Origin of the sequence: Hymenobacter sediminicola, assembly GCF_014250515.1 — a bacterium.
GTDB lineage: Bacteria > Bacteroidota > Bacteroidia > Cytophagales > Hymenobacteraceae > Hymenobacter > Hymenobacter sediminicola.
Window position 1 is genome coordinate 3,582,047 of the sequence record NZ_CP060202.1, and the last position, 114,493, is coordinate 3,696,539.

At 58.6% G+C, this 114,493-nt stretch carries 105 protein-coding genes and 1 tRNA gene (1 of these 106 only partly in view); 52 read left to right on the forward strand and 54 right to left on the reverse strand.

What is annotated here, in order from left to right; genetic code table 11:
- Window positions 1–120: 120 nt before the first annotated feature.
- The 4 genes from H4317_RS15325 to H4317_RS15340 all read right to left on the reverse strand — a co-directional run bounded on the left by H4317_RS15325 (window position 121) and on the right by H4317_RS15340 (window position 7,058).
- Entirely contained in the window at window positions 121–2,250 is a 2,130-nt protein-coding gene (locus H4317_RS15325) for a ComEA family DNA-binding protein (RefSeq protein ID WP_185887446.1), read from the reverse strand.
- Between the two features lie 50 nt (window positions 2,251–2,300).
- Window positions 2,301–3,155 (reverse strand): PorV/PorQ family protein, encoded by an 855-nt coding sequence (locus H4317_RS15330; protein WP_185887447.1) that lies wholly within the window; start codon window positions 3,153–3,155, stop codon window positions 2,301–2,303.
- 154 nt (window positions 3,156–3,309) lie between these two features.
- Complete coding sequence (locus H4317_RS15335; protein WP_185887448.1) at window positions 3,310–4,611, reverse strand: hypothetical protein; 1,302 nt, start codon at window positions 4,609–4,611, stop codon at window positions 3,310–3,312.
- A 140-nt stretch (window positions 4,612–4,751) separates the two neighbouring features.
- A complete protein-coding gene (locus H4317_RS15340) occupies window positions 4,752–7,058 on the reverse strand; it encodes a S46 family peptidase (protein ID WP_185887449.1) in 2,307 nt (768 codons plus the stop codon).
- A 181-nt stretch (window positions 7,059–7,239) separates the two neighbouring features.
- On the opposite strand from H4317_RS15340, the gene yidD reads away from it, so the two are divergent.
- Together yidD and H4317_RS15350 are read left to right on the forward strand one after the other, a co-directional pair.
- Entirely contained in the window at window positions 7,240–7,461 is a 222-nt protein-coding gene (yidD, locus tag H4317_RS15345) for a membrane protein insertion efficiency factor YidD (protein WP_185887450.1), read from the forward strand.
- Between the two features lie 147 nt (window positions 7,462–7,608).
- Window positions 7,609–8,511: an esterase-like activity of phytase family protein gene (locus tag H4317_RS15350; RefSeq protein WP_185887451.1), complete on the forward strand. Its 903-nt coding sequence runs from the start codon at window positions 7,609–7,611 to the stop codon at window positions 8,509–8,511.
- 73 nt (window positions 8,512–8,584) lie between these two features.
- Here H4317_RS15350 and lgt read toward each other — a convergent pair whose 3' ends face one another.
- The 7 genes from lgt to H4317_RS15385 all read right to left on the reverse strand — a co-directional run bounded on the left by lgt (window position 8,585) and on the right by H4317_RS15385 (window position 15,226).
- Complete coding sequence (gene lgt / locus H4317_RS15355; RefSeq protein WP_185887452.1) at window positions 8,585–9,589, reverse strand: prolipoprotein diacylglyceryl transferase; 1,005 nt, start codon at window positions 9,587–9,589, stop codon at window positions 8,585–8,587.
- Window positions 9,590–9,695: 106 nt separating this feature from the next.
- The gene (locus tag H4317_RS15360) at window positions 9,696–9,977 is read right to left on the reverse strand and encodes a hypothetical protein (protein ID WP_185887453.1); all 282 of its coding nucleotides are present in this window, start codon (window positions 9,975–9,977) and stop codon (window positions 9,696–9,698) included.
- Entirely contained in the window at window positions 9,970–10,596 is a 627-nt protein-coding gene (locus H4317_RS15365; protein WP_185887454.1) for an RNA polymerase sigma factor, read from the reverse strand. The genes H4317_RS15360 and H4317_RS15365 overlap by 8 nt, the downstream gene beginning before the upstream one ends.
- A 210-nt stretch (window positions 10,597–10,806) precedes the next feature.
- On the reverse strand, window positions 10,807–12,741 hold the full coding sequence (gene nadE, locus H4317_RS15370; protein ID WP_185887455.1) for an NAD(+) synthase: 1,935 nt from the start codon (window positions 12,739–12,741) through the stop codon (window positions 10,807–10,809).
- Window positions 12,742–12,899: 158 nt separating this feature from the next.
- Window positions 12,900–13,640, reverse strand: coding sequence for a ribonuclease III (gene rnc, locus H4317_RS15375; RefSeq protein ID WP_185887456.1), 741 nt, complete (start codon window positions 13,638–13,640; stop codon window positions 12,900–12,902).
- Between the two features lie 5 nt (window positions 13,641–13,645).
- Window positions 13,646–14,896 carry a beta-ketoacyl-ACP synthase II gene (gene fabF / locus H4317_RS15380; protein WP_185887457.1) on the reverse strand — a complete coding sequence of 417 codons (1,251 nt, stop codon included), beginning with the start codon at window positions 14,894–14,896 and terminating at the stop codon, window positions 13,646–13,648.
- A gap of 93 nt (window positions 14,897–14,989) precedes the next feature.
- Complete coding sequence (locus H4317_RS15385; protein WP_019948606.1) at window positions 14,990–15,226, reverse strand: acyl carrier protein; 237 nt, start codon at window positions 15,224–15,226, stop codon at window positions 14,990–14,992.
- A gap of 162 nt (window positions 15,227–15,388) precedes the next feature.
- On the opposite strand from H4317_RS15385, the gene H4317_RS15390 reads away from it, so the two are divergent.
- On the forward strand, window positions 15,389–15,817 hold the full coding sequence (locus H4317_RS15390; protein ID WP_185887458.1) for an IPExxxVDY family protein: 429 nt from the start codon (window positions 15,389–15,391) through the stop codon (window positions 15,815–15,817).
- A 150-nt stretch (window positions 15,818–15,967) separates the two neighbouring features.
- Window positions 15,968–17,407: a pyruvate kinase gene (pyk, locus tag H4317_RS15395; protein ID WP_185887459.1), complete on the forward strand. Its 1,440-nt coding sequence runs from the start codon at window positions 15,968–15,970 to the stop codon at window positions 17,405–17,407.
- A 71-nt stretch (window positions 17,408–17,478) separates the two neighbouring features.
- Here pyk and H4317_RS15400 read toward each other — a convergent pair whose 3' ends face one another.
- Together H4317_RS15400 and rpsT are read right to left on the reverse strand one after the other, a co-directional pair.
- Window positions 17,479–18,993: a T9SS type A sorting domain-containing protein gene (locus tag H4317_RS15400; protein ID WP_185887460.1), complete on the reverse strand. Its 1,515-nt coding sequence runs from the start codon at window positions 18,991–18,993 to the stop codon at window positions 17,479–17,481.
- Window positions 18,994–19,132: 139 nt separating this feature from the next.
- On the reverse strand, window positions 19,133–19,390 hold the full coding sequence (rpsT, locus tag H4317_RS15405; protein ID WP_044013973.1) for a 30S ribosomal protein S20: 258 nt from the start codon (window positions 19,388–19,390) through the stop codon (window positions 19,133–19,135).
- A gap of 267 nt (window positions 19,391–19,657) precedes the next feature.
- Between rpsT and H4317_RS15410 the strand changes: the two genes are divergently transcribed.
- Together H4317_RS15410 and H4317_RS15415 are read left to right on the forward strand one after the other, a co-directional pair.
- Window positions 19,658–20,641, forward strand: coding sequence for a YheT family hydrolase (locus H4317_RS15410; protein ID WP_185887461.1), 984 nt, complete (start codon window positions 19,658–19,660; stop codon window positions 20,639–20,641).
- Between the two features lie 178 nt (window positions 20,642–20,819).
- Complete coding sequence (locus H4317_RS15415; protein ID WP_185887462.1) at window positions 20,820–21,599, forward strand: hypothetical protein; 780 nt, start codon at window positions 20,820–20,822, stop codon at window positions 21,597–21,599.
- 338 nt (window positions 21,600–21,937) lie between these two features.
- On the opposite strand, the gene rsmG is transcribed toward H4317_RS15415, so the two are convergent.
- The 3 genes from rsmG to H4317_RS15430 form a co-directional block, all read right to left on the reverse strand.
- A complete protein-coding gene (gene rsmG, locus H4317_RS15420) occupies window positions 21,938–22,570 on the reverse strand; it encodes a 16S rRNA (guanine(527)-N(7))-methyltransferase RsmG (protein WP_185887463.1) in 633 nt (210 codons plus the stop codon).
- A gap of 172 nt (window positions 22,571–22,742) precedes the next feature.
- Entirely contained in the window at window positions 22,743–23,360 is a 618-nt protein-coding gene (locus tag H4317_RS15425; protein ID WP_073287353.1) for an RNA polymerase sigma factor, read from the reverse strand.
- Window positions 23,351–24,475, reverse strand: a complete 1,125-nt coding sequence (locus H4317_RS15430) for a glycosyltransferase (protein WP_185887464.1) — start codon at window positions 24,473–24,475, stop codon at window positions 23,351–23,353. The genes H4317_RS15425 and H4317_RS15430 overlap by 10 nt, the downstream gene beginning before the upstream one ends.
- Window positions 24,476–24,639: 164 nt before the next feature.
- Here H4317_RS15430 and tgt point away from each other — a divergent pair, with 164 nt between their 5' ends.
- The 3 genes from tgt to H4317_RS15445 all read left to right on the forward strand — a co-directional run bounded on the left by tgt (window position 24,640) and on the right by H4317_RS15445 (window position 27,996).
- Window positions 24,640–25,770: a tRNA guanosine(34) transglycosylase Tgt gene (gene tgt / locus H4317_RS15435; RefSeq protein WP_185887465.1), complete on the forward strand. Its 1,131-nt coding sequence runs from the start codon at window positions 24,640–24,642 to the stop codon at window positions 25,768–25,770.
- Between the two features lie 84 nt (window positions 25,771–25,854).
- On the forward strand, window positions 25,855–26,931 hold the full coding sequence (locus H4317_RS15440) for an LptF/LptG family permease (protein ID WP_185887466.1): 1,077 nt from the start codon (window positions 25,855–25,857) through the stop codon (window positions 26,929–26,931).
- 90 nt (window positions 26,932–27,021) lie between these two features.
- Window positions 27,022–27,996 (forward strand): DMT family transporter, encoded by a 975-nt coding sequence (locus tag H4317_RS15445; protein WP_185887467.1) that lies wholly within the window; start codon window positions 27,022–27,024, stop codon window positions 27,994–27,996.
- A gap of 7 nt (window positions 27,997–28,003) precedes the next feature.
- On the opposite strand, the gene ispE is transcribed toward H4317_RS15445, so the two are convergent.
- Window positions 28,004–28,822 carry a 4-(cytidine 5'-diphospho)-2-C-methyl-D-erythritol kinase gene (ispE, locus tag H4317_RS15450; RefSeq protein ID WP_185887468.1) on the reverse strand — a complete coding sequence of 273 codons (819 nt, stop codon included), beginning with the start codon at window positions 28,820–28,822 and terminating at the stop codon, window positions 28,004–28,006.
- Window positions 28,823–28,980: 158 nt separating this feature from the next.
- On the opposite strand from ispE, the gene H4317_RS15455 reads away from it, so the two are divergent.
- The 3 genes from H4317_RS15455 (at window position 28,981) to H4317_RS15465 (ending at window position 31,598) form a co-directional block, all read left to right on the forward strand.
- Window positions 28,981–29,631, forward strand: coding sequence for a sugar transferase (locus H4317_RS15455; protein WP_185887469.1), 651 nt, complete (start codon window positions 28,981–28,983; stop codon window positions 29,629–29,631).
- Window positions 29,628–30,326, forward strand: coding sequence for an acetyltransferase (locus H4317_RS15460; protein WP_185887470.1), 699 nt, complete (start codon window positions 29,628–29,630; stop codon window positions 30,324–30,326). Before H4317_RS15455 ends, H4317_RS15460 begins: the two co-directional genes overlap by 4 nt.
- Window positions 30,327–30,443: 117 nt before the next feature.
- Window positions 30,444–31,598 carry a DegT/DnrJ/EryC1/StrS family aminotransferase gene (locus tag H4317_RS15465; RefSeq protein ID WP_185887471.1) on the forward strand — a complete coding sequence of 385 codons (1,155 nt, stop codon included), beginning with the start codon at window positions 30,444–30,446 and terminating at the stop codon, window positions 31,596–31,598.
- Between the two features lie 104 nt (window positions 31,599–31,702).
- On the opposite strand, the gene H4317_RS15470 is transcribed toward H4317_RS15465, so the two are convergent.
- The 3 genes from H4317_RS15470 to atpD form a co-directional block, all read right to left on the reverse strand.
- The gene (locus H4317_RS15470; protein ID WP_185887472.1) at window positions 31,703–32,830 is read right to left on the reverse strand and encodes a trans-sulfuration enzyme family protein; all 1,128 of its coding nucleotides are present in this window, start codon (window positions 32,828–32,830) and stop codon (window positions 31,703–31,705) included.
- 142 nt (window positions 32,831–32,972) lie between these two features.
- A complete protein-coding gene (atpC, locus tag H4317_RS15475; RefSeq protein ID WP_185887473.1) occupies window positions 32,973–33,212 on the reverse strand; it encodes an ATP synthase F1 subunit epsilon in 240 nt (79 codons plus the stop codon).
- 78 nt (window positions 33,213–33,290) lie between these two features.
- Window positions 33,291–34,796 carry a F0F1 ATP synthase subunit beta gene (gene atpD / locus H4317_RS15480; protein WP_185887474.1) on the reverse strand — a complete coding sequence of 502 codons (1,506 nt, stop codon included), beginning with the start codon at window positions 34,794–34,796 and terminating at the stop codon, window positions 33,291–33,293.
- Between the two features lie 277 nt (window positions 34,797–35,073).
- Here atpD and H4317_RS15485 point away from each other — a divergent pair.
- The 4 genes from H4317_RS15485 (at window position 35,074) to pth (ending at window position 37,699) form a co-directional block, all read left to right on the forward strand.
- A tRNA-Gln gene (locus H4317_RS15485) sits at window positions 35,074–35,146 on the forward strand.
- Window positions 35,147–35,236: 90 nt separating this feature from the next.
- Window positions 35,237–36,166, forward strand: coding sequence for a ribose-phosphate pyrophosphokinase (locus tag H4317_RS15490; RefSeq protein WP_185887475.1), 930 nt, complete (start codon window positions 35,237–35,239; stop codon window positions 36,164–36,166).
- 199 nt (window positions 36,167–36,365) lie between these two features.
- Window positions 36,366–36,938 carry a 50S ribosomal protein L25/general stress protein Ctc gene (locus H4317_RS15495; RefSeq protein WP_185887476.1) on the forward strand — a complete coding sequence of 191 codons (573 nt, stop codon included), beginning with the start codon at window positions 36,366–36,368 and terminating at the stop codon, window positions 36,936–36,938.
- Between the two features lie 194 nt (window positions 36,939–37,132).
- On the forward strand, window positions 37,133–37,699 hold the full coding sequence (gene pth, locus H4317_RS15500; protein WP_185887477.1) for an aminoacyl-tRNA hydrolase: 567 nt from the start codon (window positions 37,133–37,135) through the stop codon (window positions 37,697–37,699).
- A 298-nt stretch (window positions 37,700–37,997) separates the two neighbouring features.
- On the opposite strand, the gene metG is transcribed toward pth, so the two are convergent.
- Window positions 37,998–40,046, reverse strand: a complete 2,049-nt coding sequence (gene metG / locus H4317_RS15505; protein ID WP_185887478.1) for a methionine--tRNA ligase — start codon at window positions 40,044–40,046, stop codon at window positions 37,998–38,000.
- A 169-nt stretch (window positions 40,047–40,215) separates the two neighbouring features.
- Between metG and H4317_RS15510 the strand changes: the two genes are divergently transcribed.
- On the forward strand, window positions 40,216–40,908 hold the full coding sequence (locus H4317_RS15510; protein WP_185887479.1) for a hypothetical protein: 693 nt from the start codon (window positions 40,216–40,218) through the stop codon (window positions 40,906–40,908).
- A gap of 90 nt (window positions 40,909–40,998) precedes the next feature.
- On the opposite strand, the gene H4317_RS15515 is transcribed toward H4317_RS15510, so the two are convergent.
- Both H4317_RS15515 and msrB read right to left on the reverse strand, forming a co-directional pair.
- Complete coding sequence (locus H4317_RS15515) at window positions 40,999–41,355, reverse strand: hypothetical protein (protein WP_185887480.1); 357 nt, start codon at window positions 41,353–41,355, stop codon at window positions 40,999–41,001.
- A 149-nt stretch (window positions 41,356–41,504) separates the two neighbouring features.
- Complete coding sequence (gene msrB / locus H4317_RS15520) at window positions 41,505–42,080, reverse strand: peptide-methionine (R)-S-oxide reductase MsrB (RefSeq protein ID WP_185887481.1); 576 nt, start codon at window positions 42,078–42,080, stop codon at window positions 41,505–41,507.
- A gap of 255 nt (window positions 42,081–42,335) precedes the next feature.
- Between msrB and typA the strand changes: the two genes are divergently transcribed.
- Both typA and H4317_RS15530 read left to right on the forward strand, forming a co-directional pair.
- Window positions 42,336–44,144, forward strand: coding sequence for a translational GTPase TypA (gene typA / locus H4317_RS15525; RefSeq protein ID WP_185887482.1), 1,809 nt, complete (start codon window positions 42,336–42,338; stop codon window positions 44,142–44,144).
- A gap of 130 nt (window positions 44,145–44,274) precedes the next feature.
- Complete coding sequence (locus tag H4317_RS15530; protein WP_185887483.1) at window positions 44,275–45,024, forward strand: YqjF family protein; 750 nt, start codon at window positions 44,275–44,277, stop codon at window positions 45,022–45,024.
- 13 nt (window positions 45,025–45,037) lie between these two features.
- Here H4317_RS15530 and H4317_RS15535 read toward each other — a convergent pair whose 3' ends face one another.
- Window positions 45,038–45,313 (reverse strand): acylphosphatase, encoded by a 276-nt coding sequence (locus H4317_RS15535; protein ID WP_185887484.1) that lies wholly within the window; start codon window positions 45,311–45,313, stop codon window positions 45,038–45,040.
- A gap of 155 nt (window positions 45,314–45,468) precedes the next feature.
- Here H4317_RS15535 and nagA point away from each other — a divergent pair, with 155 nt between their 5' ends.
- A complete protein-coding gene (gene nagA, locus H4317_RS15540; protein WP_185887485.1) occupies window positions 45,469–46,590 on the forward strand; it encodes an N-acetylglucosamine-6-phosphate deacetylase in 1,122 nt (373 codons plus the stop codon).
- 118 nt (window positions 46,591–46,708) lie between these two features.
- Here the strand turns inward: nagA and H4317_RS15545 are convergent, their stop codons facing one another.
- Window positions 46,709–47,518, reverse strand: a complete 810-nt coding sequence (locus H4317_RS15545; protein ID WP_185887486.1) for a TrmH family RNA methyltransferase — start codon at window positions 47,516–47,518, stop codon at window positions 46,709–46,711.
- A 147-nt stretch (window positions 47,519–47,665) separates the two neighbouring features.
- Between H4317_RS15545 and H4317_RS15550 the strand changes: the two genes are divergently transcribed.
- The 8 genes from H4317_RS15550 (at window position 47,666) to H4317_RS15585 (ending at window position 53,882) form a co-directional block, all read left to right on the forward strand.
- Window positions 47,666–49,186 (forward strand): sensor histidine kinase, encoded by a 1,521-nt coding sequence (locus H4317_RS15550; RefSeq protein ID WP_185887487.1) that lies wholly within the window; start codon window positions 47,666–47,668, stop codon window positions 49,184–49,186.
- Window positions 49,187–49,250: 64 nt separating this feature from the next.
- Entirely contained in the window at window positions 49,251–49,661 is a 411-nt protein-coding gene (locus H4317_RS15555; protein WP_221899169.1) for a response regulator, read from the forward strand.
- A 121-nt stretch (window positions 49,662–49,782) separates the two neighbouring features.
- The gene (locus tag H4317_RS15560; protein ID WP_185887489.1) at window positions 49,783–50,700 is read left to right on the forward strand and encodes a hypothetical protein; all 918 of its coding nucleotides are present in this window, start codon (window positions 49,783–49,785) and stop codon (window positions 50,698–50,700) included.
- Window positions 50,701–50,935: 235 nt separating this feature from the next.
- On the forward strand, window positions 50,936–51,538 hold the full coding sequence (locus H4317_RS15565; protein ID WP_185887490.1) for a hypothetical protein: 603 nt from the start codon (window positions 50,936–50,938) through the stop codon (window positions 51,536–51,538).
- Between the two features lie 176 nt (window positions 51,539–51,714).
- Complete coding sequence (locus H4317_RS15570) at window positions 51,715–52,446, forward strand: endonuclease III domain-containing protein (RefSeq protein ID WP_260625697.1); 732 nt, start codon at window positions 51,715–51,717, stop codon at window positions 52,444–52,446.
- A gap of 142 nt (window positions 52,447–52,588) precedes the next feature.
- A complete protein-coding gene (locus H4317_RS15575; RefSeq protein ID WP_185887491.1) occupies window positions 52,589–52,789 on the forward strand; it encodes a hypothetical protein in 201 nt (66 codons plus the stop codon).
- Window positions 52,790–52,791: 2 nt separating this feature from the next.
- Window positions 52,792–53,064, forward strand: coding sequence for a DUF167 domain-containing protein (locus H4317_RS15580; RefSeq protein ID WP_185887492.1), 273 nt, complete (start codon window positions 52,792–52,794; stop codon window positions 53,062–53,064).
- 23 nt (window positions 53,065–53,087) lie between these two features.
- Window positions 53,088–53,882 (forward strand): ZIP family metal transporter, encoded by a 795-nt coding sequence (locus H4317_RS15585; RefSeq protein ID WP_185887493.1) that lies wholly within the window; start codon window positions 53,088–53,090, stop codon window positions 53,880–53,882.
- Between the two features lie 127 nt (window positions 53,883–54,009).
- Here the strand turns inward: H4317_RS15585 and H4317_RS15590 are convergent, their stop codons facing one another.
- Window positions 54,010–55,389, reverse strand: coding sequence for an ammonium transporter (locus H4317_RS15590; RefSeq protein WP_260625698.1), 1,380 nt, complete (start codon window positions 55,387–55,389; stop codon window positions 54,010–54,012).
- A 238-nt stretch (window positions 55,390–55,627) separates the two neighbouring features.
- Window positions 55,628–57,463, reverse strand: a complete 1,836-nt coding sequence (locus tag H4317_RS15595) for a polysaccharide deacetylase family protein (RefSeq protein WP_185887494.1) — start codon at window positions 57,461–57,463, stop codon at window positions 55,628–55,630.
- A 181-nt stretch (window positions 57,464–57,644) separates the two neighbouring features.
- Between H4317_RS15595 and H4317_RS15600 the strand changes: the two genes are divergently transcribed.
- From H4317_RS15600 to H4317_RS15610, 3 genes are read left to right on the forward strand one after another with little or no spacing between them, the layout of a single operon-like run.
- Window positions 57,645–59,021, forward strand: a complete 1,377-nt coding sequence (locus H4317_RS15600) for an ATP-binding protein (RefSeq protein ID WP_185887495.1) — start codon at window positions 57,645–57,647, stop codon at window positions 59,019–59,021.
- 7 nt (window positions 59,022–59,028) lie between these two features.
- Window positions 59,029–60,297, forward strand: a complete 1,269-nt coding sequence (locus H4317_RS15605; protein WP_185887496.1) for a tetratricopeptide repeat protein — start codon at window positions 59,029–59,031, stop codon at window positions 60,295–60,297.
- A 44-nt stretch (window positions 60,298–60,341) separates the two neighbouring features.
- Entirely contained in the window at window positions 60,342–61,544 is a 1,203-nt protein-coding gene (locus tag H4317_RS15610) for a tetratricopeptide repeat protein (protein ID WP_185887497.1), read from the forward strand.
- Between the two features lie 170 nt (window positions 61,545–61,714).
- Here the strand turns inward: H4317_RS15610 and H4317_RS15615 are convergent, their stop codons facing one another.
- Together H4317_RS15615 and H4317_RS15620 are read right to left on the reverse strand one after the other, a co-directional pair.
- The gene (locus H4317_RS15615; RefSeq protein WP_185887498.1) at window positions 61,715–62,920 is read right to left on the reverse strand and encodes a threonine synthase; all 1,206 of its coding nucleotides are present in this window, start codon (window positions 62,918–62,920) and stop codon (window positions 61,715–61,717) included.
- Window positions 62,921–63,186: 266 nt separating this feature from the next.
- Window positions 63,187–64,125: a LysR substrate-binding domain-containing protein gene (locus tag H4317_RS15620; RefSeq protein ID WP_260625699.1), complete on the reverse strand. Its 939-nt coding sequence runs from the start codon at window positions 64,123–64,125 to the stop codon at window positions 63,187–63,189.
- A gap of 77 nt (window positions 64,126–64,202) precedes the next feature.
- Here H4317_RS15620 and H4317_RS15625 point away from each other — a divergent pair, with 77 nt between their 5' ends.
- Both H4317_RS15625 and H4317_RS15630 read left to right on the forward strand, forming a co-directional pair.
- Window positions 64,203–64,475, forward strand: coding sequence for a SemiSWEET family sugar transporter (locus H4317_RS15625; RefSeq protein ID WP_185887499.1), 273 nt, complete (start codon window positions 64,203–64,205; stop codon window positions 64,473–64,475).
- A gap of 55 nt (window positions 64,476–64,530) precedes the next feature.
- Window positions 64,531–64,689: a hypothetical protein gene (locus tag H4317_RS15630; RefSeq protein ID WP_185887500.1), complete on the forward strand. Its 159-nt coding sequence runs from the start codon at window positions 64,531–64,533 to the stop codon at window positions 64,687–64,689.
- 71 nt (window positions 64,690–64,760) lie between these two features.
- Here H4317_RS15630 and H4317_RS15635 read toward each other — a convergent pair whose 3' ends face one another.
- Window positions 64,761–65,162 (reverse strand): hypothetical protein, encoded by a 402-nt coding sequence (locus H4317_RS15635; RefSeq protein ID WP_185887501.1) that lies wholly within the window; start codon window positions 65,160–65,162, stop codon window positions 64,761–64,763.
- A 136-nt stretch (window positions 65,163–65,298) separates the two neighbouring features.
- Between H4317_RS15635 and H4317_RS15640 the strand changes: the two genes are divergently transcribed.
- The 6 genes from H4317_RS15640 (at window position 65,299) to H4317_RS15665 (ending at window position 80,789) form a co-directional block, all read left to right on the forward strand.
- Window positions 65,299–70,905, forward strand: a complete 5,607-nt coding sequence (locus H4317_RS15640; RefSeq protein ID WP_185887502.1) for an alpha-2-macroglobulin family protein — start codon at window positions 65,299–65,301, stop codon at window positions 70,903–70,905.
- A gap of 132 nt (window positions 70,906–71,037) precedes the next feature.
- Complete coding sequence (gene pbpC / locus H4317_RS15645) at window positions 71,038–73,344, forward strand: penicillin-binding protein 1C (RefSeq protein ID WP_185887503.1); 2,307 nt, start codon at window positions 71,038–71,040, stop codon at window positions 73,342–73,344.
- A gap of 326 nt (window positions 73,345–73,670) precedes the next feature.
- Window positions 73,671–75,029 (forward strand): TolC family protein, encoded by a 1,359-nt coding sequence (locus H4317_RS15650; RefSeq protein WP_185887504.1) that lies wholly within the window; start codon window positions 73,671–73,673, stop codon window positions 75,027–75,029.
- Window positions 75,030–75,165: 136 nt separating this feature from the next.
- Entirely contained in the window at window positions 75,166–76,320 is a 1,155-nt protein-coding gene (locus H4317_RS15655; protein ID WP_185887505.1) for an efflux RND transporter periplasmic adaptor subunit, read from the forward strand.
- Between the two features lie 135 nt (window positions 76,321–76,455).
- Window positions 76,456–79,680 (forward strand): efflux RND transporter permease subunit, encoded by a 3,225-nt coding sequence (locus tag H4317_RS15660; protein ID WP_185887506.1) that lies wholly within the window; start codon window positions 76,456–76,458, stop codon window positions 79,678–79,680.
- Window positions 79,681–79,871: 191 nt separating this feature from the next.
- On the forward strand, window positions 79,872–80,789 hold the full coding sequence (locus H4317_RS15665) for an alpha/beta hydrolase (RefSeq protein ID WP_185887507.1): 918 nt from the start codon (window positions 79,872–79,874) through the stop codon (window positions 80,787–80,789).
- Here the strand turns inward: H4317_RS15665 and H4317_RS15670 are convergent.
- On the reverse strand, window positions 80,786–81,091 hold the full coding sequence (locus tag H4317_RS15670; protein WP_185887508.1) for a hypothetical protein: 306 nt from the start codon (window positions 81,089–81,091) through the stop codon (window positions 80,786–80,788). The genes H4317_RS15665 and H4317_RS15670 overlap by 4 nt on opposite strands.
- 196 nt (window positions 81,092–81,287) lie before the next feature.
- Here H4317_RS15670 and H4317_RS15675 point away from each other — a divergent pair, with 196 nt between their 5' ends.
- Together H4317_RS15675 and H4317_RS15680 are read left to right on the forward strand one after the other, a co-directional pair.
- The gene (locus H4317_RS15675; protein ID WP_185887509.1) at window positions 81,288–81,815 is read left to right on the forward strand and encodes a YMGG-like glycine zipper-containing protein; all 528 of its coding nucleotides are present in this window, start codon (window positions 81,288–81,290) and stop codon (window positions 81,813–81,815) included.
- Window positions 81,816–81,933: 118 nt separating this feature from the next.
- Window positions 81,934–82,398 (forward strand): nuclear transport factor 2 family protein, encoded by a 465-nt coding sequence (locus H4317_RS15680; RefSeq protein ID WP_185887510.1) that lies wholly within the window; start codon window positions 81,934–81,936, stop codon window positions 82,396–82,398.
- A 132-nt stretch (window positions 82,399–82,530) separates the two neighbouring features.
- Here H4317_RS15680 and H4317_RS15685 read toward each other — a convergent pair whose 3' ends face one another.
- A complete protein-coding gene (locus H4317_RS15685) occupies window positions 82,531–82,935 on the reverse strand; it encodes a DUF779 domain-containing protein (RefSeq protein WP_185887511.1) in 405 nt (134 codons plus the stop codon).
- A 148-nt stretch (window positions 82,936–83,083) separates the two neighbouring features.
- Window positions 83,084–84,613, reverse strand: a complete 1,530-nt coding sequence (locus H4317_RS15690) for an aldehyde dehydrogenase family protein (protein ID WP_185887512.1) — start codon at window positions 84,611–84,613, stop codon at window positions 83,084–83,086.
- A gap of 250 nt (window positions 84,614–84,863) precedes the next feature.
- Between H4317_RS15690 and H4317_RS15695 the strand changes: the two genes are divergently transcribed.
- The 3 genes from H4317_RS15695 (at window position 84,864) to H4317_RS15705 (ending at window position 87,700) form a co-directional block, all read left to right on the forward strand.
- Window positions 84,864–85,787: an AraC family transcriptional regulator gene (locus H4317_RS15695; RefSeq protein WP_185887513.1), complete on the forward strand. Its 924-nt coding sequence runs from the start codon at window positions 84,864–84,866 to the stop codon at window positions 85,785–85,787.
- Window positions 85,788–85,804: 17 nt separating this feature from the next.
- A complete protein-coding gene (locus H4317_RS15700) occupies window positions 85,805–86,395 on the forward strand; it encodes a DUF416 family protein (RefSeq protein WP_185887514.1) in 591 nt (196 codons plus the stop codon).
- Between the two features lie 168 nt (window positions 86,396–86,563).
- Window positions 86,564–87,700 (forward strand): MFS transporter, encoded by a 1,137-nt coding sequence (locus tag H4317_RS15705; protein WP_260625701.1) that lies wholly within the window; start codon window positions 86,564–86,566, stop codon window positions 87,698–87,700.
- A gap of 24 nt (window positions 87,701–87,724) precedes the next feature.
- Here H4317_RS15705 and rfbD read toward each other — a convergent pair whose 3' ends face one another.
- The 4 genes from rfbD to H4317_RS15725 all read right to left on the reverse strand — a co-directional run bounded on the left by rfbD (window position 87,725) and on the right by H4317_RS15725 (window position 91,191).
- Complete coding sequence (gene rfbD / locus H4317_RS15710) at window positions 87,725–88,576, reverse strand: dTDP-4-dehydrorhamnose reductase (protein WP_185887516.1); 852 nt, start codon at window positions 88,574–88,576, stop codon at window positions 87,725–87,727.
- Between the two features lie 75 nt (window positions 88,577–88,651).
- A complete protein-coding gene (locus H4317_RS15715) occupies window positions 88,652–89,620 on the reverse strand; it encodes a TIGR03915 family putative DNA repair protein (protein ID WP_185887517.1) in 969 nt (322 codons plus the stop codon).
- 42 nt (window positions 89,621–89,662) lie between these two features.
- Window positions 89,663–89,842 (reverse strand): hypothetical protein, encoded by a 180-nt coding sequence (locus tag H4317_RS15720; protein ID WP_185887518.1) that lies wholly within the window; start codon window positions 89,840–89,842, stop codon window positions 89,663–89,665.
- An 80-nt stretch (window positions 89,843–89,922) separates the two neighbouring features.
- Complete coding sequence (locus H4317_RS15725; RefSeq protein WP_185887519.1) at window positions 89,923–91,191, reverse strand: putative DNA modification/repair radical SAM protein; 1,269 nt, start codon at window positions 91,189–91,191, stop codon at window positions 89,923–89,925.
- Between the two features lie 341 nt (window positions 91,192–91,532).
- On the opposite strand from H4317_RS15725, the gene H4317_RS15730 reads away from it, so the two are divergent.
- The 7 genes from H4317_RS15730 to H4317_RS15760 all read left to right on the forward strand — a co-directional run bounded on the left by H4317_RS15730 (window position 91,533) and on the right by H4317_RS15760 (window position 97,799).
- Entirely contained in the window at window positions 91,533–93,452 is a 1,920-nt protein-coding gene (locus tag H4317_RS15730) for a BamA/TamA family outer membrane protein (RefSeq protein ID WP_185887520.1), read from the forward strand.
- A gap of 339 nt (window positions 93,453–93,791) precedes the next feature.
- Window positions 93,792–94,340, forward strand: coding sequence for a Riean_0653 family protein (locus H4317_RS15735; RefSeq protein ID WP_185887521.1), 549 nt, complete (start codon window positions 93,792–93,794; stop codon window positions 94,338–94,340).
- Window positions 94,341–94,388: 48 nt separating this feature from the next.
- Complete coding sequence (locus H4317_RS15740) at window positions 94,389–94,634, forward strand: hypothetical protein (RefSeq protein ID WP_185887522.1); 246 nt, start codon at window positions 94,389–94,391, stop codon at window positions 94,632–94,634.
- A gap of 15 nt (window positions 94,635–94,649) precedes the next feature.
- Window positions 94,650–94,898 (forward strand): DUF6252 domain-containing protein, encoded by a 249-nt coding sequence (locus H4317_RS15745; RefSeq protein ID WP_185887523.1) that lies wholly within the window; start codon window positions 94,650–94,652, stop codon window positions 94,896–94,898.
- Between the two features lie 134 nt (window positions 94,899–95,032).
- Window positions 95,033–95,872: a CvfB family protein gene (locus tag H4317_RS15750; RefSeq protein WP_185887524.1), complete on the forward strand. Its 840-nt coding sequence runs from the start codon at window positions 95,033–95,035 to the stop codon at window positions 95,870–95,872.
- A 608-nt stretch (window positions 95,873–96,480) separates the two neighbouring features.
- Entirely contained in the window at window positions 96,481–97,149 is a 669-nt protein-coding gene (locus tag H4317_RS15755; RefSeq protein ID WP_185887525.1) for an NAD-dependent epimerase/dehydratase family protein, read from the forward strand.
- 77 nt (window positions 97,150–97,226) lie between these two features.
- Window positions 97,227–97,799, forward strand: a complete 573-nt coding sequence (locus H4317_RS15760; RefSeq protein ID WP_185887526.1) for a hypothetical protein — start codon at window positions 97,227–97,229, stop codon at window positions 97,797–97,799.
- Between the two features lie 360 nt (window positions 97,800–98,159).
- Here H4317_RS15760 and H4317_RS15765 read toward each other — a convergent pair whose 3' ends face one another.
- The 14 genes from H4317_RS15765 to H4317_RS15830 form a co-directional block, all read right to left on the reverse strand.
- Window positions 98,160–98,444, reverse strand: coding sequence for a hypothetical protein (locus H4317_RS15765; protein WP_185887527.1), 285 nt, complete (start codon window positions 98,442–98,444; stop codon window positions 98,160–98,162).
- 173 nt (window positions 98,445–98,617) lie between these two features.
- Entirely contained in the window at window positions 98,618–99,604 is a 987-nt protein-coding gene (locus H4317_RS15770) for a DUF4249 family protein (protein WP_185887528.1), read from the reverse strand.
- 20 nt (window positions 99,605–99,624) lie between these two features.
- On the reverse strand, window positions 99,625–102,027 hold the full coding sequence (locus tag H4317_RS15775; RefSeq protein WP_185887529.1) for a TonB-dependent receptor: 2,403 nt from the start codon (window positions 102,025–102,027) through the stop codon (window positions 99,625–99,627).
- A 154-nt stretch (window positions 102,028–102,181) separates the two neighbouring features.
- The gene (locus H4317_RS15780; RefSeq protein ID WP_185887530.1) at window positions 102,182–102,904 is read right to left on the reverse strand and encodes a hypothetical protein; all 723 of its coding nucleotides are present in this window, start codon (window positions 102,902–102,904) and stop codon (window positions 102,182–102,184) included.
- 38 nt (window positions 102,905–102,942) lie between these two features.
- Window positions 102,943–103,716, reverse strand: a complete 774-nt coding sequence (locus tag H4317_RS15785) for a hypothetical protein (RefSeq protein ID WP_185887531.1) — start codon at window positions 103,714–103,716, stop codon at window positions 102,943–102,945.
- A gap of 20 nt (window positions 103,717–103,736) precedes the next feature.
- Entirely contained in the window at window positions 103,737–104,669 is a 933-nt protein-coding gene (locus tag H4317_RS15790) for a hypothetical protein (RefSeq protein ID WP_185887532.1), read from the reverse strand.
- Entirely contained in the window at window positions 104,666–105,394 is a 729-nt protein-coding gene (locus H4317_RS15795; protein WP_185887533.1) for a hypothetical protein, read from the reverse strand. Before H4317_RS15795 ends, H4317_RS15790 begins: the two co-directional genes overlap by 4 nt.
- Window positions 105,391–106,011 (reverse strand): RNA polymerase sigma factor, encoded by a 621-nt coding sequence (locus tag H4317_RS15800; protein WP_260625702.1) that lies wholly within the window; start codon window positions 106,009–106,011, stop codon window positions 105,391–105,393. The genes H4317_RS15795 and H4317_RS15800 overlap by 4 nt, the downstream gene beginning before the upstream one ends.
- A 96-nt stretch (window positions 106,012–106,107) precedes the next feature.
- A complete protein-coding gene (locus H4317_RS15805; protein ID WP_185887534.1) occupies window positions 106,108–106,779 on the reverse strand; it encodes an OmpH/Skp family outer membrane protein in 672 nt (223 codons plus the stop codon).
- Between the two features lie 93 nt (window positions 106,780–106,872).
- Entirely contained in the window at window positions 106,873–107,949 is a 1,077-nt protein-coding gene (locus H4317_RS15810) for a succinylglutamate desuccinylase/aspartoacylase family protein (protein ID WP_185887535.1), read from the reverse strand.
- Window positions 107,950–108,199: 250 nt separating this feature from the next.
- On the reverse strand, window positions 108,200–109,150 hold the full coding sequence (gene rimK / locus H4317_RS15815) for a 30S ribosomal protein S6--L-glutamate ligase (protein ID WP_185887536.1): 951 nt from the start codon (window positions 109,148–109,150) through the stop codon (window positions 108,200–108,202).
- A 61-nt stretch (window positions 109,151–109,211) separates the two neighbouring features.
- Complete coding sequence (locus tag H4317_RS15820; protein ID WP_185887537.1) at window positions 109,212–109,688, reverse strand: ATP-dependent zinc protease family protein; 477 nt, start codon at window positions 109,686–109,688, stop codon at window positions 109,212–109,214.
- 106 nt (window positions 109,689–109,794) lie between these two features.
- Entirely contained in the window at window positions 109,795–110,922 is a 1,128-nt protein-coding gene (locus tag H4317_RS15825) for a PQQ-dependent sugar dehydrogenase (RefSeq protein ID WP_185887538.1), read from the reverse strand.
- Between the two features lie 126 nt (window positions 110,923–111,048).
- Window positions 111,049–111,336, reverse strand: coding sequence for a 2TM domain-containing protein (locus tag H4317_RS15830; RefSeq protein WP_185887539.1), 288 nt, complete (start codon window positions 111,334–111,336; stop codon window positions 111,049–111,051).
- A gap of 292 nt (window positions 111,337–111,628) precedes the next feature.
- Between H4317_RS15830 and H4317_RS15835 the strand changes: the two genes are divergently transcribed.
- Window positions 111,629–112,078 carry a DoxX family protein gene (locus H4317_RS15835; RefSeq protein ID WP_185887540.1) on the forward strand — a complete coding sequence of 150 codons (450 nt, stop codon included), beginning with the start codon at window positions 111,629–111,631 and terminating at the stop codon, window positions 112,076–112,078.
- A 19-nt stretch (window positions 112,079–112,097) separates the two neighbouring features.
- On the opposite strand, the gene H4317_RS15840 is transcribed toward H4317_RS15835, so the two are convergent.
- From H4317_RS15840 to H4317_RS15850, 3 genes are all read right to left on the reverse strand, one after another.
- Window positions 112,098–112,889, reverse strand: a complete 792-nt coding sequence (locus tag H4317_RS15840; protein WP_185887541.1) for an alpha/beta fold hydrolase — start codon at window positions 112,887–112,889, stop codon at window positions 112,098–112,100.
- 67 nt (window positions 112,890–112,956) lie between these two features.
- Window positions 112,957–113,505, reverse strand: a complete 549-nt coding sequence (locus H4317_RS15845) for a DUF502 domain-containing protein (protein WP_185887542.1) — start codon at window positions 113,503–113,505, stop codon at window positions 112,957–112,959.
- Between the two features lie 182 nt (window positions 113,506–113,687).
- Window positions 113,688–114,493 carry the 3' portion of a 4-hydroxy-3-methylbut-2-enyl diphosphate reductase gene (locus H4317_RS15850; protein WP_185887543.1) on the reverse strand. The gene runs 79 nt beyond the window's last position, so the window shows 806 of its 885 coding nt (coding positions 80–885); its start codon lies off the right edge, out of view — the gene reads right to left on this strand; it ends in the stop codon at window positions 113,688–113,690.

Sequence of the window (114,493 nt, forward strand, 5' to 3'; positions counted from 1 at the left end):
TGGGAAGCCGCCCTTTTTATGTCTCGTCGGTTCACATGCTTTTTGAGACAGAAACACTACAGTTCACTGTTTTATGCGGCTGGATTTTGCTCAGCGCAATACGTCCTACTTGAGACCCTACTAGAACCGGTAGCGGGCCTGAGCTTTGAACTCCGTACGACGAGGGCCCTGAATTTCTTCGAGGCCTGAGCCGACAGTGTTCTGGTAGCGGTAGTGGGTTTCGGCCAGCCGCAGCCAGAACGTGAGGTGACGGCTGCAATTGATTTCGGCAATGCCGTAGATGCGCGTGCCCTGCCCCGAAAGTGCCGGCACCGAAAACGCATACAGCACGTCCTGCTCGAACACGTATTGTCGGGTGTCGTAGCTGTCGGTATCGAAGATGGCATAGCGGGCCGTGAGACGCAGCCGACGGCCTACCGCAACGGAAGCGTCCTGCGCCAGCACATAGCCCCGCTGCCATGGGCCATTATCTTCGCGGTAGCGGCTGGCCTGCACCCGTGTGCGCAGCCCCAGAATGAGCGTCGGGTTAGCATCGTAGTACAGCAGCAGACTCTGGCGCGTAGTCGGTACGGGCAGGGGAGCCGGCTGGTCGGTGCTGGCATCATAGTCTTTCTGGCGGCTCCGAATCTGAGCGTAGAGCAGGCTGGTTTTCGTGGGCGAATACGCCACCCGCACCAGCCAGTCGTGCCCCGCCGAAGGCGCTCCTACCCCATATTTCAGCCACGGAAACCGAAATTGGTCGTAGTAAGCCGACACCTCCCAGCGCGCTACCGGCCGCAGCTTCAGTCCCAGATACAGTCCGCTTTCGTTGATGTTGCGGGTGTTTTCGCTTAGGGCGTTACCATAGAGCGTATGAAAGTCGCGGGAGTAGTGCCGCACCAGCGCCGATACATCAATAGCAGGCGCGAGACTGGCCAGCACGCCATTTACCGTGCCCCAGCCGCCGCTGCTGCTGCGCGCCGTTTCGCCAAACAGCAGCACATTGCCCCGTACGTAGCTGTAGTGCGCCCCTAAGGCCAGATTGTGAGTTCCTCGAAACTCGTATTGGTTGTACAGTTCGGGCCGACGCTGAATCGCCTTATCAAAATGCGTATCGACGGCCGTGAGGCCGGCGGACAGGTGGCCGCTGCGGCTGGTGTAGCCCAGGTTGCCGCCCGCTACGGTTTCGCGCAGCGTTTGGCGGTTCGCCAGCTCACTGGCCGTCCGGTGAAAACCAGTCAGCAGAAAACCCGACGAAAACTCATCAAACTCCGCTAGGGAGTCGGCGGCCTGCTGCACATTGGCATCTACCCGCTTGCGCGATACAAAACCGGTAGCGCGTACCGTAGGCGACAAGCTTACGGTAGCAGCCGCACCCCGGAAGAAGGTACTTTCCAGGATGGAGGAATAGGGCCGCACGCCCACCGAACTGCGGCGGAGCGTGGTAATGGTTTCGGCCCCCTTGCCTACCTGCAGCCCCGACGACAATAGCAGCCCCTGTCCAAACTGTAGCTGATAGTCGCCGACGGCCAGCGTGCGGAGCTTACCCCGCTCCTGCAGCACAAAGTGCGCCGACAGGAAATCTGGGCCGTAGGTGCGGGCTGTGGGGTTCCAGAGCAGCTGTTCGCCCGCGTCTTTTTCGGCAGTTATGCCCAGGCTAAAGTCCTTGGCGTGGCTGACGCGGTAGCGCAGCATCAGCTTATCGGGCGAACCTAAGTAGCGAGTAGGCCCCTGGCCTAGGCTGTCGGTGGGGGCAGTAGTGTAGCCTTTGCGGGTTTGCAGCACCCGCTCGTAGCGCATAAACAGCGCATTGTTGTCTTCCTTAAACACCCGCTGCCACAACGGGCCGCGCAACGCATTGGCGCCCCCGGCAGCCTGCGCTGTCACGAAAGGAGCTATGCGGTAGATACTGCGCAAATCGAAGCTCGGAACGGCCTGCAGTTCGTAGAGGCTGAGCAGCGGCCCGCGCTGCTGGCGGTATTCCAGCAGCTTACTGATCTGGTTTTCGGACAGCAGCAGCAGGCCCCGCAGTTCTTCCCGAGAAGCTGAATTCAGGCTGAGCGGCGTCTGGTAGTACTGAAGCAGCGTTTCGTAAAGGTCCTCGTAGGGCACTTGGTCACTCTGGATTTCAGCAAACAACTCCTGCGTCAGCCGGTCTAGGTCGGCGGCGGGGCGCACGTACTCCTGGGCCTGGGCTGCCAGGGGCAACAGCAGTGCCAGTACTGCCGCAACCCGCCGCTTTGCGCCGCCGGTTTTAGTATGAGGCAACATGGTGCGAGGCGCGAAACCAAACGCGCTGCACTGCGATACGCGGGCTGACCTCATGGCTGCTTCCCGCTGAAAGCCAGACTAACGCCTAAGTGCTGACTTAGCCCCAGCGCCATATGCCAGGCCGCCGCGTAGTCGATTTGGAGTGCACCGGCCCGAAAGCCTACGCCTCCGGTCGTCTCCTGCGTGAGGGTACGCAGTCCGGCCCGCAAGGCCAGTGCGTCAATCACGCGGTATTCTAGGCCGGCCTTAAAATCGGCTGACTGCTCTACTTCCTTCTCGGTTTCGATGTTGAGCAGCACTTTGGCAGTAGGCCGATACGAAAGGCCCGCCTTGAGCACTGTGGGCACCCGCTCCTGCTGATACTCGGCGAGTTTGGCCTGGTTCAGGTTATAGAGGTAGGCCCCGAATACCAGCCGCTTAGGCACCAACTCGGCCTGCCCGCCCAATGATACGGCCACTGCCCGCTTGCTACCCAAGCCTTCGATGCTTACCTGGAGCATATCTACGCGGCCACCGATGCTCACGAGGCCGCCTCGGTAGCCGTAGCCGGCTCCTATGCGCTGCTCACTGTAGAGCTTGCCGCCAAACCGTTCTGCTTCAAACCCCACTACTCCGTGGGTGGCCTGGCCGTTCCCCACCTTGCCCAAGGGCACCGCTGCTGCCAGTGCTACTGTATTCAGAGCCGACAATAAGTAGCGGTTTTCGGCGTACACGCCCACAGTTGGGGCGCTTATCTGGCCTAGTCCGGCCGCGTTGTTGCCGATGGCCCATACGTCGCTGAGCGTGACGGAGGTATTGCCCAGCGCCGCCGCTCGGGCCCCTCTTGTGCCAGGGCCATTGCCCTGAGCGTAACCCGATACTGCCAGCAAAAGCAAGCAAGCAGAGCACACGTAATTCTTCAGCATAGATATATAAGATAAGACGAATGAAATGTAGTATAAAAACCCTGAGCATCAAAGCCTGAGGCACTTTCGCGCAATTTTATTCACGGCAACCGCCACGCCTTAAATGGCGCCACTGCACAGGCGAAATCGGCGCACGATAGTGCGGGAGCTCAGGCTAAGCAGTCAGCAGCTTCCACCAGGAAGTCCAGTCCCAGTCGTTGTCAGTCGGGAAGCAGGTTTCGTAAGCAAAGCTGAGCTTCAGGTTGTAGGCAATTAGCAGCACCAATCCCAGGGCCAGCACCCCACACCAGCGCGAGTTGGCTCCTCGCTGCAGCGCCATTCCTAGTGGAAGCGCCAGCACCGGCAAAAAATCAACGAAGCCACGGTGTCCATAGCTGCAGCCCAGCGTGTAGGCCCACCACGCCGCGTAGGTGTAAGAAACGCCCAACGCAACCACCGCCACCAGCGCCGCCGTAGCCGGGCGGCTGCGCCATAGCAGCACCAAGCCTACGGGCACCAGCAGCAACACCGGATTGTAGAGAAACAGCCCGTCTTCGGGCGCCAGCCACACTTCCAGCAGCTTGGGGCGGGCCCAATATGGGAAGCCTTCCTGCCCATAACTGTACGTGAGCATGGATCCTTTGAGGTACTGATAGTAGGCCAACTGAGGCAGCAGCAGCAGACCTACGCAGCCGACCAGTACTGCCAGCACCCGCAGGCTCAGCAACTCTCGTAGCCGCTGCCGCAACCCGGCACTATCGGCCACTCCCCATAGTAGCAACGGCGCCGCCCACACAGCATCAATTGGGCGCAGGGCCACAATGAGGGCCAGCCCTAGTCCAATCTGCAGCCATATACCCAGCGCGGAGTTGCGCCCTGTGCTGGCTGGCTGAAGGCGGTGCAAGCCGTGCAGCAGCAGCGCAAAGGCGAAAAAGGCATACACGTGTGACATGCCCGTTTCGATGATGGCGTAAAACCCCAGGTTGGTACCCAGCAACAGCAATGCCAGCGTAAGCACCGCCTGCTTGCCCGGCAGCCATTGCTGCAGCACCCGCCATAGCAGCCCCAGTCCCAGCAGCACATACCAAACTGCCGCAATGTCAATGGATTTGTGCTCCAGTTTGGAGAAACCCGTCTTTTCGGTGCTCAGAGCGTGGGCCGTCAGCCAGAATGGGCTTTGCAGCAGCGCTACTCCATACGGGTACTTGGTTATCACCTTGCCGGTAGTTCGGTCCAGCTGAAAGCCTTTGCCGGTTTTAAACTCCACGCTATCCGGAAAAGCGCGGGCATCGAAGCCGTAGAGAAAGGTAGCTGGCAGGTACACATAGTAGCCGGCTTTGTCGGCCCACACCTCGCTTTTGTAGGTGAAGCGGCCCGCTTTGGACGTGGCGTGGCGGTTGAGGGTGAGCACCAGCAGGGCAGCGGCCAGCACCAGCCAGCAGCCTGCGGTGCGGAGGAAGGCAGCCGTTATTTGCATAGAAAGCAGGAGGTCATACGAGCCGCAAACAACGGGAAATACCAGCGTATTCCGACGCATCACTGGCTGTTTCCAACGCAAAACGCCCCAACATCTTCCGATGCTGGGGCGTCTGTTAGCTTCAGCGCGAAGCGGGCTGCTTACATGCCAGCCGCTGCGCCTTCTTTGGCTTTCTTCTTCTTGACTTTGGTTTTCTGACCGTCTTCGGTCTTCACCTTCATCTTTTCCACGTCGCTTAGGCCAGCGGCCGAGGCCGTAGCAGCGCCTACGCCGGGGTTGGGGCCGTTATTTACTACGGTCATTTCATCCACGATGTGCTTGGCACCGCCCAGCTTCTCGATGCACCACAGCACGTAGCGGATATCCACGTTGATGCAGCGCTTCAGCTCGGGGTCGTAGGCCAGGTCGCCGGTCATGGCTTCCCAGTTGCCATCGAATGCCAGGCCAATCAGCTCACCCCGGCCGTTGATAACGGGGGAGCCAGAGTTGCCGCCCGTGATGTCGTTGTCGGTGATGAAGGCGACGGGCAGGTTGCCTTCCTTGTCAGCAAACCGGCCGTAATCTTTCATTTTCAGAAGTTCCAGCTCTTTCTGAGGCACTACAAACTCCGGGTTGGTGGCGTCTTCCTTTTCCAGAATGCCCTGGGCCGTGGTTTTGTAGTCGTAGCTCACAGCGTCGCGGCCTTTATAGGGGCGTACGGTACCATAGCTCAGGCGGATGGTGGAGTTAGCATCGGGTGAATAGACCTTCTGCGTGTTTTTCTCGCGCAGCGCGGCTACATACAGGCGGTTAGCGCGCGTCAGGCCGCTCTGCAGGGCCTGCATTTTGGGCAAAATATTCTGGGTGTAGTTCGTGTACACCGAGTTGAACGTCTTAAAGCCAGGGTCTGCCTCCAGCTTCGCCAGCGAAGGCGCGGCCAAGAAGGTATTCACCTTGGCTTCCGAGGTCAGGAAGGAATTGGCATACACGTAGTCGGCGTATTTTTGCATGGAGCCGCCGTACTGCTTCTTTACGGTCTGGAACACGTCGGGCTGCTGCTCGGCGGGCACGTCTTTCATGTACAGGCCCATCAGCGCGGCAAATACCTTCTTGTCAGTAGAGGCGCTGTAGTCTTTGAAATACTCAGCTACTGGCTCCTTCAGGTCGGCGGTGGCTTTGCTGATGGCAGCTTTGTCGGCGGGAGTGGCTTTGAGGGCCATGTACAGCGGCATCATGCGCGAAGAAAGCGTGATGATTTCGGTACCGAAAGCAGCCTCGTTCACGTAGTTGGCGCTCAGGTTGTATTGGCGCAGACCGGCATAGGCTTGGTTGATGCTGTTCAGAGCTTCGCCGTACTGTTGGCCACGGGCCGGATCCTGGGCAATCCACTGCATCAGAGACGCTTCCTCGGCTTTCTTGGCATCCACCGTTTTCAGACGGTTCATGCCTTCATTCTGGCCGATGAAATACTTCCAGTAGTTGGCTATGTTGGCGTATTTCGAGGCATACTTCAGGCGCAAAGCGGCGTCCTGGTCCATGTCTTCTTTCCACAGCTTCAGGCGCGTGTCACGCAGCTTGATGCGGGCGGGGTTGCTCTGGTCGAGCGTCATCTGCAGACCGGCAGCAGGCAGGAAGCGCTGCGTGCGGCCCGGGAAGCCAAACACCATGGCAAAGTCGCCTTCATTCACGCCCTGCAGGCTTACGGGCAGGTGCTTCTTGGGCACGTACGGAATGTTGTCGGCCGCGAAGCCGGCAGTAGGCTTGTTGTCTTTGGAGGCGTACACCCGGAACATCGAGAAGTCGCCGGTGTGGCGGGGCCACATCCAGTTGTCGGTGTCGCCACCGAACTTGCCCACGGCTTCGGCCGGCGCACCTACCAGGCGCACATCACCGAAGCGCTGGTACACGAACAGGTAGTACTCGTTGCCGCCGAACATGTCGCGCACGTAGGCGACGTACTGGCCGTTTTCTTTGGCCGCGTCGGCCATTTCCTTCTGGCGCTTCTGCACCGTGGCTACCCGCTCGGGCTCAGGCGTGGCGGCCGTGACGCCCTCCAGCACCTTGCCGGTCACGTCTTCCATGCGCACCAGAATATCCACGAACAGACCTGGATTAGTTTTTTCCTCGGCACGAGTGGCCGCGAAGAAGCCTTTTTCCAGGATGTTGTTCTGCGGGGTGCTGTGGCTCTGGATGGCGTCGTAGCCGCAGTGGTGGTTGGTGAGCAGCAAGCCCTGGCTGCTGACGAACTCGCCGGTGCAGAAACCGCCAAGTTGCACTACCGCATCTTTCAGCGAGGCATTGTTGACGTCGTAGATTTCCTCGGCCGTGAGCTTGAGGCCTTTCTTCTGCATGTCGGCCTGGTTGAGCCGTTTCACGAACAGGGGCAGCCACATGCCTTCATCGGCACGGGCCGTGAGGGGCAGTAGCAGCGTTAGCAGCAGGGCCTTGGCCCAGTTGTTCTTGCGCATAACAATGAGTGGGAATTAGGGAAAGGAAACCGGGCGGCCTCAATCGGGCAACCCGCCTCCAAAGCTACGAAAAGGCGGTGCAACCCATAGGCAGCTAGCTGCGCAAAAATTTACCCCGAAGCGTGCCTGTGCTGGCGGCCTCTCCCGGATTTATTCCGCACCGTTTCCGGTTCTTTGTGGCATGTCGTTCTTGTTCCGCCAGTTTTTCCTGGGCTTGCTCTGGGTGTACCGTCACCTGATTTCGCCGCTCACGCCGGCCAGCTGCCGCTATACGCCCACCTGCTCGGCCTACGCGGTGCAGGCCATCGAAAAGTACGGCCCGTGGCGTGGCGGGCGGCTGGCACTGCGCCGCATAGCCAGTTGCCATCCTTGGGGCGGCCACGGGCACGACCCAGTACCGTAAGCAGATACTCCACTAGCGTTGCTTACGCCGCTACACAGGCCAAATAGCAAACGCGCCACCTCATGGGCGCATGTTCCGTACAAGGCATAGTCAGCTGCTCCGGCTCTTTGGGTCGGGCAGCTTTTTTTTCACTTATGCTTACTTCCGATGCCCAGAATATTTCTGCTTAGCCTTGGCCTGATTACGATGCTGAGTACTGCCTGCTCGCAGGCACAAAGCGACACGGCCAAGGAAATGAACGACTCTCCTAAAACCGAAAAGAAAAAAGACAAGAAAGGCAAAAAGGACAAGGCAAGCAGCGGTCCGGTGGCTTCTCTGCAACCAGTAGGTGAGTTGCAGGGCGGCATTCCGGAAAGCTCCGGGCTGGCACATGGCGGCCGCCCCGGCACCTTCTATACCCACGGCGACGCTGGTACCAGCTCTACTCTGTACCTCATCAATGAGCAGGGCGAGAAGTTGGGTGAGCGGGAATTGCCCGTCCGCAACATCGACTGGGAAAGCCTCGCTGATGATGGCAAAGGCACTGTTTTCGTGACGGATGCTGGCAACAACAATAACTCCCGCCGCGACTTGGCCATTTACCGCGTCAATCCGCAACAGCCCAACAGCGTTGGCAAAATCAGCTTCCGCTACCCCGACCAATCGGCCTTCCCGCCCGCAAAAGAGGAACGCAACTTTGATTGTGAAGCCTCGCTCTGGCACGACGGCAAAGTATATCTGTTCACGAAAGACCGGGCTACACAGAGCACCAGCAAAGTGTACAGCGTATCAGATCAGCCCGGCTCCTACGTTGCCGAGCTGTTGGCTAAGCTGCGTATTTCCGGCGAAGTAACCGGTGCCGACCTCAGCCCCGACGGCCGCCACTTAGCGCTGCTGGGCCGCCAGGAGCTGTATCTCTTTGAAGGGAATGACCTGAATGGCGCACTGAAAGCCACACCCAAAAGCGTTTCTTTGAAAGGGGCCGGCCAAACAGAAGGGGTTCTGTTTCTCGACAACGGCACGCTGCTCATCAGTACCGAAGAAGGTGCCCTGTACCGGTACAATCTCTGATACTCCAGTTATATTTAAAGTTCACAAAAAAGCCGCCTGCTCTAAAGCAGGCGGCTTTTTTGTGAACTTTGCATTAGGCCTTAATAGCCTTTTTATCCTTGGCTTCCTGTTCCTCCAGGTCGCGGGGGGCGTAGCCATAGGGGTTCTTGGGGTCTTTGCCGGCCCGCCACAGCACCCACAGCCCCACCAGAATCAGCGGCAGGCTTAGGAGTTGGCCCATGTTCAGGGGCAGCTTATCTTCAAAGGCTTCCTGGTTTTCCTTCAGGAACTCACCCAGGAACCGCTGAGTGAACAATAGCACCACAAACAACCCGAATAGCAAGCCGCGGGGCGTGCGGTCCTTGGTGCGGTTCCACATGCCGTATAGTACCAGCAGCAGCAGAATACAGAAGGCAGCTTCGTAAATCTGGGTAGGGTGGCGCGGCACCGCCATCGGCGAATCGGCCGCGACGGGCGTGCCAGCAGGCAGCAAGCGGTACCCGCGGCTACCATCGGCGTGCACAATAGGCTCAGCAGCTACTTGTACAGCACCGGCCGGCAACGGCTGCACAGCTGGCTTGAGGTGTTCCGCGTCACGCACAAACACAAACCCCCAGGGCTTGTCGGTAGGCTCACCCACGATTTCTGAGTTCATGAGGTTGCCCAGGCGAATCATGGCCCCACCCAACGCTACTACAATCACAATCCGGTCGAGCACCCAGAGGTAATCGAACTTGTTGTTGCGGGCAAACAGGTAGGTAGCCAGCAAGATGCCCAGTGTGGCGCCGTGGCTGGCCAGGCCGCCTTCCCAAATCTTGAAAATCTCCCAGAAATGCTCACTGGTGAGATAATATGCCGGGTCGTAGAACAACACGTGGCCTAAGCGGGCCCCCAGGATGGTGCCCACCAGCATATAGATGGTGATGACATCAACCCAGCGCGGCGACACCCGCTCTGACTTGTAGATGTGCGACAGAATGAATGTGCCGAACACAAAGCCCGACATAAACAACAGCCCGTACCACCGTAGCGTCAGCGGCCCGATATGGGCCAGAATGGGGTCTTTATCCCAGGCGATGAAAGCAAGAAAGGAGAGCATGGTTACGAAAAAGATGGAAAGGATTCAAAGGTAGTCAGACATTCAATTTCTAACTGCGCCTCTGCTCTCACTCTGATGCGGCGCAGACTGTAGCAGGCGCCACTGGCTAATCGGTGGGCAAATAGAGCTGGGATTGACTAGACTCCGCTGAGCGTGGCGTGGCACCGTCGCCGCTCAGCAACAACACGATTATCAGCATAGCGGCGTAGCTGGGCCAGCGTAGCCAGGTAGGTAGCGGCTGACGATCTGCGGTGACCTTAACCACGAGCCGGGCGCGCACGCGGCTGTAGAAAAATGGCCGGGGCTGAGCAGATGGCTGATTGCGCCACTGGCGCAACAGGTTTCCCCATTCTTCATCGGCTGGGGGCCGGGTGGCAGGATCAGTCATGGCGCAAAGAAAGATGGGTGCGAAGCGTTTTGCGGGCCCGAAACAACAGAGATTCCACGGCCGGCACCGTGGTTTCCAGGACGGCGGCTATTTCCTCGTAGCTCAGGTCCTGTTCGTGGCGCAGCGTGAAGGCCACCTGCTGCTGACCGGGCAAGCGGGCAATGTGCGCCAGCAACAGCGCCACCTGCTGCTGCCCTTCCAGTTGCGCCTGCGGATGCGCGTGGTCAGGCGGCTCGTGCAGCACTTGGTTGTTGAAGCCCAGCAGGCTGGTGAAGTAGGCGAAGCGCTTCTGGGCCCGGGCCCGTTGCCGGTGTTTCAGAGCCCGCGAAGTAGCCAGCCGATACAGCCAAGTGCTCAGCGCAGCTTCTCCCCGAAACCGACCAATGGTTTGGTACACCTCCACGAACACCTCCTGCGCCACGTCCTCGGCCTCTTCCGGCGACTGGAGCAGTGCCAGCACCGTGCGGTAGATGCGGTTCTGGTAGCGTTCCACCAGCGTACGGAATGCGGTCTCACTGCCTTGTTGCAACTGTGCTACCAGCTCGGCATCGGCGGTGGCAGCAACGCTTTGTGCAGGAGCCAGAACGCCGTGAACAGCAGGCAGCGGAAGGGTATACACCAGGGAAGTGGGAACGGAAGGACAGAAAAGAAACCCACTCAGCACCCGGCTTTCACGGAACTACTGAGGCGACACCTGCTTAGGCCATATTAGCGCGCAAAACTTGCGCTGAGCCGCCATATTTCTCACAGAAAATTGACTATCAATTTATTGCACACCAAAATCTGCTATACCCTTTCCTCTAAAGCTCAGCTACCATCGGCCAGCGCGCTACAGCGCATTCAACTCCTCGGTGTAGCCGCCGCTCAGGATGGGGAAGCGCAGCCAGGAACGCGGGTCCACGTTGTAGTCGTCGAGGTGGAAACTGGGGGCGTACCGTTCGCGCTTCCACTGGTTGCGGCTCCAGAGACTATAGAAGCGTTTCACGTAGATTTTGAGCTGCTCTGGGTCAGCAGCAGCATCTTCCTGCACCAGAGTAGCCAGCACTTGGCGCGGGCTGAGCCGGTCATAGAAGGAAAGTCGCTCTATGCGGTTGAGCAGCACGTAGGGCATCAAATCCCGTTCATCGGTCTGCTTGTCTTCCAAGGGGCGCAACTCGGCGGTGGGCTGCAGGCTGTTCACGTGGCGCAGGGCCGGGTAGTTCAGCTCGGTTTCGGCCCAGCGCAGCCATTTCTTCACAAAGTCCTTGTCGACGCCAGCAATAGGCGAAATGCTGCCGGCCGTGTCACCATCCATGGTGCAGTAGCCTACGCTGGCCTCCGAGCGGTTAGAAGTAGTAATCAGTAGGCAGTTCTGCACGTTGGCCAGCAGCCAGATGGCAGGAGCCCGCACCCGCGCCTGAATGTTCTGCAGGGCTAGGTCATCGGTTTTCCAGGTCAGCTGGCGGTGGAGTGCCTGCTCAATCTTGCCAACGTAGCCGTCTACTTCGGCGTCAATTTCCCAGTTGTAAAACACTGCCCCTAGCGAATCAGCCAGCTCTTTTGCCGAGTTAAACGTGTCATCGGACGAGTTGACGGTGCCCTGATAGGCGCAAGTCAGCAGGCGTTGTGTGATTCGCTGATTGGCGGTTGTCTGTGCTCTGTTGGGCTCTGCTAGTGAAGCGTCTTTGGGGCCGGGGGCATCCTGGTCGGCTACAGCCACAGCCGGGCCGGCTATCAGCTCGATTTCCTCCGCCGTGAAGCAGCCGGATCGGCGCATAAATTCAGCCGTGCCTAGCTCTGCCGCACCCAAACGAACCATTTCGGCCACCGCTACGGCACACATGCACGAGTCGGCGCCGCCGCTCAAACTCAGCACAAAGCCGCGGCTGCGGGCCTTGCGCAAATAGTCAAACAGCGCCAGGCTCAGCGCTTGGTTCAGTTCCCGATACTCGTCGGGTGCGGGCAACGGCTGGATTTCTTCGGCACGAGGCTGTTCAGTGGCAAAATCCACGTCCACGCACTCCATATCTACTTCCTTGAAGCTCATAAGCTGGTTGCGCAGCAGCAAATGGCCGTTGCGGGCTACCAGAATTTCCCCATCGTAGACAGTACGGCCGGCTTCGTTGCCGAGCAGGTTAGCATAGAGGTAGGTGCAGTTGAACGTGCGCGAAGCCTTGGTCACCAGTTGGTAGCGCACATCGGTTTTGCTCATGGCAAAGTGGCTCGCCGACGGATTTACAATCAGGTCTACGCGGCCCATGAGGCGGCAGGCGGGGCGCACGTCATCAGGACGCCACGCATCCTCACAGATTTCAAACCCAAACTTCACACCCTGATGCTCGAAAATCAGGTCGCCGAGTGTCCACTCCTCCCCTTCCCACTGCACGGTGGTGGTTTCGCCAGCTGGCCAGGGCTGGAAAAAGCGTGGCTCGTAATGGACACCGTCGTTGGCGAGAAACTGTTTGGCCGCGAAGCCCAGAATCTGTCCGTCGCGGAGCACGGCGGCTGTGTTGTACGTTCGGTGGTTGAGACGGATGGGCAGGCCCACTACCACACAAATGCCATTGGTCCAAGGCCGCACCTGCTGCAGGTGCGCCAGCGCCGATTCGGGTAGCCAGTCGCTCAAAAACAGGTCTTCGCAGTTGTAGCCCGTCAGGCAGAGTTCCGGCAAGCACAGCAACTGCACGCCGGCTGCTTTAGCCTGCTCTATGGCCTCGCGGATAGTGCGCAGGTTGTGGGTCCAGTCAAACGGTATCTGGTTGAGGGCGGCGCCGGCTATTCGCATGGGTCGGGAGAAGGTTAGTCCTGCAAATCAACTCCATTTTGGCGGATTGGGTTGCTACTAAGTATTCACCAAAGCCCGGGGCCCTGCCGCAGAAACCACACATCGTCGTTTCTGCGGCAGGGCCCCGGGCTTTGGTGAATGGATGTTTGCGCGTTGCGCTACACGCCCAGCGTAGTCAAAGCCCGCTCGGCGGCTAGTTGCTCGGCCTGCTTTTTGGAAAGCCCCATCCCAGTGGCCACCACCTCATCGTCGAGCACGACAGAAGCCGTAAACTCCATCACGCCGCCGGGACGTGCTTCGCCGTTGAGTTCGTAGCGAATGGCTTTGCCGTGGCGCTGCGCCCACTCAATGAGTTTGCTTTTGAAGTTGGCCGTCGTTTCGGTGAGGGATTTCACGTCCACGTATGGCTTTACGAGGCGGCTAAGCACAAACTTGCGGGCCGCTTTGTAGCCCTGATCAAGGTAAACGGCTCCTACTAAGGCTTCCAGCGCGTTGCCGTTCACGGAGCGCGAACGGGCAGCACGCCCTTGGCCAGGGTCAAGCTGCACTAGTTTATCAAGACCAAGTTTCAGAGCCAGCGCGTTCAGGCTTTCCCGGTTCACGATACGGCTGCGCATCTCGGTCAGAAACCCTTCCTGTTCGTACGGAAACTTGCGGAACAGGTATTCGGCCACCACCGTGCCCAACACAGCATCCCCCAAAAATTCCAGCCGCTCGTTGCTCTGGTTGCGCCCAGCCTCTGTACCCTGCTGCTTCACCACCGATGAATGCGTGAAGGCCAAATGGTAAAGCCGCACGTTTTGAGGCGTGCGGCCGGTTACCGTAGCAATTGCTTGGCGGAAGGCCTTATCCTGGCCCAGCATCCGCCGAAAAAACCCGAACAAGGGCAAGCGGCTCATTGCGGCTACTCCTGAAACTTGCGGAACACCACCGAAGTGTTGTGCCCGCCAAACCCGAACGTGTTGCTCATCGCCACGTTCACTTCACGCGTCTGCGCGGCATTGAACGTGAAGTTCAGGCGCGCATCCAGTTCCGGGTCGTCAGTAGAATGGTTGATGGTGGGCGGTATCACGCCGTGCTGTATAGCCAGAATGCTGGCCACTGCCTCAATACCCCCCGCACCACCCAGCAAATGGCCGGTCATGCTCTTGGTAGAGCTGATGTTGAGGTTGTAGGCATGCTCACCAAACACCTTCTGGATAGCCTTGATTTCGGCTCCGTCGCCGAGCGGAGTGCTGGTGCCGTGGGTGTTGATGTAATCAACATCTTCCGGCTTAATGCCCGCATCGCGCAGGGCATTCTGCATAACCAGCACCACACCTTCGCCCGTTGGGTCTGGCGCCGTGATATGGTAAGCATCCGACGACAAGCCACCCCCGATAATTTCGGCGTAAATCTTGGCGCCGCGGGATTGGGCGTGCTCGAAAGCTTCCAGCACGAGTGCGCCAGCGCCCTCACCCAACACGAACCCGTCACGCTCCTTGTCATAGGGGCGGGAGGCTGTCAGGGCATCATCGTTCCGCTCGCTCATGGCTTTGAGGGCATTAAAGCCCCCAACACCTGCTTCCGTAATAGCTGCTTCGGAGCCACCTGTTACCACCGCATCGGCCATGCCGAGACGGATGTAATTGTAGGCAGCCACAATGGCGTCAGACGAAGAAGCGCAAGCCGAGGTAGTCACGAAGTTAGGACCCCGGAAACCATTCTTGATAGAGATGTTCCCCGACGAGCTGTCAGCAATCATCTTCGGAATGAAGAACGGGTTGTAGCGTGGTGTTCCGTCGCCCTTAGCGAAGTTGAAGCTCTCGTCCTGGAAGGTTTTTAGCCCCCCGATACCCGAGCCCCAGATAACTCCCACCCGATCCTTATTCACGCCTTCCAGCAAGCCGGCATCCTGGATAGCCTCGTCGCTGGCGATAACCGCAAACTGCGTGAACAGGTCCATTTTCCGACCTTCCTTGCGGTCAAAATAATCGTCTGGGTTGTAGTTCTTCACTTCGCAGGCGAAGCGGGTCTTGAACTTGCTGGCGTCGAAGCGGGTAATGGGCGCCGCACCGCTTACGCCGGTGCGCAGGCCCTCCCAGTAGGCCGGGACGGTGCTGCCTAGCGGCGTGATGGCACCCAGGCCAGTAACGACAACTCTCCGAAAAGCCATAGGCGGGCAGAGATTACGAAAAAGGTGAAAAAGCAAAACGGCCGGCGGCAGGCCGGCCGGAATGCGCGAAAACCGTAGAAAGTGCCGCTAATACTACTTAGCGTGCTCTTCGAGGTAGCTGATAGCCTGACCCACGGTGCCGATGTTTTCGGCCTGGTCGTCTGGGATAGACACGTTGAATTCTTTTTCAAATTCCATGATCAGCTCCACCGTGTCGAGCGAGTCGGCACCCAGGTCGTTGGTGAACGAAGCCTCGGGAGTAACTTCCGATGCTTCTACGCCTAGTTTGTCGATGATGATGGCTTTTACTTTTTCTGCAATTTCAGACATTTCCGTGGGGGTTTAGAGAAAACTCGCCACAAATAACACCATCTTCCCTAACATTTTCAAACATCGTCTTCCGAATCTTCCGGGTATAAGATTCTGGCAGGGGTGGTTCGTTTCGGGTTGGGAGGTGTGTACTTTTGCGAGCCACTGCTTTGGTGCTTGTCTATGAAAACCTTCACACTGGACGTAGAATACGAGTGCGACTTCGACCTGTTCGGGGTAGTTTCGTCGAGCCGGGAGCACACACTGGCTTGGCAGCTCAACCAAGCGCTGCGGCTGCGGCTCGTGAAGCAGCAGGACCTCATCTACGACCTGCTTAGCCAGGGTCGGCTCGTCATCAGCAACTACCTGCACGCTACCGAGCACTTCACGCTGCGCCTGCTGCGCAACCGCTCCATCGACCCCTCAGTGCTCAAAAAGCCCTTTCTGGCTCCCGATGTGAAGGAATATGATTATCTGATTCAGGTAAATAACGGCAGCGGCGAACTGGCCGGGGAGGCATTGCTTACTCAATTGACGGCCCTCCCAGTGGTGCAGTATGCCTGCCAATTTGACCCAAATTCATTGAAGTTTAAAGAAAATTTGCTCTTTTGAAGCCCGGACGCAGCGCGAAGCTCCCGCTCCGTGCATCGTTGAAAGCTGCCCGTAACTACGGCACGAACGATGCGCGAAACGGGAGCTTCGCGCTGCCAGCCGGGCCCGGCCCACGGGCTATTTTTCACTTGTCACCTGTCATCCTACTGCATGGAAACCCGGCCTCATTTTAATAAAACAAAAATCGTTGCCACCGTCGGCCCCGCTTCCAACACCTACGAAAAGCTGGGCATGCTCATGCGCGAAGGGGTGGATGTGTTCCGTCTCAACTTCTCGCACGGCACCCACGAAGACCACCTGTCTGTCATCAACACGGTGCGCCGCCTCAACAAAGACATGCGTATGAATGTGGGCCTGCTACAGGACTTGCAGGGCCCCAAAATCCGCCTCGGCGACGTGGAAGGCGGCGGCGTGGAAATCAAAGCCGGCGACAAGATCAAGCTGGTGTGTGGCGAGAAGGAAATCAGTACGGCTACGCGCCTGAGCACGATTTACCTGGGTTTGGCTCGCGACGTGAAGCCCGGCGACATGATCCTCATCGATGATGGCAAGATTGAGCTGCGCGTGCTGGCCACCGACCGGGACCAGGAAGTAGACGTGGAAGTTATTTATGGCGGCCTTGTGAAGCCTCGTAAGGGCATCAACCTGCCCGACTCCGACGTATCGGCGCCGAGCATGACGGAGAAGGACATTGAGGACCTGAAATTTGGCCTCGAAAACGACGTAGACTGGATTGCACTGTCGTTTGCGCGCCGCGCTGAGGACATCCGCTTTATCAAGAGCCTGATTGCAGAGAGCGGCAAGACGGCCCGCGTCATTGCCAAGATTGAAACGCCCGAAGGCCTCAAAAACCTGGACGAAATTATCGCCATTACGGATGCCGTGATGGTAGCCCGCGGCGACTTGGGCGTGGAAGTGAAGATGGAGGAAGTGCCGATGGCCCAGAAGCTGATTGTGGAGAAGTGCAACAAAGCCGGGAAACCGGTGATTGTGGCCACGCAGATGATGGAAAGCATGATTACGGCCCCCCGCCCTACTCGCGCCGAAACCAGCGACGTAGCTAACGCCGTGATTGACGGGGCCGATGCAGTGATGCTGTCGGCGGAAACTGCCGTAGGGGCCTACCCAGCCGAAGTGATCCGCTCGATGGTGGGCACTATTCTGAGCGTGGAAACGCGCCGCGATTCGCTGTACCACCACTGGTTCCCTATCGACCCGACATCACCTTCGTTCATGGTCGATAGTGTGCTGTCGGCGGCTTGCCACTTGGCCAAAAACACGGGGGCCCAGGCTATTACGGGCATGACGCACCGCGGCTACACGGCCTTCCAGATTGCCAAGTATCGCCCCAAGGCCAATATCTTCATCTTCACCGATAACCGCTCCCTGCTCACGACGCTGAGCCTAATATGGGGCGTGCGCGGCTTCTACTACGACCGGATGGTGAGCACCGACAGCTCAGTGTCGGATATCAAATACGTACTGACCACCACCGGCCACTTGAACAAAGGGGACGTATTTATCAACACAGCTTCCATGCCCATCAACGAGAAGGGCAAAACCAACATGGTGAAAGTAAGCGTGGCGTAATAGCAGGTTGTATTTCACGCAAAAAGGCCCGTCTGATAACTCAGACGGGCCTTTTTATACATATAGGATAACTAGTGCTGTAGGCGCAGTTGTTGTGGGATTTCTTCCTCGGCCTGCACTTCTACTATGTACAGGCCGCTTGCCAGCCGCTGGAGTGGCAGCGTAATGGTGGTCTGCCCAACAGCTAAGCGTCGGCCCAGTACGGCACGCCCCAGATTGTCTAGCACACGTACGGTGGTGGATACGCGCGCCGGGGCTAGCAGCGTGAGGATAGCTGTTTCGGTGGCCGGGTTGGGATAGAGTTGGAACGTAGCGGCTCGTTGCGCGGCTTTGGTAGGCAGCAGCGTAGCAAAGTCAGTACGGGAGCCGCAGGTCTGCACGCTGCCGCTTACGGTGCGACGAGAATAAGTAAGGCGGTGCTCATACTGCATCACCGGGCCTACTCCTTCGGCCACCAATTGGCTCCAGCCAGCGGCATCAATACCCGGTGTGTAGTTGTATGTGTTGGAGCCGAAACCACCATACAATACTTCCTGCCGCAGCAGCGCCGGTCCGCTACAGGCAACGCCAGGCCGGGTGGCTACCACTGGATGCCCTATCATTAATGTGTTGGAGCTGATAGCCTGCACTCGATACTCATACGCCAGCAGGTCTGAATTTACAAGCCGGGTCTGTGCGTTGGCGTAGTTTTGATTGCCGGACCAGCGCCCTGTACGACGTGAAGCAGACATACGCACCGTTGTGATAGGCGAGAGAGTAGTGCCGGTACCAGGGCAGCCCGGAGCATTGCTGTAGCTTATCTTGCTCTGGTGCTGAAACGTGTACACTACACTATCAGTCGTTACCTGCCGGGTCAGCACCTTGCGCAGCAGCCAGCCTTGGTAGCAGGGAAAAGAACTCACCATGATAGGCTCCTGGGCATATCCCAGTTCGTCGCTTGGCTGCAGATCCAGTAGCGTAAGCGGGTTGTAGTAGGTGAGGCCGGCGGGCGCAGGGCGGCGGGCCAGCGTGAGCATGGGAGCCGTGGCAGAGTATATTTTCAGGTCTTTCGGAGCCGAAACCAAGCCATAGTTCTTGCTCAACACTACCAGCACGCCCGGAAGGTTGCCCACCCGGAAAGTAACGATTGAGTCCTGCACGCCCTCAATTATGGCCACACCTTTCGATTGTAGCGTTGTCGTCACACCCACATCCATATTGAGACTTTGCCAGGTAGTGCCAACCCGCGCAAATGGCTTCATTACTACCCCATAGTCGAGACTGAATCCGTTAACAGTGCCACCGTTCCAGAACAACATATACGTGCGGTCCGCCGCATTGTAGCGTAGCTGTTGGCCGAACTGGTTATTGCGCGACTTTTGCCACTGGTAGCTGCTTGCGCGCCGCATGATGCGGTTAAAGTAATACACCGAGTCGGAGCCACTCACGCCCGCGGAATCGAGGCGCACTGTGAGAATGGTGTCAACGGAGGCGCCGCGGAAGGCATGCACGTCGCCATTGGGCCGGAAAGGTCGCCAGTTTTGGGCCGCGGCGCGCACACTGCATAAGCAGGCACATAGAATCAGCAAGAAGTATAGATGCTTCATAGAGATGATTTTACAAGAACAGAAATACAATAAGTCGCCCAAAAGATAGAGAATATTCGATATGAATGAAACGCGAGAAGGCCCCACACTTGCGCATGGGGCCTTCTCTATAAAGAGAGCAGAAAGTTACTGGTGCTGCTTAAGCGGCCAGCGACTTCACGAACTTAGCCAGCTTCGATTTGTTGTTGGCGGCTTTGTTCTTGTGGATGATGTTCTTTTTGGCCAGACGGTCCAGCATCGACGATACTTTCTTCAGCAGCTCCTGAGCGGCCGAAGCATCGGTGGTGGCGCGCAGCTTCTTAACAGCCGTGCGGGTAGATTTTGCCTGGTAACGGTTCAGCACGCGCTTAGCTTCGTTGGAACGGATGCGCTTGAGGGCTGACTTATGATTTGCCATGAGTAGGAGAAATGAACGTTCTGCTCGGTTTCAATTCGGATTGGGTGGGCAAAGGTAAGGCTTTGGATGGAAAGTGCAAACTGTAGCCACTGAATTTCCCATGCTTTTGTCTCCTGGCTGCTCCATTAGGGGCAGAGGATAAACGTAGGCATGCAGAACTTTTTTCGGCAAAAAAGGTTGAAAACCCATTGCAAAGCACTAAATTTTATACCTGCACCACCGGGCACTTCATCACCACACCTCATGCGGCTACGCCGCCCTGGCCCTATGCCTCTCATTACGGAATCCAGCTATCAGCCGCCCTTTTATATGTTCAACGGGCACCTGCAAACCATCGTGCCAAGCCTGTGGCGTGAGGTACCGGATGTACGCTACCAACGGGAGCGGATAGAGACGGCCGACGGAGATTTTCTAGACCTCGACTGGTCGCGGCTAACAGACAGGACGGCTGACACGCTCTGCCTTGTGTCGCATGGGCTGGAAGGAGACGCGGGGCGGCCGTATGTGCGAGGCATGGTACGTGCGCTAAACAAAGCAGGGTTTGATGCGCTGGCTTGGAACTACCGCAGCTGCAGCGGCGAAATGAACCGCCTGCTCCGCTCCTACCACCTCGGCGACACCGACGACCTGGATTTTGTGGTACGCCACGCCCTGAGCAAGCTACGCTATAGCCGGGTGTTCCTGACAGGGTTTTCGGCTGGCGGCAACGTAACGCTGAAGTACCTGGGCGAGCAGCCCGAGCGAGTGCCGCGGGAAGTGGAGCGCGCCGCCGTTTTCTCCGTCCCGACCGACCTCAAAGCCAGTTCCTACCACATTGCCCGGTTCGAAAACCGAGTATATCTGAACCGTTTCCTGAAGACGTTGCGCGAAAAGATGCGCCAGAAGGCCGCCCTGCTCCCCGACCAAGTAGACCTCACCGACCTCGACCTACTCCAGGATTTCCCACAGTTCGACGACCGATTCACGGCGCCTATGCACGGCTTTAAGTCGGCGGAGGAGTATTACGAACACGCCAGCTCTGGCCGCTACCTCAGCGGCATCCGCATCCCGACGCTGCTCGTCAATGCTCAGAACGACCCGTTTCTGCCGCCCACCTGCTTCCCGCGCGACGCTGCATCGCACAGCGAGTTTGTGTTCCTGGAGACGCCCTCTGATGGCGGCCACGTCGGTTTCGGCGAAGGCACGCCCGATGGTGAGTATTACTCGGAACGTCGCGCCGTAGAGTTTCTGACGGCGGAGGTGCCGGGGTAGTAGTGGTAGGGATACTACTTGCTTAACGTGATGCACGTTATAACCCCAACCTCGGAATCGTGGTGGTTTTTAGCCCTGCCGGCCGCTGCGCCCGGCGTGGTACTTTACTGGGATGCGCTTTAATTCAGGGAGCAAGCAAATCCTCGCTACGTTTGCGGTACTTCACCGACCGTATGACATGAAACGCCTGTTGCTGCTTGCCCCGCTTTTCCTCTCCAACTGTGGAATCACGGATTCGCCGGAAGACCGGTTAGAAAGCCTCTACCGCCAGCGGATTCCGAACAGTAAGTCCGTCGTCTACGATTTCAACTATGCGGGAGCCTATGCGACTTCCTCGAATTATGGCGGACTAACCTTCCTGGATTCCAGTACGGTCTTTACAAGGGATGAAATTGACAGGTTGCCCAGCTCGTATTTTGTGGGCAAGCCTGTAGCTGGGCGGCTCCACATGCTAGTCTTGGACTATGGGCAAGGCCAGGAGTCCCCTAAGGACACGCTCTTAACGCCTGTTCGAGAATACACCAAGAAGTACAACGATGTGGAGGTTGCCGTGACGGAATACAAGTATACCTACGGCAGGGCCACGATGGACACCGGGTTGAAGCAGTACCGGTTCGAGGGCTTCCAAGAGAAGCCGGACAGTATGGTTTTTTACAACGTAACCAACAAGTACGGCGGCCCGACAGTCCCGGCCATGGCCTTTGTAAAAGGCAACATTCAGGCAGTAGAGTTTACCGGGGACACCGTGGCGTACCTTGAAATCAACCGGGCCTTCATCGGGAGGGGCAGCATATACAAGTCGCCGAAGCCCTTTCAGCTGGTCCCCAATCAACCCATTGTGGGCATGACGACGTTCCGATTCTATCCACGAAAGACGGTTAAAGCAGTATCGCTGTCAGATGTCGGCATTTATAAAAAGGTAAAATTGCCGCCAGTGAAAGGGCATTTACGTGACTAAATCAATGGTGATTTAAGCAAAGCACAGCCTTTACCGGCTCGTTCCACCGCCGCGGCTATGCTGCCCGGCCTGGTGGATGTTTTGTTGGGCCACTAGGCGCGGCGCTTCCTGTTTCAACTGCGGGTTGAGTTCCTTGACCAGCCCGTAGAAGCGTTTCACCTCCTGGTACTGAGCCTAGCTGCCTTTTCCTCCCGCTGCAGCCCAATAGGGCGAGGTTAGCCGTAAAGCTGCATATCGCGCATCTTCCCTGCTCGCCTAGTAGCCTCACGATTAACTGTATGGCGTTTGCCCAGCACTCATTTGAAAAACAGTATCGCAGCCAATTTATCTACTAGCCCTTAGACCAGCCCTTTTGAGTTAGTAGGCACAAACACCACCTTCTTCGTCTCAAAGAACTCCTCGGTGTAGAAGTCACTAAGGTTATACACTGTGGCTCTGAGACCGGATTCTTCGATTTCCTCGGTCAGGTCGCCGCCTTTGAGGTAATAGAGGCCACTGGTAGCGTCGCCGTTGGGCTTGTAGCGGTGCGCAATCCAAGTGTGGAAGGTGGCAAGACGGGCCACGGCACGGCTCACCACATAGTCGTACTTGGTGCGCAGCTGCTCGGCCCGGATCTGCTCGGCCGTCACGTTGGTCAGGTTCAGGTCGTGGGCCATTTCCTGCACCGCGTGTATCTTCTTGCCGATGCTGTCGACGAGGTGAAATTTCACTTCCGGAAACAGAATAGCCAGCGGCAGGCCCGGTAGGCCACCACCCGTACCCACATCCAGCACCGAGCTGCCGGCTGGAAACTCAATTACCTTGGCTATGCCCAGCGAGTGCAGAAAGTGGCGCTCCGCGAGGTTGTCCACGTCGGTGCGGGCCACGAGGTTGAGCTTCTCGTTCCAGCCGCGAAACTCGGTATCGAGCCGCTCAAAAAGCTGGCGCTGGTGGTCGGTGAGGTGCGGGAAGTAGTGGTTGAGGATGTGCATGGTGCGGCAAAGGTAAAAACGTCTGTCATCCTGAGCAGCGCGAAGGAGCTTATCCCGCCAGAACAAGTCGTACGCTAGTCATTTAGGCATGGCAAGGTCCTTCGCAAGCTCAAGATGACAGATAAGAAATAATTGGCATAAAAAAGCCCCGACCTGCGCCGGGGCTTTTCACTTATATGATTTCCTTTTTGTTCTTCACCATGTCATAGAGCAGCTCACGGGCACGGTGCAGTTGGGCTTTCACGGTGCCGAGCGGGGCTTTCAGCTCCTGCGCAATTTCCTCGTAGCTCAGCTCATCGAAGTAGCGCAGCGTCACGAGGCGCTGGTACTTATCGGGCAGCCGCGACACCACGTGCTGCATGATTTCGATTTTCTGGTTTTTGATGGTCGTCTCCTGCGGGTTCAGGTTCTGGTCGCGGAAGTCGATGGTAATTTCGTCGCCGTTGTCGATTTTGATGGCCGAATCAATCGACATCGTTTTGATTTTATTCTTGCGAATAAAGTCGATGCAGTTGTTGGTGGCAATGCGGAACAGCCAGGTACTGAAGGCAAATTCCGGGTTGAACTTGTGCAGGTTGCGGAAAGCTTTAGCAAATGCTTCGATAGTGAGGTCCTCGGCATCGTCGGGGTTGCGCACCATTTTCAGCACTACATGGTACACCGGCTTTTTATAGATCTGCATTAGCTCGGCGTAGGCCTTCTCATCACTATTCTCCACGGCGGCACGAATCAGCTTGAAGTCGTGCTTGGCTTTGGCAGAGAATTGTTTTTCCTGATTGTTTACTTCCATCGGAGGTTGCGGTAGAGGAACAGCGACATTCCCAGAGCGAGATAATAAAAAAAGTAGACAACATCCAGCATAGGCAGCAACGCCACCGGCAACGGGTCGTCGAGGCGTCGGCTGAGACGCTGATAGGTGAAGCAAACTATTGCGGTACGCACCACCCACAGCCCGGCCAAAGGTATCCAATCGGGCCGGGAAAACAGCAACGGGATGCTGACCCCATAGAAAAGCAGATTGCTCCCTATAAAGTTTCCCAGACGCAGCCTGTCAGAAAACCGGTAGCTCCGGCCTGCCGACAAATGCCGCCGCTTTTGCCGCCACCAGGCCTTCCAGGTATGGGAGGGCTCGGAGAGCGTATGAGCATCCGGCTCGGCCACCACAGCCACCCGCGCACCACGCGCCACGGCGTCCTGCACCAGCAGGTCGTCGTCGCCGGAAAGACTGCGGATATGGGAAGCAAACCCCTTGGTGGAGGTGAATACCTGCCGGGTATAGGCCAGGTTACGGCCTACGCCCATGTAGGGCTTTCCCCGCCACGCGAAAGACAGATACTGTCCGCCGGTAAGCAGGGTTTCAAACCGGATTAATTTATTTAAAAAACCTTCTTCCGGGGCATACGCTGAGTAGCCCAGCACCATGTCGGCGGGCTGCCGGAAGCCGTGCTGCATCCGGCTGATCCAGTGGCTGGTAGCCGGGATACAGTCGGCGTCGGTGAAGAGCAGTTGTGGATAGCGGGCCGTTTTGATGCCGAGCGTGAGGGCATATTTCTTGGGCGCCAGGCCAGCTGGTGTGCGGTCTACCGTCACGAGACGCACGTTGGGATAGTATTGCGCAAGCTGCTGCACATACAGGAATGTGTCGTCGTCGGAACGGTCGTCGATGAGCACGATTTCGAAGCCGGCGGGATATTCCTGGGTCAGCAACAGGGGCAATAGGCGGCGCAGATTTTCCAGCTCGTTGTGGGCGCACACCAGCACCGATACCGGCTGGGCAGCGGCCTCACCGGGCTCCGGCTCGGGCGGGCGGCTGGCGAAGGGCAAGAAGTAGTAGGCGGCGTAATACAGCTGCACCAGCACGCAAGCCAGCAGCAGCCAGATGGCCGGAGAAAAATCGAACGACAAAGCGGGGAAGTGAATTGGTTTGCAAAAGTAGGCATTCGGGGTGGGCGGAGTACCTTTGCAGCTGACTTAGTTGGCGGTTGCAGCTGGCCGGTTTGTAGGTCGTTGTTCTACCAACGGCCTCAACCACGCCCCCACTGCCCGCCCCCGACAACTCACTTCCCCGCATGACCTTTGACCTCGTAGCCAACGACCCGCACACCGAAGCCCGCGCCGGCGTGGTGCACACGGCCCATGGCGCCATAGAAACCCCCATTTTCATGCCCGTCGGGACGGCTGGCACGGTAAAAGCTGTGCAGCAGCGCGACCTGAAAAATGACGTGCAGGCTCAGATTATTCTCGGCAACACCTATCACCTCTATCTGCGCCCCGGCCTCGATGTGCTGCGCCAGGCCGGTGGCCTGCACAAATTTAACGGCTGGGACCGGCCCATTCTCACCGATTCGGGAGGCTACCAGGTGTACTCGCTGAGTGGCACGCGCAAAATCAAGGAGGAAGGCGTGAAGTTCCGCTCCCACATTGATGGCAGCCAGCATTTGTTTTCGCCGGAAGGCGTGATGGACATTCAGCGCACCATCGGGGCCGACATCATTATGGCCTTCGACGAGTGCACGCCTTGGCCCTGCGAGTACGACTACGCCGCCCGTTCCTTGGATATGACGCACCGCTGGCTGAAGCGCTGCATTCAGCGTTTCGACAGCACCGAGGGCCACTACGGCTACCAGCAGACACTCTTCCCGATTGTGCAGGGCTCTACGTTCAAGGATCTGCGCGTGAAGTCGGCGGAGTTTATTGCCGAGCAAGGCCGTGAGGGCAACGCTATTGGTGGTCTGAGCGTGGGCGAGCCGGCCGATATGATGTACGAAATGACCGAACTGGTCTGTGACATTCTGCCCAAAGACAAGCCGCGCTACCTGATGGGCGTGGGCACGCCGGCCAATATCCTGGAAAACATTGCGTTGGGCGTGGACATGTTCGACTGCGTGATGCCGACCCGCAACGCCCGCAACGGCATGTTGTTTACGACGCAGGGCATCATGAACGTGACCAACAGGAAGTGGGAAACCGACTTCGAGCCGATAGATGCTGAACTGGGTGGCTACGTTAGCACGTTCTATTCGCGCAGCTATGTGCGCCACCTGTTCCAGAGCAAGGAAATGCTGGGGCCGCAGATTGCCTCCGTTCACAACCTCACCTTCTATCTGTGGCTCGTGAAGCAGGCCCGCCAGCAGATTTTGGCCGGCACTTTCCGCGAGTGGAAGGAGAAGATGGTGAAGCAGGTAATGACGCGGCTGTAACGTATACTGGGCCATCATGCTGAGCGGTGTCGGAGCCTCTCTGCCGCTTCTACTCCGCTCAGCATGACGTTCTAACACACCACAATGCGAATTCTCGATAAGTACATTCTTCAGAAATTCCTCACGGCCTTCTTCTTCACGGTGGTGGTGCTGGTGATGGTAATTTGCGTGATTGACTTCACGGAGAAGAACGACGACTTTATCCAGCACAACCTGGGGGCGTGGCAGATTATCACGGAGTATTACGTGAACCTGTTTCCGTATTACGCCAATCTGCTCTCCCCTATCACCGTGTTTATTGCGGTGGTGTTCGTGACGGCGCAGCTGGCCGCACGCACCGAAATTGTGGCTATTCTGGCTTCGGGTGTGAGTTTTAAGCGGCTGCTGGTGCCGTATATGATGGGCAGTTTGGTACTGGGCATCATCACAATGGCTCTCACCGGCTGGATCATTCCGTACGCCAACAAGACGCGGGTGGAGTTTGAGCGGAAGTACATCAAAAACCCCTACCGCTTCAGTGGCCGCAACGTGCACATCAAGGTCGGGCCGAAGAGCTACGCCTTCATGGAGAGCTACGACAATGTGAACAACGTGGGCTACAAGTTTGCGCTGGAAACCATTGAGGGCACCCTACTCAAGCGCCGCCTGACGGCCGAAGCCATTACCTGGGACTCCACAAAGCGCGCCTGGCGCCTGACACCACAGCTGGTGCGCACCATCCAGGGGCAGAAGGAAACGTTGCTTTCGTTGCCCGCCCGCGACACCACGCTCAACCTCTATCCCAAGGATTTTGCCAGCACCTACCGCCTCAGCGAAACGCTGACGCTGCCTGAGTTGAACAAGTTCATCCAGCAAAAGATAGACCGGGGCGCGGCCGACACTCAGATCTATCTGAGCGAGAAATATGAGCGATACGCCTACCCGTACGCTATTTTCATCCTTACTATCATCGGAGTAATTATGAGTGCGCGCAAGAGCCGGGCGGGCGTAGGCGGGCAAATTGCGCTGGGGTTTGTGCTGGCCTTTGTGTTTATCATCTTCGTGATTCTGAGCCGCAACTTCGCGCAGGTCGGCTCCCTTTCTCCGCTGCTGGCCGCCTGGATTCCCAGCATCGTTTTCACTGGTATTGGGCTGATGCTGTACCGGGTGGTGCCACGGTAGCTTCGTTGAGTGAACAGGTGAATAAGAGGATGGCTGTGCCACCTTACGCACTTATTTGCTCCTTCCCCCTTTCAATTATTCACTCATTCAATGCTCAAAGACTACCTGCGCCTGCATTTCATCGTCCTGCTCTGGGGCTTCACGGCCATTCTGGGCAAGCTGATTTCGGTGCCGCCGGTAGAGTTGGTGTTCTGGCGGACGCTGCTGGCGGCAGCCGGATTACTGGGGCTGCTGGCCCTGCGTCGGCAGCCGTGGCGGATGCCGGCCGGCGAGGCGCTACGTCTGCTGGGCGTGGGTGCGCTGGTAGCCGCCCACTGGATTACATTTTTTCTGGCGGCTCGCCTTTCCTCAGTGAGTGTATGCCTGGCCGGTATGGCCACGCTCGCCCTCTGGACGTCGCTGCTGGAGCCGCTGCTGCTGTGGCGGCGGGTGCGTTTCTACGAGGTGGGCTTGGGCTTGCTGACGATGGTCGGCCTCTACATTGTGGCGCAGGCCGTGTACGGCCACCCGGCCCCGGCTGCTAAAGGTGCAGTTTCGGAGCAGGGCCAGTTGCTGGGGCTGGGCGTAGCGGTTATTTCGGCGGGCCTGTCGGCGCTGTTCAGCGTGCTGAACTCCACGCTGGTGAAGCGCTACACGCCCATGCGCCTCACACTGTATGAAATGGCTGGCGCCTGCCTGAGCATTGCGCTATTTATGCCTCTCTACAGCCGTTATTTCACCGAAGGCCGTGGCCTGCAGTTGGTCCTCGGTGGCTACGACTGGCTGTGGATGTTTCTACTGGCCGGCGCCTGCACGGTGTACGCCTTTTCTTCCTCCGTCGAGCTGATGAAGCGGATTTCGGCCTTTGTCGTGAACCTAACCATCAACCTGGAGCCGGTGTATGGCATCTTGCTGGCCGTGGGCATGTACACGCTCCGGGTGCCTGGTTTCGGGCAGGAACGGCTTTCCACGGGCTTCTACATTGGTACGCTGGTCATTCTGCTCAGTGTACTCATCCATCCGGTGCTGGACCAATGGAACAAGCGCCGCCAGCGCAAAGCAGAAGCGGCAGAAGCCGTAGTGTAGCGTCAAGCTACAGCCGCCCGTCCCACACCAGATACTCCGTCGGCAGATTCAGTTTCGGGGGCTGCTCCTGGCCCGGAAACAGGCCGTACACGGCCGAGCCGGAGCCAGAAAGGCTGGCGTAGGCGGCTCCCGCATCATACAGCTTACGCTTAATTTCACCGAGCACCGGGTAGAAAGGCGTCAGGGCATCTTCGAAGTCGTTGCTGACGGTGTCGCGCCAGGTTTCCAGAGGCTGCGCCAATGCCGTGCGTAACTCGTGACGCGGCGGGCGGGGCATCACGCGGCTATACGCTTCGGCAGTGCTGACGTGCAGGCCCGGGTACACGACTTTGCAGGCGGTGCCGGTCAGGTTGAGGCTGATATCCTCGAATACGTCGCCTTTCTCGTACGCGAAAACCGGCTTATTCTGAATGAAAAAGGCGCAGTCGGAACCCAGCCGGCGGGCATAGCCTTCCAGTGTTTCAGCCGTCAGATTCAGCGCGAACAGGTCGTTCAAAGCCTTCAGCGCAAACGCCGCATCGGCCGAGCCACCGCCTAATCCAGCCCCGATAGGCACCACTTTATGCAGGTGCATCTGCACGGGCGGCAGCGCAAAATCGGCGCGCAGCAGCTCGTAGGCGCGGCGACACAGGTTGGTGGCCGGGTCGCCGGGCACCGGAATGCCGGTGAGGCTGAGCGTGGTTTCGGGGCCGGCGGCGGGCAGCACTTCCAGCGCATCGCACCACGGCAGCGGCACAAACACCGATTCGAGGTTGCGGAAACCGTCGGGGCGTAGTGCCGTGACGTAGAGGCCGAGGTTGAGTTTGGCGTTCGGAAAAACGAGCATGCGGCAGAAGCTTTTTGGGCCGGCCGCTGGTCTTCTCATCTACGCGAGGCGGCCAGGCCAGCAGAAGGCGCAAGCTAAAGCACAGAAGCGGAAGTCGCGCCGACGTGGCATTTCCTTCTATTTTTGACCTTTTCCCTTCTGTTCGCTTCACTGCTCCTATGTCCGTTGCTGAATCTGCTGGCTGGTACCGCCGCTGGGGCAAGCGCGCCCTGGATGTGCTGCTGGCCGCGCCGCTGCTGCTGCTGGCACTGCCGCTGCTGCTACCGGCTGCGGTGGCGCTGGCTGTGCAGAACGGCGGCCCCTGGCTGTTTCGGCAGTTGCGGCCAGGTCTACACGGGCGTCTTTTCCCGCTCTACAAGCTCCAGACCATGACTTCCGCCCACAACCAGCACGGCCAGTTACTGCCCGATGCCCAGCGCCTGCCGCGCCTGGGCCGCTGGCTGCGGGCCACCTCCCTCGACGAGCTACCGCAGCTCTGGAACGTGCTGCGCGGCGAAATCAGCCTGGTGGGTCCGCGGCCGCTGTTGCCGGAGTATCTGCCGCTGTACTCGCCAGAGCAGGCCCGCCGCCACGCGGTGCGGCCCGGTATTACGGGCTGGGCTCAGATAAATGGCCGCAATGCTATCAGCTGGGAGCAGAAATTCCAATACGACGTCTGGTATGTCGAACACCTGAGCATTGTGCTGGATCTGCGCATTCTGGCCCGCACGGCCGGCCGGGTACTGCGCGCCCACGATATCAGTGCCCCCGGCCACGTCACTACCGAGGCCTTCCGGGGCACTCCCTCCTCTTCCGACTCTTCCTCATGATGCCCGCTTCTACTCCTGTTATTGCACCAGACTCCGGCGAAAGGCTCCAGCCGTTGGTCATATTCGGGGCCGGCGGCCTGGGCCGCGAGGTGCTGGTGCTGGTACGTCAGATTAATGAGCAGCGCCCGACCTGGGAGCTGCTGGGCTTCTATGACGACGTGCGCCCCGCCACTGATACCATCAACGGCCTGCCCTATGTCGGCACCGCCGCTGACCTGAATGCCGCTCCCGCACCTCTGCACGTGGTGGTGGCAGTAGGAAGCAGCCAAGGGCGGGCGGCCGTGGTGGAACGGCTGAATTCACCCCAGCTTTCGTTTCCTACCCTTGTTCATCCCAGCGTAGCCTGGGCCCCGTATCAGCAGTTGCGAGTCGGGGCGGGCTGCATCATTAGTCAGGGCTGCATCCTGACGACGGATATCACGCTCGGCCGCCACGTGCTGCTCAACCTGGGCTGTACCATCGGCCATGATGCCGCGCTGGAAGATTTCTGCTCCCTGATGCCGCATGCCAACGTGGGCGGCGAAGCCTGCCTGGAAACCGGCGTGTATCTGGGAACCAATGCTACCGTTATCAATCGGGTGCGCGTGGGAGCCCGCACCATCATAGGGGCCGGAGCCGTGGCCGTGCGCGACCTGCCCGCCGACTGCACCGCTGTAGGCGTGCCGGCTCAGCGCATCAAGCAGCACGCACTGTAGTCTGAGGTCGGCCCGGCTTCTGGAAACGGGCGTTTTTGCTTCTTCTTTTTTACAGCCGGCTTTTGAGCAGAAGCGCCGGCAGCATGTTCCGGCTTCGGCCGCTGCTACCTTTGCCCTATGCGCAGCCAGGACCACGACCGAATCTATCTTTCTCCCCCGCACCTCGGCCGCCACGAGCTGAACTACCTGCACAAGGCCATCGAGGACAACTGGGTGGCGCCGGCCGGCCCTAACCTCACGGGGTTTGAGCGCGACATCTGCGAGTTTACCGGCGCGGCACACTGCGTCGCCCTTACGTCCGGTACCGCGGCTATTCATCTGGGGCTGAAGCTGCTTGGCGTTGGTCCCGGCGACGAAGTCCTCTGCCCTTCGTTTACGTTCGTAGCTACCGCCAACCCCATCGTTTATCTGGGAGCCAGCCCGGTTTTTATCGACAGTGAGGCTGAAACCTGGAATCTGTGCCCCGTGCGGCTGCGCGAAGCCATAGAGGACCGTATCCGGCGCGGCCAGCGGCCTAAAGCCCTGATCATCGTGCACCTGTACGGGATGCCCTGCAAGCTGCGCGAAATCCTGGCCATTGCGGCTGAGTTCGATATTCCGCTACTCGAAGATGCAGCTGAAGCGCTGGGCAGCCGCTACGACGGACAGCCGCTGGGCACTTTCGGAGCAGTCGGGGTATTCTCTTTCAACGGCAACAAAATCCTGACGACCAGCGGCGGCGGGGCTCTGGTGACCAACAACGCTGACTGGGACAAGAAAGCCCGTTTCTGGGCCACGCAGGCCAAAGACCCGGCACCGTATTACCAGCATTCCGAAATAGGCTACAACTACCGCCTCAGTAACCTACTGGCTGGCATCGGGCGCGGCCAGATGGAGCTGCTGGAAGACCGGGTGAAGCGCCGCCGCGAAATCTACAACTGGTACCAGGAGCACCTGAACGGCCTTCCCGGCTTGTCGTTTGGCCCTACCGAACCGGCCGGGGGACGCTCCAACCGCTGGCTCACCTGTGTGCTGCTGCGCCCGTCCGAAACCGCTGTTACGCCCGAACAGTTGCGCCTGCACCTCGAAACCCACAACATCGAAAGCCGCCCGCTCTGGAAGCCACTGCACCTACAGCCGCTTTTTGCTGCTGCTCCCATGTATGGCGGCGCGGTTTGTACCAATTTGTTTGAGCAGGGATTGTGCCTGCCTTCCGGTACTGCTATGACAGATACTGATTTGAAGCGAGTTGCGGATGCAGTGAAAGAAATGGCAACTGCTTCCTACAACTAAAATAGGCACAAACTCATTTCCACAAGTACATAAAGTTCAATTAGCAGTACTCCTGGCACAAAAGTCATCCTGGTTAGTTCAAAGCTTCCTGAGTCAGTATATAATTACTCATCAGCAAGCGCCTGCTGCAGGTCCGCCAGCAACTCCTCAATCGGCTCAATTCCAACTGAAAGCCGTACCAACCCTATCGTAATGCCCAGATCGGCCTGCTGCTCCGGTGTCAGGTAGCGGTGCGAAGTGCCCAGCGGATACGACAGGGACGAGTCGACGCCAGCCAGCGAAGGCGCAAACGGGAACCGCTTGCTCCGCTGCATGAAGCGGTTAACTACCGCTTCATCACCGGCCAGCAGTACGGACATCATTCCGCCAAAAAGCTCCTTTCCCTGCTCCCGCGCCAGCGCGTGCTGCGGGTGGTCGGGCAGGCCTGGGTAATACACAGCGCGCACGCCGGTCTGCTCCCGCAGAAATTCCGCTACGGCTAGCGCATTGTGGCTGTGCTCACGCATGCGCAGGCGCAGGGTTTTTAAGCCACGCATGGCCAACCAGCTTTCCATCGGGCTCAGCGTGAGGCCGTAGAGTACGCCAATCTGCTTGAGCCGGGCCGCCGTTTCTGCATCGGAAGCTACTACAGCGCCGGCCGTCACATCAGAGTGGCCCGCAATGTATTTCGTGACGCTGTGCAGCACGATATCTACGCCCAGTGCCAGCGGCTGCGTAATAACAGGCGTTGCAAACGTGTTATCTACCACCAGTTTCAGGCCCAGTTGGTGGCATTCGGCCGCCAGCCGGCGTAGGTCAGCCACACGCAACAAGGGGTTGCTCATGGTTTCGGCCAGCAGCAGGCGCGTGGTGGGCTGCACGAACTGCCGCAGGTCGTAGAGCTGCTCAAACGGCACGTACGTTACTGAAATACCCATTCGGCTCAGCTCATTGTTCAGCAACGACGACGAGCCGCCGTAGATATCCGCCGCACACAGCACATGGTCGCCGGCGCGGCAGCAGGCCAGCAGCGCCGCGAAAATGGCCGCCATGCCCGAGCCCGTGGCAATGGCCCCCGCCCCACCTTCCAGCCGGTTCACGGCCTCCGCTAGTTCATCAGAATTGGGGTTGCCGTTGCGCGAGTACAAGTAGCGGCTGCCCGGCTCCCCAAAGTATAGCTCCAGCTCATTCAGATCCTCAAACTTGAAAACAGACGTCTGATAGATCGGGGTAATCTTGGGGTGAATTTCCATGAAGCAAAGCTAGACAGTCGCCGGTAATAAGAGGCCAATAGACAAAGCGGAAGGCAATCAGGCTGCAGTACAGCCCACGGAATAGGAAAACAAAAAGCCTCTCCTGTAAAGGAAAGGCTTTTCATTTCAAGCTGAAACCGAGTTACGCCGAAGCGCCTTCGGCCAGCACGATTACGTTGTTGCGCAGCACTTCTACCACGCCGCCATCAATGTGGAAAGTAGTAGCGCCGCCGTTCAGCACGACGTTTCCTTCTTTCAGCGCCGAAATCAGTGGAGCGTGGTTGTTGAGAACCTCAAACAGACCATCGGTACCCGGAAACTGGGCCGACGTAACCTCGCCTTCAAATACTTTCCGGTCCGGCGTGATGATTTCCAGATGCATATGCTTGGTTGTTATTGTAAAGAGCTGATTGCCGGAGGCTGACTGATCAACAATCAGCCTCCGGCAATCAACAACCAATTACTTGGCTTCGGCTACCAGCTTCTCACCTTTGGCTACAGCATCTTCGATGTTGCCTACCAAGTTGAAAGCAGCTTCCGGCAGGTGGTCATGCTTGCCGTCGATGATTTCGTTGAAGCCGCGGATGGTATCCTTGATGTCAACGAGTACACCTTTCAGGCCCGTGAACTGCTCGGCTACGAAGAAGGGCTGCGACAGGAAGCGCTGCACGCGGCGGGCGCGGTTTACTACCTGCTTGTCCTCTTCGGAGAGTTCATCCATACCCAGGATGGCGATGATGTCCTGCAGTTCTTTGTAGCGCTGCAGAATCTCCTTCACGCGCTGAGCGGTGTTGTAGTGCTCTTCGCCCAGTACTTCTACCGACAGAATGCGCGAGGTGGAGTCCAGCGGGTCAACGGCTGGGTAGATGCCCAGCTCGGCGATTTTGCGGCTCAATACCGTGGTGGCATCCAAGTGAGCAAAGGTGTTGGCCGGGGCCGGGTCAGTCAAGTCATCGGCAGGCACATACACGGCCTGTACCGACGTGATAGAACCACGCTTGGTAGAAGTAATGCGCTCCTGCATGGCACCCATTTCGGTAGCCAGCGTGGGCTGATACCCTACGGCCGACGGCATCCGACCCAACAGAGCCGATACTTCGGAACCAGCTTGGGTGAAGCGGAAGATGTTGTCGATGAAGAACAGGATGTCGCGGCCAGCGCCGGTGCCGTCACCATCACGGAAGCTTTCGGCAATCGTCAGACCCGACAGGGCCACACGAGCACGGGCTCCGGGAGGCTCGTTCATTTGGCCGAACACGAGAGTCGCCTGCGACTTCTCCATCTCGGCCATGTCTACTTTGCTCAAATCCCAGCCGCCTTCCTCCATCGAGTGCTTGAACTCCTCGCCGTAGCGAATGATGTTGGCCTCAATGAATTCGCGCAACAGGTCATTGCCTTCGCGGGTGCGCTCACCTACACCAGCAAACACCGACAGACCCGAGTAGGCCTTGGCTACGTTGTTGATCAGTTCCTGAATCAATACGGTTTTGCCTACGCCGGCACCACCGAACAGACCAATTTTGCCACCCTTTACATAAGGAGCAAGCAGGTCAATTACTTTAATGCCGGTGAAGAACACTTCCGAAGAAGTTGCCAGTTCTTCGAAAGCCGGAGCCTGACGGTGAATCGGCAGACGCGTGGTGCTCGTCGGCTGCGGAATGCCGTCGATGGCATGACCGATTACGTTGAACAGACGGCCTTTGATGCTGTCGCCGGTAGGCATGGAGATGGGCGCGCCCAGGTCACGTACTACAGCACCGCGGGTCAGGCCCTCGGTCGAGTCCATGGCGATGGTGCGGACCCGGTCTTCGCCCAGGTGCTGCTGGCACTCCAGGATAACTACCTGGCCGTTGTCTTTCACGACTTCAAGAGCGTCGAGAATGTTGGGGAGCTTGGAGCCTTCACCCGCGAAGCTCACGTCCACAACGGGACCGATAACCTGGGTGATTTTGCCGGTATTCGCCATTACGTTTTATGTATGGATGGGATGCAACTTTTCAGGGCGCAAAACTACGGCTTAATCCCCGCTTTGCCAAAGTCAGGCCGTCAGGAAAGTTTCTGCTGAGAATATGGCTGCTTCTTTCCCTGAAAATCAGGCACTCAGGCCCCGTAAAAGGCCCTTGCCGGGCTAAGGAGGCCAAAATTTCTGAAAAAATTTTTCGGGTAAAGTTTGCCTTAAATAAAAGCCGTAGTACATTTGCACACCCAAACGGAACACCGGCAACGGAAAGCGAATGGGAAATTGTCCGATGGTGTAACTGGCAACACGCTTGATTTTGATTCAAGAAAGTCCAGGTTCGAGCCCTGGTCGGACAACCGACTGAGTAAAGCGAAAGGCGCTGATTCTTCCTCCTCTGGAAGAGTCGGCGCCTTTCGCTTTTTTATTTTCCTTCCTTCCCCTACCCCATGTCACAGCAGGTAAAGATTTTCGCGGGCAATGCTTCCCACGAACTGGGTATGAAAATCGCCGAAGCCTTCGGCCAGCCGCTCGGCGACCTGAGCATTCAGCGCTTCGCCGATACGGAGCTGGGGCCCAGCTTCAATGAAAGCGTGCGGGGCTGCGCCGTGTTCCTGATTCAGAGCACAAACCCGCCGGCCGAAAACCTAATGGAGCTGGCCTTGATGGTGGATGCCGCCAAGCGTGCCTCTGCTTACAAGGTGAATATTGTGATGCCCTATATGGGCTATGCCCGCCAGGACCGTAAGGACAAGCCGCGCGTGAGCATCGGAGCCAAAGTGGTGGCCAACATAGTTCAGAGCGTGGGCACCGACCGTCTGATGACCTGCGACTTGCACGCCGGCCAGATTCAGGGCTTCTACGATATTCCGGTAGACCACCTCGATGGCGCCACTGTTACAGCACCATATATCAAGAGCCTGAACCTCGACAACCTAATTTTCGCTTCGCCTGACGTGGGCGGCGTGGTGCGGACCCGGGCCTTCGCCAAGAAATTCGGGGCCGAAATTGTGGTCTGCGACAAAATGCGCTTGCGGGCTAATGAAATAGCCTCCATGCAAGTCATCGGCGACGTAACGGGCATGAACGTGGTACTGGTAGACGACATCGTGGACACGGCCGGCACCATCTGCAAAGCCGCTGAATTGCTGATGGAGCGCGGGGCCAAATCGGTACGCGCCGTTATTACGCACGGTGTGCTTTCCGGCCCGGCGCACGAGCGAATCCGCAATTCGGCCCTGGAGGAGTTGGTAATTACGGATACGCTGCCTTTGAAGGAGGAGAACCACAAAATCAAGGTTATTTCCCTGGCGCCGCTCTTCGCTTCGGCCATCCGCAACGTGGTGTCGCACGAGTCGATTAGCTCGCTGTTTGTGTAGCCGGTTGTCTGTCATCCTGAGTGCAGCGAAGGACCTTATCAGCGTAGAGTGAGTCGTTGCAAAACGGTCGTTCAAACGTGATTAGGTCCTTCGCTGCACTCAGGATGACAGCGGGCTTTTAAGTCCCAAACAATCCGCCTATCTTTGCGGCCCGTTTGCCTGCTTTGGGCAAGCGTTTTTTCCTCAAAAGCACACTTTTATGAAAAGCCTCGAGATTGTAGGGTTTAAAAGAGCGAATCTCGGTAAGAAGGACGCTAAGGCGCTGCGCCTGGAGTCGTATGTACCTTGCGTACTGTACGGCGGCACGGAGCAGGTTCACTTCTCTGCCCCCGCTATCCTTTTCCGCGAATTGCTGTATACCCCCGAAGTTCACATCGTGGACCTAAACGTGGAAGGCACGCACTACCGCGCTATCGTACAGGACGCTCAGTTCCACCCCGTGAACGAGATGCTGCTGCACGTTGACTTTCTGGAACTGCAGGAAGGCAAAGAAGTGAAAATGGACATTCCGGTAAAGTACATCGGTGTTTCGCCGGGCGTACTGGCTGGTGGCAAGCTCGTGAGCAAGCTGCGTAAGCTGAAAGTGAAGGCTTCGCCTGAGAACCTGCCCGACTACGTGGAAGTAGACATTTCGGACCTGGGCCTTGGCAAGTCGATCAAGGTGAGCAAAGTTGTTCCGAACAACTACACCATCCTGACCAGCGAGCAGGCTCCTATTGCTACCGTGGCCATCCCACGTGCACTGAAAGGCCAGATGTCGGCCGACAAATAAATCAGCCATTCAGACGGATTTCTCGGATTACACGGATTTCGTGCCTGAGTCAATCCGCTGCCGGAAAAGCCGTCCTGCTTGCAGGGCGGCTTTTTTATTGGTGTAGGAGGTCTTGCCGTTTGTTAGTGCATCATAATGCACCCGAACTGCTTGCCTTCCTGCAAGCCGAACAATCTGCTTAAATCCGCAACTCTATGAAGTTTCTTGTGCTGTGCCTGGGCAACATCGGGCCGGAATATGCCGATACGCGCCACAACGTGGGCTTTATGGTGGGCGACTACCTGGCCCGCAAGTACGATGCCGCACCCTGGGCTTTGGGCCGCCACGCCTTTACTACCGAAATTAAGCACAAGGGCCATACCTACGTGCTGGCCAAACCGACCACGTACATGAACCTGAGCGGCAAGGCGGCGGCCCACTGGCTGAGCACGCTCAAGCTGACCAAAGAGCAAATGCTCGTCGTGACGGATGATCTGGCCCTACCCTTCGGCAAGCTGCGCCTGAAAGCCAAGGGCTCGGCCGGCGGCCAGAACGGCCTCAAGCACATCCAGGAAACCCTGGGCTCCGACGAATACGCCCGCCTGCGCTTCGGCATCGACTCCAGCTTCTCCAAGGGACGGCAGGTGGACTACGTGCTCAGCCCATTCTCCGCCGATGAAAACATCGAGCTGGAAGCCCGCCTGGAAAAAGCCGCTGAAGCGGTGCTGGCTTTCGGTGCGCTGGGCGTGGAGCGGACTATGAACGTGGTGAACGTGAAGTAAACATCTCCTAGATACAATAAGTCAATGAAAAAGGCCTCGTTAACACGAGGCCTTTTTCATTGACTTATTGTATCTAGGAGATGATAATTGCCATAACTGTCAACCCCAATGTTACAGCAAATAGCCATCTGATTAAATTACCGCTAGGATCGAAAGAGCGTACTGTCTTACGTAAGAATGATGGATATTCCTTCTCTTTCGCAATCGTGCTTGCAAGCTTATTGAGTGATAGAATCATCAATAAACCCCAGGACAACAATATTGCTAGAAAGAATGCTTCAACCATTTTGCTTCTAAATTACGCCACGCCGGAACCGGGGCGCACGGCACTGCTTGGCTGCATCAACGACAGTACACCATCCGCGTTTTCGGCCATCAGGAGCATGCCCTGGCTTTGGATGCCTTTGATTTCGCGGGGGGCGAGGTTGAGCAGCACCTGCACCTGCTGGCCGATGAGGGCCTCGGGCAGGAAGTGCTCGGCAATGCCCGACACGATGGTGCGCGGCTCGTCGAAACCGAGGTCTACGCTCAGTTTAAGTAGCTTTTTGGTTTTGGCGACCTTCTCGGCGGCCACGATGGTGCCGATGCGCAGGTCCATCTGCTGGAACTGCTCGAAGCTCACATCCTCTTTCGCGGGGGCCGATACGGCGGCGGCCAGCTCGTTGGCTTTCTTGGTGTCGAGCAGCTTCTGCACCTGGGCTTCCACGGTGGCGTCCTCGATTTTGGTGAACAGCAGGGCGGCTTCGGCCAGTTGGTGGCCGGCGGGCAGCGCGTCGGGGCGGCCGGCCTGGGGCCAGGTGCCTTTCTCGGTGTTGAGCATCCGGCCCAAGCGGGCAGCGGCTTCGGGCAGGAAGGGCTCCAGCAGCGTAACCAGCGCGGCGGCCAGCTGCAGCGACACGTGCAGCACAGTGCCGGTGCGGGCCTCATCGGTTTTGATGAGCTTCCAGGGCTCCTGGTCGGCCAGGTACTTGTTGCCCAGGCGCGAGAGGTTCATCAGCTCGTTCAGGGCGTCGCGGAAGCGGTAGTTGTCAATCAGCTCCCCGATGCGGGCCGGGAACTCCTGCAGCTGGCGCAGCACGTCCTCGTCCTCGGTGGTGAAGCCAACGGCGGCGGGCACTTTGCCTTCGAAGAACTTGTGGGTGAGCACCACGGCCCGGTTCACGAAGTTGCCGAGGTTAGCTACCAGCTCGTTGTTATTGCGGGCCTGGAAGTCCTTCCAGGTGAAGTCGTTGTCCTTAGTTTCAGGAGCGTTGGCGCAGAGTACGTAGCGCAGCACATCGGCCTGACCGGGGAAATCCTGCAGGTACTCGTGCAGCCACACGGCCCAGTTGCGGCTCGTGCTGATTTTGTCGCCTTCCAGATTGAGGAACTCGTTGGCGGGCACGTTATCGGGCAGGATATAGTCGCCGTGGGCCTTGAGCATCGTGGGGAAGATGATGCAGTGGAACACGATATTGTCCTTGCCGATGAAGTGCACCAGCTTGGTTTCGGGGTCTTTCCAGTAGGTTTCCCAAGTGTCGGGCAGCAGATCCTTGGTGGCCGAGATGTAGCCGATGGGCGCATCGAACCACACATACAGCACCTTGCCCTCAGCGCCGGCTACCGGCACGGGCACGCCCCAGTCCAGGTCGCGGGTTACGGCGCGGGGGTGCAGGCCCTGGTCAATCCACGATTTGCACTGGCCGTATACGTTGGCTTTCCAGTCCTGCTTATGGCCTTCCACAATCCACTCACGCAGCCAGGGCTCGTACTGGTCCAGCGGCAGGTACCAGTGCTTGGTTTCGCGCAGCACGGGGTGGTTGCCGCTCAGCATGGAGCGCGGGTTGATCAGCTCGGTAGGGCTGAGCGAGGTGCCGCACTTCTCGCACTGGTCGCCGTAGGCGTTTTCGTTGCCGCAGTTGGGGCAGGTACCCACGATGTAGCGGTCGGCCAGAAACTGGTCGGCCTTCTCATCATAATACTGCTCGGAAGTCTGCTCGATGAACTTGCCTTCCTCGTAAAGCTTCTTGAAAAATCCGCTGGCTACTTCAGCGTGCGTTTTGGAGGACGTGCGGGAGTAGATATCGAACGACACGCCGAAATCCTGGAATGAGTCGCGGATAATGGCGTGGTATTTATCGACTACCTGCTGGGGCGTGACGCCCTCCTTCTGGGCCCGGATGGTGATGGGTACGCCGTGCTCATCGGAGCCGCAGATGAATTTCACGTCGCGCTGCTGGGCGCGCAGGTAGCGCACATAGATGTCGGCGGGCAGGTACACGCCGGCCAGGTGGCCGATGTGTACAGGGCCATTGGCGTAGGGCAGTGCGGCCGTGACGGTGTAGCGTTTGGGAAGGGAAGAAGCCATATCGTGGGCAGAAAGCAACTAAATCGAAAGAAAGCCGGGGCCGGGCGGCCAACGGGAGTGCAAAGGAACGAGTAAAAAGAGGAAAGGTGCCGTGGGAGCTTATTCTTAACAATCCAGCCTATAAATACTGCTATATTTAAGCAGCCTACTGCGGAGTTTTGCGTATTACGTGCTAGCACTCTCTACCCTAATACCTCAAGCCATGAAAAATTCTGACCAAGAGAAAAGTCCTAAGAAGGAGAAGAAAGCTGCCCGAGAGAAAGACCCCGCTGAAAAGACTCAACGCAAAGCGGCTAAAGCTGCGCAGAAAGCATCAGCCAGTATTTCTGACAGCAATTCCGCCAAAAAATCTAGCCAGAAGAAGGTTCTTAAATCAGCTGCGAAGCAGCTACAGAAAGAGCTGGACAACCACATCAACGAACTGGTGAAGCGCATCCGCAAGGAGGCCAAAGCGAAGCTGAAAGAAGTGGTAAAGGATGCTACGCAGCGCCTTGACACCGACATGGAGCATTTGTTCGAACAGGCGCTGCACACGATTGTACGGCACCACGAGAACGGCACTGTTGCGGGCTCAGACAGCATTTCCGTTGACTTGGGTGCTGAACCGGCTTCTAAACCAGCACCAACTCGTACGGTCCCGTCACCTGCCCGTCCGGCACGGCCGGCCGCTAAGCCAGCAGCTACTAGGCCGGCAGCAGCTCGTAGTAGCACACCCAATGCACCTAAGCCCGCAGCAATCCGGCCGGCTGCCAAACCCGCAGCTCCTAGCCGCTCACGCCCAGCTGCCGCGAAAAAGCAAGCGTCATCTGCTTCTAACTCACAGGCAGCAGGCGGAGAAGGCAACTCTGATAGCAATAATTAGCCAGCCAACTGATTAATTTCAGTACAGAAAATGCCCGGTACCTGTGAAGGTTACCGGGCATTTTCTGTACTGAAATTAATCAGCAGTGCTTTACGGCCGGGGTAATGTATCAGTCGGCGCGCCGTTGAGACGGCGCAGACGGGTTTCGGGTGTGGTGGTATTGGGGTCGTTGGTATTGAGGCTCTCGGGCCGTTTGCGGGAGTTGATACCGCTGGCCTGCTCCCCTACCGGCACCCGTCCCGGCGTAGCATCTGGTACGGAGCCTCCATACCCAGCCCCGCTATTATAGGCCGCTTGCCGGTCGGCATCGGTCTGGATAGTGGCAGGTAGCGCGGTAGGGCGGCCTGCTTCATTGGAGCTTTCCTGTGAAGTGAAGCAGCTACTCAGCAGCATGGCTGTACTTAGCAGACAGGCCCCGATAGACAAACGGGCAGAAGTGGTTCTCATCGGAATAGCGTAGCAAACAGCGCCGAAGCTGACGCTGCTTCTCTACAACGAGCTAAGCTGCTGCGAGGTTGAAGACCACCAGACTTAAAGGCCGCGCGGGTCGCACTGATTTTGCTTGTCAATGGGCTGCTTCAAACTACCAATCAACGTTATTTCGCCTTCTCGAAGACCATACCATCGGAATCCATGCAGTAGCGCTGGCCGGTGGGCTTAGGGCCGTCGTCGAAGACGTGGCCAAGGTGACCACCACACTTGGCGCACACTAGTTCGTCGCGGCTCATACCCAACGTATTGTCGGCAGTTACTTTGAGGCTGCTGTCGGTTGCTGGCGCCCAGAAGCTAGGCCAGCCAGTGCCTGACTCGAACTTAGTTTCGGAGGAGAACAGCAGGTTGTGGTCGGCGGCGCAGTAGTAATTTCCTTTCTCGTGGTTGTTGGCGTATTTGTTCACGAAAGGCCGCTCGGTGCCTTGCTGGCGCAGAATAAAATACTGCGCTGGGGTGAGCTGCGCCTTCCACTGCGCGTCGGTTTTGCGCACCGGAAACTCGTCGGGTTTGCCGGTTACCGGTTTTGGCTTGGGGTACACCTTGGCGGCGGCTGAAGGGGCCGTGACCGGACGGGGAGAATCCGCAAGGTCCATTTTTGCGTCGCGGTTGCTTTTTTTCTGCGAGCAGGCAGAGTTCAGTGTCACAGCCGACAGGAACAGAATCAGAAAGGGGAAGCGCATGTCAGAAGGGAAGAGAAGTAATAACAAAAAGCAGCCCTTACTAGCTTACGAGCTGCTTTGAAACAACATACGATGCCGTGAGGTAGTTCGGCCTTGTGCCCGACGAAAGTTGTTTGCTGGCACTTACGGGAACCGCAGCAGCCCAAGGAGTTGTCTTGCTTCCTGCCCGCCGTTTCTTCCTCTCTCAGTAACAATTCCTTAGTGCGGGTTTTTGCGCTAAACATTCCGTACCTTTGCGCCCGGAAAAACCTTTGTATGCAGAACATTCGGAATATCGCCATCATCGCCCACGTTGACCACGGCAAGACTACGCTCGTGGACAAGATCATTCACGCCTCCAAGCTGTTCGACGAGCACCAGCAGTTCGACGACCTGATTTTGGACAACAATGACCTGGAACGTGAGCGGGGCATCACCATCGTCTCCAAGAACGTATCGGTACGGTACAAAGACGTTAAAATCAACATCATCGACACCCCTGGTCACGCCGACTTCGGCGGCGAGGTGGAGCGGGTCCTGAAGATGGCCGACGGCGTATTGCTGCTCGTTGATGCCTTCGAAGGCGCCATGCCCCAGACCCGCTTCGTACTGGGCAAAGCCATTGACCTGGGCCTGAAGCCGATTGTGGTAGTCAACAAAGTTGACAAAGAAAACTGCCGCCCCGATGAGGTGCACGAGCAGGTGTTCGACCTCATGTTCAACCTAGGCGCTTCGGAAGACCAGCTGGACTTCGTAACGCTGTACGGCTCTTCGAAGCAGGGCTGGATGAGCACCGACTGGAAAGTAAAAACTGACAGCATCATCCCATTGCTTGATGCCGTGGTGGCTTCTATTCCGGCTGCTCCTACCTTGGATGGTTCGCCTCAGATGCAGGTTACTTCGCTCGACTACTCGTCGTTCGTGGGCCGTATCGCCATTGGCCGCGTACACCGCGGCACGCTGAAAGAAGGCGCTAACATGAGCCTGGTGAAGCGTGACGGCACTATCAAAAAGGTGAAAATTAAAGAACTGCAGGTGTTCGAAGGCTTGGGCCGCACTAAGGTTTCGCAGGTTAGCTCCGGCGAAATTTGCGCCGTAACCGGCATCGAAGGCTTTGATATCGGCGACACGCTGGCTGATGCTGAAAACCCCGAAGGTCTGGCGGTTATCAGCATCGACGAGCCGACGATGAACATGTTGTTCACCATTAACAACTCGCCGTTCTTCGGCAAGGAAGGTAAGTTTGTTACCTCACGTCACTTGCGTGACCGTCTGTTCAAGGAAACCGAGAAAAACCTGGCGCTGCGCGTTAAGGAAACCGATAAGGAAGACACGTTCCTCGTGTACGGCCGTGGTATTCTGCACTTGTCTGTTCTCATCGAAACCATGCGTCGCGAAGGCTTTGAACTGCAGGTAGGCCAGCCGCAAGTTCTGTTCCGTGAAGACGATAACGGCAACCGCACCGAGCCTATCGAGCACTTGGTAGTAGACGTACCGGAGGAAACTGCCGGCAAGGTTATCGAACTGGTGACGATGCGCAAAGGTGAGCTGACCATCATGGAGCCAAAGGGCGACCTGCAGCACCTGGAGTTCAACATTCCGGCGCGTGGCCTGATTGGTTTGCGTAACAACGTGCTGACCGCCACCGCTGGTGAGGCCATCATGAACCACCGTTTCGCTTCGTACGAGCCGTACAAAGGCGTTATTCCCGGCCGTATCTCCGGTTCGCTGATTTCGATGGATACGGGTGCTGGCACTGCGTACACCATCGACAAGATGCAGGACCGTGGCGAGTTCTTCGTTGATCCAGGCGAAGAGGTGTACGCCGGCCAGGTTATCGGTGAGCACACCCGCCCGAACGACTTGACCATCAACATCCAGAAAGGCAAGAAGCTCACAAACATGCGTGCTTCGGGCACGGATGACAACGTGAAAATCGTACCTAAGCGTCAGTTTTCGCTAGAAGAGGCCATGGAATACATCCAGAAGGATGAGTACCTGGAAGTAACTCCGAAATCGGTGCGGATGCGTAAGATTCTGCTTGACGAGAACGAGCGTCTGCGTTCGGCCAAGAAAGTAGACTAAGTTTTAGTCGAAAGAGTTAAAAGGGGACGTAGCCAATGGCTGCGTCCCCTTTTTTATTGTTCGTAACAGCAAGCTTCTGCGGGTTCTTTCTGTTATCAGCTTAGTTCGCACTTCTGGAACGGATCCGTACATGTCTGATTTTCCTGCTTCGCCTGTTGCTGCTCGCCGCCTGCACCTGATGCGCCAGCGCTGGAGCAACTTGCTGTTTGCGCATTGGCCCGTGTCACCAGAGCTGCTTCGCCCCTATCTGCCGGCCCGGCTGGAAGTAGACACGTTTGAGGGGCAGGCATGGTTGGGCGTGGTGCCATTTACCATGAGCCACATCCGGCCGCTGGGGCTGCCCCCTGTGCCAGGCCTAAGCGCCTTGCACGAGTTGAACGTACGAACCTATGCCACGCTCGATGGCGTGCCGGGCGTATGGTTTCTCTCCTTGGATGCGACCCAGCCGCTAGGCGTATGGGCGGCCCGCACGTTGTTTCATTTGCCGTATCTGCACGCCCGCATCAGCCTGAAGGAAACGGCGGGCACGCTACGGGCGGTGGCCGAGCGCACCCACCGGGGCATAGCTCCTGCCACTTTCGCGGCCACTTGGACGCCGGGCGCCGCGTTGCCGCTAGCCCAGCCGGGTACGCTGGCGTATTTTCTCACGGAGCGGTACAATTTGTATACGGCTGGCGCCGACCTACAGCAGAGCATACGAAGGCCTGAGTTGTGGCGCGGCCGCCTGTGGCACGAGCCCTGGACGCTGCGGGAAGCCACGCTGCACGAATGGGACTCGACGCTGGTAGAAAGCCACGGCCTGCCCACCCCGCTGGGGCCGCCGCTGCTCTACGCCGCCGATCCGCTGGACGTGCAGGTGCAGGAGCTGCGCCGCGTCTGAAATTCCGAAGCGGCTACCGACGCACCTCAAACGCGGTATAATGCTGCATTGGCCCGGCAGTTACTTCCACTTTGGTTACGCGCGCAGCGGGCGGGCCGTGGTGGCACCAGTCGTGCAGAGCATCAAGTGCTTCTATAAGGCCTTCTGCCTCAATGGTAACGGTGTCGTTGGGGTTGTTGCGGGCATAGCCACTAAGGCCCAGCTGCCGGGCCTGCTCTTGCGCCGACTGTCGGAAAAACATGCCCTGCACGTGGCCATAGATAAGAAAAGTGCGGTGTTGAGCAGCCATAGAAACGTTTTTTGAGCAAAAGGCAGGTAGTTATCAGTGCCCAGTGGGGCCAGCTACCACAACCCGATACGGTGCGGAATGCTGCTACGATGCCGGGTGGTTCGAGGAACTCGCCCGATCTTGCGGGAATCTTGGCCGATTTGGACTGACTGCTCATGCGCTACCGCCTGCACAACTGCACCCTGTATACCGGCACCGAGGTGCTCACCCAGCACACGCTGCTCATCACCGATACGGGGCAAATCGGCGGCGTAGTGCCCGACACTCAGGCTCCAACCAATGTAGCAGCTATAGACGGACGCGGCCTGCACCTTGCCCCCGGCCTGCTCGATTTGCAGGTGTATGGCGCCAACGGCCGCCTGTTTTCGGTGCAGCCCGATCAGCAGGCACTGCAAACCCTCACGGCTCATGCCTTCCGGCACGGTACCACAGGTGTGCTGGCCACTATGCCTACCAATGCCTGGCCGATGATGCGGGCCGCGCTTGATGTTGGCCGGGAGTGTCGGCTATTGCCGGGTTTGCTGGGCATTCATCTGGAAGGGCCTTACCTCAATCCACTCAAGAAAGGCGCGCATCAGGCTGAGTTCATCAAAACGCCCACGGTAGCGGAAATAGACGAGCTGCTGGCGCTGGCCGACGGCGTGCTGCGCATGATGACGCTGGCGCCTGAGTGCACACCGCCGGCAGTAGCGACCCGCTTGCGTGAAGCCGGTGTGGTGCTATCGGCCGGACACTCCAATGCCACGTATGCGCAGGCAATGGCTGGTTTCAACGGCGGATTTCAGGCCGCCACTCACTTGTTCAATGCCATGTCAGGGCTGCAGGGGCGCGAGCCGGGGCTGGTGGGTGCAGTATACGATGCGGAGTCGGCCAGCGCCAGCATCATTGCCGACGGTGTGCATTGTGACTTTGCCTCGGTGCGCATCAGCCACAAACTCATGCGGGAGCGGCTGTTTTTGATTACGGACGCCGTGACGGAAAGTGAGCAGGGCGCCTACCGGTTCCGACGCCAAGCCAACCACTTCGTGGATGCGCAGGGCACGCTGGCCGGCTCGGCCCTCACGCTGCCCCAAGCGGTGCGCAACTGCGTACAGTACGCCGGCATCCCGCTGGCCGAAGCGTTGCGAATGGCTTCACTATACCCGGCCCGCGTACTGGGCCTCGATGGGCAACTAGGCCAGCTAAAAACTGGCTATGCGGCCGACTTCTGGCTGTTTGACGACGAACTGAACGCCGTGGCCACCGCCCGGGCAGGCGAGCTAATCTGGCATGAGTAGCTAATATGTTGTGGCGGCAGCCGTAACGAGGTCTTACTCCATGCTCGGCTGGCAACACTAGACTCAGCAGTACCAACCATGCGCATTCTGCAGCCTCAAAAGCCGCAGCTTCTACGTGCTACCCACGCTGGCGCACGGCCTCAAACGTGAGAATGGCGGTGGCGGTACTGACGTTGAGTGAGTCGATGGCGCCGCGCATGGGAATGATGATAGTCTGGTCGCAGGCCTGCATGAGCTCCGGCGTAAGGCCGTCGGCTTCGGTGCCCATCACCAGAGCGGTAGGGCCACGAAAGTCGCAGGTGGTATAGGGCACTGCCCGTTCGGTGAGGGCCGCCGCATAGGTGCGGATGCCGTGCTGCTGGCACCAGGCCAGCAGCTCGTCGCGGGTGGTAGCAACAGTAGGCACCGTGAAAATGCAGCCGATACTGGAGCGAATGGCATTGGGATTGTAGAGGTCAGTACGCGGGTCGCAGACGATGACGGCTGTAGCCTGCGCGGCATCAGCAGTTCGCAGAATGGCGCCCAGGTTGCCCGGCTTTTCCACGGCTTCCAGCACCAGTAGCAAGGGCGCGGCCGGCAGTTCTAACCCGGCCAGCGTGTGGCGTGGCGGCTTTGCCAGGGCCAGCACCCCGTCGGAGCCTTCACGGTATGCTACTTTCTCAAACACGGCCTTCGACACCTCGAACCACTCGGGCTGACGGCTGCCAAACAACGCCTGCAGCTCTCGTTGGCGCACCTCACCCGCTAATTCCGGGCACACAAACAGTGCCGTGATGGGTACGCCCGCGCCATGCGCAATAGTCAGTTCACGGTGGCCTTCGATGATGGTGAGGCCCTGCTCGCGCCGCTCCGACGATTTTTGCTGAAGCTTGAGCAGATTCTTGATGCGCGGATTCTGGGGCGAGGTAATAGGATCTGGGGCGGGCATACAGGGCGTAGAACTGGAGGCGGTGGCCCCAAAGATACGCCTGCCCCTCGCAGGAATACACGCTTGTTTGAAGCCTCAACTGTTATCCTTGTAAGCGCGTAAGCGCCCACACTCCCTGTTCCGCTCCCTGTTCCGCTCCCTATTCTGATGCGCTTACAACTCAATACCAAGATTCTGCTCGGGTTTATTATTGCTCTGGCGGTGCTGCTGCTTACGTCGCTGCTTGCCTACCGCAGCATTCAACAGCTTGCGTTTTACACCCGCCAGGTAGAGCACACGTATCAGGTATTACAGTATACGTCGCAGTTGCGCACCAAAGTGCGCGATGCCCAAACGGCCGTGCGGGGCTATTTGCTGCTGGCTGATACCACCCGGCTGGCGGAGTACAGAACTAATCTGGAAGGAACCAGCCACGATTTCGACTCGCTGCAGCTGCTCACCCGCGACAACCCAGTGCAGCAGGACCGCCTGGATACGCTGCGCCAGCTGGTAGCGCATGAGAAGCAGGTGCTGCAAAAATGGAGCCTCGTACGCCCTACGCCCTATGCGGCCCGTGACCTGTTGCTGGCCGACCAGACGACGCTAGAGAAGCTACGGAAAGTAGTCAGTGATATTACCGCCACCGAAACCGTGCTGTTGCGGGAGCGAAGCCTGAATCAGGATTTCTATGAGAATACCACGCCCATTGCTATTGTGGGGTCGGCGGTGCTGGCCATCCTGATTGTGCTATGGCTGTTCTCAAAGATTACGCGGGAGCTGCAGGCCAACGAACGGCTGCAGCAGGAGCTAGCCCAGGTGAACCAAGACACGGCGCGTCGTATCACCATCATTGAGCAACTGGCCGAACGAGTGGTGCAGGGCGACTATAGCGTCAAAATCAGCAGCGGCGCGCAGCAGGACAGCCTCGGCAACCTAGCCACGTCGCTCAACCACATGACCCAGACCCTGGAAGAAACCTTCGCGGCCCTGCAAAACCGCAACAAGGAGTTGGATCAGTTTGCCTATGTAGCTTCCCACGACCTGAAAGCCCCCGTACGCGGCGTCCTGACCGTATTGAAATGGATTGAAGATGAGCTGCCCCATGAGCTCAGCACCCAGATGCGCCAGTACCTGGACATGATGAAGGGCCGCCTGATCCGCCTCGAAGACCTCATCAATGGCATCTTGGCCTACGCCCGTGTGGGGCGTACTGAACAGAAGCTGGAAGAAGTGCGGGTGGAGCAGCTGGTGCGGGAAGTAGCCGAGCTGGTGGTGCCGCCGGCCTTCCACGTGGAAATTCCGACTACGATGCCCACTTTCGTGACAGACCGCCTTAGCCTGCAGCAGGTGTTCACGAACCTGATGAGCAACGCCGCCAAATACCACGACAAAGCCACCGGCACCATCACGGTTAGCTGCCAGGATATCGGCCGCTGCTACGAGTTTCGGGTGCAGGACGATGGGCCGGGCATTGCGCCGGAGTACCACGAGAAAATCTTCCTCATCTTTCAGACGCTGCGCGACCGGAACACCGCCGAAAGCACCGGCATCGGCCTCAGCATCGTCAAGAAGATAATTGATGAGAAGAAAGGCAGCATCCACGTAGATTCGGCGGCTGGCCAGGGTGCGGCATTCGTCTTCACCTGGCCTAAAGCGGCTGTGCCGGAGCTGCCCGCCGCTACGTTGTAGCCCAGTTCGGCCGCAGCAGGGCCGCACAATGTGTATCTTTCCACCTCACTTATTGTTCCCGCTTATGCGCTCTGTATTGCTTGTTGAAGACGATTTTTTTGACACGATGACGGTGAAGAAGTCGTTTGAGAAATTCAGTGTGCAGCACCAGCTGTATTCCGCTTTCAATGGCTTGGAAGCGCTGGACCTGCTGCGCGGCCAGAACGGCGCAGAAGCCATCCGGCCGCTGCCTGAAGTGATTCTGCTGGACCTGAACATGCCCAAGATGAACGGGCACGAGTTTCTGGCCGAAATCCGCAAAGACCCCGAACTGGCCGACATTCCGGTGTTCATCATCACCACTTCTGCCATGGACGTAGACCGGCTGAATGCCCAGAACCTGGGCGTGAGCGGCTACATCATCAAGCCCCTGGACTTCGAAACCAGCCCCGACATGGTAGACAGCATGAGCCTGCTGGAGAAGCTGCTGAAATAGCGCTGCCAGCCGGCTGCCCGGGAACTAACTGTTGGCTGATTTATTTTGTGCTGCTGGCTGGCTATGCTTTTTTAGGTCGCTAGCGTTAGCTGCACTTCTACTCCCTGTATTCCCTCTCCCGATGCTAGTAAACCGCTCTGTTTTGTTGCTGACGGCCAGCCTCAGCGTGGCACTGCCGGCCGCTACCCAGGCCCAGGACGCGCCCCGGCAGCTCAGCACCCTGCCCACCCCTACCCCCGCCGACACGGCCCGCCGCGCCGCGCCTCGGCAGCTGGCCGCCCCGCCCGTAGTACCCGATTCGGTGCGCCGCCAGCAACAGCAGCGCGCTACGCTGCCGCCCGCCAACACCACCCGCTATGCCGTGGGCCTCAAAAACGGCCAGGTGTATAAGGGCTACGACGTGCTGATGAAACAGCCATTCATCGGGCGGCCCTACCTGCTGGTGGATGAACAGCGCTTCGAGCTGGACCAGGTGCGCTACTACGAGGACGAAACCGGCTTCTATGTGCGTACCACGCTGCCCGGCCGCTCGGCCCGCGAAACCACGCTGCGCCGCGACAAAGTAGGCCGCATCAGCCTCTACTCCATCACGAGCACGCAATACGCCGGCAACGGCATGGGCGGGTTTGGGCCGTACGGCGGCTACGGGCGCTACGGCGGCTTTGGGGGCTACCCCTATGGCGGCTACGGCGGCCCGATGTACCGCACCACCAAAACCGAGTATTTCAGCAAAGACAACGGCCCCATCGAGGACCTGAACCTGCGCAACCTCTCCTTGGCTACCGCCGACAACCCCACGGCCACCAATCTGCTGCTGCAGGCCCGCCAGTACCAGACCTACACCACCGTCAGCTACGTGGCGGCCGGGGGCCTGCTGGTGGCCGGGCTGGTGTCGTCGCTGAATCCCAATAGCAGCGGCCCTTCCATTTCGCCGCTCGTGTATGCCAGCCTGCCGTTTCTGATGGTGCCGCTGGTGCTGGGCGGCAAAAGCCAGAACAACGTCCGGCAGGCCATCAGCCTCTACAACCGCGGGCAATAGCTGTAATAGCAGAGTGAGCGGAACAACAGTTGATGTGACTGCGGGTACTGCCCTGCCACTCCTGCTGACGTTGAAGACAGCCCGCCAGCAGGAGGAAATTTCCAGTACGTTTCACTATTGTATCAGAAAGATCCTATATTAATGCAGCCTTTCGCTACCGCTCAATCCCTGTAAGCGCAGGTTTTCGGCTGCAGTTCTTCGGCGGAGCTAGTTTCAATCTTTTAATTTTCTATTTATGCGCACTCTTTTGCTTTCGGCAGCAAGCTTAGCTCTGTTGTGCCTGAGTTCCTGCGGCTCCAGCGGCTCCGAGCCTACCCCCGACCCGTATGACACGGTTTCGCGTACCGATGAGTTCGTCAGCGCCAAGGTTGATGGCCAGTTCTACGACTGCACCGCCAAATTTCAGTTCGCTGGTGCGAACGACACACTCTACAATGGCTATCAGAACTTTAGTGTGGCCAATACTATGCAGCTGCGGCAGGTCGATATTTTCCGCATGGAGAATACCGGCGGAAACTGCCGTCGTTTCACGGTGATGATCAACGGCCTCGACCTCGACGCCGCGACTCTGCCACTGGAGCTCACGACAAGTAATCTGCCGGTAATTTCCTCCGTTACATTCTCCGACTATACCCCTAGCCAGCTACCGAACCAAAACCCGGACCCCAACGTGTACGTGGCCTCTACCGCTGATGGCATGACGGTCAAGTTGCTAAGTAAAACCAATGATATGCTGGTCGGTACTTTCCGGGGCTCGTTTAAAAACCGGAACAACCAAACCAAGAACATTACCGAAGGACAATTCCGTATTCGGCTGCTCCGCAAGACGCGCCCGTAATTCCGGCCGATACAGCTGCTTAAAGGCGCGGTTTCTACCCAGGAACCGCGCTTTTTGGTAGATATAGCCTTAGCATGCCCAACACGGAGGTTACCCATCTGATCCTGTGAACAGGCTTTTGGCCGGTGCAACACTCTGCTATTAACCTGCGCTTCCGCTGCTTCGTAAGCAGCGAAGTGAAACCCTCTCTGTTCCCCGCCTCTGCTCCCGCCGACTTCGAAGCCCGCCACCAAAAGCCGCTGCTGGTACACGCGCGCCTGTGCGCCGAGTACGGCGCGCCATTTCCGTTTTTTAGCACCAAAGACCCGCTCAGTGAGTTAATCAGCGCGCTGCTCTCGCACCGCACCCGCAACCAGGACTCGCACCGCGCCTACCAGCAGCTGCGGACCCGCTTTCCGGATTGGGAACAAGTGCGCGACGCCCCTACGGAGCAGGTGCAGGAAGCCATCAGCGCGTGCACCTGGCCCGAGCAGAAAGCGCCCCGCCTGCAGGCCGTGCTGCGCGAAATAACGGAGCGCTGTGCCGGCCCCTGCAACCTGCTGTTTCTGGCCGATATGCCTATAGCAGAAGCACGATCTTGGCTGGAAACCATTTCGGGCGTGGGACCCAAAACCAGCGCGGCGGTGCTGCTCTTCAGCACGCTGCGCATTCCGGCTATGCCCGTGGATAGCCACCATCACCGCGTGGCGCAGCGGCTGGGCCTCATTGGGCCGAAGGTGGGCGAGGCAGCAGCGCACAAATTGCTAGAAGCATTGCTGCCGCCCGGTTGGGATGCTCAGCAGGTCTACGACCACCACGAGGCTTTCATGTTTCATGGCCAGAAATGCTGCTACTTCCATACGCCCGCCTGTGGCCGCTGCGTCGTGCTCGACCAATGCCCATTTGGGCAGGCGAGGGTGCAGGCTTGAGGTGATGGGGTAAATGGTGATAGGTAACTCGTGACAGGTCTTGTTATCACTTACCCCATCACCTATTACCTCTATCTTGTCACCTGTCACCATTTACCTCATCACCCCATCACCATTTACCCCATCACTTCATCACCAAACAATGAAACCAACCTACGGCGTACCCGCTCTGCTTTCCTTTTTTATTCCCGGCCTGGGGCAGCTCATCAAAGGTCAGATTCTGAAGGCCTTCCTGATCTGGGCAGTGGGCGGCGTACTCGGCTTTTTGCTGGCCTGGACCATCGTAGTGCCCTTTGTTATCTGGGCCTGGAACGTGTATGACGCCTACAACGACCCGGCCTAGCTGTGGCCGTATTGCACCTCAAAGCCAAGCCTAATGCCCGCCAGAATGCCCTGCAGGTAGCCTCTGATGGCACCATAACCGTGCGCCTACACGCGCCGGCGCAGGATGGCAAGGCTAATGCCTGTCTGCTGGCCTACCTGGCCGAGGTGTTTCAGCTGCCCAAATCCCATCTTACGCTGCTTAGCGGCCACACTGCGCCATTTAAGAAAGTAGAGCTGGCCGGTATTTCGGAGGAGCAACTGCGGGTGGCGCTGGCTCCTTTCGTGGCCTCCTAAAACAGGCCCTTTTCTGTATACTAATGACTTTTCCTACTTGGGCGCAAGCCGGATTCTGGGGCCTAGTTTCGGGTTCTGCCTTGCTGCTGGGTGCGGCCATCGGCTACTATGCCAAGGTGCCGCAGCGGCTTATTGCGGCTGTTATGGCATTCGGTAGTGGTGTCCTGATTTCGACCCTCTCGCTGGAGCTAATGGAAGAAGCCTACCACAAAGGCGGTTTTACGGCCACGGCGCTGGGGTTTGTGGGTGGTGCAGCGGCTTTCACACTGGCCAACTGGATGCTGGCCCGGCATGGTGCCAAGCACCGCAAACGCTCGGGCCACCACCAAAGCCAAGAGCGAAACGCCGTACAGCAGGGCCAGACCGAAGGCAACGAGGCCGGCGACGACAATGGGCTGGCCTTGGCCATCGGGGCACTGTTGGATGGCATTCCAGAAAGCATTGTAATTGGACTGAGCATGCTGGCCGGCGGAGCCGTGAGCATGGTAGCAGTAGTGGCCATTTTCCTTTCCAATCTACCCGAAGGCCTATCCAGCGCCTCTGGTATGCGCAAGGCGGGGCGGCCGGCGCACTATGTGCTGCTGCTCTGGGCCGGCATTGCACTGGTTTCGGGCGCGGCGTCGCTGCTGGGCTACACGGTATTCAGCCACTTCTCCAACGAGGTAGTGGCCGCGACTATGGCCGTATCGGCGGGTGCGGTACTGGCCATGATTGCCGATACCATGATTCCGGAGGCCTTCGAAGTGGCGCACAACTTCACGGGGCTGATTACGGTGTTGGGCTTTCTGGTTTCCTTCTTTTTGAGCAAAATGGGGTAAAACACACCTACCCTTTAAACATGAAAAAGCCGTCAGATTCCCCCCTGACGGCTTTTTCTCTCCCCTTCCCCCCAAACGCATCCAGAGCAGTGCCAGATTTGCAGAAATGGTGCTGCCCGAATGGTACCTAGGCGTTTTCCTCCACCAGTTCGCGGCGGTAGGTACGCTCAAATTCTTCATCTACATGGTAGGTGGACTCTTCGTGCTGGCTCAGATCGAGGCCCAGTTCTTCTTCCTGCAGCTTCACCCGCAGCCCGAACACGCGGTCCGTCAGCTTCAGCAGCAGCCACGAGCCTACAAATGAGTAGCTCACCACAATCAGCAGACCCAGCACGTGGTAGCCGAACACGGTGGCCGTGCCATGAATCAGACCGACTTTATCGGCGAAGACACCCGTGAGCAGCATGCCCACGATGCCACCCAGCCCGTGGCAAGGAAACACGTCCAGCGTATCATCAATGGTAGTACGGTTGTTTTTCCAGTGCACTGCTCCATAGCTGATCAGTGACGAAATAACGCCGATAAACACGCTGTGCCCATACTGCACGAAGCCCGCGGCCGGCGTAATAGCCACCAGACCGACCACCGCCCCGATGCAGGCGCCCAGCGCGGTAGGTTTGCCACCGTGCACTGTTTCTACTAGCAGCCAAGCCGTGAGAGCCGCCCCCGAAGCCAGCGTGGTATTCACGAAAGCCAACGCTGCTACGTCGTTGGCTCCCAAAGAAGAACCGGCATTGAAACCAAACCAGCCAAACCACAACAAACCGGTACCAAGCAGCACGAAAGGCACATTGGGCGTAGAAAACACCGTTTTGCGCACGTGAGTTGACCGCCGGCCCAGTACCATAGCCCCAGCCAGCGCGGCAATACCTGCCGAAATATGCACGACCGTGCCGCCGGCAAAGTCAAGTACGCCCCATTTGCGCAGGAAGCCTTCAGGGTGCCAGGTCCAGTGAGCCAGCGGGCTATAGATGAACAGGCTGAACAGCACCATAAACGCCAGATAGCCTTTGAAACGGACCCGTTCGGCAAAGGAACCCGTGATCAGAGCCGGCGTGATAACGGCGAATTTTAGTTGGAATGCGAAGTAAAGCACAAATGGAATACTGGCCGCAAACGCCGGATTGGGCGCTGTGCCCACGTTGCGCAGCATGGCAAACGTGAGGGGGTTGCCAATCAGTCCGTGCCAGGAGTCACCGTAGGCCAGGGAGAAACCCACGAAGTAGAATACCAGCGTAATCACGCCCATAGCCACGAAGCTCTGCAGCATCGTGCTGATAACGTTCTTGGGCCGGACCATACCACCATAGAAGAACGACAGACCCGGCGTCATGATGAGCACAAAGGCGGTGGCGGTAAGCATCCAGGCCACGTCGGCCGCGTTAAGCGAGCCGGCCTCGGCTGCAGGGTGTGGAACTTCTATAAAAGCTGCAACGCAAGCCAGCACCACCACTGACACCAGGGTGAACATGCTCAGGCTAGTGAGCTTGTTGGCAGGATAGGTCATCGGCATAGAGCAGCAGGGTATTGATTTCAATACCAAAGTAAAAATAAAATGAATAGATAAGTTAATGTTACCCTAATTTTTTAGGCCACTTCATCAAAAAAACGATAATTCATAAGCAAACTACTTCCGTTTATACAGCTCTATAGCAAACAACACCTTTTTTCTGTACAAACGCAGTGACCCGAGCCATCCACAAATCTGCTGGCTCGGGTCATGGACCGAAAAGAAATGGGAAAGACTACTTACCGCGCTTCCAGCGGTAGTATTGCCGGTACCACGAAGACGTTTTTTTACGCAGCGTAGCAGGCGTTTCCTCCGGGAATATGTTCACCCGAAACACCTGAAACCGGTCGTCCTCGATACGCAAGCCACCCGTGTCGGTGGCCACCCCGAATGCAAAGCCGGCCTCATGCACCTGCTGCTTGTGAGCTTCTGTCAGAGCACCGTAGGGGTAAGCGAAGGAAACGATTTGTGTTTCCAGGCTCTTTTCCAGCGCCGTTTTGCTTTCCCGTATCTCACGGGCAGCGTCGGGCAGCGGCAGTTCGGGCAGGCGGGCATGGCTCATGGTATGCGCACCAATTTCCCAGCCTGCCGCCACGAAGGCCCGCTTCTGCGCTTCGTCCATGATTTCGCAGCGTGGCTCGGTGGGGTCGGTTTCCACATCCCAGTAGTTGTAGCGAATAGCCGGGTTGCCGAGCAGGTACAGCACACCGCGGTAGCCATATTGCTGCATCAGGGGCAATAGGTTGGTGTAGTTGTCGAGGTAGCCGTCGTCGAAGGTGAGGATGAGTGGCCGGGCCGGAAAGTCGGCCAAGTTCTTTTCGCCGTTGGCAAAAGCCAGGTAATCGAGGAAGGTGATGGGCGTGAAGCGCTGCTGCTGGAAGAAGCGCAGGTGCTCCGCAAACCGGTCCTTCGTAACGAAGATGCGGTGCTTGGTTTGCAGCGGCTCCACGGGAATCTTATGGTACATGAGCACCGGAATGAAGCCGGGGACTCGCTTTTTCATTACCGCCGAACGGTATAAAGCCAGCACCTCGCTGCTGATGCGCACCAGGTTATAGTCGGCCCGCACGCGCTGGACCAACACTTCTTCCACGGGTTGTGGCGCCTGCAGAAACGTCTGCACCTGCGCCAGCAGCGCATCGTAGTCCACGGTTGTAGAGGCCAGCAGCGCCGAAATGTCGCCAAAGTTAGAAGCAGCGGCCTGAATGTATGTTTCGCCTGTAACTATGCCTTCACTGCCGGCTTCGCCCAGGGCCAGTACGGGCACACCGGCTCCCAGCGCCTCAATAGCTACCCGCCCTGCTCCTATTACCAGGGTGGAGCGGTGCAGCCAGCCCGGTACGTCATCGGTAAAGCCAACAACCTCCACACGACTACCAAACTGCTGCTGCAACTCAGCTAAAGCAGTTTTACCAGCGGCCGGCAGGTGTTCCAGCTCACCACCAATCAAGCTGACGCGCAATGATGGCAAGTCCGCCAGCAACACAGGAAACACGTGCTGCAATAGCGCCGCTGCCCGCTCGCCTTTGCCGCCGTTGAAGCGGCCAATAAATGACAGTCGAAGCTCAGAAGGAACAGAACGGCCACGAGCGTCTTCACCAAAAGCGACGCCGTTGGGAAGCAGCACGATTTTATCGGGCTGCATCTTCACCTCTTCCGCCAGATGCGTGCGCAGGTTGGCGCAGATGGCAACGACCTTGTCGCCGTAGATGTCGAAGAGGCTGGTGCTGGTATGCAGGTGCTGGCGGCCGTGCACGGTGCTCACAAGCGGCACCTTCAGGCCCCGCAGCGCGAAATAGGCCACCCAGCTGGCAGCGCGCGAGTGGGCATGCACCACCTCAATCTGCTGCTGTTTCACCAGTTGCCGGATGCGCCGGATGTTGCGCAGCCGCTGCGGGTGACGCCGGTTACTGATGGGTAGCTGCTCAACGTGGGCGCCGGTGGGTAGCGTGGCAGCATCGGAAAGCAGCCATACCTCGTGGCCCTGGGTGCGGTGCGCTTCCGCTAGGTGCACGGCGTAGCTCACCGAACCGGCGAAAAAGTTGGCAGACAGCACGTGCAGAATACGCATGGGGAACAGGGCAAACGAGTGAAGGGCCAAAGATACGAAGCCCCGCAGGTGCCTCCTGAGCCGGGCAAGCAGCACGGCTGCTTAAGGGCGGAAATCCGTATTCAGGCACAGCCAACACCTATTCTGCTGCGCCGATTGGCTGCAAACCTGTAGCTTGCAGCCATCCTACTACGTGTGCTTTATGGCGGCTCTACCCAATCCTTCCGACTTACAACCTTTACTCGACGCGCTGAAGTTTTCGCCCGAAAACGTGCCCCTGCGCCGCCACGTAGCCGGCCTGCTGCGCCAAGCTGGCCGCCTAGCTGAAGCGGAAGAACACTACCGCCTGGGCCTGCGCCAGGCTCCCGATGATGAGGAATTGCAGCTGGGTCTGGCCGAAACCTATGCGGCGCTGCAGAAAACTTCGGCGGCGCTGGTAGTGCTGGAGGAAGTGCTGCGTGCTCACCCCGACCATGCCCGCGCCCACCTGCTGCACGCCCGGGTGCTGGCCCGCGCAGGCGGCCCGCCCGACGAGGCTCGCGCCGCCTACCAGCAAGCCCTGCAGTTGGACAGCAGCCTCCGCGACACCGCCCTGGATGAGCAACTGGGGTTGCGCCCGGCCGCCCAGCCCGCCGGTGGTGGCGCCCCCGCCGACTACAACGCCACCCACGTCTCGGACCAGGGACTAGATGAACGAGCGTTGTTTGCAGGCCTAGAAAAACCGAAGATTACGTTTCAGGACGTGGGCGGCATGGAGGCAGTGAAAGAGGAAATCAGCCTCAAGATGATTCATCCGCTGCAATTTCCCGACCTGTACAAAGCCTATGGCAAGGCCGCGGGCGGCGGGCTGCTACTGTATGGCCCGCCCGGCTGCGGCAAAACCTACTTGGCCCGCGCCACGGCCGGCGAGGTGAAAGCCTCGTTCATCCACGTGGGCATCAACGACATTCTGGACATGTGGATGGGCCAGAGCGAGAAGAAGCTCCACGAGCTATTCGAGCTGGCCCGCGTGCAGGCGCCCTGCGTGCTGTTTTTCGACGAAGTGGATGCCTTGGCCGCCAACCGCCACGACCTGCGCCAGAGTGCCGGCCGCACCCTCATCAACCAGTTTCTGGAGGAGCTGGACGGCGCCCGCAGCTCCAACGACGGCGTGCTGATTCTCGCCGCCACCAACGCGCCCTGGCACCTCGACCCCGCCTTCCGCCGGCCCGGCCGCTTCGACCGGATTGTGCTGGTAACGCCCCCCGATGAGCCCGCCCGCGTGGCTATTCTGGAAGTGCTGTTGCGCAACAAACCCGTGGCCGATAACCTCAACCTGCCGGCCCTGGCCGCTCAAACTGCCGGCCTCTCCGGCGCCGACCTGCAAGCCGTGGTGGATACGGCTGTGGAAGCCTGCCTGCGCGAATCAATGAAAGGCGGCAAGCCGCTGCCGGTGCAGCAGAGCCACTTGCTGGCCGCCGCCAAGCAGGTGCGCCCCAGCACCAAGGAGTGGTTTGCCACGGCCAAAAATTACGCGCTGTACTCCAACGAAGGCGGCACCTACGACGACATCCTGACTTACCTCGGCATCAAAAAATAACGGCGCTATGAGGCCCGATACGCCGGCAGCGCGGTGGCAAAGCGCAGTACAGAATCTGCTGGACATACACCGGCCCGAGCAAGCCGAGCAGCTGGTTCGGCAGCAACTGATGCGCAATCCGCAGGATGCAGTTGCGCACATCTTGCTCAGCTTTGCCTTGTACCAACAGAACCAGCTGGAAACGGCGCGGGAAACGGCGCAGCAGGCATTGGCCCTGAATCCGGCCGCCAGTGAGGCATTTTACGTGCTGTTTCTGGTGGAAGACCAGGCTGGGCAATGGCCTGCCCGGGCGAGTGCGCTACAGGAAGCCCTCCGCTTGCAGCCTCTTAATCCCAAATACCAAGCAGCTCAGGCGCAGCTATATTTACACCAAAACCAGCCAGCTGCGGCGCAGCAAGTTGCCGCGCGGGGCCTCGCCCACAATCCGGCCCACGCCGGCTGCCTGATAGCCCTTGCAGATGCGCTACACGAGTTGCAGCGCTGGCCAGACTTGGCGCCGGTGCTGCAGCAGTTGGTAGCGGCGCATCCTAACCTGCCTAAAGCGCACCAGCTGCTGGGGCGTGAGGCAATGCGGCAAAAGCACTATGCAGCCGCCCAAGCCCATTTTCAGGAGGTGCTGCGCCTGGCCCCCTCCGATGCCACGGCCCTGCAAGGCGCCAGTCAGGCAATCCGCCGCCAGCTCTGGGTTGGTCGGGCGGCCGTGTGGCTGGACGACTACCTAACATTCATTTCGGAAGGCACCAAACAGGGCAAGCTGAAAGCGTGGGGCCACTTTCTGCTGATTCTGATTCCGCTGAGCCTGCTGTGCATCCCACTTTTGCTGTTCATGGGGTTTGAGGCCGCGTACTGGCGGCTGCACCCGCAGGTGCGGCGCCTCCGCAACCGTCCCGACCAAGCGCTTCCGTACGCCCAGCAAACGTTCTGGCGGTATGGGCCGGTGGCCGCTTTCACGCTGTTGCTACTGGCTTGGCTCACGGTCGTTTTCTGGTTGGTGGTGTGGCTGGGGGTGCCGGAAAGTAGCCTGGGGCCGGGCCTCACGGGCGGGCTCACAGCGGTGGCCATGGCTATTTGGGCCGCTTTCAAACAAGCCTCCGAGCAACCTTTACCCGAAAAGCCGCCCCTGGGAAAGGTGCTGGTAGCCGTGCTGGCGCTGGCCGTCAGTATTGCGTGTGTGAGCTGGCCGGCTACCTGGCCCTATGGACCGCTGGGGGTACTGGGACTAACCAGTTGGGTTGGGTTTCTGGCTTTTCGCCGGGCCCGGGCGGCGGCGCAGTAGCCGCTGATTCTACCTTTCTTTAGGCTCTCTTCTGCTTGTCTACGATGAACTCTATCCAGAATATCAGCCGCGTGCAGCTGTTGCTGCAACATAAGCGCCCCCAAGAGGCCGAGCAGGAAGCCCGACGCCAGCTCCGCGACGACCCCGACAACAGCTATTTGCACTGTCTGCTGGCCCTGGCTTTAATGGAACTGGTCCGCTTGCCCGAGGCCCAGGCTACCGCGCAGCAAGCCATTCATCTAGACCCCGAAAACAGCTTTGCCTTCTACGTGCTGAGTGCCACGCTGCAGCGCCAGCATGAGCTGCCAGCAGCGCTGGAGGCCATTGAAGAAGCCCTGGCCCTAGACCCCGAAGATGCCGACTACCAGCACGTACTGGGCCAGATCCGGTTTCAGCAGGGCCAGCTGTACGCCGCGTTGCGCGCCGCCGAAGCCGGCCTTCAGGCCGACCCGACCCACGTGGATTGCCTGGGGCTGCGGGCGCGCTGCCTGGCCCGCCTCGGCCGCCGCGACGAAGCCGCCGCCGACCTCGACGAAGCCCTGCGCCAAAGCCCCTCCGACGCCGGCACCCACGCCGACTTGGGCTGGGTGGCCCTGGAACGTGGCCGCGCCAAAGAAGCGGCCGGTTACTTCCGCGAAGCCCTGCGCCTCAACCCCACCTCCGACTACGCCCGCGAAGGCCTGGTTTCGGCCCTGAAAGCCCGTTTTTGGCTCTACAATGGCTTCTACCGCTTCATGGTCTGGACCCAGACGCTGAGCCCCGGTATGCGGCAGGGTATGTTTATCGGGTTGTTTATACTCTCGCGGGTGGTGCCGGGGCTGCTGCCGCTGTACTTGGTGCTGGTGTACATGAGCTGGTTTGCTGAGCCACTTTTCAACTCGCTCCTCCGCTTCAACCGCTACGGCCGCTTTGCTCTCAGCGAGGAAGACACGCAGTATTCCAACCAGTTCCTAGCGTTGCTGGTAAGTGGCCTGGCATTACTGGCCGCTGGCTATTACAGTAAAATCAGCCCCTTCACTACGGCTGGTATTGTGGCGCTAGGCCTGCTTTTTCCGCTGGTAGGCACGCAGCGCCAGTGGCACCCGAAACGGCGGCAACAATCCAAGTGGTTTGGCTGGGGGCTGGCGGCTGTGGGCGTACTGTCCATCAGTTTCGATGCGCTGGCACTGCCGGGTGAGGGGCCGCTGTTCCTGACGTTTCTGGGCGGCACGCTGGTGTACGTGTGGGTGATGGGCCTGCGGAGCTAGACTAAAATTAAATGAACCGTCATGCTGAACTTGCCGAAGCATCTCTCCCGCTTCGTTGAAGTGGATTCTGACGAAGTGGGAGAGATGCTTCGGCAAGTTCAGCATGACGGTCTGGCGTATTTGAAATGCTTCCCTCAACGTACCAACCTTTATTCGATGACAATACGCTTCTAGCCTTCTGACCGACCTAGCACGTTATCCAAGTACTTCTGAGCCGAGCCGGTGTTGAGCAGCAGAATCTGCTCGTCAGGCCGGATCTGGCCGGTGTGGAGCAAGTGCAGGGTTGCGCTCCAAAGTGCCCCGCCTTCAGGGGCCACGAACAGGCCTTCGAAGTGGCTTAGCTCACGCATGCCGGCCAGCATCTGTTCGTCGGTAATGGCCAGGGTCAGGCCGTTGGACTCATCCAGCACGTTCAGCATCAGGGCTTCACCTAACGGGCGCGGCACGGCCAAGCCGTTGGCAATGGACGGGCGGCCGATGTAGGCATGGCAGTTGGGCTGGCGGCCGGCGCGGGTTTCCACCAATGGGCAGCAGCTGGCAGCCTGCACGGCCACCATGCGGGGCAGCTTGGCGGTGCGCGGCAGCCAGCCCAGGGCCTGCATTTCGCGCAGGGCCTTCCAGATGCCGATGAGGCCGGTGCCACCGCCGGCAGGGTAGAGCAGCACGTCAGGCAGCGTCCAGTTCAGCTGTTCGGCCAGTTCGTAGCCCATGGTTTTCTTGCCCTCAAGGCGGTAAGGCTCTTTTAAAGTCGAGACATCAAGCAACTCGCTGGCGGCGTTCAGCTCCCGCACCCGGGCGGCGCAGTCGTTGATGAGGCCGTCCACGAGGTGTACTTCGGCGCCGTACCAGTAGCATTCCTCCTTAAAGGCCGTGGGCGTGTGGCGGGGCATCACCACCACGCAGCGCAAACCGGCGCGGGCGCAATAGGCCGCCAGCGCCACCCCCGCGTTGCCGGCCGTCGGGATGATGCAGCCGGTTACGCCCAATTCCTTGGCCTTTGAAACGGCCATGCTCAGGCCCCGGGCCTTGAACGAGCCAGTGGGGTTCTGGCCTTCATCCTTGAGCAGCAGACTGCGCAAGCCGTGGCGGGCTGCCAGGCGCGGCAGCGGCAGCAGCGGCGTCCAGCCTTCCCCCAGCGTCACGAGGTTGCTATCATCAAGTAGTGGCAGCAGCGCCCGGTAGCGCCACATGGAGTTATCGGCCGGGTTGATGGCCTCGGCGCGGGTGAGGGACGCGGTCAGGTCGTAGCGGGCCAGCAGCGGCTGGGCGCAGCAGTTAGATACGCGCTGGAGCGTGAAGGCATCGTGGGGAGTACCGCAGGCGGCGCAGTGCAGCGCTTGCAAACGGGACTGGGTGGTGGTTTCGAGGGTGGTCATGGCAGGAGGTTGAACGCAAAACTCCCGCTTCCTCATGCCGCCGGCAAACGCCTTCTTGGAATAGGCTATGCCCGTTTGGAATAGCAAGGATGATGTAGAGGCGCGTATTCGCGTCTCTCACCTGAACGACCGGAGCCGCACCAATCAAACAACCTCAGCAACGAGGAGACGCGAAGTGTCGCGTCTCTACACCGTTCGGCGTAAACAACGTCAGCACGCGGGATTCCTCGCAGGCTCGGAATGACGTTCTGATTGTGCTGCCGCCGTTACCGCTGCAGGTTGCCGTAATACCGCCGGGCAAACTGCACGAAGGTTTTGTAGGGCAGGTTGTTTTCGGTGCCTTTGCGCTGCACGAAATCGAAGTGGCGCACCAAGTTCAGGTCGCGGACGGGCACTTCCACCAGCTCCCCGGCGGCCAGCTCCTTCATCACCGACTGCCGGGGCAGAAACGCTAGGCAGGTATCCACACGCACAAAGTTTTTGAGGGCCTCCGTACCACCCAGACGCACTTTCACCGGCAAATCGGTGAGACGGATGCCGTGGGTCAGCAGGGCTTCTTCCAGCACGGCCAGGGTGCCGGAGCCGGTTTCACGCAACGCCACGGGCGTGCGGCGCAAATCCTGGGCTTCCAACTCACGGCGGTGCAGGGGGTTGCGGGCTGAGCACACCGCCACCACTTCATCGGTGAGCAGCGGCGTGTAAGTCACGTTGCTGACTTTATGGATACCCTCGATGATGCCCAGGTCGATTTCATGCTCCAGCAGCGCCTTGAGGATGTTCTCGGAATTGCGGTTTTTGAGCGTGAGCTGGGTGTGCGGGTAGCGGCCCAGGTACGCCGACAGCACCGGCGGAATGACGTACAGCGAAATGGTGGTGCTGGCCCCAATCACCATTTGCTGCTGAGGCTGAAACTCGGGATTAAGCTCCGTAAACTCCTGGTGCAGCTCGTGTTGCAGCTGCCGGGCCAGCAGCAGCTTGCGGTACAGCAGCTCGCCGGCCGCCGTGAGCTGCACCGAGTTGCCGAGCCGCTCAAATAGCCCCGTTTTGTAGTGATCTTCCAGCCCCCGCACCCGCTTGCTCACGGCCGACTGGCTCAGAAAAAGCGTCTGCCCCGCCTTGGTAAAGCTCAGTTGCCGGGCAACTTCGAGAAAGACTTCGTGGGCGTGGGAAAGCATGGCGAATGGGGCCGGTGGGTCGATCAGCAAGGTACAACGCAGCGCTGCATGCCCAGAACTTTCCCTGCCAAAACCAGGTACTTACAAGCTCATCCGTTTTTACGCTTATGAATTTTATCTCCCTGCTCGGGGCCCTGGCCGCCGTGCTTACTACGGCCGCATACGTGCCTCAGGCCTACAAAACCATCAAAACCCGGTCCACGGCCAGCCTTTCGCTGCCTACGTACCTGATGCTGTTTGCGGGCACTATTACCTGGGTGGTATATGCCATCTACATCGACAACTGGCCCGTTATGATTGCCAACATCGTCACGGCTGCACTGGCCGGTATCATCCTGTTCCTGAAGCTCACCACCAAACCCGGCACAGGTGCCTCGTAACCTTCCCGGTTAGCACATCATTGTAAAAGGCTCTGGATGCTGCATCCAGAGCCTTTTGCGTTTTTATTCACTTTGCGAAAAGACGGTTTCGGTGTTCGTGCTGCACGAAGGCCGCTACCAGCCCCTTGGTGACTTCTACACGCCCGGCCTCATTCCGGTACACACGCTGCCGGGGTTTGGCATTGAGTGGGCGGAGGTGTTTGAGGGGGTGTAGAACGCACAAAAAAATGGCGTGAATTTAGCGCAGCGTAAATCGTGTTAGCAGGGGATAAATCGACACTGTATTTATTCTGCCCAATCTTCTGGATTCCAATCAAAGTCAGGTTTGGTATTGCTATTCCAAATACCTAGAATGTGGAAAAAGGCTTCTGGTATTTCCTGCAAAACTGGAATAAGCTTATCAGCTAATACAGTACATTGAGTTATGGCTTGACCTTCCTGAAAGGTAATCCCTGCGACTTTTTTACCTTCTACCTCTAAGCTTTCTCCTGTTTTGACGGAGACAATATTCTCTATAACAATTTTATAAACCTTAGTTGAGAAAAACCCTTTTTTATAATATTCTATAATCACTCCATCCTGCGCGAAAAAAAACTTTTTCTCATGCTGTCTAGCTTCTATAAGCCTATTCATTACATAAGTAAAGTTTGTACTGGTATTCTGAGGAAAATCTTGTAATAGAGCCATGATTGATTCATGTATGAGACAATGAGTAAGACAATGTACCAATAAGTGCAAGGTATCTATCCCAAACCTATACAAAACCTAGCAGAAACGCCGTTTTTCTATACCTTCCGGCGTCCCTTCAAGCTCTTTCCTTTCCATGCTATCGAAAACACTTTCCCGCCTGCCGCTGCTGGTGTTGCTGGCGGTGCTGTGCGCCTGCTCCAAGTCTGGTTCCGACGGTGGACAAGACCCCAACGGCGAGGAAATTGACCCGTACCAGAACCTCGTGTTTCAGTTTGCCGATGCCGTGGTGACGCCCGAGCTGCAGGACCGCTGGGATACGGTGCAAGTGGTGAGCTTCGAGCCGGCGGTGCGCGGCAAGTTCAAGTGGAATAGTGACCGGGAGCTGATTTTCTCGCCCAGCACGCCCTTCAAGCCCAGCACCGCCTTCAAGGCCACACTGCGCAAGGAAATGCTACCCGAAGGCAAGCGCAACGCCGAGCTGCCCGAGAACCGCCAGAAATTCCACACGCCCTACCTGGAAATGCAGGAGCCGCAGGCGTTCTGGGGCCGCTCCAGTCGGGCCGCCGGCACCGCCGAGATGCGCGTGGAGCTGCCCTTCAACTATGCCGTGAAGCCCGCCGACGTGAAGCCGCTGCTGCGCGTGACCCAGGACGGCCAGCCCGTAGCCTTTGAAGTCAGCGGCGAGCCAGGCGAGGTGGTGCGCGTCAGCCTCAACCAGCAGGTGCGCCCCGGCTCCCCGCTCACGGTGGCGCTGGCCCAGGGCCTGCACGCCGTGGGCAGCGACCAGCCCAGCACCACTGACTACGAAACCCAGGTAACCGTGCCCGACCCCGAGGCCCTGCAGGTAACCACCATCGAAGGCTCGCTGAAAAATGCCGACCCGGTGGTACTCATCACCACCAACCAGCCCGTGACGGCTGCCGATTTGCAGAGCTACCTCACCGTGTCGCCGCAGGTGGCCTATGAGGTGGAGGAAGTGGAAAACGGCGTGCGGCTGAAGGGCGGCTTCGAGGTGGGGCGCAGCTACCAGATTGGCGTGAACCAGGGCCTGCGCGGCGGGTTGGGCGGCATCTTGGGCGAGGCCGTGACGCAGACCGTGAGCTTCTCCGACGAGCGGCCCACCATCAGCTTCGGCAGCGCCGAGAAGGCCATGTACCTCGACGCGCTGGGCTCGCGCAACCTGGGTGTGCGCATCAACGAGGTGGGCCAGGTGAAGGTGACCATTGCCAAAGTCTACGCCAACAATATCCAGCAGCTGCTGCGCGGCGGCACCCAGTACGGCTACCCCGAGTACGACGGCGAGGAAAGCAGCGAGGAAGAAGGCGACGGCGGCGAATACGTGGACCGCTCCTTCCAGTACTACGACGTGGAGAACCTGGGCAACGTCCTCACGGAGCGCACCTACACCGTGTCGGGCTTGCCGAAGGCGCAGGGGCTGCGGCTGCTGAACCTGAACCTCAAGGACCTGGAGTTTGCGGGCGGCCTGAAGGGGCTCTACATCATCAAGGTGCAGGACACCGAGCGGCAGTGGCTGCAAGTGAGCAAGCTGGTGGCCGTGTCGGACATCGGGCTGATTGTGAAGCAGGGCAAAGGCGGCAGCACGCTGGTGTTTGCCAACTCCATCCGCAACGCCAAGCCGCTTTCCGGCGTGGAGCTGCGCTACATCAGCACCAACAACCAGGTGATGGGCACCGGCCTCAGCAACCACGAGGGCGTGGCCCGCTTCGACAGCACGGCCGCCAACGGCCGCTTCAAGCTGGGCATGGTGATGGCCCAGCAGGGCAACGACTTCACTTTCCTCGACCTGAGCCGCAGCCGGGTGGAAACCTCCCGCTTCGAGGTGGGCGGGCTGCAAACCAACGCCGCCCGCTACCAGGCTTTCCTCTACGGCGACCGGGACCTGTACCGCCCCGGCGACACCATCCAGACCAATACCGTGCTGCGCACCGACGCCTGGCAGGCCCCGCCCAAGGGCCTACCGGTGAAAATCCGGCTGCTGCTGCCCACCGGCAAGGAGTACGCCAGCCTGCAGAAAACCCTGAATGCGGCCGGCTCCTTCGAGGCCCGCTTCCTGCTGCCCCCAGCCGTGATGACCGGCATCTACACCCTGGAAGTGCTGACCGGCAACGACGTGCTGCTGACCTCGCGCCAGCTTTCGGTGGAGGAGTTTATTCCGGACCGCATGAAGGTGACGGTGAAGGCCGACCGCGCCGTGGCGAAGCCCGGGCAGTCGGTTTCCGCGCAGATTACGGCCCAGAACCTATTCGGTCCACCCGCCGCCGACCGTAAGTTTGAAGTCGAGTTTTCCTTGAAGGAAAAAGCCTTCAAACCCAAAGGGTACGAGCAGTACACCTTCGCCATCAACAGCGGCGACAAGCGGCGCGGCAGCTATGGCGACCTAGAATCGACGCCTATTTCCGACCGTTTCGAGAAAACCACCCGCGAAGGCATCACCGACGCCGCCGGCCGCGGCACCGCCACCTACCAGGTACCCGACTACACCGACCTCGGCATCCTGGAAGGCGCGGCCTTCACCACGGTATTCGACGAAACCGGCCGCCCGGTAAACCGCCTGGCCACCTTCGAGGTGCAGACCCAGCCGGTGCTGTTCGGCATCCGGAGCGCCGATGATCTGGTGAGCACCGGCCAGCCGCTGGCCGTGCAGTTGGCGGCCCTCACGCCGGCCGGCCAGCCCACCACGGCCCAGGCCCGGGTGCAGGTGGTGCGCCTGCTCTGGGAGACTGTTATTGAGCGCCAGGGTGGCCGCTACGTCTACAACTCGCAGAAGCGCGAGGAAGTGGTGCTCAACCGTGTGGTGTCGGTGAAAGGAGCGGGCCAGGATGCCGGCCTGAACTTCACGCCCACCTATTCCGGCGAGTACGAAGTGCGGGTGTCGGGCACCGGGGCCGTGACCTACGTGGCCCGGCGCGTGTACGCCTACGGCTACGGCGACACTCAGAGCAACTCCTTCGAGGTGAACAACGAGGGCGAGGTGACCATTGAGGCCGACAAGCCCAAGTACCAGCCCGGCGACGTGGCCCACCTGCTGCTGAAAACGCCCTTTCCCGGCCGCGTGCTCGTGACCGTGGAGCGGGACCGGGTGCTCGACCACTTCTACGTGACCACCGACGAGAAATCGGCCAAGGTGGACGTGCCCATCCGGGGCAACCACGTGCCCAACATCTACGTGACGGCCACCGCCATCCGCGAAATCAAGGACAACCGCCTGCCGCTCACCGTGGCCCGGGGCTTCGTGCCGCTGACGGTGGAGAAGCCCGGCGCGCGCCTGCAAGTCGCCATTAAGGCCCCCACCCAAAGCCGCTCCCAGACCGCCCAGACCATTGAAATCACCACCGCCCCCGGCGCGCAGGTGACGCTGGCTATGGTGGACGAGGGCATTTTGCAGATGAAGGACTACCGCACGCCCGACCCCTATGGCTACTTCTACCAGAAGCGTGCCCTGGAAGTGCAGGCCTACGACGTCTACCCCTTCCTGCTACCCGAATTGGGCACCAGCAGCACCGGCGGCGACGGCTACGACCTCTCGCGCCGCACCACGCCCGTGCCCAACCGCCGCGTGCGCCTGCTCGCCAAATGGAGCGGCGTGCTCACTGCCGACGCCAGCGGCAAGGTGCGCTACAAACTGCAAATCCCGCAGTTCAGCGGGGCCATCCGCATCATGGCCGTGGCCTATAAAAACGACGCCTTCGGCTCGGCCGAACATACCATGCGCGTGGCTGACCCGGTGGTTATTTCCACGGCGCTGCCGCGGTTTTTGAGCCCTGGCGACACGATTGACGTGCCGGTGACGCTAACAAATACAACGGGAAACAAGATTACAGGTGTAATCCACATGCTACTGAAAGGTGATAAAACTGTTTCCGAGTTAACCCAAAATGCGGCAATCCAAAGCGACATGAAGCTGCATGATGGTCTGCTTGAAGTTGTTGAAACAAGTAACCAACCAATTTCTGATGCAGCGTCCCGTTCCACTTGGTACACAGCTCAAGGGATTGTGCTTCTGCCTAATACAGAGAGAAGAATTGTTTTTCGATTGAAGGCTCGTGAGAAGATAGGCAGTGATGTTGTGAGAATTATTGTCACTGAGTCGAATGGCAGCAAGGAGCGTTTCACCGAAATCGTTGAGCTGCCCATCCGCCCCGCTTCGCCGCTGCAGAAGCGCACGGGGGCGGGCGTGGTGGCGGGCGGCGCGGCCCAGCAGCTGAACTTGCGCACCGACTTCCTGCCTTCCTCCTTGCGGAGCCAACTGGTGGTGAGCCGCTCGCCGATGACGGAGTTTGCCAAGGACCTGCGCTACCTGCTGCAATACCCCTACGGCTGCCTGGAGCAAACCGTGTCGGCCGCCTTCCCGCAGCTGTACTACGGCGACCTGGCCGCCACGCTGGGCCAGAAAACCGGTAGAACAAGTAAAGCTGGCCTGTTCAATCCAAACTACCATGTGCAGGAAGCCATCCGCAAGGTGGAAGCCCAGCAGATGTACAACGGCAGCCTCAGCTACTGGCCCGGTGGCGACTACGACAACTGGTGGGCTACCGCCTACGCCGCGCACTTCCTGCTGGAAGCCCAGCAAGCCGGCTTCGACGTGAACAAGAACGTCCTCGACCGGGTGCTCCGCTACTTGCAGGCCCGCGTCCGCAAGCGCGAAACCGAAACCTACAACATCATCCAGACCGGCGGCGTGATTCAGCCTCTCACGCTGGCGAAAAAGGAAATTGCCTACTCGCTGTACGTGCTGGCCCTGGCCGGCCGCCCCGATGCCGTGGGCCTGAACTACTACAAGGCCAACCGCAAGCTGCTGCCCGAAGATTCGCGCTACCTGCTGGCGGCGGCCTTCGCCCTGAGCGGCAACCAGCGCAGCTACCGGGAGGCACTGCCCACCCGCTTCGGGGTGCAGTCCATTGCCGGCCGCCAGCTCGACGGCGCCTTCTCCTCCCCCATCCGCGACGAGGCCCTGGTGCTCAACGCCCTGCTCGCCGCCGACCCCGCCAACGCCCAGGTGAACGTCCTGGCCCGCCAGCTCAGCCGCCAGGTGAAGCAGGCCAACTGGCTCAGCACCCAGGAACGCGCCTTCGCACTGCTGGCACTGGGCAAGCTGGCCAAGAAAAACGCCGGCAGCACCGTCACGGCCAGTCTGCTGGCTGATGGCAAGGCTATTGGCAACTTCTCGGGCAAGGACCTCACAGTAAGCAACGTGGCCAACCGCCAGCTGGCCCTGCGCACCAGCGGCCGGGGCAGCCTCTACTACTTCTGGGAAACCGAGGGCATCTCACCCACCGGCCAGGTGCGCGAGGAAGACGCCTACCTGCAGGTGCGCCGCCAGTTCCTGAACCGTACCGGCCAGCCCGTAGGCAGCACCAGCTTCCGCCAGAATGATTTGGTGGTGGTGAAAATCACCATCCAGTCGGCTGAAAGCGCCGGTGAAGTCAAGAACGTGGCCATCACCGACCTGCTCCCCGCCGGCCTGGAAATCGAAAACCCGCGCATCGGCGCCGTCCGGGAGCTGACCTGGGCCACCGACGCCGCCCAACCCGACTACCTCGACGTGCGCGACGACCGGATCAACCTCTTCACCACCGTCACGCCCCAGCCCAAGTCGTTCTACTACCTCTGCCGCGCCGTTTCCAAAGGCACTTTCAAGCTCGGTCCCGTCAGCGCCGACGCCATGTATAACGCCGAGTACCACTCGTATGCCGGTTCTGGCGTGGTGCGGGTGCGGTAGAGACGTAATGCTTGGTGTCTCGTCGTTAAACAGTAAAATCACTCGGCTTATAAACAGCCAGCAATGGCAAAAACCATCTAGGCCGAGCAACATCAGCAACCGCGAGACGCAAAACATTGCGTCTCTAATCCCATGAAACGCCGCTCCGGTTACCGTATTCTGGCGGGCTTCGGCCTGTTGCTGCTGCTGTTGCTGGGGCTGGATTGGGCGTTTCCGGTGCCGCCTGCGCCGCTGTACTCGCCCATCGTGCTGGCCCAAGATGGCTCGGTGCTGCACGCCTACCTCAACCCCACCCAGAAGTGGCGGATGAAAACCGAGCTGCGCGAGATTACGCCGGTGCTGCGGGCCGCCATCATCGAAAAGGAAGACCGGTGGTTTCGGTGGCATTTCGGGGTGAACCCGCTGGCGCTGGTGCAGGCGGCCGGGCGCAACCTGTTTGGTTCGGGGCGCACCACCGGGGCCAGCACGATTACGATGCAGGTGGCCCGGCTGCTGGAACCCAAGGAGCGCACTTTTGGCAACAAGCTGCTGGAAATGGCGCGGGCTACGCAACTGGAAGCGCACTACAGTAAGGACGAAATTCTGCAGCTCTACCTGAACTTGGTGCCCTACGGCGGCAACGTGGAAGGCGTGAAGTCAGCCGCGCTACTTTATTTCCAACAAACGCCAGACTACCTTTCCCTGGCCCAGACCGTGACGCTGGCCATCATCCCAAACCGGCCGCGCGGGCTGGTGCTAGGCCGCAACAACGCGGCCGTGCTAAAAGAGCGGAACCGGTGGCTGCGGCGCTTCGGAGCGGCGGGGCTATTCCCAAAGCAGGATGTGGAAGATGCACTACTGGAGCCGCTGGACGTACAGCGCCACGCCGCGCCTACGCTGGCTCCGCACCTGGCGCGGCGGTTGGTGCGGCAGTTTCCGCACGCGGCCATCATTCGCAGCAGTTTGCAGCGCGCCAAGCAAAGCAAGGCCGAGGACCTCACTCGCAATTATGTGCGCCGTCTGCGCGAGCTGGGCATTTCGCAGGCCGCTGTGCTGGTGGTAAACAACCGTACCCGGCAAGTGGAGGCCTACGTGGGCTCGGCTGATTTCCGTGACTTCGCGGGCCAGGGCCAAAACGACGGCGTGGTGGCGGTTCGCTCGCCGGGCAGCACGCTCAAGCCGTTTCTGTACGCACTGGCCATGGACCGGGGCCTCGTTACGCCTAAGCAGCTGCTCCCCGACGTGCCCACCAACTTCCAGGGCTACCGGCCCGAGAACTTCGACAAGCGCTGCAACGGCGAGGTGACGCTGGAGCGCGCTTTGGCTTACTCGCTCAATATTCCGGCCGTGCGCGTGCTCAACCAGCTCGGCGTGCCCACTTTCACCGAAAAGCTCCAACAGGCCGGTTTCCAGAACGTGAAGCGCAACCGCACCCAACTGGGCCTGAGCAGTATTCTGGGCGGCTGCGGGGCTAGCCTGGAAGAACTTACGGGCCTCTATGTTGCGCTGGCTGATGCCGGGCAGTACGCGCCGTTGCAACTGACATCCTCCACGAAATCTAAGTCTACAACACTCCTAATTTCCGAGTCGGCGGCTTTCCTGACAACCGATATTCTGGCCCAACTCACCCGGCCCGATTTACCGTTGGGAGCTGCTAGCAGCATGCGGCTGCCCAAAGTGGCCTGGAAAACCGGCACCAGCTACGGCCGCCGCGACGCCTGGAGCATCGGCTATAACCGGGAGTACACCATCGGTGTGTGGCTGGGCAACTTCAGTGGCCAAGGCAGCCCGGCTCTCACTGGCGCCGACGTAGCCACGCCTCTGCTCTTCGACCTGTTCAATACGCTGGCCTACAACTCGCCCAACGATTGGTATGCGCCCCCGGCCGCGCTGGATTTCCGGCTGGTGTGCGCCGAAAGTGGCCTCGTGCCCGGCGAAAACTGCCCCAACCAGCTAATCGACTACTTCCTACCCAACGTGAGCAGTGGGCAGCGCTGCCAGCACCAGCGCGAAGTATTGCTGTCGGCTGATGGGAGCTTCACCTACTGCCGGGCCTGCGCGCCGGCGGCTGGCTACCGGCGGGAGTTGTACCCGAATCTGCTGCCGGAAGTGGCGGCGTATAAGGAGGCCCAGGGCATTCCGTACCGAAGGCTGCCGCCCCACAACCCGCAGTGCCAGTTGGTGCGTGGCGGCCAGGAGCGGGCCCCCACTATCACCTCGCCCACCGCCAATACCGAGTATGTTCTCAACCAGCACGAAAAGCAGCAACTCCTGCTCAGCTGCACTACTGACAGCGAAGTACGCCAGGTGTATTGGTACGTGAATGACCAGTTTCTGCGAGCCGCCGCCGCTACCGAGCGGGTATTTTTCCGCCCGCCGGCCGGGCCGCTCAAAATCTCCTGCGCCGATGACCACGGCCGCAACACCGACGTTCTGGTGACTGTGACGGAGCTGAATTAGGCAATATACATACCTGAGGCAGCCTTTATGCCGCACGAATTTCTCATCGGCAACAGGCCTGAAGCGGCTTGATGAAACAAGAGCCTAACCTTTTTTACGCGCACCATAACATTCCGGCACCGGGCGGGTTTACCCAACTTGCATCCCGCTCCACACCGAAACACAGGTCGGTATTCCCTCCCTACCCCCTGGTTCCGGGTCCCGGTTGACATGCAGCCCCTACCGGCCGTGCGTGTCCATCGAGGCATCCGCTCTATCCGCTTCTATTGGGTCGCCCAGCCCTGAACCGCCCAGTTACGTATCGGAGTAACTGTTTTTTCTTTTTTATGAACTACGTACACCAGACGCTCAAGCTTCTGCTAGGCTTTCTGTGGCTTGCTCCCAGCGCAGGTGTAGCCCAGACGGCCGCGCCATCCATACCGCCTAACCAAGAGCTTACGCTCGCCCAGTGCCTGAACGTGGCGCTGGTAAACCAACCACTACTACGACAGGCGCGGGTCGACCAGGAAATTACCCGCGCGGAAAACCAGATTGCCTTGGCCGGCTGGCTGCCGCAAGTGGGGTTGCAGGGCACCGCGCAGCATTACTTCCAACTGCCCTTCACCATCTTCCCCGACCCTACTACCGGCACGCTCACGCCTCGCCAGATTGGCGTGCGCAACGTGACCACCGTGGGCCTGAGCGGCACCCAGACCATTTACAACAACGACGTGCTGCTGGCCGCCCGCAGCAAGCGGTTTAACAACCAAGCTGCCACCCAGAACACCGTGAACGTGCGAATTGCCACCGTCTCGGATGTGAGCAAGGGCTTTTATGACGTGCTGCTGGCCCAGCGCCAGCTGGAGGTCTTCAGCCAGGATATTGCCCGTCTGCAGCGCAACTACCGCGACGCCCGGGCCCGCTACGAAACCGGCATTGCCGACAAAACGGAGTATCTGCAGGCCGAAATTTCGCTTAACAACTCCCTGGCCGGCCGCAAACAGTCGCAGGAAGCCATTAAGGCGCGGCTGGCCTACCTCAAGCAACTGATGGGGGTGCCGCCCGAGCGGCCTTTGTCGTTGCAGTACGACACGCTGAAGCTAGAAATGGATGCTACTATGGACACGGCCGTGGCCCTGAATATCAGCAACCGCATCGAAATTCAGCAGCTACAGACGCAACGGGCCTTGCAGGATATTACGGTGGACTACTACCGGATGGGCTTTCTGCCGTCGTTGTCGGCGTTTGCCAACTACAACTCCGTGTTTCAGAACAACTCGGCCAGCGACCTGTACAGCACCCGTTTCCCGAATTCTTACGCTGGTTTGCAGCTCGGATTACCCATTTTCACCGGCTTCCGGCGCTTGCAGAACGTGCGGCGCGCCCGTCTGCTCAATACCCGCCTCGACGAGGACGTGAGCAACACCCGCAACCAGATTAATACTGAGTATGCCACGGCGCTAGCCAACTATAAGGGCTACTACACCCAGTACATGCTGGGCAAGCGCAACCTGGAAGCGTCCAAGGAAGTGTACAACGTCATCAACCTGCAATACCGGGAGGGCATCCGGGCCTACATCGATTTGATTGTGGCCCAGACCACTCTGCGCACTTCCCAGCTCAATTACTACACCGCCCTGTTCCAACTCTTGAGCAGCAAAGTAGACCTGCTACGTGCCCTCGGCGAGCTGCCAACGGAATATTAGCAACGTCATGCTTCGACTACACTCCGCATGACTTTCTGAAACACACATTCCTTACCCCGTAGCCCAGTGATTCAGCTCTGGGTCCCGCGCGCCACTTGCCGCTGCCCTTTATCCTTTCGCTGCTCCTGCTTTCCATATGAAACATACCTTCCTCCGCCTTTCCTTCGCCGCTAGCCTGCTGGCTCTGGTGAGCTGCGGCAAAAAAGAAGACGAAAAAGCCGCTGGCCCGCCCCCGGCCACGCCCGTAACGCTGGTAGCCGCCCGCACCACCGATGCGGTGTATTACGATGAGTACCCCGCTACCGTGGTGGCCCTCAACAATGTGGAGCTACGCAGCCAAGTGGCCGGTTTCATCACCCAGATTTACTTTAAGGATGGCGACCTGGTGCAGAAGGGCAAGCCGCTCTATGAGATTGACCGCCGCAAGTACCAGGCTGCCTACCAGCAGGCCCTGGCCGGCCTCCGCAGCGCCCAGGCCGTGGTACAGAATGCTCAGGTGAACCTGAACCGCTACCAGCGCCTGGCCCAGCAGGACGCCATTGCCAAGCAGATTGTAGACAACGCCGCTACCAGCTATTCCACCGCTCAGGCCCAGGTAGCCCAGGCCCAAGCCAACGTAGCTCTGGCCCGCACCGACCTCGACTACTCCGTGATTAATGCGCCCTTCACGGGCCGGATTGGCATTTCGCAGGTGCGACTGGGGGCGCAGGTGAGCCCCGGCACTACGCTGCTCAACACCATCAGCGCCGAAGACCCCATGGGCGTAGATTTCGTGATTCCGGACGCCGATTTGAGCCGCTTTGCCGATCTGCAACGCCAGGGCGGCGGCCGCCAGGATTCCACCTTTCGTATGGTGCTGCCTGATGGCTCGCGCTATGCCCAGCCGGGTAAGATGCTGGCCATCGACCGGGGCGTGAACCAGCAGACGGCTACCGTGCAGATCCGAGTACAGTTTCCGAACCCGAAGCGCGAATTGAAGGACGGCATGAGCACCGTGCTCAACGTGCTCAACCGGCAGTCGGGCCGCCGGTTGGTGGTGCCGTTTAAGGCCGTAGTGGAGCAGATGGGAGAGAACTTCGTGTTCATCGCCGGCGACAGCAGTAAGGCCTACCAGCGCAAGGTGCAACTCGGCCCCCGCCTCCGCGACCAAATCGTGATAATGGAAGGCATCAAGGACGGCGACAAAGTAGTTACCGAAGGACTAAACCGCCTGCGCGACGGCGGCCAGATTCAGGTAGGCACGCCCGCCCAGGCCCAAACCGGCGCACCGGCTGCCGGAGCCGCCAAATAATAGACACTCCAGCGGTGCAGAGAGGCGAATACGCGTCTCTGCACCGCTGAACCATGCCGTTGAACGGTCCCGCAGCCGGCCGTTCGACGAGGAGATGCGAATACGCGTCTCTACACCGCCCAAAGATTCACCGTTATGATTGCAGAAACCTTTATTCGGCGCCCCGTCACGGCCATTGTCACCTCCCTGGTGATTGTGCTGGTGGGGGTGCTGGCCATCCTGAATCTGCCTGTGGGGCAGTATCCGGAGATTACGCCGCCTACTGTATCGGTCAGCGGCACCTACACCGGCGCCGACGCCCAAACCGTGGAGCAGACCGTGGCCACGCCTGTGGAAGTGCAGGTGAACGGCACGCCTGGCATGACCTACCTGCAAAGCAACAGCACCAGCAACGGGCAGATGAGCATGACGGTAAACTTCGAAGTGGGCACCGACATCAACATCGCCGCCCTCGACGTGCAGAACCGCGTGAGCATTGCCCAGCCTACGCTACCACAGGAAGTGCAGCGGTTGGGCCTGATTGTGCGCAAGCGGAACCCCAGCATTCTGATGCTGGTAGCCATGTACGCCCCCAAAGGCTCCCACAATACTACCTTCCTCGACAACTACGCCAACGTGTTTGTGAAGGACGCGCTGCTGCGCACCAAAGGTGTGGGCGACATTGTGAGCCGCGCCGACGACTTCTCGATGCGCGTGTGGCTCAAGCCCGATAAGCTCAGCCAGCTCGGCGTAACGGCCCAGGACGTAACGGCTGCCATTCAGGAGCAGAACGCCCAGATTGCGGCGGGCTCCATTGGGGCGCCTCCCGCCCAAACCGGCCAGACGTTCGAGTACATTGTGTTCGTGAAAGGCCGCCTGACAAACACCGAGGAGTTCGGCAATGTCATCGTGAAAACCCGGCCCGAGGATGGTACAGTAGTGTACCTCAAGGACGTGGCGCGGCTGGAGCTCGGCAAATTCAACTACTCCAACAACTCCTTCGTGGATGGTAAGCGCGCCGCGTACCTGTTGGTGTATCAGGCGCCCGGTGCCAACGCGCTGGAAACCTACGAAAACGTGAATGCCACCATGGAGCAGCTGAAAAAGCAGTTCCCGGCTGACCTCGATTATGTAGTGCCGTTTGAATCGGCAACGGTCGTGAAAGTGTCCATTGAGGAAGTGCTGCACACGCTGGTAGAGGCACTGCTGTTGGTAATTATCGTGGTGTTTCTGTTTCTGCAAAGCTGGCGCTCCACGCTCATTCCGGTGCTGGCTATTCCGGTGTCTATCATCGGCACGTTCATCATGTTTATTCCGCTGGGTTTCACTATCAATACGCTCACTATGTTCGGCTTCGTGCTGGCCATTGGTATTGTGGTGGATGACGCCATTGTGGTGGTGGAAGCCGTGGAGCACAATATGAACGAGCGGGGCATGAACCCGCTGGACGCCACGCTGACCGCCATGCGCGAAATTTCGGCCCCGGTTATTGCTATTGCTCTGATTCTGGCGGCCGTGTTTGTGCCGGTGGGCTTCATCCCGGGCATTACGGGGCGCCTGTATCAGCAGTTCGCCATTACCATTGCCATTTCGGTGATTATCTCGGCCTTCGTGGCCCTCTCGCTCACGCCGGCTTTGTGCGTGCTGCTGCTCAAACCCCACAAGCGCGACGAGAATTCGAAGGGCCTCGACAAGTTCTTCTACAAGTTCAACACGTGGTTTGATAAGGTGACCGGTAAGTATGGCGCCGGTGTGCAGCGGGGCATCAAACACTCTCGCTTTGTGGTCGTGATTCTGGTGTGCATTGTAGCCGGTACGGGCCTGCTATTTGCCAAGAAACCCGGCGGCTTCATCCCGACCGAAGACGAAGGCCGTTTGTTTGTGACGTTTACCTTGCCCGAAGCCTCCTCTACTGAGCGCACCGTCAGCACACTCAAGGAGGTGATGAAAGAGCTGAGCCAGATTAAAGGCATCAAGCACTACGCCGGTTTGGGCGGCCTGAACGTGGTGAACTTCTCATCCAAGTCGAACAGTGGCACTGTCTTCTGCCAGCTGGAGCCGTGGGAAGACCGTAAAGACAAGGAACTGCAACTACAAGGCCTGATTACGACCGTACAGCAGCGCCTAAGCCGACTGCGGGAAGCGAATATTGTGGTCATCTCGCCACCAGCCATTCCAGGCTTGGGCAATAGTGGCGGTTTCTCCTTCATCTTCCAGGAACGCGAAGCGGGCGGCGACATCCGCAATTTCGACGCGCAGCTCCAGAATTTCCTGGGTGCGCTGCGTAAGCGGCCTGAAATTACGGGCGCCTTCTCGTTTTTCACGGCCAACACGCCTGGCTACCAGCTCACTATTGACCGGGAAAAGGCCAAGAAACTGGGCGTATCCATTGCGGATATCGGCACGGCACTACGCACCTATCTGGGCAGTGCCTACGTCAACGACTTCACAGTATATGGCCGCAACTTCCGCGTCGTGACCCAAGCCGACAGCATGTACCGCGGCGACATCAGCAATCTGGGCCAGTACTACGTGCGCAACAGCGCCGGTGGTATGGTGCCCCTGAGCACGCTTACCAGCTACAAGCGCACTGAGTCGGCGCCGCTCATCTCGCACTACAACCTGTTCCGCTCCGCCGAAATCAACGGCAACGCGGCCCCAGGCTACAGTTCCGGCGACGCCATCAATGCCCTCAAGGAAACAGCGGCGCAGTCGTTGCCGGCCGGATACGGGTTTGAGTTTTCGGGCCTGAGTCGCGAAGAGCAGCTGGCCGGTGGCCAAACCGTGTACATTTTCGCGTTGTCGCTCACGTTCGTATTCCTGTTTTTGGCAGCGCTGTACGAAAGCTGGTCGGTGCCGTTTTCGGTGCTCCTAGCCGTGCCGCTGGGTGCGTTCGGGGCTATTCTGGCCCTTATATTTCTTCCCAAGCTCACCAACAACGTGTATGCTCAGATTGGCTTGATTACATTGATTGGCTTGTCGGCCAAAAACGCCATTCTGATTATTGAGTTTGCCAAGGAACGGGTGGATAAGGGCATGCCGCTGGTAGACGCCACACTGGAAGCCGTGCGCTTGCGCCTGCGCCCCATCGTCATGACGTCCTTGGCGTTTATTCTGGGCGTGCTGCCACTGGTGTTTGCCTCCGGAGCTGGCGCCCAGAGCCGCCAAACCATCGGTTGGACGGTATTGGGTGGTATGCTCTCCGCCACGCTGTTGGCCATCTTCATTGTGCCGGTACTCTACGTACTCATCACGCGCTTCGCGTATGGCAAAGAGAAGCTGGCGGAGCTGGAAGCCAACTACAAGCCCGATGAAGAACACGGTGGCCCCGAAAACAACCGGCCGGATCCGGAGGACCCAAAACTACTGCCGGCCCACTAGCCACGGAGTGCACGCACTTCAAAAGTCCCGCCGGCTGCTAGCTGGCGGGACTTTTGAAGTGCGTGCACTCCGTAGGAATGCCAGGGCCTGCTTGCGTTGCTTGCTAGCGAATTTTCCTGGACCTTACCCTGCAGCCGGGAAGCAAGCCGGCTGAATGCGTTTCAGCTTCTGCCACACCATGCTCTTTTCACATGAAAAACACCTGTTTCATCCTGTTGCTGATGCTTGCCGCCATGCCCTCTGTTTTCGCTCAGAGCACGGTTTCGCTCTACAGCGGCACCATTCCCAACTCCATTGCTACCGATATGCAGGAGAAGAGCATTACGCTCGAGAATGGGGGCATCCGGGTGTCTAACGTAGTGCAGCCGACGCTGCAGGTGTTTCGGCCGGCTAAAGACAAAGCCAACGGCACGGCTATCATTATTTGCCCTGGTGGTGGCTATGCGCGGCTTTCCATGGACAATGAGGGTTCAGATGTAGCCAAGCGGCTCACTGAAATGGGCGTTACGGCCTTCGTGCTGAAATACCGCCTGCCCAACGACCAGACCCAGCCCGACAAAACCATTGCTCCGCTCCTGGATGCGCAACAGGCCATTCGGCTGGTGCGGCAGCGGGCCGCGGAGTATGGCGTAAACCCAGCCCGGGTCGGGCTGATGGGTTTTTCAGCGGGCGGGCATCTGGCTTCCACGGCCGGTACGCACTTCAGCAAGCCCGCCGGCAATGATGCCACCACTACCTCGGTACGGCCCGATTTCCTGGTGTTGCTGTACCCGGTTATCAGCCTTTCCGACAGCCTTATGCATGCAGGTTCTCGCACCAACCTACTGGGCATCAAACCTTCACCAGACCAGATCCGGCTGTATTCCAATGACCTGCAGGTAACCACCCAGACGCCCCCTACTTTCCTGGTGCACGCCGCCGATGACAAAACGGTACCGGTGCAGAATAGCCTGCGCTTTTATGAAGCCTGCCTGCACCACAAAGTGCCCGCAGAAATGCACCTGTATCCATTGGGAGGCCACGGCTTCGGCATGAACAACAAGACTACCAAGGATAACTGGACCGACCGACTACAGAACTGGCTGGATGCCAACGGCTGGCTGCGCTAAATCTGCGTAGCCCACTCCGTTATTTCGCCTTCCCACCATACTTCGGTGCCGACGGGCACCGTATCTGTGCCTCCCTGCGTGAGCAGCAAAGCCCGAGCTTCAGGAGTACCCGGACGAGAAATTTCTTCCACACTGGCCACTACTGAAGATTCAACACCATCGGGGTAGCGCAACGTAAGGGACAGCGAAGTGTGAAGCGGCATGCTTTCCAGCTTTTCGGACCTTGATTCGGCTAGTAACAGCACCCCCAGGCCCGTCAGCCCAATACTTTCCGAAACCCGAAGCAGCAGTTGTTTCTCCATACAGCACACTACGCAGAAAAGCCGTTCTATGTAAACCAAAGGCCATTATCGGCTGATAGGTATTCTCCCAGCTAGGCCCAAACCAGCTCACTGTTGAGTTAAACCTAACTTGTGGCAGAGCCGTATTGGCATGGTGCTTGTAAAAGCCTACCCGAACTCGGGCATCAAGCCCACTGAAACCTAAAAGAACTTAGTCATGAAAAAGGCCAGTTTGCTCCTCGCATTTGTGATGTTTTTCGCTACCATCGCCAGCAGCTTTGCCCAAGACCGTAAGATTAGCTCCAGCGCCAAAGGAGCGGTTATCGGTGGCCTGGGCGGTGCCGCTGCCGGTGCTCTTATCAACAAAAAGAACCGTGTAGTGGGTGGCGCAGTAGGTGGTGCCGCCGGTGGCGCTATTGGTTACACCATTGGCCGCAACGCCGACAATAAGCGCCGGGCCGAAGCGGCTCGTGTAGCTGCTGCCCGCCGCGCCGAAGCCAACCGTGTGGCTGCCTACCGTGCTGGTATTGCGAAAGGCAACGCTACTGCGAAAGCCAACAACAGCAACGCTATGGCTGCCACTGCCGCCGCTACTGCTGCTGCTCCTACCATGATGAATAGCCTTGCTCCTGCTGCCTCGGGCCCTTCGGCCTTTGCCATGAGCACCGGCTACCTGCCCAACGAGTCGTATGGCGACCGTAACGCCGCTTATCCTTCTTCGGAAGTGCGTCGTAAGAGCTGGTAGTCACCAAGCCGTTGAGTTAACGAAAACCCAGGTCTTTGTACCTGGGTTTTCTGTTACTTCGCCAGGCACTTTCCGATTTATTTCCGTTCTGCTCTTTCTCTTACCAAAACCTGTTCTCATGAAACCCTTCTTTGGTCTCCTGCTTGGAGGCGCTCTGCTGGCCTCCTGCTCTAAATCGGCGCCCGAAACCGCTGCCGTGAATGTGCAAACACTCAATCAGCAGTTTATCGGTGCCTGGAACGCCAAAAACACGCTGCAGATTGACTCGTTGCTGGCCGACGACGTGCAGTATGCGCAGGGTTCTACCCGCTTCAATGGCAAGTCGGAAGTAGCCGATAAGTGGGTGCGCGCTACCATGGGCACTATCTCCGACCTGAAGCTTTACGCCACATCTACCGGTTCCGACGCTACGATGGCCTACGAGGCCGGCACGTTCTCGACGGAAGTGCTGCCCGAAACACCCGGCCAGCCCCGCGGCGAAGGCGAAGGAAACTTCATCCTGCTCTGGAAAAAGAACTCCAAAAATGCCTGGAAGCTCAGCTACGTGCAGCTCGAAGGCCTGCCCGTGAAGGTGGCAAATTAGCGTCAAGCATTGTGTAGGTTTTAGCGAATTGTGCAGAATTTACAGCTGTTTCCGCTAAAAACACACCACCATCAAAACGCCCCTGACAACATGGTTGTCAGGGGCGTTTTGATGGTGGTGTAAGTAGCCGCGTTACGCCTGCTGGCTTTCCAAGTATTCTTCACCTTGCAGGACGGGAGCCATATTTTTCGACTCCTCTTCGGTGAACAGCCGGGAGCGAATCAGAAACCGGACGCCAAGCGGAATCTCCAACGAAAAACTGGCCCCGCGGCCCTTCGTGACGTCAATGGTGAGTTGCGTGTGCTTCCAGTACTCAAACTGGCTGGTGCTCATGAAGAAGTCGCAGCCGTGGATCTGGCCCAGCCACACGTCGTTTCCGCCGATGCGGAACTCGCCTTTGGCGAAGCACATCGGCGACGAACCATCGCAGCAGCCACCGCTTTGGTGAAACATCAGCGGACCGTTTTCGTCGCGCAGCAGATCAATAGTAGCCTCAGCGGCGGGCGTAACGAGGACGCGGGGCGTGGGAGTTGACATAGAAAGAACACGTTTAAAGTAATGTAGAACGTCATGCTGAGCTTACCGAAGCATCTCTACCGCAGTAGTAATTAATTACCATTGCACGCGAGATGCTTCGACAAGCTCAGCATGACGTTCTGTTTTACGCAGATTTAACCGCCGCCTCTTAAAAGAAGCCCAGTTTCTGCTGGCTATAGCTGATGAGCATATTCTTGGTCTGCCGATAGTGGCTCAGCATCATCTTGTGGTTTTCGCGGCCGAAACCGGAGGCTTTGTAGCCGCCGAACGGAGCGCCGGCCGGGTAGTCGTGGTAGCAGTTCACCCACACGCGGCCGGCCTGAATGGCGCGGGGCATCTGGTACAGCTCGTGCGCGTCGCGGCTCCAGAGGCCGGCGCCGAGGCCGTAGAGCGTGTCGTTGGCCAGCTCAATGGCCTCGTCGTTGTCCTTGAACGTCGTCACGGACAGCACCGGGCCGAAGATTTCCTCCTGAAAAATCCGCATTTTGTTGTGGCCGCGGAAGATGGTTGGCTGAATGTAGTAGCCGTCGTGCAGGTCGTCGTGGGCATGGTCGCGGTGAGCCTCCCCGCCGGTCAGCACCTCGGCCCCTTCCGCCTTCCCAATTTCCAGGTAGCTCAGAATTTTCTCGTACTGGTCGTTGCTGGCCTGCGCGCCCATCATGGTTTCGGGGTCGAGCGGATGGCCGAGCTTGATGGCTTTAACACGCTCAATCAAACGCGGCATAAACTCGTCGTAGATGTCTTCATGAATAAGCAGGCGCGACGGACAGGTGCAGATTTCGCCCTGGTTCAGGGCAAACATGGCCGCACCTTCCAGGCATTTATCCAGAAAGTCGTCGTCGGCATCCATCACCGATTTGCAGAAGATGTTCGGCGACTTGCCGCCCAACTCCATAGTCACGGGAATGATATTTTCGGCGGCGTACTGCAGAATCAGGCGGCCGGTAGTGGTTTCGCCCGTGAACGATACTTTCTGCACGCGCTTGTTGGAGGCCAGCGGCTTGCCGGCTTCCAGCCCGAAACCATTTACCACGTTCACCACGCCGGCCGGAATTACGTCCTGAATCAGTTCCATCAGCACCATGATGCTGGCAGGCGTCTGCTCGGCGGGCTTCATCACCACGCAGCAGCCGGCGGCCAGTGCAGGCGCCAGCTTCCAGGTGGCCATCAGCAACGGAAAGTTCCAGGGAATAATCTGGCCCACCACGCCCAGCGGCTCCTGAATCACCAGGGACAGTGTGGTTTCGTTGAGTTCGGTAGCTGAGCCTTCTTCGGCCCGAATGACGCCGGCGAAATAGCGAAAATGGTCGATGCACAAGGGCAGGTCGGCGGCCATCGTCTCGCGGATGGCTTTGCCGTTTTCTACGGTTTCCACGGCGGCTAAGTGGGCCAGATTGGCCTCCATGATGTCGGCAATCTTGAGCAGCACGTTGCTGCGCGTGGTGGCCGAGGCCTTGCTCCACGACTTAAACGCCTCGTGCGCGGCGTCGAGGGCCAGCTCAATATCTTCCTTAGTGCTGCGGGCTACCTTACAGAAGGCTTTTCCATCAATGGGTGAGGGATTCTCGAAATACTGCCCGTTCACCGGCGCCACCCATTTGCCACCGATAAAATTGTCGTAGTGAGACTTGAACTTGGGACGCTCGACGAGAGTGGAGGTTCTTTCTAAGGTTTCCATGGGCGAGATGTTGAGGAGTTATTTGATAGCCCAAGCTAGTCCTACTTTTGGCCGGAAGCACTGCAGTATCCTCGCAGAAAACCCGCCTATTGTCGCAAACTTGTAAGTACTCACTCACGCAGCCTGCAACTCCTGGCAGCTCGTAGTGGTTCTTGATATAAGGCGGCCTGTTGCGGCATTGTTTTGTCCTCGAACTGTGGTTAGCTTTAGCTGTTTCTCTGTCTGTTGCCTCACGTTACTCTGCCGACTTATGCCGCACCACCTGCCCGCTCCTATTGCCCTGCGCCAGCCTGAGCAGCTTACTACGCTGGTAGAAAACCGGACGGTGTACTCGCTAGAAGCCTTCGAGCTGAACGTGTTTGAAACGCACCGCACCGCGCATCAGGTACCGCTGAGTATGGGCCATGTGGTACTCACAACGATGCTGCAGGGCAAAAAGGTGATGCACTTAGCGGGCCGGCCAGCCTTCGAGTATCTGCCCGGCGAGTCGGTGATTGTGGGCGAGAACGAGACGATGGTCATTGATTTCCCAGAAGCCGATGAGCAGCGCCCCACGCAGTGCTTGGCCGTAGCTATTCCCATCGAAACCATCCGCCAGACCGTGGACCTGCTCAACGAGGAACAGCCTCGCGCCGAAACGCACCTACCCTGGCAACTAGACACTACCGAGCACGCCCACTTCCAGAACACGCCCGAGCTGACCGGCACCCTGGAGCGCCTCGTGCAGCTTTCTCGCGACACTGGCCGGGTGAAAGATGTACTAGCCAACTTCACGATACAGGAAATGCTGGTGCGCCTGATGCAGACCCAGGCGCGGCAACTGCTGTTCCACAACTACCGGCAGCACGCCACCTCGCACCGCTTCGCGGCCGTGGTGCAATACATCAAGCAGCACCTCACGGAGCAGATTACAGTCGAAAAGCTGTCGGAGCTGGCCTGCATGAGCAAAGCCACATTCTTCCGCGTTTTCAAGCGCGAGCTGGGCCTCACGCCGGTGGAGTTCGTTATTCAGGAGCGCATAGCAGAAGCCAAACGCCTACTACGCAACCCTCTGACGACCGTGGCAGATGTCTGTTTTCGGGCGGGGTTCAACAACACAGCGTATTTTCAGAAACTATTCAAGCAGTATGAAGGCGTTACCCCGGGCGTATATAAGCGCCAGTGCGTGGGGTAAACCGTAGACTAACGAGCATGCTTCACTACTCTATTCCTCACTTGCCTATTCCCTGTAAAGCAGTTATTGCCGCCCTGACCTGTGCTAAAATGCAGCCGTTGTATGCTGCGTTTTGCGAATCAGAGAGCTGGGGCAACTCAGGTGTGTATGAGGATGGAATTCAGGCACTATTTAGCTTTGCACTAACCAACTCAGCTGATGAAGCAGTCCGGGTTTTGCCTGAGTTTGAGCAATGGTTTCCCGATTTGGACGATTTTGAAAGTATCCTGACATCCTATGCTTTCGATTCCAGCGTTGCTCTTACAGAAGCGCTGCTGTTTGTCTCAACCCAGGATAATATTCATTTTGAAAACCATCTGACAGCTGCTACGGATTGCATAGATATGTTCGTGCAAGACCTACTGGATTTAGATCCTAATCAGCCGGATCTGAATAAAATTATTGAGGCTAGTGGCTATATGCAAAGGGAGTTTGCACGACGTAATAGTTTACTGTTTGCGTTACAGGAAAATCCTGCTGTCACTACGGAAACTATCGAACACTTAAAGCTTCTCAATTCCACGAATGCATTAGTGGAATTGGAGCTACTAGACAAAGAAGCGCAGTAGCAACAACCTTCTACACTAGAACCCTGTTTCCTGAAGCTGTACACTCCGCAACAGTAACCCTGCGGCACATTACGCTTCATGAGAGAAACAGATACCGTTGCCGTTGAGGCTCTTCCCGATAAAACTCTACCTGCTCACCCGCCGCTAGCGCCGTCCCTGGTTTGGCTGATGGCCATTACCTGCGGATTGGTAGTGGCTAATATCTACTACAATCAGCCGCTACTGGCCGAAATCGGGCGCACATTTGGCCTTACCGAAAGCCGGGTGAGTCTGGCGGCTACCATCACGCAGGTGGGCTACACGGTGGGGCTGCTGTTCGTGGTGCCACTCGGCGACAAGCGGGAGCGGAAAAGCCTGATTCTGGCGCTGCTGCTGTGCGCAGCCGTGTGCATGGCGGGTGCGGCCTACGCGCCTACGTTCGGTTGGCTGGTGGCCGCGAGTCTGCTCATCGGAGTGTTTTCGGCGGTGCCACAACTATTGATTCCAATGGCGGCCTCCCTGGCTTCGGATGCGGAGCGGGGGCGTGTAGTGGGCAAGGTCATGAGCGGCCTGCTGATTGGCATTCTGCTTTCGCGCACTATCAGTGGCTACGTGGGGCTGCATTTCGGCTGGCGCACTATGTTCTGGGTGGGGGCTGGGTTGATGGTGCTACTAACCGGCGTTCTGGCCCGCATGCTGCCCCGCAACCAGCCCACTTTCGCGGGCAGCTACGCCAGCTTATTGGGCTCGTTGGGCACGCTCACGAAACAGTTGCCGATGCTGCGCCGCTCGGCGCTGGTGGGAGCCTGCATGTTCGGCGGCTTCAGCGCCTTCTGGACCACGTTGGTGTTCTTCCTGGAGAGCGACGCCTACCATTACCACAGCGACGTGGCTGGGCTGTTTGGCCTCATTGGGGCTAGTGGGGCCTTTGCAGCCTCCTTCGCCGGCAAATCCGCCGACCGCAAAGGTGCTGACTACGCGCTGAACCTTGGGATTCTGCTGTTTCTGGGAGCGTATGTGCTGCTGGGCTTCACTGGCTACTATCTACTGGGGCTGATTGTCGGCGTAATTATTCTGGATGTGGGTCAGCAAATGACGCATATCTCCAACCAGACCCGCATTTTCACGCTGCTCCCCGAAGCCCGCAGCCGCCTCAACACGGTGTACATGACCTCCTGCTTTATAGGAGGTTCAGCAGGCTCGCTGCTGGGTGGCCTAGCCTGGGACCATTTTCAGTGGTACGGCGTGTGCGGCGTGGGCCTTGCGTTGGTAGCCGCAGCGTATCTGGCGAACCGGTTTTATGGGCGGGGAGCTACGGTAGTATGATAGCTATGCACTATTTAGCTCATTCTACAGCCGCGCCAAGCACACCTTGAGACTCTCGCGCCAGTGCGGGATGTATACGCCCAGATTGGTTTTGGCTTTAGTCTTGTCCATCACGGAAAAGGCCGGACGGGTGGCTTTGGTCGGATATTCGGCTGTGCGGATGGGCACGGTGCGCACATGCGTATTGCTCAGCTCAAAAATGGCCGTGGCGAAGTCGTACCACGATGTTACGCCTTCGTTGCTGTAGTGATAAAGACCGTATTGCTGGTTCTGCGTTTCGATGATGGTAAGGATGCAGCCGGCTAGGTCAATGGCGTAAGTAGGCGTGCCTACTTGGTCCCAGATAACGCGTAGCTCGTCCCGTTCCCGACCCAAACGCAACATCGTTTTCACGAAGTTGTTGGCGTATTCCGAATACAGCCAGCCGGTGCGCAACGTGAAATACTGACTCGTGTGCTCTGCCACGGCCTGCTCACCTTCCAGCTTAGTGAGGCCGTACACGCTGATTGGAGCCGCCTCATCGGTTTCGGAGAGCGGCTGGTTGCCGGTGCCGGCAAACACGAAATCAGTGGATATATGGATGAGCGTGGCCCCGTACTCGGTGCAGGCCTGCGCCAAGTTAGCGGCTCCGTCGCGGTTCACTTTGCGGGCTATTTCCACCTCATCTTCCGCCTTGTCCACAGCGGTATAGGCAGCACAATTGATGCAATACGTAGGCTGATAATGGGCGAAGACCGCCTTCACAGCATCAGTATCCAGAATATTAGCTTCGGCTTCCGGCAGAAATACTAGGTCGTCGTTTCCTCGCTCCGCTGCTACATGCCGTAGGCACTGCCCTAATTGTCCTGATGCTCCAAAAACGAGTACGTTGCCCATGAAATGCGGTTAAAGTCAGCTGCCCACCTTCTCTTCAAGCAGGAAGGCAACCCCTAGTGGCTTATGCTCCGCAAATTAGCCTTTTCCCGCTTCGTCTGCACCGCTCACCGACTCGCCAGAGCTAATAACCGGGCCACCGGGCTGCACGGGGCGCTTGTTGCGGATAGGCTCGAAACGCTGCTCCCGAGGCTGCTTTTCACTGAGGTAACGCCAGTAGCGGAGCGGCATATGGCGGCGGTGCAGCTTCATATTTTTGCGCTCCGGAATATTCACATGGTCGAAATACGACTGCCAGAGCAATTTGAACAGCGGCTCCCGCTCGTCGAGCACCGTGGCTGAAACAGCCGTGCTACGTTGCGGGGCACTGGTTTCAAACTCTACTATATCGGTGCGCGTGAGGTCATAGTAGAGGCCGTAGCGGCGGCGCTTATCAAAAATCAGCCAGCGTTGGTCGGCGTAGCGCTTGGTGAAATGCGGCGCAATAAGAGGCAGCACATCGAAATCCGGGTCGATGGTGGAGTGGAACAAACCATCCTGGGTTTTCTCGAAGCGTACAAAGGCTTCCATACGGTGCTTTTCGCGGTACATCTGCTGGGCCAAGCGCTGCACGCGGCGCACGTTGTCGTCGGCGTAGTTTTCCGAAATGTCGCGGCCGGCCCGCATGGCCAGATCGGCGTAGCGGAAAATGAGTAGTTCCCGGTCGGGCTGCTCACTCAGAAACGTATGAAACAGCCGCGTGCGCGCCTCCGCGTCCATATAGCGCAGCAGGCCTTCCCACACGCGGGCGGCGGCTGTTTCATCGGTATCAATTTCTACGGGCATCACAAACAGGCCGCCCTGCACGGCTCCTACCGGCTGAATGGTATTGGGAGCCGCCTTCCGGTCGTATATCTGGAAAAGCACCGTCAGCATGCCCTCAAACGACCCATCGTAGGAATAGTCCAGCGCCGGGTTGGTTAGCTGAGGAGCACCGGACCGGCGGCCGGCAGCCGAGCTAACGGCAGTGTTACAAGGTCGGTTGAGAGGCGAAAGGGAATGGCTCATACAATAGCAAATTGGAACAAAAAGCCACTCCTGCCAGCTGCCCTACGCGGCCTCTGACTGGCGGGATTTGTTAGCGGGCCGAACTGTTTCGCGGTGTAGCTGCTGCACGAGGGGCAACAAGTCGGAGAGCTTGCAGCAGCAGGCAATACGGGCCACTTTTATGGGCTGGGCAATTGTAGCGGTGGCGGCCGGCGCGTCGGCGGCGCGATGAGAAATAGTCATGGTTTGCTTTCGTTAGAAGTTTGTCGTTATGTCAGTCGTTTATGCGTGTACTATCTCCCCGAAAACCAACCACTTTGTTATTAAGATGCCTGCGCAAACAGGTCGAGTTGCTGCGTAACTAGAGCCGACCGGACGGAGCCCGCCCCGAATAGAATCTGGCGGCGAATGGTTTGCTCGTCGTAGTCGCGGGTGGAAAGAGCCTGGCCGCGGCAAGTCAGGAAGAATTTGGCCCGCTTAAGCACCACTCCAAACTTGTGCAGATGGTCGAGGGTGAGCGGCGAGAAGCGGCGCGCCGCTACAATGCGCTTCGCCGACCGTGCGCCCACACCAGGAATGCGCAGTATCATTTCGTAATCGGCCACGTTGATGTCCACCGGAAACACGTGGCGGTTGCGTAGCGCCCAAGCCAGCTTGGGGTCTACTTCCAAGTCGAGGAACGGATGTGCAGGATCCAGGATTTCGTCGGCCTGGAAGCCGTAGAAGCGCATGAGCCAGTCGGACTGATAGAGACGGTGCTCCCGGATGAGTGGCGGCTGCGTCACCTGGGGCAGGCGGGCATCGTCGGTGACGGGAATGTAGCCGGAGTAATACACGCGCTTCAGGCCGTAGCCTTTGTAGAGAGAGTCGGAGAGGTTGATGATTTGCAGGTCGTTTTCGGCGGAAGCGCCTACAATAAGCTGCGTGCTCTGGCCGGCCGTAGCAAACTGCGGTACTTTCTTGAAAAGCGCCTTTTCCTCTTTATTCTGCGTGATGCCGTCCCGGATTTGCGCCATCGGGGTCAGAATCTCGGCGTAGTTTTTCTCGGGCGCCAAGTTCTGCAACGCCATTTCCGAAGGCAGCTCAATGTTCACGCTCAGGCGGTCGGCGTACAAGCCAGCTTCCTGAATCAGTTCCTCGGAAGCGCCCGGAATGGCTTTCACGTGGATATAGCCGTTGAACTTGTGCTCGGTGCGCAGCTTTTTGATGATGCGCACAAGCCGCTCCATGGTGTAATCAGGCGACGAGAAGATGCCGCTGCTCAGGAACAGCCCTTCGATATAATTGCGGCGGTAGAAGTTCATGGTCAGGTCCACGACTTCATCCACGGTGAAGGCGGCACGCTTCACGTCGTTGGAGCGGCGCGATACGCAATACGCACAGTCGAAAATGCAGTGGTTGGTGAGCAGAATCTTGAGCAGACTCACGCAACGGCCATCCTCGGTGTAGCTGTGGCAGATGCCCATGCCCTCGGCGTTGCCCAGGCCCTTGTCCACGTTCTTGCGCTTGCCGCCGCTGCTGGAGCACGATACATCGTACTTCGCGGCATCTGCCAATATGCTTAGCTTTTCCTGGATGCGCTGTTCGTTCATTGGGCAGTTTCGAGGCTTAAAAATAGAATTTTGCGCGCACATACGCACTATTCAAAAGACTAAATTCATTAGAAATGTTCCGCAAGCGGCAACTATTTACTGCCTGCAAACACCCTCCCCTACTTCTCTCCCGATGCTCTGCGGCTTGCGAGCAGGCACCGTACTAACTCGCTTTGGAAAGCCAGCGCAACGGGACAGTATGCCGGTACAAGCCCGCTGCAACTGGCTGCGCTTTTCTACCGACCAGGCACAGGTTCCAGGCCTGAAATCCGCTTCGGGAATTTTATAGCGACGCCGTACCTTGCACAGAGGTGACGGCCGGGCCGCTGCCTCTCCTATCGATGAAGAACCGGGTGCGCTTTTTGGTGGTAATGTGGCTGGCTCTGGGTGGGCTGGTAGGCACTGCTATGGCCCAAAAAGCAGCCGTAGCTCCCATCGACACTACCCGTCGGCCTAATGGCACGCGCCCCGACTCACTGCGTCGGCGCTTCGACCAGGAACGACTGCTCAACGGCATAAAAGCCTACACAAAGCGCAAGACCATTGCGGGGAAGGCGGCCGCCGCGCTGTTCAACTTTACGGAGCGGCGCGAAGAGCAGGCCGGCCTTGATGCGGCCCTGCTCGACCGGCAATACGACCGGCACAGCTACAAAATCGTGCGGCGCATCAATATCCGGACACTCACGGCTTTCGGCTACAGCATCACGGACTCGGCGCGGGTGCCGCGCAATATTCTGGAAAAGAGCGGCAACCTGCTGCACGTGCGCACCTCCCGGGCGCGGGTGCGGCAGGTGCTGCTGTTTCGGGTGGGCGAGGAGCTGGAGCCGCAGGATCTGGCCGAATCGGAACGCCTGCTGCGCCAGACACCGGAGCTGCTGGATGCGCGCGTGTTCGTGAATGAGCGCACCAGCTCCACCGACAGCGTGGACGTGGAAATCGTGACGAAAGACGTGTTCAGCCTCAGCGGCTCGCTGGAAGTACGAGACGTGGGCGCGGGCATCATTGGGCTGCGCGACCAGAACTTCCTGGGCATGGGCCACCAGTTCCGCAACTCCTACGAATACGGCCGCAACTCGCCGCAGCCCTGGACCTACGAAGGCAGCTACCAGGTGCCGTTCCGCAACTTCATTTACGGCGAAGCGCGCTACTACAACGAGTACCAGAACAAACGGGGCGGCATCACGCTGGGGCGGGGCTTCTACTCCATCAATACCAAATACGCCGGCTCACTCACGCTCAACTTCTACGACCAGGGCGCCGTGCTGCCGCTGCCCGACGGCTCGCCGCAGGTGGTGCCCGACGGCGAGCAGCCCATCTATACGCCCCAGCGCTACAGCACCCAGGATGCCTGGTTTGGCCGCTCCCTGCCCATGCCATCCTACGACCTGGGCTACGAAAATCCGGCCCGCCTGATTGTGGCGGCCCGCGTGCTGCGCACCAGCTACACCCAGCGCCCGACGCCCGACTATTTCAACTCCGGCGCGGTGCTAGGCACGGTGGGCTACAGCGTGCGCCGCTACTACAAAGACAAGTACCTGTTCGGCTTCGGGCGCACCGAGGACATTCCGACCGGCACGCTGCTGAGTGCCACGCTGGGCTACGAGGTGAACGAGCGGCAGAACCGCCACTACTATGGCATGCGCGCCTCCACGGCCAGCTACAGTCCGCGCGGCGGCTACTTCTACGTGAGCGGCGAGTTTGGCTCGTATGTAACGCGGCCCAACAACGACTGGCAGCAGGGCCTTATCAGCACGGAGCTGCTGTATTTCACGCGGCTCTACCACGCCGGCAACTTCCAGTGGCGGCATTTTCTGTGGAGCCGCAACGCCATTGGCCTGCACCGCCGCCCCGGCGAGCAGCTGCTGGCCATTGAAGGCGACCGGGGCCTGCGCGGCTTCTCGCCGGCCACCAACCTGCGCGGCACCAGCCGTATCGTGCTCAACTATGAAACCACCGTGTTTACGCCCGTGTCGTTTCTGGGCTTCCGGCTGGCGGCGCTGGTGTTTGCCGATGCCGCCTGGCTGAACGTGAACACGCCCAACCGCACGCTGCCCATCCACGAGAAGCCCTACACTGGCTTCGGGGTGGGCCTGCGCTTCCGCAACGAGTACCTGCCGTTGCGCACCTTCCAGATTCTGCTCGGCTTCTATCCGCGCGGCCTCACCACGCCCAACGGCTTCAGCATCTACGAAAGCTCCCGCTCCTACTACGACTTCAGCGACTTCAGCTTCGGCCAGCCTGGCGCCGTGATTTACGAGTAGCCAGCCGAAAAGTCAGATGCTGCCGGGCCAACATCTGGCCTGACAGCCTGTCAAGCGGTACAACCGCCGCGCCGGAGGATATTTTTGAAGTCTGATTTGCTCACTTTATTCGTCAACGACCTGATGGCACGCGTATAAAATCTTCCTATCCTTACGCCACTACCCGCGCCCTATTCCTACTGCCGCCCGCACCTATCCACTACCGCGCCGGGCGGCGCTGCTGCTGCCTTCACACACCGTTTGCCCCTGCTTCCCGCGTTGCTGTTGCTGCCGTTTCGGTGGCCGGTGATGTTGTGTATCCGGGGCTTTTTCGGTGAACCTTTTTTTCCTGCTGCTGCTATGAAAACCTTCTCATTCCTCCTGCCGGCTTTGCTGCTGACGACCAGCGCCTGCAAGAAAGAACAAACCGAACTGGAAAAGCTGCCCGATGCCACCCAGACTGGCACGGGCAGCGCGGGCTTTCTGCTCGATGGCGTGGCGTGGCTGCCGGAAGCCAGCAACCTCAGTACCGGGTCACCCTCATCTGCTTCTTGGCAGCGCACTGTGGCTGGCCGATCATTGCGAGTTAGTTCCAGTCGATATATCGACCGAACTACATTACAGATCTTTCTACCTCACATCAAACAGGGTGGCGTATTTCAACTCAATCAATCTGCCAATCCGCCAAGCGGTTTCAGCAACCCTTCCTACAGCATGTTTATCATGTCTAAGAGCCTAACGGTGCCGCGCATCTTCCTTACCGGTCCCACGGCTACGGGTACGGTCACGGTCACCCGCTTCGACACGGTGGCGCGGGTCGTGTCGGGCACGTTCGAGCTGACGGTGCAGGAGGAAACCAGCCCCGAAACCCACCGCCTCACCGACGGTCGTTTTGATTTGACGTTCTAATCCGCTGCTGCCATAAAAGCCACTTTTCTCTTCCTCATCCTTGCTCTCTTGTTCCCGGCCTGCAAGAAGGAGGCTGTGGATGCGCTGCCCAAGGCCACGCAGAGCGGGGCCAACACGGCCGGCTGCCTGGTCAATGGCAACGCCTTTGTCGCCCAGAAGCTCGGCTCCGGCCCCGGCAGTGTGGAGGCCATTTCCGGCGGCTTTTCTTACGATAGTCTTTACTATATCCGTTTTGCGGGTAAACACGGCAGCCAAGAAGCGACAATACGTCTGTTCTTGCGAAGTGTACGTTAGCCCAAAATCTTTCTGTTGAATCAGACAACGACTTATATCCCGCAGGGCAGCTTTTTGAACTCGCTGGACCACGCTGCCTATACGTCCAACGATGACGGCAAAGTGTACGTGACGGACGCCCAGCACACAGGAGAGGTGAACCTAACCTACGTGAGCAAGGCCACGGGCCAGGCAGCCGGCACTTTCCACTTCACGGCCGTGAACCCGGCGGACCGCAGCCAGACCATTACCATCACCGATGGCCGCTTTGACCGCCAGCAGTAGCTACCTTACTTCTCCTCTGCCAACTGCCCCAGCCCTGCCGCCGGGGCTTTTTCGTGCCCGGCCTGCATTTCCGTAGCTTTGCAACCGCCGCTGGTCCGGCGCGTACCTGCTACTCCTCATCCTTTTCTCTGCCCATGCTTGCCCTCGGTGATTACAACAACCTGGAAGTAGCCCGCGCCGTCGATTTTGGCCTCTACCTCACATCCGACGACGGCGACCTGCTGATTCCGCGCAAGTATGTGCCCGAAGGCACCGAAATCGGGGACGTGCTGCGCGTGTTCGTGTACCGCGACTCCGAGGACCGGTTGATTGCCACCACCCTCGACCCGCTGGCCACTGTGGGCCAATTTGCGGCCCTCACCGTCCGCGACGTGACGCCGACGGGCGCGTTTCTGGACTGGGGCCTGGAAAAAGACCTGTTCCTGCCCTACAGCAACCAGCGCCACAACCTGCGCCCCGGCCAGCGCGAAACCGTGTTTGTGTACCTCGATGAGGCTTCCGACCGGATTGTGGCTTCGGCCAAGTGGGAGTGGTTTCTCAGCGACCAGCCCTACCCCGGCAAAGTCGGCGACGCGGCCGAGCTGTTCGTGGCCGCTGAAACCGACATGGGCTTCAAGGTAATCGTGGACGGCACCCACCAGGGCTTGCTCTACCACAACGAAGTATTCAAGCCGTTGCGCCTCGGCGACATCCATATCGGCTACGTGCGCGCCATCCGCCCCGATGGCAAGCTGGACCTGAGCCTGCAGCGCCTTGGCTACGATGAAGCGCTGGCCGCCGCCGACACGCTGCTGGAAGCCCTGCGCAAGGCGCCTGATAACACACTGCCCCTCGGCGACAAGAGTGAGCCCGACGACATCTACCGCCGCCTGGGCATGAGCAAGAAAGTATTCAAAAAAGCCCTCGGCACCCTCTACAAGCGCGGCCAGGTGCAGCTACAGCCCGAAAGTACGCAGTTGGTGAAAGAAGAGTAAGCAGTGGAAAACTGGCAGATTCATTCCTTGCCGGGAGCGTGCTCTACCACCTACAAGCTTCTATATTCCGAAGCCGACTTAGCCTTCGTGCTGATCTGTAGTGGCGTGGGCTTTGTGTGTGTCATGGCTTTGCTCTGGAGCGGCTGGCATGCCCATCCCCAAAAAACACTCTTCCTTTTCTTGGTATCCGCAGGCTTTTTCGGCGTCGTATTATACTTCGAGTGGCAAGAGTATCAGATGGATCAGGATATCCGTCAGCATATCGTCACAGCACCAGGAACAATCTTGAGCGTTGGCAGATCAGGCCGCAAGAACACTCTCTATGAGGGACATTATTGTTTCTGGTATGGCGGCTACCAATATTATGGTCTTGTACAACTACCAATACAGAATGCATCTTCTTATGAACAGTATTATACCAACAAACAATACACTATTATATTCTCGAAGCTCAATCGGAATAACTCGAAGTTAGACATATACTGTCCTGCTGGTTCTGCAGAATAGCTTTTGGAAGCCATACCAGACAACCCCTGGCGCTTGCAGCCCGTCTTAGTAGCTGCACGGCTCCGGCAGGATGTCGGCAGTTGTACTATTTCTTTTTCATCATGCAGAAAACCGCCCTCATTGCCGGGGCCAGCGGCCTGATTGGTAGCCATCTGCTGCCGCTGCTGCTGGCCTCGGGCCGCTACGAGAAAGTAATAGCCGTAGGGCGGCGGCCGGTACCGGTGGTGCACCCCAAACTGGAGCAGCGCATCCTCGATTTCGACCACCTCGAAGACCACCGCATGAGCCTCATTGCCGACGACGTGTACTGCTGCCTGGGCACCACGATGCGGCAGGCAGGCTCCAGAGAGGCATTCTACAAAGTCGATTACCTGTACGTAGTGAAGCTAGCGGCCCTCACGGCAGGTAATTTCGCGACACAGCTACTGCTGGTGTCGGCAATGGGAGCCGATGCCTCGGCACGGATATACTACAACCGCGTGAAGGGCGAAATGGAAGACGCGGTGCGGCAGACGCCTTTTCGGGCTATTCACCTGTTTCGGCCTTCGCTGCTGCTTGGCGAGCGGGAAACCCAGCGCCCCGGCGAACGGGTAGGCGCGGTGCTGCTGCGGCTGCTGAACCCATTGTTGCGGGGGCCGCTGCGGCGGTACCGGGCCGTGGCGGCCGGCACCGTGGCCCGCGCCATGCTGCGGGCCGCCGACGCCGAAACCAGCGGCGTGCAGGTGCACCCTTCCGACGAAATAGCCCGCACCGGTGCGCTGGGCCTCTGACCAGTTTTCTATCTGACTACGGGAATCATTTGGTACTTTTGCCGGAACATCACCTTTACCAACCTTTCCGTTTTCGTATGAAGCATTTGTTTTTTGGTCTGCTGGCCTTGTTGATTTCGGGCGTGCTCAGCCCTGCATCAGCCCAAAGTAAGAAAGGCAGCGGGGGCGGCAGCGGCTACACCAACGGACTCGGCCTGCGGGGCGGCGGCTACTCGTCAGGAGCCACGTTCAAGCACTTCATGAGCGGCAAGAACAACGTAGCCCTGGAAGCCCTCCTGACCACCGAATACAAGGCCCGCGGTGCGCGTCTCACGGTACTGCTCGAAAAGCACCACCAGGTTTCCGACATCAAAGGTCTGCAGTTTTACTATGGCGCCGGTGCCCACCTGGGTTCGTACAAAGGCCGCTACTACTACGTGGAGCGCCTCTACTACCACAACAAAAACAAGTACAAGGGCTACTACAACGTATACTACGACGATGACCGCAACTACGTCGTATTCGGTGCCGACCTGATTCTGGGCCTGGAATACAAGATGCAGGATCTGCCGTTCGTAGTTGGTGTCGATTACAAGCCTTATTTCGAGGTATTCGATGGCTATACCGGCTTCTACAACGACGCCGCCATCAGCCTGCGCTTCACGTTCTAGGCGTCGCGTAGCTATTGCCAAAAACCGGCTTCAGCACTGCTGAGGCCGGTTTTTTTTTGCGGGCTTGGGAGTTTGTCTCCCGAATGCTCTTCGCTTAGCAGCACCGTTCAACTTACTTTTGTTATATACAAAACACAATATTTTATAAAAGCCAACAAATTGAGTATACTTGCATCTGTATACAGTTGAGCTGTTCACTTAGAAACCAAGCACCACCTGTACGCCAAATCTTCACGCAACACTTTATTAGAGCACACCCGGCTTTTCCCAAAGCCTTTAATTCCGAACTTGTCTGCCCAGTAATTCACCCACAAAAAAGCCCGCCCAGTTGTCTTGGGCGGGCTTTTTGCGTTTCGAAGGCTAGAAGCGCCCTCCTCTGTACGGCACTGCGTGTGGATGATAGTAGCGTGGGCCCGGATGCACAATGACGGGGCGCGGCCGCACAATAACAGCCGGGCGCACTACCCGTGCCGGGCGGTAATACGAGCGGTAGTAGGGCCTATAGGCAGGGCCATAGTATGCATCGTAATATGGCCGGGGCGGGCCGGTAGTCACGACGGCTTGCGTTGAAGCTGCACAGCCAGTCAGCAGGCTACCTGCTACCAGCAGAACTAGGATAAGCGGAAGTTTCAGAAGCTTTTTCATATCTATCAGCGCCGTTCCTGAGTGAAATCGGCTACTGGTATAGACGAAGAAAAGAGCCTGAAGTTTAATCATGCGCGGCGAATCCTACCTCACACTCCTCTGAGAGCCAAGCTAAAACCCCGGACAGCACTGGGCCAGCCGGGGTTTTTACACATGTTGCGACTGGTGTATTCCTAGAGGGAAATCCGGTACACGGCGTCGGTCGTTCCCCCGAACAGACCATAGCCGGAGCGTACGTTGGAATGCAGTGGAGCCGGCTCAGCAAAGGGGTTGCCGTCGGTGTCGTAGTAGCGCAGCAGCGACTGGTAGAAACGGTACGTATCGGGCGTGATACCACTGACAATGACCTCCAGGAAAGCAGGTTCCGGAATAACCGGATTATATGGGTCGTAGGTGCCGCGGTATTGCAGCAGCACGTCGGAGCTGAAGCTCAGGCGCTGCCCGTTGCCGCCTACGTCGCTGAACGGATATTGCGAATAGAGCCCGTAGGCGGAGGAAAGCTGAAACCGCCCCAGGTTGATATCGGGGCCATCGGAGCCGGGGGCGTTGTAGTCGGGGTAGACTTCGCCCCAGTAGCGGCCGGTGCGGTCCAGCACGCGGGCGTAGGCCAGATAGTAATCAGCAGAAGCGGCCGCATCAGCCACCGACACGGTGAGGCGGCCACCATAGCCATAGGTGGGAGTACCAACCACGAATTCGGCCCGTTCGATAGTCGGCACGGCCGGTAAGGTCAGGGTGGCTTCCACCGGCTCGAGGCCAGAGGCAGAGGCGCGCAGTGTATACGTGCGGCCCGGCACGCCTACGAAGTTGCGGGTGGGCACGTAGTAGCCGTACAAACTATCCTGCCCATAATAGCCATAAGAGCCGGAGCGGGCTTTCGAGCGGAACTGCTCTACTACCTGCCCGCTCTCATCGAAGAGCTGTATGGTAGCATCCTGGCGGCCGGCCAGCTGCCGGGTTTCGAGCACGCCCTGGCTGCCACTCACAAACAGGTCGCGGACTTCAAAAAAGGCACGGTAATCGGGGGTAGCGGGTTGGTTGCTGAGCGTATAGCTCAGGGCCAAGCGCGGCGTGTGGGGCGGCGTATCTACGTCTACCACCGTTTCGCAGCCGCTCAGGGCCAGCAGCGCCACCGCAGAAATCGGAAAAAGCTTTTTCATCGGGTATATCGGGCTGCCGCTTAAAACTTGAATGCCTTGCTGAAGGAAGGAATGATAGGAAACAGCGAAATCTGCTTGTAGCTAGCCTTTTCCTCTTCCACGCCATTGTAGGAGTAGCCGCGCTGGAAGTAGAGGTAGTAGGGGTTGCGGCGGCTATACACGTTGTAGATGCTGAAGCTGTTCACCACTTCACCCCACTTCTTTTTCTTGGTTTTGCTCAGGTCCAGGTCGAAACGGTGGTAGGCGCGCATGCGGTAGGAATTCCGCTCCCCGTAGTCCTCAAACTCCTGGTAAGGCCCCAGCAGAAACCGCCCCTGCGACAACGTAGTAGCGTTGCCGGTGCCATATACCCACGTGCCGGAAAGCGTGAGCGTGGGGCTGAACTTGTGAATGGCCACCACCGAAATATCGTGGCGCCGGTCGTACTTATAAGGGTAGATACGGCCTTGATTGAGGTCAGGGAAGCGGCGCTTGCTCCAGGCCAAGGTGTAGCCGATCCAGCCGGTAGTGCGGCCGGTTTTCTTCTGTAGGAAAAATTCGCCGCCGTAGGCCCATCCCTTCCCGCTGGTCACTTTGTTTTCCCAGTCGCTGTCCACGGTGCCCAGGAAGCTGGCGCCCTCCCGGTACTCGATGAGGTTCTGCATGGGCTTGTAGTAGCTCTCGAAGCTCAACTCGTAGTCTTCGTCCTTGAACCGGACCGTGCGGGCCGCCCCTACGCTAAGCTGTTGCGCACGCTGCGGCTTGATGGTGGGCGTAGCGGGCACCCACAGGTCTGTCGGGAGGCCGATGCCGCTGTTGGTGAGTAAGTGAATGTACTGCGTAGTGCGGGCATAGGCAGCTTTCAGGGCCCAGTCTTCGGTCAGCAGGAAGCGGGCGGCCACGCGCGGCTCTACACTCGGATAGAGCGTGCCACGCACCAGAAAGGCATTCAGGCGCAGGCCGCCGTTCACTTTCAGCCGGTCCGTGAGCCGGTAGTCGTCCTCGGCGTAGAGCGAGGCTTCCGAGGCCATAGTGCGGGTGCCCAGGTTTATCTGGTTTTCCTCGTTCGTGAAATTGTCCTTCTGCTGCAGCGCGCCCGGCCGGAACGAATGCAGCGTGTACTGGCCCCCAAACCGGATGTAGTGGTCGGGCGAAGGCACGTAGTCGAAGTCGGTTTTGAGGCTGAAGTCGCGGATGTTGGAGAAGTAACGCAGCGAGTATTTGTCGGTGCGGTCCTGGCCGTTGTTGGTGTAGCGCTGCTCGTCTTCCTGCCCGATATTGAACTGGTATTTGCTGTAGGTAAAGTGCGTATTCATGAACAGCTGGTTGTTCACCACACGGTTCCAGCGCAGCGCCGAAGTCAGGTTGCCCCAGCCCAGATTTGCCTCACTGCGGCTGTAGTCGTTCCCCCGGCTGGCATTGTCGCGGATGCGGGCGTAGAACTTGTCGTAGCCGGTGTAGGCGCTCAGGTAAAGCCGGTCGCGGCTGCTCACTTTCCAGTTCAGCTTGGCGTTCAGGTCGTGGAAGAAGTAGCCGATGGAGCCATTACCGCCATCGGCGGCCAGTTGCGCCTTAATGAAAGGCTGGGCCAGAATATCGAGGTAGGTGCGGCGGGCCGAGACGATGAACGAGGCAGTATCTTTCTTAATGGGGCCTTCGAGCGTGATTTTGGAAGCCACAATGCCAATAGCACCTTCGCCATGGAACTCCTGCATGTTGCCTTCCTTCATCGAAATGTCCAGCACCGACGACAGGCGCCCACCATACCGCGCCGGAAAGCCACCCTTGATCAGCTCCACATTATTCAGCGCATCGGCATTGAAGACGGAAAAGAAGCCGAATAGGTGCGAGGCGTTGTACACTGGTGTGCCATCGAGCAGAATGAGGTTCTGGTCGGGGGAGCCGCCGCGCACGTAGAGGCCCGTCTGGCCTTCGCCGCCGCTCTGCACGCCGGGCAGTAGTTGCAGCACCTTCAGCACGTCGGTTTCGCCGAAAAGCTTGGGGAGGCTCTTGATTTGGGCAATGGGCACGTTGATGGTGCCCATGCGGGTGGTGCGCTCAATCCGCTCTTCGGTGGCCTGGCTCCCGATAACCTGTACTTCGCCCAACTCGCTGCTTACGGCGCGCAACCGGAAGTCGTGGGTGGCGCTGCGGGTGGCGGGTGTGGCCCAGCGGCTGCGCTCGTAGCCCAGGTAGCTCACCAGCAGCTGCACAGAGTCGGCGGCCGTAGCCTCAGGCAGCGTGAGCGAGTAGAAGCCGTAGGTGTTGGTAGCAGTACCCTGGCCCGTGGAGGGATTTACAACGGCTACGCCAATCAGGTTTTCGCCGGTGGCACCGTCGCGCACATAGCCGCTGATGGTGATTTTGCCGGTCTGCTGAGCATAGGCCGGGGCAGCGGCCAGCACAATTCCAGTAGCCAGAATTGTGCGAAGAAAGAAGTGCATAATGGTTTTTGAATAGCGTGTTATTGAAGGGTATAACCGTCAAAGGTAAGCGCCAAACGGCGGCTTTACGTCCTTGGTATGCGAATGATTCCGGCAGGCCGCAAAAGGTTGCCAGACCCGTTTTGGATAGCGAAACACTCTGGTAGTTAACCCACTACTTTCGCCACGGCCGGTGCTGGTCGTAGAGCAGAAACCCAGCCGTGAACAAGGCCTGGCCGGAACGCTGCCGGTAAGCGTAGGTTTGCCCTTGGTACCTGAACTCGCGTGAATAAGGCGTCAGGCTACGCTCGTAGCGGGCGTTCAGGTCGAAGCGGCCCAGCTGCCAGCCGATACCCAGCTGGCCCAGCACTTGGGTTGGCAGCTGGCTGCCATAAATACTGGCTTGAAGCGCCTCAATAGCCGTGGCGCCACCCTGCCTTTCTGCTGCTACATAGCGAGCCAGCACTGGCCCAGCCAGCAGGTAGGTTTTCTGGCGCCGTCCTACTCGTACACCGGCCAGGCCTGCCACCTCAACCCGCCGCAGGCGTGGATAGAGGTAGACGTTGTTGGGATAGGGCGAAAGTGGATTGTCGAAATACGTGATGCTCGACTGGTTGCCCAGCACCGACGTGTAGGCTACTTCCGGCTGCACAAACACCCGACCAGCACCCAGCTTCAGGCGGGCAAATACGCTGTAGCGGTTGCCGGTATCATCAAGGCGCGAGCCATCATCATCGGCTCGGAATAGATACTTATCGACTTGGATAGTGGATTCGCGGGCCCGGGTCTGGCTGATATTGAAGCTGGTCCCAACGCCAATAGCTTCGAGACGCTGCGCCCGAAGAGCAGCTGGCATAAGTGCCAGCACAGCCGCAAAAAGCAGGAAAACACGTTTCATAGAGTTCAGAGGAAGTGTGGACGGCTCACGCCACGCGGCTAGCGCCCCAGGGCCAGGCCGATGCGCAGTTTGGCAAAAATGTCAACGGCCAGCATACCCGCATCCTGGCGGCCCGGATTAGGCGTAAGGGCCACAGGAACGGCCAAACTAAAATCGACGAAGCCGTAGCGGCCCAGGCGGCGCTGCAGCCCGTACACGGCCGCCAGGCTTAGCCGCACAGCCTGCCCGTCGCGGGCGAAAGTGGTGTAGTGGGTTTCGCGGGAATGCCGGCCGAAGCCGCTGCTCAGGGCCAATGAGAGGTAATTGGCCGAGAAATTACTGGCGCTTTTGCCCTTCCGGATCCGCTTGTTTAGGTTGTAGTAGTAGCGGCCGGCCACTTGGGTACGAACGGCAAAGCCGTTGCGGAGCTGGCGCGTTTCGGGGCTGCGGTAGCGCAGAAAGTCCGGGCTCATCTCGCCCAGCACCGACCATACTGGCGTCAGCTTCCGCTCATAGGCTAAATGCACGCCCAGGCGGGAGCTCAGCAGCGAATCGGGCCCATTAGCAATGCCCTGGTAGACAGCGCCTATATTGTTCAGGCCCAGCTTCCAGAGTTGCGTTTCCTCTATCTGCAACCGCACCAGCTTGCTATACTGCTCGCCTAGCCGGCTGTTCGCAACGGGTTCGGGAGTTGGCAGAGGCGCCGGCAGCGTCTCCTCACCGTAGCTGATGCGCGACGAATCGGCGGGCGTTTGGGCCCGGGCCGGACCCGCTGCCACAACCAGCAGCACAGCCAGCGCCAAAGCATTGCGAAGGGTAGAAAAGATGTCCATGTGAGAGAATGAGGAGGGAATTAGCGCTTAATGAGTAAGGGCTGCGCCTGCAGCGTAATTGGAGCGTAGGAAGTCAGGACCCGGATAAGCGGCAGCCGCGCAGCCGTGCTGATGCGCAACGATTCCTGGCCGGTGGTTTTGCGCACGCCACCAGCGTAGCTGGCCGGCACCGTAAGCGTGCTGTGGGCAGTGCTCAGGTTGTATTGGTAAAGGCCCAGTTGCGGCACTCCAATCTTCACTTCCGTGCGCTGCGCATCAATGAACACGCTTTTCAGTTCGGCGGTAGGCTCCAGCAGCACACTGCCGTACCGGTTACGGATGCTGTAGCTGCCCCCCGCCCCCACCAGGCTCAGCGCCGACTTATCGGCCTCGCAGGTAAAGCTGAAGTTGGTGTTCGTGCTGTTGAGGTCGGCGTAGCGGATAAGAGCATTGAGGCTGCCGCCCATATCCTGCAGAACTATCTGCCCGAAATCCTGCTCCAGCTTCTGCTTGCCTGAAAGATTCGTCAGGTAGGTTTGGCCATAGGCATTGATGACCTGCAGCGGATTACCGGCCGGCATCTGCACGGTGTATTCGGCGCGTAGGTCGCTGCGTACCGCTGTTACACCAGGGGGCAGCGCAAAGTAGTTGACCAAGTCGATGACGCCACCACTTTTTTCTATCAGATGCCGCGCTACAGCTAGCTCTTTTTCAGCGACGGCGCGCTCTGGATGGCGCGCTATCAGGCGCAGCACCACGCGCATTGTAGGCTTGTCCCAACCCTGTATTCGCAGTGTAGCTTTTTCGGCGCGCACCCGCACCAGCACCCCGGCCGGGCAGGGCAGCGTTTGCTCAATGGTGCGCGTCACGACCTGTACTTTGGTTTGGGCCTGCGCTGCCGGCATGCTCGCCAGAAGCACAGCCAGACCACCGTACAGGCGCATCCGATGCAGCATCAACAGTATATTTTTCATGAGATAAGCAGTTGAATCAGCTCCCGCGTGACGGTAGCTTTCAGGGTAGTGATATGCACTTGGTGCTGCACCAGTTCCGGCGTGCTGCCAAACCGGCGCACATCCTGGCGCAGGCTCTGCTCTTCAGTTTCGAGCTCCGTGAGCTGGGTGCGCAACTGCTGAAACTCATCGGACTGGCACACAGTAGGCAGCGAGGTGCAATGCGCATCAATAAAAGCTACGCCCTGTTCGCCTAGGGGGTCGAAGGCCAGCGGTGCTGTAGGGCTACCAGCAGGGGCCGTTACCACTTCTTCGCTGTAAGCAATGGTTTCGCGCGGGGTGGTAGCAGCTTCGGTGGTAGCCACCGTGTCAGGCAGCCCCTTGGGAGCGTAGGCCGGGCGCAACAGCCATGCAGCCAGTAGCAGCAAAACCGCTGCTGCTACCCCGCTCACCCACCGCAGCGTGGCGGCCGGCCACAAGGGCTTTATCTGCGGCGAAGGGTCCGGGGTCCGGAATACTGGTATTTCTTCTGGCACATCCAAGCGAGCTGCTATGGCATTCCAAAGGGCATCGTCGGGCTCGTGGGTGGGCAGGTGCGGCAAGGTGCGGGCTACAGCTTCTTCGGCCGTAAGCTGCGCCAGAATCCGCGGCCAAGTAGCAGCTTCTGGTTCGTGGGTAGGCAGGTGATGCAGGGCCCGCCGCAGGTGCTCCCGCCCGGTTTCGGGTGTGTCAGGGGTCTGGCTCATGCGTGGTATAAATGATGCAGTTTCACTTGCAGCAGCTTTTTGGCGTGAAACAGCTGCGACTTGCTGGTGCCTTCCGTGATGTTCAGCAACTCGGCTACTTCGCGGTGCAAGTAGCCTTCCACTTCAATCAGGCAGAACACGGCCCGGTAACCAGCCGGCAGTTCACCAATGGCTTTTTCCAGGGCTTCGCCCGTCAGGCTGTCGTGCCAGGCGACGGTGGGCTCCGGGTGGCGGGCCTCGTTATAGATTTCCATGCGCTGCTCCTGGCGCAGCACCCGCAAAGCACGCCGCACCACAATGGCTTTAATCCAGGCGCCCAGGGTGGACTGTTGCCGAAAACCGCCCAGGTTGCGAAATACATCTACAAAGCCTTCCTGCAAGGCATCCTGCGCTAGGTCCCGGTCGTTGAGGATGCGAAGGGCACAGGAGAACATGGCGGCTTTATAGCGTTGGTAGAGTTGGTACTGCGCCGCCCGATCCTGCGCCAGGCAGCCAGCCAGCAATAGCTGTTCGTCGTCGGAAGGAGTAAAGGCAGGCAGCACGGTCACGGAAGAGGGAGTTGGCGGAAAGTGCCAGATGCGCCGGAAAAGGTTGGCCGGACGGAAAACTTTTTCCAAAAAATGGTCCTAACAGCCTAAAGACCTTCTTACTAAGCGCAAAAACGCCTGCCCTTGAGGAAGAGCAGGCGTTGGCTGAGTCCGTTATGGCTCAGATTATTTCTTGCTGCCGGCGTATTCGGCATTTAGGTATTTGAGCACCTGTGGCGTGATGTCGAGGTCTTTGCGGCCGTAGGCAATGGTGCCGCTGGGAGCCGCAATCAGAATCAGGCGGTAGCCGTTGGCTTTGCCGTACTTCTCAATCTGCTTGTTGAGGCGGCCGAGTACGTTTTCTGTCATCTTGGCTTCTTCCTGCTGCGCTTGTTGCTGCAGTTTCTGCTGGCTTTGCGCTACCTGCTGCTGCTGAGCCCCCAGTTTCTGCTCGGTGGCGGCGCGCTGCTCGGCGGTCATGCTTTCGCCCTGCTTCTGATACTGCTGCACGGCTGTCTGGAAGCTTTGTACCAGCTTTTGGTTCTGGGCTTCCCAGCCTCTGGCTTTCGCCTCGAAGCTCTTGCGGGCATCCTGCATGCCTTTATAGCCGTCCAGCAACTTGCCCGACTCCACGTAGGCTACCTTGTCGGTATCGGCGGTGGCAGTGGTCGGCGCATCCGTTTCTTCCGGCTCCACGGTGGTTTCTGTCACGGCGCCGCTGGAATCAGTGGTTGCAACTACTGCCGGAGCTTTGCGGATAGGAGCCGTTGCGGGCTTGTTGGCGAAATGCAAATAGAACAGCACAGCCACGGCAATGACCAGCACGGCATTGATGGCCAGTTGGAGAGAATTTTTCATTCGGGGAATAAGAGAAAAACAAAGAAGCCGCCTGCCACCGGCAAACGGCTCCCCAAAGAAACGAAGGTCTTCGGATTAAATTGACTACCTGACTCAAGGCGCTTCCGGCTCGTCGTCTTCGGGGTCGTCGGGGTCGTGCTCCAGCGGCTTCATGGGCTTTTCTTCGTAGGGCGGCGCCAAGTCCACACGACTGGGGGCCGCATCGGTGCGGCCTACGTGCACCAGCGCATCGCCTTGGTTTACCACAGGCATATGGTTGAGCCCGATTACATAGCCCGCTACCGGAGCTTCCAGCCGCACGGCCGTTTCGCCGTAGGGGTCGGCCACGGAGCCGTACACCTGCCCTTTCTCAATATAGTCGCCGTTGCGCACCAGGCTCCGGAACAGCCCCGCGAATTTGGCCCGCAGCCATGTATGCCGCAGGCACACAATGCCCGGATGCTCTGGCCGGGAGGCCTCAGCTACCATCCCCAGATGATGCAGCACCCGAAACGTGCCCGCAATACCCAGGTCAATGCCCGGTTCGTCGAGCCGCAGCGACTCGCCGGTTTCATACACAATGATGCGCCGCCCCTGCTGCATGGCTGTTTCGCGTAGGGAGCCTGGGCGTAGCGCGGCGTGCAGCGTAAAAGGGGCAGCAAAGGCGGCGGCCAACGCATCCGTTTCGGGGTCTTCGTGCAGCAGGCACCGAATCTGGGGCATGTTGGAGCGCGCTGCGCCGCCCGTATGAAAATCGATGCCGTAATCAATCAACGGCATGATTTCGCGCATGAAGCGGTGCGCTACGCGGCTGGCCAGCGAGCCACGGGGGTTGCCAGGAAAGCTTCGGTTCACATCCTTGCCATCGGGCACATCACGCGAGAAATTCAGAAACCCGTAGATGTTGAGGATAGGAATGGCAATGATGGTGCCTTTCAAGGGCCGCAACAAGTCGCGCCGGATCAGGCGCCGGATGATTTCGATGCCATTCACCTCGTCGCCGTGCATGCCGGCCATCAGCAGCACCGTGGGGCCGGGCACAGCAGAGCGAAACACGTACACCGGAATATCGATGACTGTGCCCGAGGGCAGCCGCGAAATCACCAGCCGCGTCAGAATTCGCTCCCCCGGCTTAATGGTGAGGCCGTTGAGGCAAATATCAGCAGACGCGGCAGTAGCAGTCAAATCCATCGGCGGATGTAGCGCGAAGCTCCAGCCCCGTGCTTTGTAGAACGAACTCAGGGTAGTGCCGCATGGAAAGGCCGTTGCAATGTCTAAAGCTGGAGATTCAGACACTGCTCAGCTTACCCATCCTAGCTCTACCAATGACTCGCTCTCAGTGTAGCGCTTACTGCCAGAGGTTGCGGCAACGGAAGATATAAAAACCAGCGGAATTTGCACAGGTAGCATTCCGGTAATCTTTTTTTGCGCGAAAGCTCAACTACAACGGCACGTCCGATTGGTTGTCGGGCATCGACTCTGCCAGGCGGGTTTTGGTACCGGCTTTGGACTTTTTCCGTTGCGCTATATCCGCTGTGTATTCGATGATTCGGCCGGCAATGTCAAGGCCTGTGGCTTTTTCGATGCCCTCCAGCCCCGGCGACGAATTCACTTCCAGCACCAGCGGGCCACGCTTGCTCTGCAGCATATCCACTCCCGCAATGCCCAGGCCCAGCGCCTTAGCCGCCAGCAGGGCTGCCGCTTTTTCGGCGCGGGTCAGTTTTACAAGGGTGCCGGAGCCGCCGCGGTGCAGGTTGGAGCGAAACTCACCTTCCTTACCCTGCCGCTTCATGGCGCCTACTACTTCGCCGTTCACCACAAAAGCCCGTAAATCGGCGCCTTTGCTTTCGGCAATGAATTCCTGCACAATGATGCGCGCCTTCAGGTTATGAAAGGCTTCAATCACCGACTGCGCCGCTTTTGCCGACTCGGCCAGCACCACGCCCAGGCCCTGTGTGCCTTCCAACAGCTTGATGATGACCGGCGCACCGCCCACCTGCTCAATCATGGCTGGCACCTCGTCGGAATAGTTGGTGAAGGCCGTTTTGGGCATGCCCACTCCGGCCCGGGACAGAATCTGCATGGAGCGGAGTTTGTCGCGGCTGCGCACAATGGCTTGGCTTTCTACGGCCGTGCGCACTTTCATCATTTCAAACTGACGCACTACGGCGCAGCCATAAAACGTTACGGAAGCCCCGATACGGGGAATAATAGCGTCGATGCCTTCCAGCGTCCGGCCTTCGTACAGAATGCCCGGCTTGCCCTTTTCGAGCACCAGATTACAGTGTAAATGATCTAAAACCACAGCTTCGTGGCCCCGCAACGTAGCGGCCTCCACAAGGCGGGTGGTAGAATACAGCTTCGGCTCGCGCGATAGAATCGCCAGTTTCATCAGAGAGAATAGAGAAGGTGGGGTTGAGCAGAAGCGTCTGCAAGAGAATACGCTACGCGTATCAGGACCGCGAAGAATCCGCGGCAAGTTGGGTTTTGGAAGATACGTTGCGCCGCGTTACGTCTACCACAAAGCGGCCGTGGCGCAACAGCAAGCGCCCCAACAGCACCGGGTATTTCATGTCAGAACGGTCGGAGAGTGAAAACTCGGTGTCGAAATCTTCGCCAAATATCCGCAGGATAGCCCGGATAACGTAGCGTTCCTGCACTTCGCCGTTGGAACTTTTGATGTCGCGCAGACTGAACTCAGCAAATTCCATGGGCTTGCCATCAAAGTCCGGATGCGAGGGGTCGAGCAGCTGCACATGCAGGCGCTGGCGGCCCGCAGCATCCGTTACCAGATGAATATTGGAGCAATGGATGGCACTGGTGTAGGCCCCGGTATCCACCTTGGCCTCTACTCCCCACAACTGAAATTGCGGAAAGTCTACCAGCTCCCGCCGACCTACAATACGCTTGGGTACGCGCTGCTTTTTCATCGGCGGACAAGTAAAGGCGAAATGGTGAGATTGTGAAATGCGGGTCTGCCGGCGGTGTAGTCACTACGCGAGGTGCGGCTAACTTACCATCTCACAGCCTTTTTGCTTAGCCTTTGTAGCTGATGCGGTATACGGCATCGTTCTGGTCGTCGGAAACAAGCAGCGAGCCATCGGGCAGCACCAGCAAGCATACGGGGCGGCCCCAAGGCTTCTGGCCCTGCAGCCAGCCCTCGGCAAATGGCTCATAGGAAATTGCCTGCTTGCCCGTGGCATCGAGTTTCACGAGCATAATGCGGTACCCGATTTTGCTGCTTCGGTTCCAGGAGCCATGCTCCGGAATCAGAATCTGGTTGCGGTATTGGGCCGGAAACTGCTTGCCGGTGTAGAATTTCATACCCAGCGCCGCCACGTGTGGCCCCAGCTTACGGGCGGGCTTCTGATAGGTATCGGCGGAGCGGCCTTTGCTAAGCTGCGGGTCGGGTACGTCGCCGGCAAAGAAGTACGGAAACCCAAAGTGCAAGCCGGCATTGGCGGCGCGGTTCAGCTCATCGGCGGGCAGGTTGTCGCCAAGCATGTCGCGGCCGTTGTCGGTAAACCACAGCGCTTTATCCTGCGGGCTCCAGTCAAAACCAACGGTATTGCGCACGCCTTGTGCAAATACTTCCAGCCCGGTGCCATCGGCATTCAGGCGGTTGATGGTACCATAGATGGGCTCTTCGGGCAGGCAGGAATTGCAGGGTGCGCCCACGGGCACATACAGCTTTCCATCGGGGCCAAAGGCAATGTAGCGGTACCCATGCCAGTCTTTATTAGGCAGCTTATCATATACCACAGCCGGTTTGGGCTTTTGCTTGAGGCGCGTGGCAATGTTGTCGTAGCGCAGAATGCGGTTGATTTCGGCCACGTAGAGTGACCCGTTGCGCACGGCCACGCCGTTGGGCGCATTCAAGCCCGTAGCCACCGTCACGACTTCATCGGCACGGCCGTCCTTGTTGCGGTCAGGCAGGGCGTACACTTTATCGTCCTTGGTGCCCACGTACACGGTGCCATCGGGCCCAACAGCCAACTCACGGGCACTTTTTACGCCTTGTGCGAAGTAGCTAATCGTGAAGCCGGCGGGTAGCTTAATCTTGCTCAGGTTGGCATCGGGGGCGGCTGTGGGGCGACTAGGAACAAAAGCTGCTAGCAACAGCGGGGCCAGCAGCAGTATGGGAAGGAAGTGGCGCGTCGTCATATACTGCGTCAAACCGCAGATAGCTCCCGAAGGTTGCCGGGATGTATGCACAAGGCCACCGGAGCCCCAGGGCAGCAGCTATGTGCTTCGCTCCCTGCGGCTCCGGTGGCCCTCCCTGGCTGTGCTTTATATTCGCCCTTCGCGCTGCTGGCGCTGAAGCCGCTCATACTCACGCTCCGAGAGCTGGGCCCGGCCGAAGCCGCCATACACGCCGATACCGTTCATCAGCACGCCAAACCCCCAGAACACGGTAGACCACACCGGCCACGGAATCGGGTACGACTCTCGCCCCGTTAGGGCCCAGATGGCCCACAGCAGGGCATTCACCGTGAGGTAGGTGAACAGGTGTGATTTAAATTTGGCGCGGTCTTTTGCCATACGCCACAGCTGCGGGTCACGTTCGGTGGTTTCCATGGAGAAAGAAGGAGTTTTGGTGGATGAATAATCAAACCTAGCCGGCTCCTTAAATATACACAACTGAATATTTCCCAAGCGGCAACTTTGCCGGTTGAACCCGCAAAAAACGCATCCGGACTGTAGTGCGTTCCGGTAGGTTCGTGCTGGTGTTCTTCCTGTTTCCCCTACACATGACTCAGTAGTGTCTATGTAGGAGCTGCAAGGCCCGGCGGCTTCGCTATGGCAGTACCATGTGCGGCGGATTTTGTAAATTCAGTCAGGACTGGATCTACACTTCTACAAACAGGACATGGAACTCTCCAATCAGTTGCCTTTGGCTGGGCACCGCCGCAATAGCTCCTCCAATCCGGTTTGGATGGATGTGCTCCGTATCCTGCTGGGCTTGGTTTTATTTGTGAAAGGCGTTGCCTTCCTAGACCACACCAGTGACGTTTTTTACCTGCTGAGCCAGCAGCAGAACTTCGCGGAACTCAAAAAGGCAACCCTCTTTTTCAGCATCTTCCACATTGTCGGCGGGCTCATGATAGCCGCCGGGGCCCTGACCCGGTTTGCACTACTCTGCCAGATTCCTATCCTGCTGGGAGCCGTGCTCATCGTAAACCCTCAAAACGGGTTCGGGCTGGAAAACCGGGAGCTTTGGGTTTCCATGGTGGTGCTGGGGCTGCTTCTGTTTTATATGGTGGTGGGCCCAGGCCGGTTTTCGGTAGACAACAAGATTTTCCGGGGTCAGAAACAATAGTGTTAGCCTTACGGGCTTGCTAGAGCCGCACCTCTGGATGCTGGCGCAGATAGGCAGCTACGTTGTGCAGCAGGCCACCGTGCCCAGCCTCCAACAGCAGAGTGCGGCCGGCACGCAAAGCCTTCGTGAAACGCTGCAAGCCAGCATGGGGAATCACTACATCGTGGCGGCCCAAGAAAAACGTGACGGGTATAGGGCGGCGGTTGAGCACGGCGGCCAGCTGGCCCAAATCGAAGGTGAGCTGCCGAAAACCAACCCAGCTGCGGTACACGCGCAGGCGCTTTTCGCGGCTATCCAGCTGCCATTCGGCGAAGCGCACGAGGCGAGACGGCACCACCCGGTGCTTTTCCAGCCGCCCCAGAAACCGCAGCAGATTCTCGGGTTTCAGCACGGCCCGGCCCAGCACCCCGCGCATCCAGGGCGGATAGGTAGCCAGGGCATACCAGAACTGCCGTTGCAAACCGTCGGGCGCAATCAGCCAGATGTTCTTTACCTGCTCCGGAAACTGCTCGGCGGCTGTCAGCGCAAATTTGGCGCCCATGCTGAAGGCCAGCAGACTGAATTCGTGGATGCCTTCCTGCTGCAGAAAGTCATGTAGCATTTCGGCCAGCCGCTGTTTGCGGAGTGGAGCATCAGCTTTGAGCAGGTGGCTGCGGCCGTGGTAAAACAGGTCGAAGGCATACACGGTCAGCCCATCACCTAACGCGTCTAGTACCGCGCGCCAGTGTGCCTGGCTCTGCCCGTAGCCATGAAAAGCCAGCACCACGCGCGGCCCGGTGCCATATACGTGGTAGTGCAAGCGGCTTGGCATACTATAAGACTTAGATTCTGCGTGCGTGGCGCCCTATTGGTTTTGCACCCATACCCTTCTGCTCCCTCTACCCTATCCGCGACACGCCGCCCGACACGATAAACTTCATGACCTCGCTGCTGGGCAGCTCCAAATAGGATATGGCAGCGGGTTGCACCAGCACCAGCTCGCCGGAGAAGTTGTAGGAATGCGGAAAATATACTGCCACTAGGTCTTCGCGTTGCAGGGCGGCTAGATTATCCTGCGTTATGAATCCCATTTTGTAGACGTTGTCCTGGCCATTGAGGCGCACCAGCACCGGGCAATTGAACTTCTGGTTGTCGCCGACGAAGGCATCGAACAGGTCTTTGAGGCTGGAATAGATGATGCTGACCAGGGGTGTGCGGTGCAGCAGCCGCTCGGCAATAACCAGGAAGGGCCGCACCATAAACGACTTGGCTACGAACCCTACTATCGTGACCAGGAAAACGGCAACTACCAGCCCCAGGCCCGGCACGCCGTAGTTAGGAAACAGGTTATCGAGCCAATGAAATACGGCGTACAGAATATATATCGTGAGGCCAATGGGCGCCACGATAAGAAACCCGTTGAGAAAGTAATTGAACAGTTTACGCATGCCGCGAATGTACTATACGGCGGCGCCTTGCCCTGGCCTAGATAGAAAAATCAGGCATGAACTGCTAAAGCGTGGCTATACCAATAGTTGCTCGACACTCAAAAAAAGACTTCCCTGCGCTATTCCTATTAAGGAAGAAAGCGCAGGCAAGCTTATTACAGGTTGGTATAGTTCGGGGAGGCTTACACTACGTGCTCGGCTACTTCTTCTATCCGCTCTTTTACGCGTTGCATGAGCCACATGGGGGTGCTGGTAGCGCCGCAAATTCCCACCGATTGGGCATCATGAAACCATGCTTCGTCCAGTTCCTGCTCGTTTTCTACAAAGTAGCTGCGCGGGTTGGTTTTGTTCACCACCGAAAACAGGGCCTTGCCGTTGGAGCTCTTTCGTCCGCTCACGAACACAATTACATCGTGCTCCACGGCAAATTTCGCCAGGGCGGGCTCCCGGTTGCTGACCTGCCGGCAGATGCTGTCATTGGCATCAAATGATTCCAATGATCCGCCAGCCGCCTGAATCCGCTCCTCCATTACGGCTTTCATGTGGTAGAAGCCGGCTGTGCTTTTGGTGGTCTGGCTGAAGAGCGTAACGGGCCGCGCGAAGTCTACTTGGTCGAGGTCGGCTTCGGTCATGATGATGATGGCGCGGTTGCCGGTCTGGCCCGTGAGGCCGGCCACTTCGGCATGGCCCGGCTGCCCGTATATCACGATCTGGCCATTATGGCGCTGGCTGGCATCAAAGGCGTGCTTGACTCGGTTCTGGAGCTTAAGCACCACCGGGCAGGAAGCGTCAATCAGCTCAATGTTGTTGCGCAAAGCCAGCTGATAGGTTTCCGGCGGCTCACCATGCGCCCTGATCAGCACTTTGCAGTTGTGGAGATTTTCGAGTTGCTCCCGGTCAATAATGCGGAGGCCCTTGCCGTGCAGGCGCTCCACTTCCATGCGGTTGTGCACAATGTCGCCGAGGCAGTACAGGGTTTCATCGTGGG

Bases quoted from the DNA above. Each gene is read 5' to 3' on its own strand.
- H4317_RS15325 (WP_185887446.1), bottom strand. From the start codon at position 2,250: ATGTTGCCTCATACTAAAACCGGCGGCGCAAAGCGGCGGGTTGCGGCA.
- H4317_RS15330 (WP_185887447.1), bottom strand. From the start codon at position 3,155: ATGCTGAAGAATTACGTGTGCTCTGCTTGCTTGCTTTTGCTGGCAGTA.
- H4317_RS15335 (WP_185887448.1), bottom strand. From the start codon at position 4,611: ATGCAAATAACGGCTGCCTTCCTCCGCACCGCAGGCTGCTGGCTGGTG.
- H4317_RS15340 (WP_185887449.1), bottom strand. From the start codon at position 7,058: ATGCGCAAGAACAACTGGGCCAAGGCCCTGCTGCTAACGCTGCTACTG.
- yidD (WP_185887450.1), top strand. From the start codon at position 7,240: ATGTCGTTCTTGTTCCGCCAGTTTTTCCTGGGCTTGCTCTGGGTGTAC.
- H4317_RS15350 (WP_185887451.1), top strand. From the start codon at position 7,609: ATGCCCAGAATATTTCTGCTTAGCCTTGGCCTGATTACGATGCTGAGT.
- lgt (WP_185887452.1), bottom strand. From the start codon at position 9,589: ATGCTCTCCTTTCTTGCTTTCATCGCCTGGGATAAAGACCCCATTCTG.
- H4317_RS15360 (WP_185887453.1), bottom strand. From the start codon at position 9,977: ATGACTGATCCTGCCACCCGGCCCCCAGCCGATGAAGAATGGGGAAAC.
- nadE (WP_185887455.1), bottom strand. From the start codon at position 12,741: ATGCGAATAGCCGGCGCCGCCCTCAACCAGATACCGTTTGACTGGACC.
- rnc (WP_185887456.1), bottom strand. From the start codon at position 13,640: ATGAGCCGCTTGCCCTTGTTCGGGTTTTTTCGGCGGATGCTGGGCCAG.
- fabF (WP_185887457.1), bottom strand. From the start codon at position 14,896: ATGGCTTTTCGGAGAGTTGTCGTTACTGGCCTGGGTGCCATCACGCCG.
- H4317_RS15385 (WP_019948606.1), bottom strand. From the start codon at position 15,226: ATGTCTGAAATTGCAGAAAAAGTAAAAGCCATCATCATCGACAAACTA.
- H4317_RS15390 (WP_185887458.1), top strand. From the start codon at position 15,389: ATGAAAACCTTCACACTGGACGTAGAATACGAGTGCGACTTCGACCTG.
- pyk (WP_185887459.1), top strand. From the start codon at position 15,968: ATGGAAACCCGGCCTCATTTTAATAAAACAAAAATCGTTGCCACCGTC.
- H4317_RS15400 (WP_185887460.1), bottom strand. From the start codon at position 18,993: ATGAAGCATCTATACTTCTTGCTGATTCTATGTGCCTGCTTATGCAGT.
- rpsT (WP_044013973.1), bottom strand. From the start codon at position 19,390: ATGGCAAATCATAAGTCAGCCCTCAAGCGCATCCGTTCCAACGAAGCT.
- H4317_RS15410 (WP_185887461.1), top strand. From the start codon at position 19,658: ATGCCTCTCATTACGGAATCCAGCTATCAGCCGCCCTTTTATATGTTC.
- H4317_RS15415 (WP_185887462.1), top strand. From the start codon at position 20,820: ATGAAACGCCTGTTGCTGCTTGCCCCGCTTTTCCTCTCCAACTGTGGA.
- rsmG (WP_185887463.1), bottom strand. From the start codon at position 22,570: ATGCACATCCTCAACCACTACTTCCCGCACCTCACCGACCACCAGCGC.
- H4317_RS15425 (WP_073287353.1), bottom strand. From the start codon at position 23,360: ATGGAAGTAAACAATCAGGAAAAACAATTCTCTGCCAAAGCCAAGCAC.
- tgt (WP_185887465.1), top strand. From the start codon at position 24,640: ATGACCTTTGACCTCGTAGCCAACGACCCGCACACCGAAGCCCGCGCC.
- H4317_RS15440 (WP_185887466.1), top strand. From the start codon at position 25,855: ATGCGAATTCTCGATAAGTACATTCTTCAGAAATTCCTCACGGCCTTC.
- H4317_RS15445 (WP_185887467.1), top strand. From the start codon at position 27,022: ATGCTCAAAGACTACCTGCGCCTGCATTTCATCGTCCTGCTCTGGGGC.
- ispE (WP_185887468.1), bottom strand. From the start codon at position 28,822: ATGCTCGTTTTTCCGAACGCCAAACTCAACCTCGGCCTCTACGTCACG.
- H4317_RS15455 (WP_185887469.1), top strand. From the start codon at position 28,981: ATGTCCGTTGCTGAATCTGCTGGCTGGTACCGCCGCTGGGGCAAGCGC.
- H4317_RS15460 (WP_185887470.1), top strand. From the start codon at position 29,628: ATGATGCCCGCTTCTACTCCTGTTATTGCACCAGACTCCGGCGAAAGG.
- H4317_RS15465 (WP_185887471.1), top strand. From the start codon at position 30,444: ATGCGCAGCCAGGACCACGACCGAATCTATCTTTCTCCCCCGCACCTC.
- H4317_RS15470 (WP_185887472.1), bottom strand. From the start codon at position 32,830: ATGGAAATTCACCCCAAGATTACCCCGATCTATCAGACGTCTGTTTTC.
- atpC (WP_185887473.1), bottom strand. From the start codon at position 33,212: ATGCATCTGGAAATCATCACGCCGGACCGGAAAGTATTTGAAGGCGAG.
- atpD (WP_185887474.1), bottom strand. From the start codon at position 34,796: ATGGCGAATACCGGCAAAATCACCCAGGTTATCGGTCCCGTTGTGGAC.
- H4317_RS15490 (WP_185887475.1), top strand. From the start codon at position 35,237: ATGTCACAGCAGGTAAAGATTTTCGCGGGCAATGCTTCCCACGAACTG.
- H4317_RS15495 (WP_185887476.1), top strand. From the start codon at position 36,366: ATGAAAAGCCTCGAGATTGTAGGGTTTAAAAGAGCGAATCTCGGTAAG.
- pth (WP_185887477.1), top strand. From the start codon at position 37,133: ATGAAGTTTCTTGTGCTGTGCCTGGGCAACATCGGGCCGGAATATGCC.
- metG (WP_185887478.1), bottom strand. From the start codon at position 40,046: ATGGCTTCTTCCCTTCCCAAACGCTACACCGTCACGGCCGCACTGCCC.
- H4317_RS15515 (WP_185887480.1), bottom strand. From the start codon at position 41,355: ATGAGAACCACTTCTGCCCGTTTGTCTATCGGGGCCTGTCTGCTAAGT.
- msrB (WP_185887481.1), bottom strand. From the start codon at position 42,080: ATGCGCTTCCCCTTTCTGATTCTGTTCCTGTCGGCTGTGACACTGAAC.
- typA (WP_185887482.1), top strand. From the start codon at position 42,336: ATGCAGAACATTCGGAATATCGCCATCATCGCCCACGTTGACCACGGC.
- H4317_RS15530 (WP_185887483.1), top strand. From the start codon at position 44,275: ATGTCTGATTTTCCTGCTTCGCCTGTTGCTGCTCGCCGCCTGCACCTG.
- H4317_RS15535 (WP_185887484.1), bottom strand. From the start codon at position 45,313: ATGGCTGCTCAACACCGCACTTTTCTTATCTATGGCCACGTGCAGGGC.
- nagA (WP_185887485.1), top strand. From the start codon at position 45,469: ATGCGCTACCGCCTGCACAACTGCACCCTGTATACCGGCACCGAGGTG.
- H4317_RS15545 (WP_185887486.1), bottom strand. From the start codon at position 47,518: ATGCCCGCCCCAGATCCTATTACCTCGCCCCAGAATCCGCGCATCAAG.
- H4317_RS15550 (WP_185887487.1), top strand. From the start codon at position 47,666: ATGCGCTTACAACTCAATACCAAGATTCTGCTCGGGTTTATTATTGCT.
- H4317_RS15555 (WP_221899169.1), top strand. From the start codon at position 49,251: ATGCGCTCTGTATTGCTTGTTGAAGACGATTTTTTTGACACGATGACG.
- H4317_RS15560 (WP_185887489.1), top strand. From the start codon at position 49,783: ATGCTAGTAAACCGCTCTGTTTTGTTGCTGACGGCCAGCCTCAGCGTG.
- H4317_RS15565 (WP_185887490.1), top strand. From the start codon at position 50,936: ATGCGCACTCTTTTGCTTTCGGCAGCAAGCTTAGCTCTGTTGTGCCTG.
- H4317_RS15575 (WP_185887491.1), top strand. From the start codon at position 52,589: ATGAAACCAACCTACGGCGTACCCGCTCTGCTTTCCTTTTTTATTCCC.
- H4317_RS15585 (WP_185887493.1), top strand. From the start codon at position 53,088: ATGACTTTTCCTACTTGGGCGCAAGCCGGATTCTGGGGCCTAGTTTCG.
- H4317_RS15590 (WP_260625698.1), bottom strand. From the start codon at position 55,389: ATGACCTATCCTGCCAACAAGCTCACTAGCCTGAGCATGTTCACCCTG.
- H4317_RS15595 (WP_185887494.1), bottom strand. From the start codon at position 57,463: ATGCGTATTCTGCACGTGCTGTCTGCCAACTTTTTCGCCGGTTCGGTG.
- H4317_RS15600 (WP_185887495.1), top strand. From the start codon at position 57,645: ATGGCGGCTCTACCCAATCCTTCCGACTTACAACCTTTACTCGACGCG.
- H4317_RS15605 (WP_185887496.1), top strand. From the start codon at position 59,029: ATGAGGCCCGATACGCCGGCAGCGCGGTGGCAAAGCGCAGTACAGAAT.
- H4317_RS15610 (WP_185887497.1), top strand. From the start codon at position 60,342: ATGAACTCTATCCAGAATATCAGCCGCGTGCAGCTGTTGCTGCAACAT.
- H4317_RS15615 (WP_185887498.1), bottom strand. From the start codon at position 62,920: ATGACCACCCTCGAAACCACCACCCAGTCCCGTTTGCAAGCGCTGCAC.
- H4317_RS15625 (WP_185887499.1), top strand. From the start codon at position 64,203: ATGAATTTTATCTCCCTGCTCGGGGCCCTGGCCGCCGTGCTTACTACG.
- H4317_RS15635 (WP_185887501.1), bottom strand. From the start codon at position 65,162: ATGGCTCTATTACAAGATTTTCCTCAGAATACCAGTACAAACTTTACT.
- H4317_RS15640 (WP_185887502.1), top strand. From the start codon at position 65,299: ATGCTATCGAAAACACTTTCCCGCCTGCCGCTGCTGGTGTTGCTGGCG.
- pbpC (WP_185887503.1), top strand. From the start codon at position 71,038: ATGAAACGCCGCTCCGGTTACCGTATTCTGGCGGGCTTCGGCCTGTTG.
- H4317_RS15650 (WP_185887504.1), top strand. From the start codon at position 73,671: ATGAACTACGTACACCAGACGCTCAAGCTTCTGCTAGGCTTTCTGTGG.
- H4317_RS15655 (WP_185887505.1), top strand. From the start codon at position 75,166: ATGAAACATACCTTCCTCCGCCTTTCCTTCGCCGCTAGCCTGCTGGCT.
- H4317_RS15660 (WP_185887506.1), top strand. From the start codon at position 76,456: ATGATTGCAGAAACCTTTATTCGGCGCCCCGTCACGGCCATTGTCACC.
- H4317_RS15665 (WP_185887507.1), top strand. From the start codon at position 79,872: ATGAAAAACACCTGTTTCATCCTGTTGCTGATGCTTGCCGCCATGCCC.
- H4317_RS15670 (WP_185887508.1), bottom strand. From the start codon at position 81,091: ATGGAGAAACAACTGCTGCTTCGGGTTTCGGAAAGTATTGGGCTGACG.
- H4317_RS15675 (WP_185887509.1), top strand. From the start codon at position 81,288: ATGAAAAAGGCCAGTTTGCTCCTCGCATTTGTGATGTTTTTCGCTACC.
- H4317_RS15680 (WP_185887510.1), top strand. From the start codon at position 81,934: ATGAAACCCTTCTTTGGTCTCCTGCTTGGAGGCGCTCTGCTGGCCTCC.
- H4317_RS15685 (WP_185887511.1), bottom strand. From the start codon at position 82,935: ATGTCAACTCCCACGCCCCGCGTCCTCGTTACGCCCGCCGCTGAGGCT.
- H4317_RS15690 (WP_185887512.1), bottom strand. From the start codon at position 84,613: ATGGAAACCTTAGAAAGAACCTCCACTCTCGTCGAGCGTCCCAAGTTC.
- H4317_RS15695 (WP_185887513.1), top strand. From the start codon at position 84,864: ATGCCGCACCACCTGCCCGCTCCTATTGCCCTGCGCCAGCCTGAGCAG.
- H4317_RS15700 (WP_185887514.1), top strand. From the start codon at position 85,805: ATGCTTCACTACTCTATTCCTCACTTGCCTATTCCCTGTAAAGCAGTT.
- H4317_RS15705 (WP_260625701.1), top strand. From the start codon at position 86,564: ATGGCCATTACCTGCGGATTGGTAGTGGCTAATATCTACTACAATCAG.
- rfbD (WP_185887516.1), bottom strand. From the start codon at position 88,576: ATGGGCAACGTACTCGTTTTTGGAGCATCAGGACAATTAGGGCAGTGC.
- H4317_RS15715 (WP_185887517.1), bottom strand. From the start codon at position 89,620: ATGAGCCATTCCCTTTCGCCTCTCAACCGACCTTGTAACACTGCCGTT.
- H4317_RS15720 (WP_185887518.1), bottom strand. From the start codon at position 89,842: ATGACTATTTCTCATCGCGCCGCCGACGCGCCGGCCGCCACCGCTACA.
- H4317_RS15725 (WP_185887519.1), bottom strand. From the start codon at position 91,191: ATGAACGAACAGCGCATCCAGGAAAAGCTAAGCATATTGGCAGATGCC.
- H4317_RS15730 (WP_185887520.1), top strand. From the start codon at position 91,533: ATGAAGAACCGGGTGCGCTTTTTGGTGGTAATGTGGCTGGCTCTGGGT.
- H4317_RS15735 (WP_185887521.1), top strand. From the start codon at position 93,792: ATGAAAACCTTCTCATTCCTCCTGCCGGCTTTGCTGCTGACGACCAGC.
- H4317_RS15750 (WP_185887524.1), top strand. From the start codon at position 95,033: ATGCTTGCCCTCGGTGATTACAACAACCTGGAAGTAGCCCGCGCCGTC.
- H4317_RS15755 (WP_185887525.1), top strand. From the start codon at position 96,481: ATGCAGAAAACCGCCCTCATTGCCGGGGCCAGCGGCCTGATTGGTAGC.
- H4317_RS15760 (WP_185887526.1), top strand. From the start codon at position 97,227: ATGAAGCATTTGTTTTTTGGTCTGCTGGCCTTGTTGATTTCGGGCGTG.
- H4317_RS15765 (WP_185887527.1), bottom strand. From the start codon at position 98,444: ATGAAAAAGCTTCTGAAACTTCCGCTTATCCTAGTTCTGCTGGTAGCA.
- H4317_RS15770 (WP_185887528.1), bottom strand. From the start codon at position 99,604: ATGAAAAAGCTTTTTCCGATTTCTGCGGTGGCGCTGCTGGCCCTGAGC.
- H4317_RS15775 (WP_185887529.1), bottom strand. From the start codon at position 102,027: ATGCACTTCTTTCTTCGCACAATTCTGGCTACTGGAATTGTGCTGGCC.
- H4317_RS15780 (WP_185887530.1), bottom strand. From the start codon at position 102,904: ATGAAACGTGTTTTCCTGCTTTTTGCGGCTGTGCTGGCACTTATGCCA.
- H4317_RS15785 (WP_185887531.1), bottom strand. From the start codon at position 103,716: ATGGACATCTTTTCTACCCTTCGCAATGCTTTGGCGCTGGCTGTGCTG.
- H4317_RS15790 (WP_185887532.1), bottom strand. From the start codon at position 104,669: ATGAAAAATATACTGTTGATGCTGCATCGGATGCGCCTGTACGGTGGT.
- H4317_RS15795 (WP_185887533.1), bottom strand. From the start codon at position 105,394: ATGAGCCAGACCCCTGACACACCCGAAACCGGGCGGGAGCACCTGCGG.
- H4317_RS15805 (WP_185887534.1), bottom strand. From the start codon at position 106,779: ATGAAAAATTCTCTCCAACTGGCCATCAATGCCGTGCTGGTCATTGCC.
- H4317_RS15810 (WP_185887535.1), bottom strand. From the start codon at position 107,949: ATGGATTTGACTGCTACTGCCGCGTCTGCTGATATTTGCCTCAACGGC.
- rimK (WP_185887536.1), bottom strand. From the start codon at position 109,150: ATGAAACTGGCGATTCTATCGCGCGAGCCGAAGCTGTATTCTACCACC.
- H4317_RS15820 (WP_185887537.1), bottom strand. From the start codon at position 109,688: ATGAAAAAGCAGCGCGTACCCAAGCGTATTGTAGGTCGGCGGGAGCTG.
- H4317_RS15825 (WP_185887538.1), bottom strand. From the start codon at position 110,922: ATGACGACGCGCCACTTCCTTCCCATACTGCTGCTGGCCCCGCTGTTG.
- H4317_RS15830 (WP_185887539.1), bottom strand. From the start codon at position 111,336: ATGGAAACCACCGAACGTGACCCGCAGCTGTGGCGTATGGCAAAAGAC.
- H4317_RS15835 (WP_185887540.1), top strand. From the start codon at position 111,629: ATGGAACTCTCCAATCAGTTGCCTTTGGCTGGGCACCGCCGCAATAGC.
- H4317_RS15840 (WP_185887541.1), bottom strand. From the start codon at position 112,889: ATGCCAAGCCGCTTGCACTACCACGTATATGGCACCGGGCCGCGCGTG.
- H4317_RS15845 (WP_185887542.1), bottom strand. From the start codon at position 113,505: ATGCGTAAACTGTTCAATTACTTTCTCAACGGGTTTCTTATCGTGGCG.